We start from the raw sequence: 115,343 nt of genomic DNA, 5'->3' as shown, positions 1-115,343 counted from the left end.
AGAGTCCGAGGACCGCGCGCATCGGCTCCACGAGCTGATGTCCGATTGTGTAGGAGGGGTCGAGGTTCGACATCGGCTCCTGCGGAATATAACCGATGCGCCGGCCGCGGACCTGCTCCATCTGACGGGCGGTGACACGGAGCAGGTCAGTGTCATTGAGCTTTATCGCGCCAGCGACGCAGGTGCCACCCTGGGGGAGGAGCCCCAGGGTCGACCATGCCGTCTGTGTTTTACCGGAACCGGATTCGCCGATTAGCGCGTGAATCTCACCACGCCCGATCGCGATCGACACGTCGTCTACGACCGTTTTCCAGCCGCTCTCGACGCGGTACGCAATCGAGAGGCCCTCGATGCTGAGCAATGGCTCAGAGTCGACGTCGTTGTGTGCGATCGCAGAGGAGGGTCGTGGCAGGGGAGCGCTCCAGGCGACGTATCGTGTCGACGTCGCGTCACCCGTTTGCTCGAGCTCGTCGCGCAACGCGGTGCCGAAAAGACTCAACGCAATACATGTCAGCGCGATGGCGAGGCTTGGCCACACCATCAGCCAAGGGGTGCGCGAGAGGTTCGTGAACCCTTCGCTCAGCATCCCTCCCCAGGTGGGCAGCGAGGGGTCTCCAACGCCCAGGAAATCCAGGCTCGCTTGGATGGCGATTGCGACGGCGAAGAGGCCGGCCGTCAGCAGGATCACCGGCGCGCGGACGGCCGTGAGGATGTGGCGCCCGACGATACGCAGGTCACTCAACCCTGATACTCGCGCGGCGTCGATGTAGAGCTCTCCGCGCACTCCTAGTACCGCGCCGTAGACGATGCGGTAGTAAGAGGGCGCCAGCACGATGCCGAAGATCGCCATGATCAGCCAGATCGACGGACCGATCACCGAGCGTGCTGCGAGCAAGACCACGATCGCAGGCAGAGAGAGGATCGTGCCAGCGAGCCAGCTGGCGACGCCGTCAAACCAGCCGCCTCGGTACCCCGCGATGAGGCCGCCTGTGACCCCGAGTGCAGCGGCGACAGCGACGGCGATAGTTGCCCCGAGAAGACTCGTCGAGCTCGCGTGGATAAGTCGGGAGAATACGTCCCTTCCGGCGCTGTCGCCACCGAGCAGATGTTCGGGGCTGGGTGGCGCGAGCACGAGGGGGAGCGAAGACGAATCGGCGGAGTAGGGGGCGAGCATTGGGCCGAAAATTGCTACGGCAAGCAGCAGAAAGAGGTAGACCGAAGAGACCGCGCCCAGCGGGTTGCGCAAGAGGCGACGGCCGAGCGATCGGTGCGCGGGAGCTGCAGCAGAGTTTGTCACGACAGACGCACCTTCGGGTTGAGCCATCCCTGCAGAAGGTCGACGGCGAGATTGATCAGGAGCACGATAAGTGCGGTCATGACGAGCAATCCCATGACGAGCGGGATGTCGCCCTGGAGCGTCGCCGAGACGGCGGTCTGACCGAGCCCGGGCAGGGAGAACACCTGCTCGACAACGACGGCACCGCCGAAGAGGACGATGAACTGGATGCCGAGGACGCTGAGTGCCGGACCCGAGGCGTTCCGGAGGACGTGCCGGTATACGACGGCGCGGTGCGGGATGCCGCGAGCTCGCAGCGTTCGCACGTAGTCCATGCGTTGTGCGTCCACCATCGAGCCGCGCACCTGTTGCGCGACGCTGGCGATGGCGCCAATCGACAGGGCGATGACGGGAAGAATGATCGTGGAGAGCCAACCTGCGATCGATGTTTCGGGGCGGATGTACCCCGTCGCGGGCACCCAGCGCAGCCCGATGGCGATGGTGAGGACGAGGACCAACGCGACGAGGAAACCGGGAATCGCGGACGCGACGACAGAGGCGATTTGGATGCTCCGATCGGCCCAGCCGCGGCGGGTGGCGGCAATAACGCCGATGACAGTGCCCACCACCGCGGTCACGAGGATCGCACCGATGGTGAGCGAGAGTGTGACGGGGAGGCGGCTCATGAGGGCGTCAGCGACCGGCTGCCCGGAGAACCAGGAACGGCCGAGATCGCCGGTGAGGGCCCCGCTCGCCCAATCGATGAACTGAATGATAAGCGGGCGATCGAGTCCCAGCTCTTGTTCCTTGCGTGCGACGATCTCGGGGTCGGCGGTCGCGCCCACGATTCGTCGGGCGACGCCTGCGGCACCGAGGTACAGCAGGAAGAACCCGAGCACGCAGATGCTCGCCACGGTCAAAATGCCAGCGACGAGGCGGCGAAGAATGAAGATCAGCATTGGTGGTGCCCGTTCCGGGACCGTTTTTGACCGGCCCCGGAACGGTTCTTCCTATCTCACTCGGAGGGGTGGATGTTCCACAGGTACGGCATCGCGTTGTCGGCCTGAACGACCGCTTTGGTGCCCTCCGCTGTCAGGAAAGCGGAGGATGGCCGATAGATCGGCGCAAACCATGCCTGATCGACGATGTACTCGTTGAGTTCCTTGGCCGCCGCATCCGCGTCTGCCTCGTCGCCCGAGCGCACAACCTCGGCGAGCTCGATGACCGTCGGATCGCCGCCATGGAACACATTCCACGCCGATTCGGGAAGCATCGAGAACTGGATCGTCTGCCACGATGTCGGGTCGGTCTGCAGGAGGAACGGGAACGCCGCCCACGTGCCGCCGAGCATCTGTCCGAACAAGTCGTCGCCGGTCGTCTGCCATTCGACGTGGAAGCCGCCGGCTGCCAGCTGCTCCTTGTAGATCGCGAACTCAGACTCCGGGACGAAGTTGTTGCTCGGCATGACCAGGTCGACGCCGTCGGGGTATCCGGCTTCGGTGAGAAGCGACTTCGCCTTCTCGGGATCGAAGGGATAGGCGTCATTGAGAGCGTCATCGTAGGCGGACGACTGGACACTGAACACCTGGGTAGTCGGTGTGCCCAATCCGCCGGTGAGCGCCTGAAGCAGCCCTTCTCGGTCGAGTGCGTAGTTGAATGCCTGACGGACACGGACATCACCCAGGGCAGGGTTGAGCTGGCCGGCACGGTCGACTAGCAGGAATCCGCTCCAGTTCTGTTCGTATGTCAGTGCGGTGAATCCGGCGGCTTCCGCTTCGGGAATCTGCGTCGGACTCTGCGCGTTGGTCGCATCCACCTGGCCGCCCTTGACAGCGTTCATCAGCGCCGTCGGATCACCGTAGAAGCTCATCTCGATCGAGTCGTAGTGAGCCGACTCGGAGTCCCAGTAGTCGGGATTCGCATCGAACACCCACGTGGATCCGACGACGGTGTCCTGCTCGTCAAGCAGGTACGGGCCGCTTCCGATCGGCGTCGTCTGCGCATCCGGCGAGTCGAACATCGCCGCGCTGCCGACGAGGCCGGCGTTCTGGCTCAGGTACACCGGGAGTGCGGGATCGGGAGCGCCGAGCGTGATGACGAGCGTCGTGTCATCCGGCGCTTGCGCCGACGTCATTCCGGCGAGGAAAGACGCATTCTCGCTCGTGCCGTCACGGAAACGTGTCAGGTTTTCGGCTGCAACCTGCGCGGTGAGCGCCGTGCCGTCGGAGAACTCCACGTCGTCGCGGAGGGTGAGCGTGAGAATCGTTCGCGACTCGTCCCATTCCCACGAGGTGGCAAGCCCCGCCACGATCGTGCCGTCGGGGTCTGTCCGCAGCAGCGTGTCATAGACAGCCTGCAGGTACGGTGACTGATTGGCCCAGGATGCTTCCCAGGGGGCGAACGATGCCAACTGCGTGACGACTCCCAGGCGGAGCGTCGTCGGCTCGTCGCTAGCTGCCGGCGCCTGCGCTGAGCAGCCTGTTGCAACAAGCGCGGTGACGAGTCCGCCGATGGCAACGGCGCGCATGATTTTGGTGCGGTGCATCTTTGCACGTCCTCTCGGAACGATCGGTGTATCGGCACGAAACTGTGGCGACGACGAAAAGCTAGCACGAAAACCTTAAGGAGTGAAAGTTTTAACTTGCGAAAGGTTTTGATAGCTTGGCTGGATGCCACGCAGACCGGGCCCACGCGGCGAGTATGCCAAGACCCCGAAGCGGCGCGAGGAGATTCTCGACGCCGCGTTCGGGGTGTTTGCGCGCTACGGATATCTGAACAGCTCGATGAGCGAGATTGCCAAGCGTGCGGGGATGACACTGCCTGGTGTGACTCATCACTTTCCGACGAAGCCTGGTCTCCTTGAGGCTGTCCTGCAACAACGCGATCTCGACGCTGTGCGTCACCTCGAAGGAAGGCGCGGTGTCGAACTTCTCCGTGGCCTGCTCGCGATTGCCGAGCGAGACCAGGATGACCGTGGCCTCACTCAGCTGTTCGCAATCCTCGCCGCAGAAGCGACGGCTGATGATCACCCAGCGCACGTGTACTTCCGCGAACGCTACGAGCTGATTCTGGGCACGGTGCGTGGCGCGTTCGAAGAGGCCGCGGAACATGGCGACGTGCGCGAGGGGATCACTCCGGCAGAGGCCGCGCAGACCTACGTCGCCCTCTCCGATGGACTTCAGCTCCAGCGTCTTTACGGGGTCGGTCACGAGAGTCAACTCGCGGTGACTCGCCGGTTCCTGGATAGCGTTCTCACGGTGGTCATCAACGACGTGAACTGAGTCCACACGCGGCTCAGTCTGATGGGACATCTTGCGCGGCCCGCAGAAAGATCGAGCGCATCCAGACGTGTTCCGGATCGAAGTCATGCACCGGATGCCACCACAGCGCATTCACCACGGCGGTCACATCGAACGGCGGCTCGAGAACGCTGATTCCTCCCAGCGCCTTGACTTCCCGGGCGAGCCCGGCCTGCACCAGCGCGAGGCGGTTCGTTCCTTTGACGAAATGTGGGAGTGCGAGAAAGCTCTCCACGACAGCATCCACTCTCGGCTCCAGGCCGAGGTTCTGCATCTGGCGGGTCGCCGCGGTGAAGGCTGACCGCGAACGATAGGTGAAGACCCAGGGGGATGACTCGAGTATCTCCATCGTGAGCTCGCCGATCGTCGCGGCGTGGCCCTCGTCCGCGATGATGACCCATCGGTCGCGCCACAGGTCAGCAAACGGGATCTCGGTGAGGTGGCCGTGCGGAATGATCATCGCATCCACCGAGCGAAGCGCGATCGCTGCATCGTCGACGATCGCCGGGTTGTGCAGGATGAATCGAAACCGCACGTCGGGCGCGACGTCCTTGGCGAGCCGAGAGGCGGCTGCGCCGATGGTCGCGAAGCCGTAGTCGGATCCGTAGATTGTGAATTCCCGTGTGGAGGACTCGGGGGTCCATTCGGCCTGACTCTCGAATACGCGCCGTGCCGCATCCAGCGCGATTGCAGTGTGGTCGGAGAGGCGTATGGCAAGCGCGGTCAGCTCGTAAGAGTTGCCTCGCCGAGCGAGGATTTCGTCACCGAAGTGCGTTCGCAGACGGGCGAGTGAAGCACTGAGAGCGGGCTGACTGAGATGTAGGCGTTCCGCGGCGCGCGTCACGCTGCGCTCGGAAAGGAGAGCGTCGAGAGCGACCAGCAAATTCAGGTCTAGACGGGACAGTGGTGGTCGAGTGGACACGTCGGCGTGATCCTCTCCATTGGTCGGGATGGCTCATTGTATCGACAGGGTATAAAGCGCATTGATAGTGCGGATAAAGAAGTGCCGCTTACCTGATCGTTGCTTGTCGGCTCAGATGGGAAAGAACGAAGGAGTTCATTCATGACGACGTCGTCTGCAGCCGCTCTCTCCCTCACAGATGTCGGTGTCGGGTTCCGCGGCGTGCGCGCCCTGGACGCGGTCACGTTTGATATTCCCGCCGGTGGTGTGAGCGCGGTGATCGGCCCGAATGGGGCGGGGAAGACGACGCTGTTCAACTGCGTGAGCGGCATCTACCGCCATGACGGAAGTATTGCTCTGGCCGGGCGTCCCCTCGACGGCCTCCGCGCGTTCCGACGGGCCGAAGCAGGTATCGCCCGAACATTCCAAACGCCGGCGCTCCTGGACGATGTCGATGTGATGACCAACGTCATGTTGGGGACGTACACGCGCACGAATGCCGGGCTGATGGGTCATCTTTGGCTTAGTCCTCGGAGTCGTCGCGACGAGGCTGCCGCCAAGGAGTGGTCGTCGGAAATCATCGAGCGGGTCGGGCTGCGTGAATACGCTTCTACACCGGTGGGGGCACTCGCCCATGGTGATCGACGTCGCGTCGAGATTGCGCGAGCCCTCGTCGCAAGACCCACATTGCTCATGCTCGACGAGCCAGCTGCTGGCCTGAGTGAAAGTGAGGCCAATGCGCTCATGGACCTGATCGTCGAGCACGGACGGGAAACAGGGATGACGTGCGTGCTCGTCGAGCACGACGTCGCGCTGGTCATGAGGTATGCCACGACGATCGCCGTCCTGGATGCCGGGCGCGTGCTTGCGTGTGGAGCGGCTGCGGACATCCGGAAGAATCCTGCGGTGATCGCGGCATATCTCGGCAGCGACGCCGACGTGGACGCGGCATGAGTCTGCTCGAGCTGCGCGGCGTGACAGCCGCCTACGGAAAAGTGGAAGTCCTTCACGGCATCGATCTTGCAATCGAAGAAGGCAGCATCGTTGCGCTGCTCGGCCCGAACGGGGCAGGAAAGACGTCGCTGCTTCGCGCGATCAGCAGAACGGTCGCTGTTGGTGGCGCGCGTAGTTTCGACGGCGTCGACCTGGCACGGTTGCGTACCGCGCAGATTGCAAAGCTCGGCATCGGGCACGTCCCTGAGGGGCGGGGGACATTCGCCGACTTCACGGTGGAGGAGAATCTCCAGCTCGGCATTACGGCCCGCCCACGCGGGCGACGTTCCGCGGCGGACGCCGATCTGCAACGTGTGTTCCGCAGCTTCCCCGTCCTCGAACAGTTCCGCAAGCGCCCCGCTGGCGCTCTTTCGGGTGGGCAGGCGCAGATGCTTGCTGTCGCGCGTGCGCTCCTGGCCCGGCCTCGTCTTCTGCTGGTTGACGAGCCCTCGCTTGGGCTCGCTCCGCTCACGACGAAAGAGCTGTTTGCGCAGTTCGTCTCGCTACGCGACGAATGGGAATTGACCATCCTGCTGGCCGAGCAGAACGCGCGACTGTCGCTGGCTGTCGCCGACCGGGCAGTGTTGCTGAGCCGGGGGCGTGTCGTTCATGACGGCCCTGCGGCCGATTACCGCTCCACAGTCGCTCTCGATGAGCACTACTTCGGCGGCTCGAAGCCACAGGAGAACGCATCATGATCGAGTTTCTTCAGATTTCCCTTGATGGGTTGACGACCGGAGTCGTGTTCGCCGCGCTCGCGCTTGCCCTGAGCGTCATTTTCCAGGGCACGGGCATGCTGAATCTCTCACAGGGTGAACTGGCGGTTCTCGCTGCGTACCTTGCCTACACAGCCCTCATGTGGGGGTGGTCCGTGTGGGTGGCGATTCCTTTCGCGATCGTCGCGGCGGGCGCAATTGGTGCCGTGCTCTACTTTTTCGTCGTGCGGTGGGTGGATCAACGCAACCAGACTGCGCTCACCACGCTCGGGGTGACCCTGCTTCTTGGCCTCAATGCCGTTGTCAGCATGATTTGGGGCACGGATCCGCGCAATTTCCCGAATCCATTCGGCTCGGGGATGCTGCAGTTTGGCGGACTGCGTCTGACCAGCCAGCAAGTCGGTGGTGTCCTTCTCGTCAGCGTGGCCATGGGAATTATGGTGCTCGTGTTCACTCGCACCACATTTGGGCTACGCCTCAGGGCGGTCGCGCAGAACCAGTCATCGGCGGCTCTGCTCGGCTTATCTGCCGGGCTGTGGCTGGCGCTCGGCTGGGCGGTCTCCTGCGCAGTGGGAACAGTCGCCGGTGTGGTGGCGGCGCCGACGCTCGGACTATCCCCTGCCATGATGACCGTCCCGTTGCTGATGGCCCTGGCGGCGACGAACCTCGGAGGAATCAACAGTCGCGTCGGCGTGGTCGTCGGCGGGCTGTTGGTCGGATTGCTCTCGGCCATAGGCGGCCGGTACATCCCTGGGCTGGGCGGAGATCTGAACGTTCTCCTCGCATTCGGTGTGGCGATCGTTGTCGTTTTGATCAAGCCTGCCGGACTGTTCGGTCGGGAAAGCACGGTGCGAGCATGAGGGTTCAGATGCAGAGGTGGATTCCGCGGTCCATCGCGGGGATCGCGATCGTGGCTGCACTCGTCACACCCTTCGTGGTCAGCGACTACGACCTCTTCGCAATGAGTCGCGTGCTCGCCATCGGTATCGGCGTCATCAGCCTTAATCTGCTGATGGGTTTCTCCGGTCAGATCAGCCTCGGGCAGGGTGCGATCTTCGGAATCGGCGGCTACGTGGCGATGATGTCGGTGCGGTTTCTCGACTGGCATGTGTCCCTAGCGCTCCTTGCTGCCCTCGTGGTGTGCGCAGGCGTTGGTGCACTGATCGGGCTGCCAGGGGTCCGTCTGGGTGGCTTCAATCTCGGTCTGCTCACGATCGTCATTGCCGCACTTTTTCCGATCCTGCTCTATCGCTTCTCGGACATTACCGGGGGGCAGGCAGGCATCACGCTCAGTGCCGCGGGTATCACCTCCCCGACAGATGCGCTCACCGACGCCCAATGGCTGTACTTGGTCGTGCTGATCGCGCTGCTCCTGTGCATCGGCGGCCTGCGCAACATGGTGTCCAGACGGATCGGACGAGCCCTTGCTGCGGTGCGGGCTAATCCGATTCTCGCCGCAGCTATGGGGATCAACGCAGAGCGGCTCAAGTTCACCGTGTTCGTGATCAGTGCGGCTCTTGCCGGACTCGGCGGAGCGCTCTTCGCATTCGTGCTCGGGTTGGTCGTTCCTGAGTCATACCCACTCATCTTCTCCATCACTCTGCTGGTGGCATCGGTCGTGGGGGGAAGCCGGTCCTGGTGGGGTGCGATCGTAGGTGCCGCGATCATCGTGTACCTGCCCACATGGTTCAGCGCCGCAGTCCCCGGTGACGCCTCGGCATACCTGGCGCAACTGATCTTCGCCGTCGTTCTGGGGCTCTGCATCATCGTCGCGCCCGGTGGTATCAGTGGCCTGACTTCCCGACTTTTCAACGCACTCCTGCGCCGCACGGTTCCCGATCGCGCGGCTTCCGCACCCTCACACAGCACACGAAAGGAACATCAATGAAGAATTCCATGAACCGGGGCGCAGTCGCCTCGGTCGTGCTCGTCGGTATCGCCGCGCTCGTCCTTACTGCCTGCACCGCGCGAGGCGCCGGCGCGGAACCGTCAGGCGATGCGGGCGGCGATGATGCGACGCCGATCGTCGTCGGAGTGAGCTGGCCGCAGAGTGGTCCACTGGGCGCTGTCGCGCCCGGACTTGCCGGCATCGAGACGTACATCGAGCAGGCGAATGCGGATGGCGGCATCGACGGTCATCCGATCGAGCTTGTGACTGCCGATGATGCGTACGACCCCGCCCGCCTGGTCGAGAATGAGCGCAAGTTCGTCGAGAAGGACGGCGCGGTCCTCGTCGTGAATTTCGGCGGGATCTCCATCGCCGGCCGTGACTACCTCAAGCAGAAGGGCGTCGCGGGTATTTCGCTCGCAGGCAACAGCCCGCTGAGCGACATCGAGAACTTCCCGTTGCAACGGGCGTTCTGGCCCGACGTCGCGTGGGAAGGGCATCTTCAGGCCGACTGGTTGCAGGCTGAACACCCGGACGCGGTCGTAGGGTATGTCGGCTTCAACAATGACCTCAGCGAGAGTCAACTCGCAGGTCTCGCTGCCGGCGGCGTTGTCCCCGTGGAGACCGCCTTGGTCGCGCCGGGCACCGCTGATCTGAGTGCTCAGGTCAGTCAGTTTCAGGCTTCAGGTGTCGATACGCTGATCATCAATATCGGGGCTCCGACGGTAGGAGCGGTCCTCGCCTATATCGACCAGATCGGTTGGTCACCGACCGTGCTTCTGGGCTCTACCACCTCCGATTTCACCACGGCCATTAACCAGGCCGGACCGGGGGCGGTTGAAGGCGCCTACGCCTTCAAATGGTTCAAGGACCCCTCCGACCCCCAGTTTGCCGACAATGCCGACTATCTCGAGTACGTGAAGGCGATGACCGAGTCGGGTCACGAGGACGATATCGCCGACGCTCTTGCGATGAACGGATACGGTTTGGGCGCTGCGATCGTCGCTGCGCTGGAGCAGGCGGAGTCCTACGACAGCGCGGGCATCATCACCGCGTGGGACTCGTTCTCCAAACTGGAGAATCCGATGCTGCTGGAGGGGCTCGTCTTTGACTCCGGCCCGTTCGGGCGCATCGCGTTCCAGTTCCAGTTCAGCAAGTTTGACGGCACCAGCTGGGTGCCCGAGGGATCTGTCGTCGACGTGCGAGATGAAGGCATCGTCGAATAGCCGCGCAGCGAGGCGGACGTTAGCAAATGATCGCGGCGTTCGCCTCGCGAGCTATATAAATGAAACTGATTTTGCGGATCATCACATTCAGCTTCCTTGATGACAGCGATCGAGCGAGGCTGGACGCACGGGGAAGATCCCGCAGGCATTTTGAAAGGATCAAAGATGATCAAGTTACTCTCCCACCTCTCGTATGTGGCGGTCACCTCCCCGGACGTTGAGGCGTCCGTGAAGTTCTATGAAGATCAAGTCGGGCTCACCGTCGTAGACCGCGTCGATGGTGCGGTATACCTGCGCTGCTGGGGTGACTACTACGCCTACTCCGTAGTTGTTGTCCCCGGGAAGGAGCCGTCGCTCGAGACGATGGCCTGGCGCACAACGAGCGCTGAGGCGCTGGACGAAGCAGCCAAGCGCGTCGACGCTGCCGGCATCGTAGGCGAGTGGCTTGATGATGTTCCGCACATCGGTCGTGCCTACCGCTTCACCGGCCCGTGGGGCCACTCAATGACGTTGCACTGGGACGTCACACGTCACCAGGCACCCGGTCACATCGCCTCGATCTACCCCGATCGCCCCGAGAAGCGCAGCAAGGTCGCGGGTGCACCTCGCCAGCTCGACCACGTCACGATCGCGACCAGCGACGTCGACGCATTCGCTGCCTGGTACGACGAGGTACTCGGATTCCGGATCATGGCCAAGACGATTCTGGATGAAGCGCCCATCTCGGTGTTCTCGGTGCTGACGACCAACGAGAAGTCGCATGACCTGGGCGTCGTGCTCGACGGGTCGACGCGCGCCGGGCGGATCAACCACTATGCCTTCTGGGTCGACACTCGAGAAGAGCTTCTTATCGCCGCAGATGTTCTGATAGAGAACGGCTACCCCATCGAGTACGGCCCGTCCATCCACGGTATTGGGGAGCAAACGTTCCTCTACTACCGCGAGCCCTCCAGCCTGCGCATCGAACTGAACACTGGCGGCTACCGAAACTACGTGCCCGACTGGGAGCCCAACACCTGGAAGCCCTCGCTGGGATCGAACAACTTCTACCGCAATGGCGCCATGCCGATGTCGATGACGGAGTCGTTCCCTGCAGCTGACGGACCCAGCGCGACTGAGGAGGGCGTCCCCGATGAGATCAAGGATGCGCTGTTCAACCCCTACGCCAAGCAGGGGCGGGGCTGATGGCTCTCGACGTGCCCTTCGCGCTTGCCCGATTCCGCAGCGGAGCCGATGTGCTCCTCGGCCTGGTGGCGGGCGAACGCATCCGTCCGCTGGACGCCGACGACCTCGGCGCCGCCGATCTCAATGGCTTTCTCTCTGCACCGGACTGGGACCGACTCGCTGCCCTCGCCGAGGTGGATGGTGATGGGTGGTTGCAGCTGTCCGGCGTGACACTGACCGCACCGGTGCAGCCACGTCAGGTATTGCAGGCCGGTGCGAACTATCGAGAGCACGTGATCGAACTGGTCGCGGCGGGCCTCACACAAAACTCCGATCGCACGCCAGAGGAGGCGCGCGAGTTTGCCGCCAAGATGATGGATGACCGCGCAGCCAACGGTGAGCCGTACTTCTTTATCGGCCTCCCCGCCTGTGTGGTCGGCGATGATGTGCCGCTCACCCTGCCTGCGTACAGCGATGTCCACGACTGGGAACTCGAGTTGGCGGTCGTCATCGGGCGTGAAGCTTTCCAGGTGAGTCGAGAGGATGCCCTCGATCACGTGGCCGGCTACACGATCGTCAACGACGTCACTACGCGCGATCTCGTGTTCCGCAAGGACATGAAAGAGATCGGCACCGACTGGTACCGCGCGAAGAACGCGCCAGGATTCCTGCCGACCGGTCCGTTCTTGGTCCCCGCACCGTTCGTCGACGGGGGGAACCTCAGCGTGCAGCTCGAGCTGAATGGTCAGGCGATGCAGAACGGGTCGACCAGCGACCTGCTCTTCGACATCGCCGCACTCATCTCGGGTGCAAGCGAGACGATGCCATTACTTCCCGGCGACATGCTGCTGACCGGGAGCCCTTCGGGAAACGGCCAGCATTGGAAGAGATTCCTGCGTGACGGGGACGTCATGACGGGGACAATCAGTGGACTGGGAACGCAGGTTGTGCGCTGCGTGGGAACGGAACTGGCATGACGACGCCATCGGAGAACCCCACTGATATCGATCGCACGAACCCCGAAGCGGAGATTGCGGTCCGCGCCGAGGCGTTTCGCAATTGGGGGCGCTGGGGGGAAGACGACGTCCTCGGCACCCTCAACTTCATCGACAAGGCGAAGCGGATCGAGGCTGCGGCACTCGTGCGCGACGGGGTGTCCATCTCGTTGGCGCAATCATTTGATACCGATGGCCCGCAGAGAGGTTGGCGGCGGCGCACCAACCCCGTGCACACGATGACCGACACTGGGGTGGATGCCGAGCGTGGCAACCAGGGCTTCCCGCACGGCATCGGCGGCGCGGATGACGTCATCTCGATGCCGCTTCAATGCTCGACGCAGTGGGACGGGCTCGGGCACATCTTCGACCACGGAGTCGCGTGGAACGGACGACGTGCCGGCGACGTCGTCACGAGCGAGGGCGACCTCGTCACTGGCATTGAACACGCAGCATCCGTTATCGTCTCGCGCGGGGTGCTGCTCGATCTCGGTCGACACCTCGATTCCGAGTCCGGGGAACTGCCCGACGGATACGCGATCAGCGCCGCGGAGCTCGACGCGTGCGCCGCTGCAGAGGGCGTCACCATCGGTCGGGGTGACATCGTGCTCGTGCGCACAGGCCGTCTCGCTCGCGCTCGCCGCGAAGGCTGGGGTGAGTATGCCGGTGGCCCGGCCGCAGGTCTCTCGCTCACCACTGCCGCATGGTTGCATCGCACGGAAATCGCTGCGATCGCCACCGATACCTGGGGCTTCGAGGTGCGTCCGAACGAGTTCGACGTGGCGTCATTTCAACCACTGCACCAGGTGGTCATCCCCAACATTGGACTGACGATCGGTGAAATGTGGGACCTCGACGCGCTCGCCAAGTCTTGCGCGGAACGCGGCCGATGGGACTTCCTGCTGTCGGCACCGCCGCTGCCCATCACCGGAGCCGTCGGCTCGCCCATCAACCCTGTCGCAGTCTTCTAAACGCCCGCACCTACGAGAACAAAGAGGTTCTGACATGACCGCAGTACACAAGGTCGCCATCGCCGGATCTGGCGTCACTGGTTTGGCTGCTGCCATCCAGCTCGCCAAGGCAGGTGTCAGCGTTGATGTATTCGAGGCGATGCCCGAGTTGAGTGCGCTCGGCTCAGGCATTTCACTTCAGGGCAATGCCCTTCGCGTACTCGATTCCCTCGGTGCGTGGGATGACATCCGCGCCGCGGGCTACCTGTTCGAGGGCTTGCATCTGCGTGCTCCAGGGCCGGGCGCGCCCGTCGTTGCTGCGCTGCCCGATGTAAAGACCGGCGGTCCAGACTATCCGGCGGCGATGGGGATGCCGCGACCAGAGCTGGCCCGCATTCTCCTCGATCATGCCCATCGGGCCGGGGTGAATGTGCGATTCGGCGTCAAGGTGACTGGCCTCGCCCAGCGTGGCGATGAGGGCGTCGAGGTGTTTGTCGACGAGGCATCTGCCGGCGTCTACGATCTGCTGATCGGAGCCGACGGGTTGCACTCGGTCGTTCGTGACCTCATCGGCATCGACACCAAGCCGCAGCCGACGGGCATGGGTATCTGGCGCACCTTCGTCTCGCGACCCGCCGAGGTCGTGCGCAGTGAGCTGTACTACGGCGGCCCGGTCTACATCGCCGGCTACACGCCCACGGGGGAGGAATCGATGTACGCGTTCCTCGTGGAAAAGGCTCAAGACCGGTTCGGCGCCTCTGACGAGGATGCGACACGCATCATGCTCGAAGAATCTCGCGCCTACGACGGACCTTGGAACGCGATCCGCGCCGACCTTGAGGCCGGCGCGCACGCGAACTACACCTGGTTCACCCAGCACATCGTCGAAGAGCCATGGAACCGCGGCCGTGTCGTGATCGTCGGCGATGCCGCGCATAGCTGCCCTCCCACGATCGCCCAGGGGGCCGCACAAGGACTTGAGGATGCGCTTGTCCTTACGGAACTACTCGTCGCACGAGATGCTGTCGATCAGGCGTTGTGGGACGAGTTCCACGCTCGTCGTCTGCCACGGGCGAGTGCCGTCGTTGCGGCATCCGTCCAACTCGGGCAATGGCAGATCGACGGCGATCGCGATGCGGATGCGGGCGGCCTGATTTTCGGAATCTCGCAGAAGATGGCGGAGCCGGCATGACGGGGCTGACAAGGGCGTCATCCGTTACCGACGTCCACGCGCATCTGCTGCTGCCGGCACTACAGGCAGAGGTGGAACGGCGCGCACCGCACCTGGTCGAAGAAGCCGCCGGACTCGAGCTCAGACGCAACGGTGTTGAGAGCCTCAAAGCATCTGGTGCGATGATCGGCGCACGCATTCCTAGGCTCACAGACGTGAGTGCTCGGCTCGCCGCGATGGACGATCAGGGCGTCGATCGGCAATGGGTCAGCATCTCACCCAATCACTTCTATCCGTGGGCGCCAGAGGGCCTCGCGGTGTGGGTTGCGGGGGAATCGAACCGGCTCATCGCTGAGCACGTCGCTCACGCACCCGATCGCCTGACAGGTCTTGGCGTGGTTCCGCTGCAGCATCCGGAGCGCATCGTCGAGTACCTGGATGACGCAGTGCTCGGACGAGGGCTCGCCGGCGTTGAGATCTCTTCGTTCGCGGGAGATGTTGAGTTGTCGGATCCTCGCCTCGAACCCTTCTGGGCTCGGGCCGCGCAACTGGGATGTATCGTCTTCCTGCATCCGTTCGGCTGCAGTCTCGATGAGCGACTGAACCGGTTCTACCTGTCCAACACCGTGGGTCAGCCGACCGAGAACGCCGTCGCGCTGTCGCATCTCATCTTCTCGGGCGTCCTGGACCGCCATCCTGAACTCAAGATCGTCGCGGCGCACGGCGGCGGATACCTCCCGTTCGCGATCGGCAGGTCGGATCACGCCTGGCGGGTGCGACCGGAGGCGCATGGCTGTGTGCACGAGCCGTCGAGCTATCTGCGCAAGCTGTGGTTCGACACTGTCGTCCACGATCCGGCGGCGCTACGCCATCTCGTTGCGGCCGCCGGCGACTCGAGGGTGTTGCTCGGCAGTGATTTCCCCTTCGATATGGGGCTGGACGATCCGGTGACTGAGATCAGGTCGGCCGGACTTCACGACGAGACCACGCGGCGCATCCTCGGCGAGAACGCCGATGCATTGCTCCGCGCGCGGGTGCGGACATGAGGATTGCGCGCTGGTCCGGTGACGCTGCACTCGGCGAAGGATTCGTCGTGGACGATCATGTGGTGCCATTTCCCGATGGGCTCACTGTCGCCGACGTGCTCGCGCAGGGGCTGCCTTTCGCACACACGCTGTTTGCCCGCATCGCGATCAAAAGTGGCACACCGCTCAGCGGCGTTCATCTACGTGCGCCGCTCGTGCCTGCGGCGATCCGTGATTTCGTCGCGTTCGAGGAGCATGTGGAGGGCATCAGCGCGTCGGTCGACGGCAAAAGTGAGGTCGCGGCCGAGTGGTACCAGGCACCGACGTTCTACTTCACCAATCCGCACACGGTGTTGGGCCCTGATGAGCCGGTCTCCCCGCCCGAGACCGCGCGCCTCGACTTTGAACTCGAGATAGCGGCGGTAATCGGCGGAGTGCCTGACTCGTCCGGTGCGAACCTGACGGCTCAGGCCGCGGCATCCCACATCTTCGGGTACACGATCATGAACGATTGGTCCGCTCGTGATCTTCAATCACGCGAGATGAAGGTTCATCTCGGGCCGGCCAAGGGCAAAGACTTCGGCACCAGCCTCGGGCCGTGGATTGTCACGGCTGATGAGCTGGCACCGTTCCTCGACGCGGACGGTTTCCTCGCAATCCGCGCGGAAGTGTTCGTCAACGACGAACTCATCGGGCACGACCTTGTGTCCAACATGGGCTGGCCGTTCAGCGAACTCGTTGCTTACGCGTCGCGTAACTCCCGTGTCGTGCCGGGCGATGTGCTCGGCTCAGGCACGGTAGGCAATGGCGGATGCCTCGGTGAGCTGTGGGGACGGACTGCCGGGCTGCTGCCACCGCCGTTGCAGGAGGGTGATCAGGTGCGCATGATCGTCGAGGGGATCGGTGTACTCATCGGACGTGTGGGAGCGGCCGTGACAGCACCCGAACTTCCTGCAGCCCGTCAGCGGACACGCGCGCGCAACCGCTGACGGGCTTGCCGCTCGCGTAGTCAGACGACCACACGTACGGGCATGCTCTCCCAGCCGCGCAGCGTGTTGTTCAAGTGTCGCCGCGGAGGGCCTGCGAGTTCGATGGATGAGACTCGATCGAGAAGCGCGTCGAGAAGTGTCACTGCCTCTAGCCGCGCGATGTGCTGGCCGACGCACTGATGGATGCCCATGCCGAATCCGACGTGACCGGAGGGGTCTCGTGATAGATCAAATTTCCCTGGGTCGGTCCATCGGCGCGGGTCGCGGTTCGCAGCGCCGAGGAACATGAGCACCTTGCGTTCGGGCGCGAGCACAGCATCCGCGATCCGCGTTTCCGTCGTCGTGGTGCGAAAGAAGGTCTGCACCGGAGACTCGAGACGGATTGCCTCTTCGAAGGCGCGCGGCAGTAGCCCTCGATCGGCACGGAGTCGCTGCCACTGATCCGGGTGCGTGGCGACGGCATGCAGCACGGCGGAGATGCCGGTGACAGTCGTGTCCACGCCGGCGGTCAGCAGCGAGCGGACGATGAGCGGCGCCTGTTCGTATCCGATCTCACCGCGGTCGGCGGCTTCCCAAATCTGCGCGCCGAACCCGGTCTCGCTGAGATTCTCACGGCGACACTGTGTAGCGATCCACTCGACCGTCGGACCGATGGTCTTTGCCGGGTCGGTGACCCGTTCATTCATCGGACCGAACGCGTTGAACGCGAAGTCGCCGTATGGAAGGAGGTTTTCCCTGTTGTGCGTTCCAATTCCCACCGCGTCGGGGAAGACACGCAGTGGGAAGGGCTCGGCGAGGGCCGTCACGGCATCGAACTCGTGGCCCTCCGACAGCACTCGTTCCACGAGGGTGACGGCATCCGCCTGCCAGCGCGACTCCAGCGACCGTAGTCGTCGCGGCGACAGCAGCTGTGACAAAACGGCGCGCGGGGCATCGTGGCGAGGCGGGTCCGCTTCAAGCAGAAGGCTGGGCGGGCGCCAGGGCGCCTCGTGATTGAAGTTGCTGAGTCCTACGCCTGCGCCCGACTGCAGAGACTGCCAATCGGTCAGCGCCCGGTGGACGTCGTCATATCGCGCGACGGCGTGGACATCGTAGCGAGGCAGATGGACGACGGGACCGAGCTCGCGCAACTCTTCGTGGAAGGGCAACGGATCGCTGAGGAACTCAGTAGAGAATGGGTCGATATCCGAGGCAGGGATCGGGGGTGCGGTGGTGGGCATTGTTTCTCCTAGGATCAAATGTCGAGGACGAGTTGTGCGTCGAGACTGCGTGAGACGCAGGGGAACAAGCATTCTGATGCCGAGCGCTCCGCATCATTCAGCAGAGAGTCGCGATGGTCTGGTCGGCCAGCGACGACGTCGGTTTCGCAGGTTCCGCACACCCCTTGACCGCACGATGTCAGCACATCGACGCCTATGCGGCGCAGTGCGCTGACCACGGTCTCGTCGACTGCCACGGTGGTAGAACGGCCAGATCTTGCGGCAACGACAGCGAAAGCGGTCGCGGGCGAGGATGACCTCGTGGATGCAGCGAATCGCTCAACCTTCGCTGGATGGCCGTCCCGGGGCGCGCCCCATGCCTCGACGTCGTCCAGCAACCGCGACGGTCCACAGGCGTAGACGCGCTCGGCACCGTCGATCGGCCGCCAGGCGTCGAGGTTGGCGCGTACGAACTCGTCCGCGCAGTGGATTGTGACCCGATCGGCGAAGCGTGCGAGTTCGTCGGCGTATGCAAGCGTCGTTCTGCTGCGGCCCAGGTACAGGAGCCGCCAGTCGGCGCCCAGCATGTCCGCCTGACGGATCATCGGAAGCAGGGGAGTGATACCGATACCGCCCGCCACGAACAGGTACCGGCCGGACGGTGCAAGGCGAAAGTTGTTTCGCGGCCCACCGAACCGCAGGACGTCGCCCTCGCGCACAGTGTCGTGCAGTGCGATTGATCCGCCGGATCCGTCCGCCTCGCGCTGCACGGCGATCCGGTAGGTAAGGGCATCCCATCGGTCACCGCAGAGCGAGTATTGGCGGGTGGTGCCATCATCAAGAATGACGTCGATGTGGGCGCCGGGCGACCAATCAGGTAAGCGCGTGCCGTCCGGAGCGCGGAGGCTGAACTCAACGACGCTGTCGGAGATCGCGCGGCGGCGTGCCACGACTAGGCGTCCGCTCGACGCGTCGCGCGGTATGGCAGTGGTGTCGAGCATGATCGAGGACAAATTCGTCTTCTCTTCGTTGAGGGCCCGACGGCGGTGTCGGTGAGAAGACGGTACCTTCGGAGTCAACGCGTCCGACTCCTGATTCCATTGAACGGAATTGGGAGTAATCTGCTCAGGGGAGGCGCAATGGCGCGGGGATCCGCAGGAGAGTCGGTGCTGAGCAAGCACCTGCGAGTTTTGGACGCCTTCAACGCGCTAAGGCCGTTTCTCACGCTGGCCGAGATCTCGGATGCTGCGGCGCTTGCTCCCTCGACAACGCACAGACTGGTCGCGGAGCTAGAGCGTGAGGGACTTCTTGAGCGGCTCCCTGATCGGTCATATCGACTGGGGGTGCGCCTGTGGGAGTTCGCTTCGCGCACGCCGGGTGCGCTGGGGCTGCGTGAGCTGGCGCGACCGTGGATGAACGCTGTGCACGGCCGTATCGCTCAGCACACACAGCTCGGTGTCTTGAACGGACTCGACGTCCTGTTCGTCGAGCGGATGTCCACCCGCGGTGCGGTGGTCAACGCGACGCTCATCGGTGGTCGTATCCCACTCGCCGTGAGCTCCAGCGGCCTGGTCCTGCTCGCACACGCCGGTGACGATGTCGTCAGTGAGGTGATTCGCGTAGGGTGGCCCCACCACACTCGGCACACGTTGCGTGACGGCGCCGCGTTGCGCGATCGGCTTCGCAAGATGCGCACGGATGGATACGCAGTGCTGGACGGGCACATCTATGAAGAGTCGCGCGGCGTCGCAGTACCTGTCTATGGACCGCAGGATGGCGTCTACGCGGCGCTCAGTGTTGTGATCCCCGTCGAGGAAGCGTCACCTGCCGGTGTGATCGAGATGCTCATTGTTGCAGCGGCGGGAATCACCCGCTCGATGAGCGACGCATACCTCAGTGGACTCGCGTCAGCGCCAGACGGATCGCCTGCGGGGATCGGACCCCTCGTCAGTACCTCCTTGGCGACGGTTGAGTACTTCGCGAAGCGAGGGGAGCGGAGTGCTGGCGAGCGGTAAATCCTTCGTCGAGAAGTGGCACTCAACGGTTGAGCGCAGACAGGCCCGCGATGCTGCTGCGCCAACGCCGCCTACTCGGGTATCAGTGAGTCTGTGCAAACATCGCTCGCGCCAAGCATCCTCGCCGCAGATTTGATTGAGGCCCTTGCAGAGTGAGGCGTTCGAACGGCTTTACCTCTGGCGCTACCAATTGGGGTACGTGAGACTGGTCTGGAACGCAGAATGTGACCGTCGTGGCAGTGTGAGAGCCAAGATCCGTGCCCACATTTTGCGTCAAACTGAACAGGAACCACCCCCGCTGAGGCGGGCTGAGCCCAGATCTTCCAACTCCTGAAACCGCGTAGATCCGGAGTTTCTGACTGATTCGGGTCGAGATCGGATTCAAAAGATGGGGTTCAAATCCCTCCGTCTCCGCCATAAAAACACCTGGTCGGAAGCTGTTTTCTCGAACGCTCCGCGTAAGGTTTGCGTCAGATTGCCCACTGGATTGTGGGCAGAAGGTCTGCGATTCGCCTGGCGGCCACGCATGAAAGCCCTGTTCACGTGCCTTTTCGCGTTGATTCGGCGTGAGGAGACGGAGGGGCTTTGTCCCTCGGTCTCCCTCCGTCGCCGTGTCCGGCTCAAGGGCAGCTCGCGCTGAGGGGAATCTAGCGTTCACTCATACTGGCTCGGCACCGATGAGGTGTCGGTCGAGCGGCGACTTCGCGGTGGACTGCACGCTCATCATCGTCGTCGAGTCCTTGACCAGGAACTCACGGACGCGCGGGCTGACATTCGTCCTCCAGTGATCCGACTCGTAGATAGCGCGGTAGGCGGCCTTCCGTGCATATTCATCAGGAAAGGCCCGAATCCACACGAAGCCATCGTCATCGTCCAGGTCGGTGAACGTGGCGACCACCGTCACGTCGGCGGCAATATGAAGGGGGATGATCACATTCTCCATGTACTGCACCCATTCACTCCGGAGTCCTGGAAGTGTCTGGTAGCGACGAATCTCGTAGAGCATGGGTTCCCTTTCGACACGGGGGTTTGCAGCACCTGACTGCGTCGCGGACTTAGCTAGCACGCGTGAGACGACCGTAGCCTTGAAGCTTCCAAGGCAGTAGGTCATGGTCGCGCAGGGTGGTGTCGATCTGCTGCGCGACCTCTGCCGCGAATGGTTTCGCGCGCCGCGTCGCAAGATCGACATTTACGAGAGTCGACTCAAGAGTGCACGCCAGACGATTCTGCGTCTCATCCACCAGGTATGCCGTCATGCAAAGTGCCTTTTCCGATGCTGCGTCGATACGAATACGGGTCGAGTATGAATCGTCTAGCCGCAACTCGGAGAAATAGCGAATGTGATGCTCTGCTGTGAAGGCGTCAGCGCCGTGCTCGTCGCGATAGTGTCCATCGAGCCCGAGGGACTCGCAGGTGTCAAGAATTACCTTCGCCGCCGCATCGAAGTAGTGTCGGATGTTCATGTGCTCGCGGTCGTCGATCTGCGCGGGCAGGACGGTCAGGCGCTCCGAGGCTGGCAATGCTTCCAACTGTTGGTAAGTCGGAATGCTCTCACGAGGCAGGCCACCTTCACCGTTGTCGCTCACGATGCTGGCTCAGCGGACTCTGGTCTGACCGTCGATGGAGAGCGTGTGCCCTGTGACGTAAGAGGAGCCCGGCGAAGCAAGAAACACCACGCCGTCGGCGATGTCCTCCGGTGTCGCGAGGCGGCGGAGCGCCACGTCCTCGGCCTTCTCGGCGAACCCGGTGTCCACCGAGCTTGCGCGAACGCGTCCGGTCATCGTGTAGCCAGGAGCGACAGCATTCACGCGGATACCGTCCGGCCCGATCTCCTCGGCGAGAGCTCGTGTGTAGTACCCCAGCGCGATCTTCGACATGCCATACCCAGCGAGCATCCCACCCGGATGGGCGACGGATGCCGAGAGCGACGTCGTGTTCACGATTGCAGCGCGCGACGACTCCCGAAGCGCAGGAACCGCTGCCTGACACATGTAGATCGCCGACATCAGGTTCACATCGAAGATGTGACGGATGTCCTCAATCGGAATTGTGCTTGCATTGCTCCGCGCGAAAGGTGTGATTGCTCCACCCGCGATGTTCGCGACGACATCGAGTCCGCCCCAGGCGTCGACGACCTTGGCGACGATCCGCGATGCCGCGGCAGGGTCGGTTAGATCGGCCTGGATGCCGATGGCTCTGCGTCCCAGGGCCTCGATCGCCTCCGTCGTGGGCGCGTCGGCCTCTCCGGGGATGTCTTTGCCCGACTCGAGGTTGATGTCGACCACGGCGACGTCCGCACCGTGCTCAGCCAATCGGATAGCCACAGCACGGCCGATGCCACGACCTGCTCCGGTCACGATTGCTCGGATACCCTGCAGTTGTTCGCTCATCGAAACGTCCTCGTCTCAGCACCATCGACCGCCGATCGGTCGTGATACCAGCCAACACGGCCGGGTGGGCGACAAGATCGGGCCCTGGTCTCGCAGCAGGCGCGACACTTGTCTCGCTCGAAGCCTCAGGGCTCGGAATCATTCGACGATGACGATGCCTTCGCGGATAGCCCAGAGAGCCACTTGGATTCGTGAGTTCAGCCCGAGCTTGGAGATGACATGGCTCACATGCGTGCGCGCGGTGCGTTCGCTAATGAACAACGTGTCGGCGATCTCCTGGTTGGAAAGCCCCTGCGCAACGAGCGCAACGACCTCTGTCTCCCGTTCGCTCAGGATCGCCTGCGTCGAGCCACGCGCGGAGTTGGCGACAGTCATCGCGATCTGTGGATCGATGTGGGCCTGCCCTCGAGCAGCGGTTCGTACGGCTTCAGCGACCTGCTCAGGAGAGGCGTTTTTCAGCAGGTAGCCATTGACGCCTGCGCTCATTGCCGCGTTGACGGTCGCTGCGTCGGTTGAGCTCGTCAGCGCGACAATCTTGAGATCCGGATAACGTTCGCGCAGGTGTCCGATCGTGGTGACACCATCCATCCCGGGCATGAGCAGATCCATCAGGACGACGTCGGGCACCCGCGTCTGTGCAAGAGTGTCCACGACGGCGATCGCCTCTCGGCCGTCCGCGGCTTCCCCGACGATGGCCAGATCCTTCTCTGTATCGAGAAAAGCGCGCAAGCCCTTGCGAACCATTGCGTGGTCGTCCACGAGGACGACGGTGATTTCGCTCACGATATGCCCTCCAGGCGCGCATCAGCCGCAATCGTACTAGCGACACTGTAGACGCCCGAGAACACGGACGTGACCGTGGTGCCGTGGCCAGGCTCGGTCGTTAGCGTCAGTGATCCGCCGTGGGCCTGCGCGCGTTCGCGCATCGCATCCAGCCCCACGGCGCTGGCGCTGCGGCGGGAGATGACGAATCCGTCTCCGTCATCGGTCACGACGACCCGGAGTGCGGTGGGGTCGTCCCGTGCCCGTGCGAGTTCGACGGTGATCCGTGACGCGTGGGAGTGTTTGACCGCGTTGCGCACAGCCTCCATCGCCAGCAGGAAGACGTCATCCTGCAGTTCGTGTGGAAGCGCATTCGGTTCGTCTTTGCCGACTACCTCAACTGTCATCCCGGCGGGAAGGTCGAGCCCTGCGCACTGTGCCCGCAGCGCCTGGACCAATCCGCCAGGGCCAACTTCGACGGCTCGGCCGCGGATGATGGTCGCTCGCATCTGTTCAAGGGCGCGGCGGGACTGCTCATACAGGTCGCCGATCTCTTCGGCCAGTTCCGGGTCGGCGATGGTCTCGGGTCGCCTGGTCAGCGCACGCGTGCGTAGCGAGAGAGAAAAGAGCTCCTGCGTGACAGAGTCGTGGAGTTCGCGTGACAGCCGTAATCGTTCCTCGTGCGCGGCCTGCTGCCGCAGTCGACGAAACATCCGTGCGTTCGAGATCGCGATGGCGGCGTAGTCCGCCATCGCGCGCAGAAACGCAATGTCGTCGTGATCTAGCTCCACATCCTCACGGCAGAACACGGTCAGGGCGCCGACGACGTCTTCTTTGCCCTCGGGATCTCGAACGCGGAGCGGTACGGCGATGAGAGTTCCGATGCGGAGGTTGCGAACCGTCTCGTGCAGGGGAGTCCATCGCTCGTCGGCAAAGATCGAGTTCCGCCACTGCGGGTCGATGATGACTTGACTCTCTTCGAGGGCGCGTACGGTGAGCAGTGGCGCCCCCAGTTGACGGCATGCCTCGAGCTTTTCGGCGTAGTCCTCGGGCAACCCTGCAGTTCCGGCGATGCGCACTCGGCGATCTGGGTCGAGCAAGGTCAGCGCACAGCTCTCCAAGTCAGCGGCCGTGCGCACTTCGCGCGCCAGTCTGCGGAGGGCGACGTCGAGCTGATCGGTCTCGCTCAGCGCTCCCGCCACAGCGACGATTGCATCGAGCTGTCTTCCGCGTCGAGACTTCTCGTGGACAGGCTCGAAGCGGATGAGGAAGCGCTCAGCGTCCTCGGAATCGAACGGGACTCGGGAGAACTCGACGGCGGTCCACCCGATCCGGGTGTGTCGAAGCCGGCCATGGAATTTCTGCGAACGGGAGTCGCTGAACGGTGATGGCTCACCGATAAGGCCAGCTCGATTACTAATGATCGCCGCAGCTGCCGGATTGATGTATTGATAGCGACTTTCGGCGTCGATGATCACGTGTGGCTCCGGCGATTGGCCGAGCAGCCTCTCGAGTTCGGTTTCCATCATTCTTCGTTCTACGGACGCGGCGGCGTCCGGTTGGGGCTAGTCAGCTGGTGCGGCGAGGGTATCCAGTGCACGACGGATGCTGTCGATCCCCGCAACAAAGTCGACTTCATCACCGTCGAGCATCCATCGGAAGGCGAGTCCGCGGAGCAGATTCATCATCAACTCGGCGAGTTCTCGTGGATTGGCTCCTTCGGCAAGACGACCGGTTTCGGCGCCCAGGGCGACCACCGTCTCTACGTCGGCGAGGAAGTCCCGATGGATGCCTGACACGTACTCCTGCAACCCGACTGCGGGTTTCAACGACTCGAACATCAGCGCATAGAAGCCCCGAAGCGATTGCGGCGATTCCTCGGCATTCATGCGGATCGACAGTAGGAGCGTGTCGATTGCGTCGATCCCCACCGCATCACCGACCGTCTGCGACATCTCGACGTGCCCGAAGCGCTTGGACAGCGTGGCAATGAGCGATTGCACGAGGTTCGCCTTGGTGCCGAATCGACGAGTGACGAGTCCGTGGCTGTACCCGGCGCGCTTTCCGATCTCGATCAGAGTAGTGCCCTCATAGCCTCGTTCCGCGATCAGGTCCGCGGTGGCCTGGAGGAGCTTGCGAGTCGAAATTGATGATCGCTTCTGCTGAGTCATGCGCGGGCGTTGCGGCGCCGCCTCGGTGATCGCTGCCTCGCTCTCGGTGCTCGCGCTCACGTTGTCGGTGATTGTCTCCGATGACATCCCGCCCCCTCTAGGATTCAAATGGTAGTTGTCAGGATACTCTTTATGAATCGGAAATGGGTATTTGACGCGACGGGCGTCGCAGAACGGAGCGACATCCGTCTCGATTCGGAGTTCTAGGCCAGGAGGAGTCTGCGCTCCTCGGTAGCCTGGCGAGACGTCGGTGGTGAAGCCGACAGGATGGAAGTACCGACATGGCTCGACCGATTCGATCCCGGCGCACTGTTCTGGCAGTGCCAGGCAGCAGCGAGAAGATGCTTGCTAAGGCGCAGACCCTCGACGCCGACTCCGTGTTCCTCGACCTCGAGGATGCTGTCGCACCCGCAATGAAGGTGGACGCGCGAGCGTCCATCGTGAAGGCGCTTCTCGAGGGTGGTTGGTCTGGTAAAACCGTGACGGTGCGCATCAACGATGCGACAACGGCGTGGGCATTCGAAGATCTTGCGACAGTGATCGCTGGTGCTGGCGCCCACATTGACTGCATCATGCTCCCGAAAGTTGAGCGTCTTGCCGATCTGCACTGGCTGGACACCTCGCTCGATCAGCTGGAGAAGCGGCACGGCCTCGAGCCGGGGCGCATCGGTATTGAGATTCAGATCGAGGGTCCATCTGGTCTCAGCATCGCCGATCAGCTCGCCGGCGGAAGCTCTCGGGTGGAGACGCTCATCTTTGGCCCGGGGGATTTCATAGCGTCGATGCAGCTGCCATCGTTGACGATCGGGGAGAACTCTCTGGGCGGCTACGCGCCCCTGGATACCGTCTTCGTGCTTCTGGCGATCGCCGCGCGCAAACACGGCGTGCAGGTGATCGACGGGCCCTACGGTGTGATCAGCGACCTTCCCGGATTCGAGATGGCAGCCGAGCGAGCTGTCGCGTTCGGATTTGACGGTAAGTGGGTGCTGCATCCGTCTCAGATCGAAGCCGGCAACCGCATCTTCGCCCCGCAACAGGCCTCGTATGATAGGGCGGAAGAGATCCTCGAGACGTATGCCTTTCACACTTCTGAGGCGGGTGGCGGGCTTGGTGCAGTCATGCTCGGTGACGAGATGATCGACGAGGCGAGCCGCAAGATGGCCGAAATGACGGCGTTGAAGGGTCGACGTGCAGGGCTTGTCCGGACCGTGAGCGACTCCTGAAACACGCTATGTATATAGAGCAACGCGTTGACCGGCTCGACTTCCTCGTCGACGAAGCGATGCGGGTCGCGCAGTCTCCGCTGCCGTCTGAAATTGCTGAACTGGCGGCGCAGGCGATCGCTGACGCGGTGACGTGCGCGATCGGTGGAACACGCGAACCTGAAGCTGCAGCATCCCGCCGCGCATTCCCCGGCGAGGGAAGCGTGCGCATCTGGGGGACTCAAGAGTCCCGTGATCCGATGACGGCAGCTTTCGTCAATGGCATCACTGCTCACAGCCTCGACTACGACGATTGGGCGCCGGGCTCGGGCGCGCATCCGTCCGTCGCAATCGTGCCCGCACTGCTGGCTGCGGCCGCGGGTCGCGAAGTGCCGGGGGAGAAACTGTTGGCGGCGTATGCGGCAGCCTACGAACTTCAAGAGCGGGTGGGCCTATCCATCAGCCCCTCGCACTACGAGATCGGATTCCATACCACGGGGATTGTAGGAGCGCTTGGCGCTGCCTGCGCGGCATCACTCGTCCTCGGGGCAGACCGGAATCAGCTGCGCGCAGCCATCGCGTATGCTGCGACCGGCGCATCCGGGTTGAAGTCGGTGTTCGGGTCGGCGGGGAAGCCGCTGAACGCCGGTAACGCCGCGAGTGCCGGGCTGCGCGCCGCGCTCTTGGCCGCTGCTGGCTTGGCAGGCCCGATCGCGGACACAGTGTTCGGACCGCAGGGTCTTGCTCGCACGCACTCGACCAGCGTCGACGAGACCTCACTGTCCCAGGCGTTCGGACAGCCGTGGCACATGCGCTCGCTGCTTTTCAAGTTCTCTTCCGCGTGTTTCGGCACCCATGGCGCGATCATGGCGGCCGGAATTCTGCGGAGCTCGGGTATCGAGGCGTCCCGCGTTCGCGCCGTGCACATTACGGTTCCCCCGATCACCCGGTCCGTATGCACGATCCCCGATCCGAGCACCGGCCAGGAGGCGAAGTTCAGTGTGGCATTCACTGCCGCAGCCGCGCTGGGCGGGCCCATCACCACCGCGACGTTTGCGGAGCCTTATCGGCCGTCGGACACGGTTCGGCGATTGATGGGGGCGACCACGCTCACCTTCGACGACTCCTACGCGAAGACGCAGACAACGGTCGCCGTGACCTCCGACGACGGCACGGTCAGGAGTGCTGAGGCGAATGCCGGCATGCCTCAGTGGCGAGCGCATTCGCGTGAGCAGCGAGAGGCGCTACGCGCCAAGGCGCATGACCTGTGTGACGCGCAGATCGGTGCGGAGGGTGTCGATCGTCTCCTCGATGCGGCGCACGGACTCACATTGGGGTCATCCGCAGGCACGCTGCTGGAGGCGATCGACAGTCTCTAGCGCGCCACGCGCGGCAGGATCCGATCACTGATGATCTTTTTCTGGATCTCGCTGGTGCCCTCGAAAATCGTCGTGAGGCGCGCATCGCGCCAGTAACGTTCGATCGGGAAGTCTCTGGTGTACCCGTTTCCGCCGTGTAGCTGGAGCGCACGCCCGGTAACGTCGACGCACATCTCGGTGGAGAGGAGCTTCGTCATCGCGGCTTCCCTCTCACACCCGATACCAGAATCCATGAGGTGCGCGACCTGCTGATAGAAGGCACGCGCCTGCGCAACCTGCGCCGCCATATCGGCGATCTCGAACCGGAGCGCCTGGAAATCCCCGAGTGGCTGCCCGAACTGCACCCGCTTCTGCAGATAGCTGATCGAGTCTTCAACGGCGGCGCGCGCAAGTCCGACGGCGCGTGCAGCAGTGTGCACACGCGCCACATTCAGACCATTCTCGACGGCCCGGAACCCTCGTCCCTCCGCACCGGAAAACCCGAACGGTTCGGCGATATCCGCATCCGTGACTCGCACATCACGCAGCTCGAGGTCGTAGCTGACGATGCCGTTGTAGCCGATCTTGTCGATCGGGGAGCCAGTGACACCGATGGGGAAACTGTTGCGGGCCTTTTCGAGCACAAAGGTCTCTACCGGTCCGCGGGTTCCATCGGGCTCGACAATCCGGCACATCACGAGGATGAAGTCGCCTTCAAAAGCGTTCCCGCACCAGCGTTTGGTGCCGGAGATGAGGTAGCCGTCGCCGTCACGAACGGCGATGGTCTCAATCGACCCGAGATCGGATCCCGACTCTGGTTCTGAAAACGCGGCCGCGCCGATCCACTCGCCGCGAGCGCTGCGACGTCGAGACCGTTCGGTGCGTTCGGGATCGGCGAAAGTGGTGGCTAATCCCTGCGCACGTGCGATGAGGCTCGCCGCGCTCATCCAACCTCGGCCGAGCTCCTCGGCGATCATGCAGTACTCGAAGACACCGAGTCCGAGACCGCCATATTTCTTCGGGACCGTGATGCCGAAGTATCCGTGCTCTGCAAGCTTCTGGAGCAGCTCAGCTGGCATAGCGGCTTCGTCGCGATCGTGAGCGTTGGCCGTCGGGAGAACGACGTCCGTCGCGAACGCCCTGGCCTCCGCGAGAATGGTCTGACGTTCGGGTGTAGACCAGGGGGGAAGGAGATCGGGCGCTGGGGCAGGCAGCTCGACGGTGTCGCGGTACGCGTTGCGACTCATCGTGTGGTTCCGTTCTGCCCCAGGCCGAGTCGTTCGCGAATGAAGCGGGCGATGTGCTCCATGGCTCGCTGAGATTCGGGAATCTGCGAGGCGAAGAACGGGAAAATGTGGATCATATTCGGCCAGACGTCGAGCTCGGCGGAGCCACCGGCATCCTTGATCTTCCGAACTACGCGGACGGAGTCATCGAAAAGCAGCTCTTCTGTACCGACGACAACCAGCACAGGCGGGAGACCGTCGAGATCGGCATATACCGGTGAGGCGTACGGTAGGTCGAAGTCGCCGTCTTCGCCGAGATAGCGCGTCGAGTAGGAGTGAGACCCTTTCGGGGTGACGATCGGATCCAGGTGTGCACGCTCCTGCACGGATGCGCCGGTGTGTGCCATATCAGTGAGTGGGGATAGCAACACCGCCCCGGAGGGGAGCGGGAGGCTGGCATCACGCAGGGCGACCAGTGTGGCCAGCGCTAACCCGCCACCAGCGGAATCCCCGGCGAGCAGGATGCGCTCGGGGAGGATGCCTTGCTCTAGCAACCATTCGTATGAGGTGCGGGCGTCGTCGAGCGCTGCGGGATATCGATGCTCGGGGGCCAGGCGGTACCCGACGGACAGCACGCGAGCACCGGTCATCGCCGACAGTCGCGCGCAGTGATCCCGGTACGAATCGATCGACCCGATCGAGTATCCGCCGCCGTGGAAGTAGAGCACGACAAAGTCGGATGAAGCGCCTGTAGCGATTGTCCATTCCAGTTGGACTTCCGCGTCATCGACCGGTTCGAAACGCGTCGATGACGGAATATCACGGAATCCGGACGCAAAACGCTCGAAGTTCTCTCGCAGTTCGGTCACCGTTTTCGTGTCGGCCTTGAACGGTGCCGCGCGTAGGCGGGCAACCAGAGCATGGAGCTCCTCGCTGGCCGGATACGGGTCAGGGAAGACTCGATCACTCACGGTGTGTCTCCTTCTATGAGTCGGTGTCTGTCGCGTGCTGCGCTATTTCCTGACGGATGGCATCGCCATGCTCGTCGAGGAAGGGCGCGCGCACCAGCGGGTCGGGCTTTGAATGGCTGAACTTGAGCGGCTGCCCCGCGATGATGGCGGGACGGCTCGCATTGGGATTCTCGACCTCGACGAGCATGTCCCGCGCCCAGGCATGAGGGCTTTCGAAGATGTCGCGCACGTCATTGACCTGCCCATAGGGAACCTTTCCGCCGAGCATTTTTGTCATCTCCGCGCGGGTGAAGCCCACAGTCCATTCGTCGAGAATGGCGCGGATGTCGTCTCTGTGCTGGGATCGTTCGAACTCAGTGACGAACCGGGGATCCGTGATGAGCTCCGCCTTGCCCATGATGTGGCAAAGCGCCTCCCAGCGCAGTTGCGTAGTCGCGGCGATCGCGATCCACCCGTCTTTGACCTTCAGGATGTCGAAAGGCGTGAGGATCGGATGAGTGTTCCCGATCGGCTTCGGCACGATGTCCGTGTACGAGTACTGATACACGATCCGTTCGGTGAGCGAGAGGATCGCGTCGTACATCGCAATGTCGACCTGCTGGCCGGTACCCGTCGCCCGCGCCTCGAGGACCGCGGCGAGGATGCCGGTCATCAGCAGAGCGCCGGGGAAAATGTCGCCCACACCGGGGCCGATCTTCACGGGATCGCCCGACTCGGTTCCGGTCACGCTCAGCGGGCCAGCCATCGCCTGGATCGTGATGTCCATCGCTGGCCAGTCGGCATACGGGCTCTCGCCCGCCCAGCGGGACCCGAATCCCGTCAGAGTTCCATAGACGAGGCGAGGGTTGATCGCGCTGAGAGTGGCATAGTCGATTCCGAGTCGGTCAACGACGCCGGGGCCGAAATTCTCCACCACGACATCGGCGGTGCGAATGAGCGCGAGGAACTCCGCGTGGCCCTCATCAGACTTCAGGTCGATGACGATGCTGCGCTTTCCGCGGTTGATGCTCTGGAAGTATCCGCCGAGCGTAGGGCCCGTCTCATCCTCGTCATTGTCGCGCTTGGGCAGCGGACCAACGCGTCGGGTGACCTCGCCGCCTGGTGCTTCCACTTTGATGACATCTGCACCCAGGTCGGACAGCATCATCGTGCCGTAGGGGCCGGCGAGTGCCGCCGTCAAGTCGACGACGCGTAGCCCCGCCAGGGGACCGCTCATGATTGCGCGCAGGACAGAGTCGGGGACAGCATCAGATCTGTCCGTTCACCGAAGCACGGGTCAGCACAGTCTCGAAGATACGCGCAGTCGCAGCATCCACCATGATCCCGTCGATAGCAACAGCGCCCTCGCCCTCGGCTTCGGCCGTGCGCATGGCGGTGACGATGTACTGGGCGCGGTCAATCTCCGCCTGCGTGGGGGAGTAGACCTCGTTCGCAACAGTGACCTGATTGGGGTGGATGGCCCACTTGCCGACTGCTCCGAGCTCAGCAGCCCAGACCGCCTGCTGACGGTAGCCTTCGGTCTCGCGGAACTCGCCGAACGGTCCGTCGATTGCGTCGATTCCATGGGAGCGTGCCGCCACCACGAGGCGTGCGCGTGCGGAGTGCCAGATGTCGCCGGGGTAGTTGGCGCTGGTCCCAATGTGAGCCGAGCGCATGCCGTGGCTTGCAGCAAGGTCGCCGACGCCAAGGATGATTGCCTCAAGACGCGGCGTGCTGCCAGCGATAGCGTCAACATCGGAGAGGGCCTCGACCTCTTCGATCAGCACCTCGAGGCCGATGCGGCCGACCGGGAGCCCGGCCTGCTCCTCCAGCTTGCTCAGCAGGGTGTCTACGAACCAGACGTCTCTGGCGGATTTGACCTTCGGGATGATGAAGATATCGAGATTCGCGCCCGCGCCTCGCACCACGTCGGTGACGTCGTCAAGGAACCAGGGCGTGGTCACGCCGTTGATGCGGACCGCGCGTGTCTTGTCGCTCCAGTCGAGCGTGTTGAGTGCCTCGACGGCCTGTGTCCGCGCGACGTCCTTCGCGTTCGGCGCGACAGCATCCTCAAGGTCGAGGAACACGAGGTCCGCGTCGCTTGCTGCCGCCTTCGCCATCATCTTGTGGCTGGTCGCGGGCGTCGACAGTTCCGAACGGCGGCGACGCAGCGGGCGCCCGTTCACAGTGGTCGGCTCAGGGAACAGAGGGGTGGTCATGACTGACTCCAATGGGATTGACGTTTGATGAGGACGGTACGACGGCATTCAAAGACCTGCCGGCCGTCGGAGGTGACACCCCAGTGCTGGAAGACGACGATTCCGGCGTCTTCGCGGTCTGCCGGGCGCTTCTCAAGAACTTCGGTATACGCGTAGATCGAGTCACCGTGATAAACGCTCGAGTTAAATCGGATGGCATCAAGGCCGAGCTCGCGAATCGCCTGCTCGGCTGTGTCTTGACTGGCGAGGCCGATTGTCAGGCATCCGGTGATGAGCCCGAACACGATCCGGGAACTGCCCCATTCGGAACCCTGCATGGATGCTTCGTTCCAGTGTTCCTGAGCGGAGTTCATCACCAGCTTGGTCAGCATCTGATTCTCGACCTCGTCCACGGTGGCGCCGCGGGCATGGCGCCAACGTTGTCCTACCTCGAACGATTCAAACCAGCCATCGTCGTCGACCAGGGTGAGCGCGCGTTCGGCCTTCATCAGAGCTCCTCCAACGTTGCGAGCAGGTTCTTGCGCACATAGGTCACGACGACCTCGTCACGCTGGTTGTATCCGGTCGTGCGCCAGGTGACGATCCCGCGTCCCGGTCTGCTCGCGGAGACTCGGGTCTCGAGCACGACAGAGTGTGCGCGGAGCGTGTCGCCCGCGTAGACCGGAGCGAGGAACTCGCATTCTTCGATACCGAGGAATGGGCCGGCCGATTCGCTGAGGTCCTCGACCGAAACTCCGACCACAGTGCACAGCACCAGGAACGGGTTGATCGGGCGCGAGGGATGCCCCTCGTGCTGGGCGAACTCCTCATTGAGATACAGCGGAAGAAAATACGCAAGGCTCGTCGAGAAAAGCGTGCTGTCCCCGATGTCGAGGGTTCGCCCCCAGTGGTGTTCGTACTCCTGACCTACCTCGAACTTCTCCAGGTAGGAGCCTCGACGGCGCACCGGGAAGTTGGCGAAATCGGGGGCTGTGCTTGTGCTGTTCATCGGATGCTCCTCACTCCACTATCCGCATGACGACGGTGGCGACGCAGACGGGCTTAGGACTCGACGGGATCGTCATCGTCACCTGCACTCGTACCTCTGCCCCTCCGGTTTTGTCGGTGACCTCTGCAAGAACTGCTGTCGCCGACACCTCCGAACCAGACGGAACGGGGGCGGGGAAGCGGACGGAGTCGAGACCGTAGTTCAGCGTGGCTTGGACGCCTTCCACGATGAGGAGGCTCTCCAGGAAGGGTGCAACGAACGACAGAGTCAGGTAGCCGTGTGCGATCGTGGTGCCGAATGAGCCCGCCGCAGCGCGCTTGGTGTCGACGTGAATCCACTGGTGGTCCTCGGTGACGTCGGCGAACCCGTTGATCCGTTCTTGCGTCACGATAATCGGGCCTGCAGAGCCGAGCTGTGCGCCGACCGCGGCTCGCAGCTCATCCAATGATGTGAACGTAGTCATCGTGGCTCCTAGAGAAGGCGAAGTAGAGTCGCGTTGGCCTGGCCGCCGCCCTCGCACATGACCTGGAGGCCATACTCAAGGTTGTTGTCGCGCATGTGGTTGAGCATGGTGGTCATAATGCGAGCACCGCTTCCGCCGAGAGGGTGCCCGAGAGCGATGGATCCGCCGAGCGGGTTGAGCTTCGCCTCGTCTGCTTTGGTGTCGTGCAACCAGGCGAGCACGACAGAGGCGAATGCTTCATTCACTTCGTACGTGCCGATGTCGTTGATCGAGATTCCTTTGCGGGCGAGTAGCTTCTCTGTGGCAGGGATGGGGCCGGTGAGCATCGGCATCGGGGGAGAGCCGACGACGGCAACCGTATCGATGGCCGCGATCGGCGTCAGACCGAGATCCTTCGCCTTGTCGGAACTCATGATGAGTAATGCAGCGGAGCCGTCGCTGATCTGTGAGGCGTTTCCGGCGGTGACCTTGCCACCCTCCTTGAAGGAGGTAGCTAAGGTAGCCATCTTCTCGAGGGTGCCTCCGCGTCGGATGCCCTGATCGCTGTCGACGAGGCCGGCGGCGGTCTCGATGGGAGCGATTTGGCTCGCGAACGCGCCACGGTCAGCCGCTGCGGCTGCTTTCTCATGCGAAGCAAGGGCGAATTGGTCGAGATCCGTGCGGCTGAGTTTCCAGTCATCGGCGATCATCTCAGCGCCGATGCCCTGGTTGGGGAAAGCGCTCCCATAGCGCTCTTGGTACTTCTTGCCGAGGGGTGTGTCGCCCGCAGCGGTGTTAGAGCCCATCGGAATCCGTGACATGCTCTCGACTCCACCCGCAACCACGATGTCGTAGTGGCCTGCCAGCACGCTGGCCGCGGCGAAGTTGACTGCTTGCTGGGAAGACCCGCACTGGCGGTCGATCGTCACCCCGGGAATATGCTCAGGCCATCCTGCGGAGAGCACAGCGGTGCGCGCGATGTCGAAGCTCTGTTCGCCGATCTGGCTTACGCAACCCCACATGACGTCTTCGATGAGCGAGGGATCGATATTGGCGCGGTGGATCAGCGCATTGAGTACGTGCGCCGATAGATCCGCCGGGTGTACTTCGGCGAGCGATCCGCCGCGTTTTCCGAGCGGGGTGCGCACGGCTTCGACGATAACTGCTTCGCGAGACATGGGATGTCCTTTCGTTGTGCCGCGATTGCGGCGTCAGAACCAGACGGGATCGAGATCCACGGTGAGGCGATCGAGGCTTGCAAGAAGATCGAGCTGTGCATCGATCTTCGGGAGTTCATACCGGCGGAAGTAGGCGGTTGCAGCACGCTTGCCCTCGTAGAAGGCTCCGTCCTTGCCGAACGACGCGAGGCTCTGCTCAAGCCAGATCCAGGAGAGGACGAGGTGACCGACCGCTTCCAAATAGATCGAGGCGTTGGCGAGGGCCACATCGGGCGAGGTACCATCCCAGATCGTATTGGTGACGTCTACTACACGGTCGAGGCGGTTTTTGATCTCGTTCGCGAATTCGGTTAGAGGTTCGTCTCCGATACTCGTCGCCTGATCGAGCGAGGCCCGGATCGTTGTGGTGAGAGCGGTGAGAGCCGCACCGTTCTCCATAATGACCTTGCGTCCGAGGAGATCGAGTCCCTGGATGCCGTGCGTGCCCTCATGGATCATGTTGAGCCGGTTGTCGCGGTAGAGCTGCTCCACGTTGTAGTCACGGGTGTAGCCGTATCCGCCATGCACCTGGATGGCGAGGTCGTTGGCGGCGAGGCACCACTGCGACGGCCAGCTCTTGGCGATGGGGGTTAGGACCTCGAGCAGAAGCCGGATGCGCTCTTTCTCTGCATCGTCCGGTGCGGTGTTCTGCCGGTCGACGAGGTCGGAGCAGTACAAGCCGAGCGCCAGGGATCCTTCTGCATAACTCTTCTGTGCGAGCAGCATCCGGCGCACGTCAGCGTGATCGATGATCGCGAGTTGGTCCGAGGCCGGATTCTTCGCTGTGACAGCCCTGCCCTGGAGTCGTTCGCGTGCATACTCGAGCGACTGGAGGTACCCGGTGTAGCCGAGGGCGGTGGCGATGAGACCGACGCCGATGCGAGCTTCATTCATCATGTGGAACATGTAGAAGAGCCCCTTGTGCGCCTCGCCCACGAGGTAGCCGACGGCGCCAGCATTCCCGCCAGGCGTGTGCTGTCCGTCACCGAAGTTCAATGCGGTGTTCGTTGTGCCGCGGAAACCCATCTTGTGGTTAAGGCCGGCGAGCATCACATCGTTGCGCTCATCGATGTCGCCCGCATCGTTCACAGTGTGCTTGGGAACGATGAAGAGGGAGATTCCTTTAACGCCGGCGGGGCCACCGGGGATCTTGGCGAGTACGAGATGCACGATGTTCTCACTGAGTTCGTGGTCTCCACCGGAGATCCACATTTTTCGTCCGAAGATGCGGTACGTGCCATCGTCTTGAGGTTCAGCACGCGTCTGGATGTCGGCGAGTGAGGACCCGGCATCTGGCTCTGACAGGCACATGGTGCCGAAAAAACGCCCTTCCAGCATGGGCAGCACCCATTTGTCGATCTGGTCCGCGCTACCGTGCGCGATGATCGCCGCCGCGTTCGCCTGCGTGAGGAAAGGGTAACCCGACGTCGATACGTTTGCTGCGGTAAAGATTGCCATGGAGGCGCGCGAGACGGATGTCGGAAGCTGGATGCCTCCGAACTGCTCGTCGAACGCTCCTGCGAAGAACCCAGACTGCGCGTACGCGGCCAGCGCCTCTCCGACTTCAGGGATCATCTCGACGCTGCCGTCAGGGAGCATATGGGGTTCGTGGGAGTCGACGGTCTTGTAGTGCGGTGCGAACTTCTCGGCGGCGATTTCCTCGCTGAGATCCAGGACGGCGTCGAAGGATTCACGGGAATGGTCGGCGAATCTTTCGCGTTCGGTGAGCGAAGCGACGTCTAGCCATTCGTAAAGGAGGAAGTCGAGGTCGCGCCGCGAGATTGTTGGATTGTTAGGCATTTTGACCCTCAGATCGAGACGCCGCCGTCGACCGGAAGGACGACGCCAGTGATGAAGCCGGATTCCTCAGCGGCGAGGAACTCGATCGCTCCTGCGATCTCGGCGGGATCCGCAAAGCGCGGGATTGGTCCGGTGAGTTCGGCGATGCGTTCCTCGGGGATCGACGCTGTCATGCGGGTGGCCGCTTGCGGTGAGATGGCATTGACAGTGATCCCGAATCCGGCAAGTTCCTTGGCAGCAGTCTTCGTGAAACCGATGATCCCGGCTTTGGCTGTGGCGTAGTTCGCTTGCCCAAAGTTGCCACGAAGTCCGGTGAAAGATGTGACGTTGATAATCCGGCCATAACCCTGCTCGCGCATCTGAGGAATGGCTGCTCGAGTGAAGCGGAATGTGCCGCCGGCGTGAACAGCGAGGACAGCCTCCCAGTCGTCATCGGTCAGCTTCCATAACACTCGGTCACGAAGAATGCCCGCGTTGTTTACGAGCACATCAACGCGGCCAGTGTGCTCGATCGCGGTTTGGATGACGCGTTCAGCATCCTCAGTGTTGGCGACATCTGCCTGAACGGGGATGCCACCGAACTCTGCGGCAGCAGCTTCGAGGACATCTCCGTCGAAATCGGCCATGACGACTTGTGCACCCGTCTGTGAGAAAGCGCGGGCCACCTCGAGTCCGATTCCGCGCGCTGCGCCGGTAATGACGGCGGTTCGTCCAGTGAAATCGAAGGCAATATTGCCCATGGTGTTCCTCTCCGGTGCACTGCTGTGTGCATGATGGTGCACTGCTTCGTACGTGATTGACCATACGACGTTTGGTATCTGACTAGCAACTTTATACGTGGCAAGTTGAACCGGTAGCGACATCTGTCGCGACTTCACCCAACTCGAGAGGGATTACTAAGTTCTTGGTTGACAACAAAGTCTTTGCCCCGCAAGCTGATCGGTGTCCGCAAGGTGGCGGATGACGCCGGCGGCGAGGCACACCCCGAGTGCCCGCCAGCCGATCCAAGGAAGGATCAATATTCGCATGGCTGAACAATCCACAGCGAACCCGACGACTGAGCCCGGCCAAGCCCGGCGAGTCTGGGTCTCCAGCTTTATTGGCGGAGCGATCGAGTTCTATGACTTCAGTATCTATTCGACGGCAGCTTCGCTCGTTTTTGCCGGTCTGTTCTTCAGCGGGTTACCCCCTGCGCTTGGGCTGGTTGCTTCATTTGGCACGCTAGCTGCTGGTTACGCCGCGCGACCCATCGGTGGCATTATCTTCGGCCACTTCGGCGACAAGATCGGCCGGAAGAAAACGCTGATCATCACGATCGTGGTGATGGGTGTTGCGACGTTCCTTGTCGGACTCTTGCCGACGACCGAGATGGTTGGCCCTGCCGCGGCAATGATGTTGATCGCTCTGCGACTCATCCAAGGTCTCGCCGTCGGTGGCGAGTGGGGCGGCGGTGTTGTACTGACGAGTGAGCACGCGCCGAAGGGGCGCCGTGCTCTGATGGGAACCGCAACGACGACGGGGTCGGCTGCGGGTCTTCTCCTTGGATTCGCCGCATTTGCCATTGTGATCCCCGCAACAGGAGACAACTTCATGACGTGGGGTTGGCGAATCCCGTTCCTCGTCACGATTGTCCTGTTCATCCTCGCCATTTACATGCGCTTGCGTGTGAAGGAGAGCGGGACCATGGTCAAGCGTCGGGCGGAGATTCTCGAGGCCGAGGCTGCAGGCCAGAAGTTCGAGAACCCGTTCGTCTCTGTGATGCGTACCAACTGGCGTTGGGTGATCATCGGCGCCTTGATCTTTACCGGGCCATTTTTGATTCAGAACCTCATGCTCACCTTCTGGGTTGCATACTCGGTTGGCACGAGCGGAGTACCGCAGGGCTCGATCATCAATGTCGGCATGATGGCGCTCGCTGCGTGTCTCGTGCTGCTTCCGGTGGCAGCGATAATCGCCGACAAGTATGGCCGACGCAAGGTCATCTTGTGGGGGATCGGGCTTCAGGTCATCAACTCGATACTCGTCGTGCCGATGCTGTCGTCTGGGTCGTTCGCGATGCTCACTGCGAGCTACGTGCTCACGTTCTCGATTCATGCGTTCATTCTCGGCCCGCTGACGGCGGTCTACGTGGAGCTGTTCCCGACGAAGAACCGCTACACGGGAGTTTCGGTCACCTACCAGCTGGCATCGCTCTTGGGAGGTGGCCTTGGCCCGCTCGTCGCACAGTCGCTGTTCGCCTCCGGAGTGAATGTTTGGCCGATCGCGTTGGGAGTAACTTTCCTTTGTGTCGTCGCGTTCCTCGCAACTCTTCTGGTGCGGCGAAAGGATGACGTCGACCTGCACGACATTGCTGAAGAGGGCGGAAGGGTCGTCGATGCAGTGCGCGTGCCCCGAGGCGTGTCTAACGCATAGTCGAAAAGCTACGGAAATTGAACGAAAGACCGTGTGTGCCGTTACGGCACACACGGTCTTTTTCTGAAAAGCGAAAGTGTTTGGGAGCAATGATGAATGACGAGATGAAGTCGAGCAGTTCTTTTGCAGGGCACACTGCGGTCATCACTGGAGCAAGCCGCGGCATCGGATTCGCGATCGCCCGCCGGCTCGTTGAGCAGGGAGCGCGTGTGTGCATCACAGCGCGCGGTGCCGAGGCTCTTGAGGCAGCGGTGAGTGTTCTGCCCGCAGGCACCGCTTTCGGCGTTGCAGGCAAGGCAGATGACCCCGAGCACCGTGCCGAGGTGTTCGAGCGGGTGCGTGCCGAGTTCGGTCCGCCGAGCATCCTGATCAACAACGCGGGTATCAATCCCGCCTACGGATCGCTCATGGATCTCGACCTGGGGCTCGCTCGTAAGATCACCGAAGTGAACCTGCTGGGCACGCTCGGCTGGATCCAGGAGGCAGTGCGCGCGGGTATCGGTTCGCAGGCTGACGCCTCGATCGTGAACATCGGCTCGATCTCTGGCGTCGCCCCCTCCGAGGGGATCGGATGGTACGGCGTGACCAAGGCCGCTATCGCGCACCTGACCGCCACGCTCGCGCTCGAACTCGCACCACGCGTGCGAGTGAATGGGATCGTGCCTGCCGTCGTCAAGACCGCGTTCGGTAAGCCTCTGTATGAGGGGCGCGAGGCAGAGGTTGCCGCAGAGTATCCGCTTGGACGACTGGGCGTTCCCGAAGACGTAGCGAACGCCGTGGCTTTTCTCGTGTCGAACGAATCTTCTTGGATTACCGGGCAGATGCTCACCCTCGATGGCGGATTAGTGCTTGCGGGTGGCCGTGCCTGACGAAGACCGCGACGAATGTCCCGCGTGAACACGACGGGGGTCCCTACTCACGCTTCGCGCTGATTGATTCACTGGATGTACAGCGGAATAGACGGGTGACGGAAGCCTGCACCGCATGAGTTGTGTCAGCAAAGGAATTCAATGATGAATGAAGATCTCATGCTCGATGAGAAGCTCTTCGGTCCGATCGATTTCGACCCAAGTGAGTTGCAGGGGCGTTACTTAGCGGAGCGCGATTTGCGGGTTCGGCCCGAGGGGAAAGCGCAGTACATTCCGACTGACAGCGGTCGATTCGGTTCGTACAGTGAGGACCCCTGGACACAGGAGATCGAGCGCGAACCTCTGCGTGACCACACTCAGGTCATCGTGGTCGGCGGCGGATTCGGTGGTCTTCTTCAGGGGGCTCGTCTCTTTGAACAGGGCATCAAAGACATTCGCACGATCGAGGTTGGTGGCGACTTTGGTGGCACCTGGTACTGGAACCGGTACCCCGGTGCGATGTGCGATATCGAGGCGCACGTCTATCTTCCGCTTTTGGAAGAACTCAACTATGCGCCCAAGCATCGTTACTCTTACGGGCCAGAGATGCTCGGGATCAGCCAGCGAATTGGTCGCGACTATGGCCTCTATGAGAAGGCGCTGTTTCAGACCTCGGTGAAGGATGCCACCTGGGATGAGGAAAACGCGCGTTGGATTGTGCGCACCGATCGGGGCGACGAAATTACCGCCGACATCCTTATCGTTGCCTGCGGCCGCCAGAGCTTGCCGAAATTGCCTGGTATCCCCGGTATTGAAGACTTCGAGGGGCACATTTTTCACTCCAGCCGGTGGGACTACGACTACACAGGCGGAGACTCTACCGGTGGGCTCCTCGGACTCATCGACAAAAAGGTCGGCGTGATCGGCACTGGAGCGACGGGGCTTCAAGTGGTTCCCGCCGTCGCCGAAGATGCACAGGAGCTCTTCGTATTTCAGCGCACACCGTCTACCGTCGGTGTGCGAGGGCAGCGCGAGACGTCGCCCGATTGGGCGGACAGATCCCAGCCAGGGTGGCAGCGTGCTCGCCGCGCGAACTTCCAGTCCCACTTCCAGTTCGGCACGCGCATTGGTGCGTCGGCGCCCGACGCGGACCTCGTGGGTGACGGATGGACGAAGACGTTCGAGGTGCTTTCTGAGCCGATCGAACATGTCGAAGGGCGGCTGGGGCGTATGCCCGACGCCGACGAGCTGAACGAACTCAACATCATTAATGACTATCGCGTGATGAACAACCTGCGCGCACGGATCGACGAGATCGTGACTGACCCCGTCACTGCGAACGCGCTCAAGCCGCACTACCGTTGGTGGTGCAAGCGCCCAGGGTGGCACGACGACTACCTCGAGTCATTCAACCGTGACAACGTCCACCTTGTCGACACGCATGGACAGGGCGTCGAAGCGTTCACCAAGAAGGGTGTCATTGTCGGGGGCAAGGAATACCCACTCGACTGCGTCATCATGGCCACCGGCTTCGAAGCGACCATCGAGTACACCCGACTTGCCGGCTTTGAGTTTCACGGGCGCGGCACCAGTCTGACCGATCACTGGCGCAATGCTGGCGTTCGCACCTTCCACGGGATGTCGACAGACAAGTTCCCGAACTTGTTCTTCATCGGTGGCAACCTGCAGACAGTCTCCGCGGTCAATGCGGTGCACCTCCTCGACGAGCAGGCGAAGTACGTCGCACATATCGTCACCAACTTCGTCGAGCGAGGCGCGCGCACGATTGAGCCGACGGCAGAGGCAGTCGACGCCTGGGTGCAGGAGATCCGCACGGCTCCTTCGAACAAGTCGCAGTTTGAGTTCTATCTCGAGTGCACGCCTGGCTATTACAACAACGACGGCAAGGCGGCCAGCATGGACGACCTGTTCACCGGCGGACGGTACGGCGGCGGGGCGCTTGCATACTACGAGCTGCTCGAGAACTGGTCAGACGGCACGCTCGAGGGTTTCGTCGCCGAAAAGTGATTCTTCTGGCCTCGATGCCTTTAGAGCGCGGAGCCAGAATGCGACGCCGAGACAATCGTCGCGGCGTCGTGGGGTCAGTAAGCCCTTATGCCCGGCACCGCAATGCGATTGCCTAGAAATAACGACCCGGCGGCGCCGGAAAGTAGTTCAAAGAGCACCACAACCAGATCAAAGAGGATCACTGTGACTAATACAAATACCCCTGTTGAGACAACGAGCGCAACCAGGACTGCTCTGGTTACGGGAGCAGCCAGCGGAATTGGGAAAGCTATTGCGGAACAGTTCGCTGCCGATGGCATCCATGTTGTCGCTCTCGACCGCTCCGAGTCGGTGCGCGAGATCGGCGCGACGCACTCACTCGTCGTTGATCTCGGTGACCGAGTAGATATCGATGCGGCACTCGCTGAACTCGAGGCGAAGGGCGTTCAGGTAGATATTTTGGTCAACTGCGCGGGTATCCAGCCGCAAGCGAGTAATCGCGGCAAGAACTACGTCGAAGACGTCACCGACGACGTGTGGGATCTCACGCTCGCAGTCAATCTCACGGCGCCATTCCGACTGTCACGCGCGTTCGTGCCAGGGATGAAGGCCCGCGGCTGGGGACGCATCATTAATATCGCATCGCGAGCAGGCCAGACTTACGTTGCTTCGACCACGACCGATTACAGCGCCAGCAAAGCGGGCCTCATCGGATTCACTCGCATGCTGGCAGGTGAAGTCAGCCAGTACGGCGTCACCGTCAATGCTGTGGCTCCGGGACGCATCTCTACTCCGCTTGCGAACGCGCAGTCCGAGGAATCTATTGCAGCAATGGTGGCGACAATCCCCGCGGGCAGAGTTGGCACGCCATCCGAGCTCGCTGCCACCGTGATCTTCCTTGCTTCCGAGCCTGCTGCCTACATCACCGGAGCGACCATCGCCGTCAACGGCGGCGCTTACATGCCCTGATTCGCCCACAACCTCGACAGTGCGACAGCGCTGAAGATCAATGGAGATCACGAATGACGAATAACACCATCCTCGATATCGGTAGTGATCGGCTTCGAGAGATTCGAGAAGTCGATCACGCTCGGCGAGACGCTCCGGATGCCGCCTTCATCGAGCAGATGCGCGAACGTTTTCCTAGCGAAGCGGAGTATGACCGGATGCTCACGCGCAAGGCCGAAAGCCGGGCTGATCCGCGACAGGCGCCGAGCACGCTCGAAGACTTGCGCGTGGCACTCGACGCCTTCCTCGACGCAAAAGTGAAAGGGCCGCACCGTGTTGACAACATGCGCTGGCTCTCCGGTGGCGCATCCAAACTGCAGGCTGCTTTCTCGCTCGAATGGAATGATCCTCTGGAGGGCCTAACCACCTCGCAGCTTGTGCTGCGGATGGAGCCACAGGAGTCGCTGAACGCCACGAGCCGTACTCGGGAGTATGAGCTGATCAACGCCCTCGGCAACTACCTCCCTGTGCCTCGCGCGTACTGGGTTGATGACGCCGCGGAGTTCTTTCCGCAGTCAACGTTGATCTATGCACTGGCTAGCGGTGTGAGTAAGCCTCACGCTGTGGAGGGGCGGCCCTCGGGCGTCGGCAGCGCGTTCGATTCAGAGCTTCGTGCTGAGATCGGCCCGCAGTTTGTCGCACACCTGGCGACGCTGCATTCGCTCGAAGCAGCGAGTCTCGATTTGCCGTCTTTCGATCTTCCCCGCGTTGGAACCACGGATACGGCGGTCTGGCAACTAAATCGCACGCGCCGGGTCTGGGAAGAAGACCGTGCTGAGGAATTCCCCCTGTGGGAGGTCGCCGCGAATTGGCTTGAGCGCAATGCCCCCGAACTTGACCGGGTGAGTGTGTTGCACGGAGATTACCGCACCGGCAATTTCCTCTTCGACGAGGACACCAAACAGATCACCACCTGGCTGGACTGGGAACGTGGGCACCTCGGTGATCGTCACCGTGATCTCGCCTGGGCAACGCTGCCTACCTTTGGAAACCTGGCCGAAGACGGTAAGACCGTACTTGTTGTGGGGCTGGTGCCGTATGACGAGTTCATTAGCGAGTATGAACGCCTCTCAGGGCTCACCGTGGATCCTGTGCGTCTGCGTTACTACCGGATCCTGAACACTTTCCAGCTCATTGCATCGACGCTCGGCACAGGCTCGCGTGTCATTCGCCTCGCTAAGTCTCACCAGGATGTGCTGTTGGCGTGGCTTGAGGGTGTTGTGTATTCGCTGGGCGAAGAGCTGCGCACATCAATCCTTGAGGAGAGCTGAAATGGCTGACCACACCCGCACCACGCTCGCCGCGGCCGCGCGCGCTATGCGCGATGTCATCATCCCTGCCGTGGATCCGAACGATCCGCTCGCTCTCGAACAGGCGAAGATTGTCGCTCAAGTTCTGGAATTCGTCGAACAACGTATCGATCATGTGCATGAGCGCGCTCGTTTTGAGCTCCTTCATTACCTGGCGCTTCTGCAAGAGATTCGTAGCGATGTCGCGGTGATTTCTCCCGCACTCGGCGCGGCAATTGAGCAAGAGCTGGAGGTTGCCGCTGTGATCGCGGCTGACGCGCGGGTGGGTACGCCGACTGTTGCGGATACGGCGCGATCGCTGGCGGAACTGGTCTCCGCGAGCGTGCGCTCCTCCCAAGGTGAAGCGTCCGGGTTGCGCATAGAGCTGGCAGTGCTGGACGCAGCGAAAGAGCTTCTCGACATGCAACGTGCGTGGTTCCTGCCGCAGGGATGGGAGAGCGACCCCGCTGTCGTCCCGTCGCTTGACGCTGCTTTCGCAGTTCGCCTGCAGTAGCAGTTTTGACAGACCAAAGAGAGAGAGGAATACTCAGTGATCACCGCAGAACATCTCGAATACCAGAACGGACCTGATGCCGACTACGACTGGGCGGAGACGTATTTCCTGCCCATCCCGGTGCCAGAGCACAACATACTCGCGCACGTCTACGTGGTCGTTCGTCCCGTTCTGGGCGTGATGACGAATGACATCTATTTCTACGGCTCGATGACAGACTCTCGCTCGCAGCTGCTGCATTACAACGTGCGCAACCAGCTCCCGGCGCCCGAGCGTTGGTCGCTTATCGACTCGCCGATGGGGCTGCGGATCGAGGCCACCAAGCCACCGCGGGAGTATCGGATCGACTATGTCGGCCCGGACGGCAATGAGATTCACGTGGATTGGATCGGTCTGCACGAGCCTTTCGACATCCATGACCCGGCGATGAGTCCGAACGCGGGCGGCACCGAGGAGGAGCGCGCTGCGAAGTCGAGCTCGGGGGAGGCCTACAAGGGGCACTACGACATGACCGGCCGAATCACGGGCACGATCAAGGTTCAGGGCAAGGAATTCCCCGTCGACAGTATCGAGCGCATGGACCGCTCGTGGGGGAAGCGTCCGGAGTCCGTCCGGCCGATGAACAGCATCAATGCGACTTTCGGCGAGGACCTCGCGTTCCACTTCCGGGCGCCTCGCGACGCGCAGGCACCAGCGCGACAGCGCACCGAGATCACCCACGGCTACGTCATCGATAAGGGTGAGTTCGTCGCCCTCTCACATGGCTCGTTCGAGGCCACCCGGTTCGGAATCATGTTGCTCACACTGGATTGCGAGGTCACGGATGTTCGTGGCCGTACATATCGGTTGCACGCCATGCCCAACGTCGGTGCGCCGTGGACCGCATATCCCGCGAACATCACGTGGAACGGCATGATGAAGTGGGTCTACGGCGAACGCGTCGGCTACGGCGTCGTGATGGAGAACAACCTCATCTCGGATCACACGACACGTTTCGGCGTGTGGCCGACAGACATGCCACAGGTCATCCGCGCATGAACGCCGACTTGCCGACGAGCGTGTTCGATCACGGCCGGCGAGTCAAGACCCTCGAGGGCGCGCACAATGTGCGTGACCTCGGGGGTCTGCCTGCGACGGGAGGGCGAACAGCGATCGGACGGGTGTTCCGTGGCGACTTTCCTGTGGCGCTCGTCACTGCAGGTAACGCTGCTGAGGCTGGCCTGCCGATCCGTACGATCGTCGATCTTCGTCGTCCCAGCGAAGCGGACTCGGAGCGCGTCGACGCGGAGCGTCTCGGCCTGGAGTACGTTTCCTCGAGCCTGGTGACCGACCAGGGCACGAGTTGGACCGCGGGATACTACGACTATCTGATCGATGGCCCCGATGAGATCGTCACGGCGGTCCGCGCAGTGATGGACGGCGCGGAGGATGGTGTGTACTTCCACTGCGCTGCCGGCAAGGATCGCACCGGCGTCATCGCTGCTCTTGTTCTGGACTTGCTCGGTGTCGCGCATCCGCTCATCGTCGAGGACTTCCTGCTGACCGATCACGGCATCGCTGGCATCCTCGAACGTCTGCGCACCGTGCCTGGCTACGATCGGGTGTTGTCCGGGCGAACCGTTGAACAGCACCGCCCGCAGCGACAGAAAATCGAAGCGCTGCTCGAATCCTTGGTCGAAGACTGGTCGGGCGCGGAAGGATGGCTACTCGCGCACGGTCTCGCGCAGGACGCCATCGATCGGTTCCGCTCGCTCATGATCGTGTCGGATCCGGCCTAAGCGAAACACCGGATGAAAGAGGCGGGGCCCGGGATGAATTTTCCCGGGCCCCGCCTCTCCTCGTCGTCAGCGGCTCGCGCACTCCTGCAGACCGGTCTGACGGTCGTGGTCGCTCACGCCATCGAGCGCGGTGTTCAGCTCGTCCAGAAACGCATCGGCATCCGCCCCGGCGGCCTCGGCCGACGATTTCCATTCGGTCAGGATGCTGTCGCCAACCTTGTCGCGGAACTCGTCTACAGTGTCTTCGCCCCAGATCGTGACGCTGCCGCCGTTCTCCAGCAGCACGTCGCAGATCTGCGCCTCGACTTCGAGGGTGGCTTCGGTGCTCCAATCGGTGAGGTTCTCGTAGGACGCGGTGATCGCCTCCCGCTGAGCGTCGGAGAAGTCGTCCCAGAGCGTCTTGTTAATCACGATGTACGACGCGATGTATGGGCCGGTGCCGGGGTCGGTGATATTTGTTGCGACCTCATTGAGTCCGAAAGAGGCGATGTTTTCGTATGCGAACGACGTGTATCCGTCGATGAGACCGCGCTCGATGGACTCGTACATGTCGGTAGCCGGGAGGGCGTGGACATTCGCGCCCCATTCCTGCACTGTGTTAGCGATGTAGCCAGCGGCACGTAGCTGCAGACCGTTGAGATCCTCCGGACCTTCGATCGGGTCGGTTGTTGCGATCGTGTTCTCGCCTGGCGTTATGACGGCCAGAAGATGAACCCCGTTGGCGGTGAACTCGTTCTGGAAAGCGGGGCTGGTGTCATAAAGGTCCGCGAGTGCCAGGGATGCGCTCGCCGAATCCGGTGCGATGAACGGAACGCCGAGGACCTGGCTCAACGGCATCTCCGCGGGCGTGTACGCGGCAGAGATCAGAGCGATATCAGTACGGCCGTCGGTGGCTCCGGCGAGGCCATCCGGTGCGCTGAGTAGAGAAGCGGACCAGAATGGCTCGACCTGCACTGCGTCGTCGGTAGAGGTCGCCAGCTCGTCGAACGACTGCTGCAGAGCTACGCTGATCGGTGCCGTTGGGCTGGCGTAGCTGGTGAACTTCAGCGAAAGCGGGGCGACGGCGCCATCAGATGGTGCTTCGACATCGCTGGCGCCGTTGGTGCTTGGGCTGCATCCTGCCAGTACGAGAACTGCGGAGGTGGCGGCTGCGCCGGCCCAGAGCAGGCGCTTGGCCGCGGAGGTGGACTGCATGGAGACTCCTTTGTCATGTTCGGGTGATGCGCCGAATAATTCGATGCATCGGCCCATAATACGTTATTTGGTGGTCGGACACCTACTTTTTTGATAACGTGGCTTCTGCGGCATCCACAAGGGTGCGCGTCTTGACCATCTGACCAGGGCGCATGCAAACCGCAACCGACTCGATGAGGAGTTCTCGGTGTCAAAAACAGCCAACAGCGCTACACCTGCGCCGGCGCACACGCTCGCCGGCGTGGCTCGCGCCCTGGAGCGCGCAACCCTCGTGGTTGAGCCGGTCTTGCGCACGATTGCCAGCATCGGAGTGCTCCTGCTCATGATCGCTACGGTGGTCGATGTCTCAATGCGCACTCTGGCGGGCCATGGGGTTCCTGGTGTGATCGAGATCACCGAAGTGCTCTTGGTGGTGACGGTATTCCTCGCGATGATGAGCTCAGGCAGAGACGGTCAGCACATTCGTGTGACGTTGCTCACCGATCGGTTGCCGGAAGCGGCGGCGAGACTTGTACGGTCGATCGGACTCGTGCTCTCTCTCATGATCGTGGGATGGCTCACTTGGGCCACGATCGACAAGGCGATCGTGTCACTGCGAACGGCCGAGTACCGGTTTGGTCTGATCAACGTACCGATCTGGCCCGCACGTGTCGCCATTCCGATCGGCCTCGTATGCCTGGCGATCGTCTTGATCTTCCTCCTCACTGCAGAGCTGTCCAAGTACTCGAGTGTCGTCGGCCGCGAGCGCGAGCCGTTCGAGGACCTGCTTGACGCCCCGATCACGAAGGATCTCGCATGACTCCCGAACTCGCGGCAGGACTGGCAGTTGCCGCACTCTTCGTCTTCATCGCACTCGAAATGCCGGTCGCCCTGTCGCTGATCAGCTCTGGAGTCGTCGGGTTGATCCTGATGGGTGCGAGCGGGAACATTGCCAGCGTGCTGGCATCCACGCCCTATACGTCCACCGCCAAGTACGCACTGTTCGTCATCCCGATGTATATCCTGCTCGGCTGTCTGATCGCCAACGCCGGCATCGGCCGCGCAATCTATCGCGCTGTGAACCATGTCATTGGTCATATTCCTGGCGGCCTTGCAGCCACCGCGGTCGGGGCCACCACGATGTTCTCGGGGATTTCTGGTTCCAGCGCCGCAGATGTTGCCGCCTTCGGGCGTATCTCGGTGCAGGAGATGGGCCGATACGGGTACAAGCGCGAGTATGCAGCCGCTGTCGTAGCAGCGGCTGGCGCATTCGCCGCGCTCATTCCGCCGTCGATCGCGATCGTTCTCTACGGAATTACCGCCGAGGTCAGCATTGCGGCTCTGATTTTTGCCGGCATTATCCCCGGGCTGTTGTCGTGTCTCATCCTGATGGCGTTCGTTATCGTGCGAGCGATGCGCGGGACGCGCACGAATGACCCGCGTTTCGGCGGAGCGAAGGCAGCGGCTCCTGTGAACGCGCGCAGCCTCGACGAGGCCTGGGACTCCACGGCGGAGATGCGTGCAGTCATGCGTACCGAGACGATCGTGGCTCCCCGCGAGCGGCGAGGCCTTGCCCATTTCGTTCACAGCGATGCCATGGGTGTCGTGTACGCGGTCGTGATCTTCGTGATCGTCGTCGGCGGGCTCTATGGGGGGTACTTCACCGCCACCGAGGCTGGCGCACTCGGGGCAGTGGCTGCCCTGATCATCATGGTCGTCGAGGTGAAGAAGAAGCGTGCCTCGATCTTCAAGGTGTTCGCGGTCTCGATGCGCGAGACGGTCGGCGTCGTCGGCATGATCTTCCTGTTGATCGTCGGCGGCGCGATGTTCGGCTACATGCTTACGCTCTCGGGTCTGCCCCGTGCGCTCACGACGTGGGCCGGGGATCTCGAGGTTCCGCCCATCCTCGTCATCGCCATGCTGCTGCTCATCCTGTTGCCGCTCGGTGCGGTACTCGATGGCCTCACGGCAATGCTGATCACTGTGCCATTGATGAGCCCGATCGTGCTCACGCTCGGATTCGACCCGATCTGGTTCGGCATCCTGGTTCTGAAGATGATCGAAATCGGCCTGATCACGCCGCCGATCGGCATCAACGCATTCGTCATATCTTCGGCGACCGGCATCCGCGCCGAGAGCGTATTCCGCTACCTCACGCCGTTCGTGTTGCTCGATCTCACCCTCACAGCCGTGTACTTCCTGGTGCCGGACATCATTCTGTGGCTCCCGCGGGTGGCCGGCCTCCTCTAGTGATTGAGACGCTGACAGGATTCGCGGTTGTCGTCCTCGCGGTTGTCGTCGGCTACATTCTCGGACGGAGCGACGTGCTCGGGCCGCATGCGGCCCGAGTTCTCGCCCGGCTCACGTTCTACGTCCTGGCACCGTTCCTACTGTTCGTGGTTCTGTCTCAGGCAAACACCGAACTGCTGTTCTCCTCGCTACTTCCGGTCTCGGCGCTTGCCGCCATCTTCGTGATGCTGGTCTACCTCCTTGTCGCAAAGCTGCTGTGGCGGCGGTCCGCGAGTGAGGCGGTGATCGGCGCGTTGGCGACCGGGTTTGTGAACTCGAACAACATCGGACTCCCGCTCTCGCTCTATCTGCTGGGCAGCGCCGCGTATCCGGCACCGGTGATCCTGTTTCAAGTGCTGATCCTCACACCGATCTCGCTGTTCCTGCTGGAGGCGACGGCGGGAAATCGGGTGTCTCTGGCGCGGATCGTACGGCGATCGCTGACGAATCCGATCGTGCTCAGCTCGATTCTCGGCGTGCTGGTCTCCCTATCGGGGCTGCCATTGCCGGCGCTTGCTCTCGAGCCAGCGACGTTGCTCGCCGACGCGTGCGTTCCGGTTCTACTCATCAGCTACGGACTCTCGCTCTCCGGTCAACGGCTCCTCGGAGACGTTGACCGCCGATCCGATGTCGTCCTGGCCACGGTTCTCAAGCTTCTCGTGATGCCCGTCGCCGCTTGGGTGCTGGCCGGACCGATGCTGGGACTTCCTGATGCCGAGGTGTTCATTGTGGTGGTGCTTGCCGCACTCCCGTCCGCACAGAACGTGTTCAACTATGCCCAGAACTACGGCGTTGGCGTCGGCGTCGCACGTGACACGATCCTGCTCACGACGATCGGATGTCTTCCCGTGCTGCTGGTGGCGAATCTGTTGCTGTCTTAACCGGGACAGTTGTCGCGATGATAGATGGGCATAAAAGTATATGGTTGACTACATAACTCGCAGATGCGGAAGGACCCCACAATGACAGATTCAAGCCCTCGCGAACTCACTCACTTCATCGGTGGCAAGCACGTCTCCGGAACCTCTGGTCGCTTCAGCGACGTCTTCGATCCGAGCACCGGTGAGGTACAGGCGCGGGTGCCGCTGGCGAGCACGGAGGAGATGGCAGCGGCGATCGCGAACGCGGAAGAGGCTCAGGTTGGGTGGGGTGCGACGAACCCGCAGAAGCGTGCCCGCGTGCTGATGAAGTTCGTCGAACTCATCAACAAGGATGCTCTCGAGTTGGCCAAGACGCTTTCTCGCGAGCACGGCAAGACGGTCGATGATGCCAAGGGCGACATCCAGCGCGGTGTCGAGGTCGTCGAGTTCGCCATCGGCGCCCCGCACCTACTCAAGGGCGAGTACTCGAGCGCGGCCGGCACTGGGATCGATGTCTATTCGATGCGTCAGCCACTCGGCGTCGTGGCGGGTATTACCCCGTTCAACTTCCCGGCCATGATCCCGCTGTGGAAGATGGGTCCGGCGCTCGCGGCCGGTAACTCCTTCATCCTCAAGCCGAGCGAGCGCGACCCCTCTGTGCCGTTGCGCATCGCGGAACTTTTCCTCGAGGCAGGTCTGCCAGCTGGCGTGCTGAACGTCGTCAACGGCGACAAGGAAGCCGTCGACGCGATCTTGCACGATGACCGCGTCAAGGCTGTCGGGTTCGTGGGTTCGACGCCGATCGCGCAGTACATCTACGAGACCGCCGCTCAGAACGGCAAGCGCGCTCAGTGCTTCGGCGGGGCGAAGAACCACATGATCGTGATGCCCGACGCTGACCTCGACCAGGTTGCCGACGCTCTGATCGGCGCAGGCTATGGTTCGGCGGGCGAGCGGTGCATGGCGATCTCGGTCGCGGTCCCGGTCGGCAAGGAGACCGGTGACGCGCTCGCCGCGAAGCTCACCGAGCGTGTCAAAGCGCTCAGGATCGGCCCGGCCCTCGCCGAAAGCGTCGACTACGGGCCTCTCATCACGGCCGAGGCACTCCAGCGCGTCGAGGGCTACATCCAGACGGGCATCGACGAGGGCGCGACGCTGCTCGCCGATGGTCGCGGCTACACGGTCGAGGGGTATGAGAACGGGTTCTACCTCGGCCCGACACTCTTCGACAATGTGTCGACCGACATGACGGTGTACAAGGAAGAGGTCTTCGGGCCTGTGCTGTTCATCGCACGCGCCGACGACTACGAGCAGGCGCTCGCGATGGCGAGCGATCACGAGTTCGGCAACGGCGTCTCGATCTTCACACGCGACGGCGACGCCGCCCGTGACTTCTCCGCACGGGTGAATGTGGGCATGGTCGGCGTCAACGTGCCGATCCCCGTGCCGATCGCATACCACACGTTCGGCGGGTGGAAGAAGTCCGGTTTCGGTGATCTGAACCAGCACGGCCCTGATGCCTTCCGTTTCTACACGAAGACGAAGACGGTCACGAGCCGTTGGCTGTCGCACGACCTCAAGGAAGGCGCGAGCTTCGTCATCCCGACGATGCACTGACTGCCATGTCGAGCACGATCATTGAGGAGCGCGCCGCACTCGTCGGCGCCGTCCGCGACTTCGCCGAGACCGAACTCGTCCCGTACGCCGCGAAGTGGGATGCCGAGAAATACTTCCCGGTCGACACGTTGCGCAAGGCAGGCGAGATGGGTCTCGGCGGCATCTACGTCCGCGAAGACGTCGGCGGATCCGGGCTCTCGCGCTCGGATGCGGTCGCGATTTTCGAGGAGCTGGCGAAGGGCGACACGACTATCGCCGCCTACATCTCTATTCACAACATGGTCGCGTGGATGATCGATACGTTCGGTGACGACGCGCAGCGGGAGCGCTGGGTCCCCGGGCTCGCTGAGATGTCTGCGCTGGGTAGTTACTGTCTCACCGAACCGGGCGTGGGTTCCGACGCTGCGGCGATCACGACCTCCGCGATCCGCGACGGCGACGAGTATGTCATCAACGGTGTGAAGCAGTTCATCTCTGGCGCCGGCTCTTCTGCGGTGTACATCGTGATGGCTCGCACCGGCGCCCCGGGTTCACGCGGCATCAGCGCGATCGTGGTTCCCGACGGGACGCCGGGTCTGGGCTTCGGTCCGAACGAGGAGAAGATGGGCTGGAACGCACAGCCCACCCGTCAGGTGTTCTTCGACAACGTCCGCGTGCCGATCACCCATCGGCTCGGCGAGGAGGGCGACGGCTTCGGCATCGCCATGAAAGGCCTCAATGGCGGGCGAGTGAACATGGGCGCCTGCTCGCTGGGAGGCGCCCAGTGGGCGTTGGACCGCGCGACGAGGTACGTGCAGGAGCGTCACGCTTTTGGTGGTCCCCTCTCCGATAACCAGTCGATCGTGTTCACGCTCGCCGACATGGAGACCGAACTGCAAGCAGCACGCGCGCTGCTCCAGCGCGCGGCGGAGAAGATGGATGAGGGCGCCCCTGACGTGGCAGTGGCGTGCGCGCTCGCGAAGCGATTCGCGACCGACGTGGCATCCTCCGCGGCCAATGCGGCCCTCCAACTCCACGGTGGCTACGGCTACCTCAAGGAGTACGGCATCGAACGCGTCGTGCGCGACCTGCGTGTGCACCAGATCCTGGAAGGCAGCAACGAGATCATGCGACTCATCGTCGGACGTGAGCTTCTGGCGGCGGCACGATGAGCGACGTCGCCGAACATGACGTGCTCTTCGAGCAGCGCGGACGGCTCGGACTGATCACGCTCAACCGTCCAAAGGCCATCAACGCCCTGAACCATGCAATGGTCATCGCGATGAGTGACGCGCTCACCCGCTGGGCTCAGGACGATTCGATCCAGACGATCGCGATCGGAGGAGCAGGCGAGCGCGGCCTCTGCGCCGGCGGCGACATCGTGAGCCTGTACGAGGACGCACTGTCTGGCGACGGCTCCGCCTCCGCACGGTTCTGGTACGACGAGTACCGTCTCAACGCACAGATCGCACGTTACGCGAAGCCTGTCGTTGCGATTCAGGACGGTATCGTGTTGGGTGGCGGCATCGGGATATCGGCCCATGCTTCGCATCGGATCGTCACCGAGCGCAGCAGGCTCGGGCTGCCAGAGGTCGGCATCGGCTTCGTTCCCGATGTCGGTGCCACCTGGCTCCTGTCCCACGCGCCGGGCGAACTCGGCACCTTCGTCGCGCTGACTGCCGGCTCTGTGGGTGCGGCGGACGCGATCATGATCGGCCTCAGCGACGACTTCATCCCATCCTCCAAGATCCCGAAACTCCTGAAGGCGCTGGAAACGACGGATGCGGCCGAAGCAATCCTGCTGCTCGCAGAGGATCCGGAGGCGGCGCCGCTCGCCGCGACTCGCCCGTGGATCGACCATGCGTTCTCTGCACAGGGCGTCGCGGAGATCGTGGGACGTCTGCGCACTGTCGGCGATCCAGAGGCGGAACGAGCCGCCGACGCCATCGATGGCAAGTCGCCGCTCGCGCTCGCGGTCACACTCGAGTCACTCCGCCGAGCCTCAGCGCTGACAAGCCTCGAGCACGCGCTCGATCAGGAGTATCGGGTGTCTCGTCGTGCACATGCCGCACCCGACTTCGCCGAGGGTGTGCGTGCACAGGTGATCGACAAGGATCGCAATCCGATATGGGACGCATCCAAGGCCCTGTCAGCAGACGCCATCGACGCCTACTTCCTGCCACTCGGCGACCATGAACTCGGGCTGGCTCCTGCCAGCGTCCACTGAAAGAGAGCATCAGTCATGACCAGCATCGCATTCCTCGGCCTCGGGCACATGGGCGGCCCGATGGCCGCTAACCTCGCCACCGCAGGTCACCGCGTCATCGGGTTCGATCCGATACCGACGGCACTCGACACCGCGAGGGAGAACGGCATCGAGATCGCCGTGGACTCCATCACCGCGGTCGCGGACGTCGACATCGTGATCACCATGCTGCCCACGGGCGGACACGTGATCGCCGCCTACCAGGGTGACGGCGAGAACACCGGTCTGCTCGCCGCGGCGAAGCCGGGAACACTGTTCATCGACTGCTCGACGATCGCCGTCGACGAAGCACGCACGGCGCACGACCTCGCGCTCGCGGCCGGCCACCGGGCGGCAGACGCTCCCGTGTCCGGGGGAGTCGTCGGCGCGGAGAAGGGCAGCCTCGCGTTCATGGTGGGCGCGAGCGAGGAAGACTTCGAATCCGCACGGCCCATCCTGGAAGTTATGGGTGGACGCATCGTGCACTGCGGTGGCTCGGGGCTGGGGCAAGCGGCAAAGGTCTGCAACAACATGATCCTCGGGATCACACAGATCGCGGTCGCCGAGGCCTTCGTGCTCGGCGAGCGACTCGGGCTCAGCCATCAGGCGCTGTTCGATGTCGCATCCAACGCCTCCGGGCAATGTTGGGCGCTGACGACAAACTGCCCTGTTCCCGGCCCCGTGGCAACGAGCCCGGCGAACAACGACTACGAGCCCGGGTTCGCCGGCGCTCTGATGTCGAAGGATCTCGGTCTGGCGGAATCGGCCATCGAGTTGACCGGTGTCGATGCGCAACTCGGCCGCCACGCGCGTGAGATATACCAGGCGTATGCCGACGGCGATGGCGCGCGCAAGGACTTCTCCGGAATCATCAACACGATCCGCGCACAGAGCGCGGACGCCCGACAGGAGCAACTGTGAGCGACTACGAAACGATCATCACCGAGACCAAAGGCCGCGTCGGCTGGATCACGCTGAACCGTCCCGAGGCGCTCAACGCGCTGAACGCGAAGCTCATCAGCGAGGTCGTCGCAGCCGGAAAGGCCTTCGATGACGATCCCGCCATTGGCGCGATCGTGATCACCGGTTCCGCCAAGGCCTTCGCCGCCGGTGCAGACATCAAGGAGATGGCGGACAAGGGATACATCGACATGTATCTCAACGATCCTTTCGCCGACTGGAACGACTTCGGTCGGCTGCGCACCCCGGTGGTGGCTGCCGTCGCAGGATACGCGCTCGGTGGCGGATGCGAGCTCGCGATGATGGCGGACATCATCCTCGCCGCCGACACCGCGAAGTTCGGTCAACCAGAGATCAACCTCGGAGTCATCCCCGGTATCGGCGGCACCCAGCGACTGCCTCGTGCGATCGGCAAGTACAAGGCTGCTGAGCTGGTGCTCACCGGACGCCTCATGGGCGCCGAGGAAGCCGAGCGGTCAGGACTCGTGTCACGAGTCGTCCCTGCCGATGAACTGCCCGACGAAGCAGCGAAAGTCGCTGAGACGATCGCATCGAAGTCGCTCCCGGTCGTCTATGCGGCGAAGGCAGCATTGCAGGCCGCGCAGGAGACCACCCTCGCTGAGGGGATGCGATTCGAGAGGCAGGCCTTCGCGGCGACGTTCGCTCTGGACGACCAGACCGAGGGGATGGCCGCCTTCCGTGAAAAGCGGGCGCCGGTCTTCACGCACCGCTGAGCACCTGATGTTGTGCGCCCACTAGGCGTACAGCATCAGAGCGGGTCAGGTGGCTGCACCGGGTGGACCTACTCGCCGCAGAGTCGATTGAGGCCATTGCCGGGTGGGGTGCTTGAGCGGCTTCACCTCTAGCGCTTCCAGTTGGGGTGCGAGAGACTGGTCGGGAACTCAGAATTGTGACCGTCGATATGGCAGTGCGAGAGTCTGGATCCGTGCCCACATTTTGCGTCAAACTGAACAAGAACCAACCCCGCTGAGACGGGCTGAGACCAGATCTTCCGAGTCCTGAAACCGCGTAGATCCGGGGTTCTGACTGATTCGGGTCGAGACCGGATTCGAAAGATGGGGTTCAAATCCCTCCGTCTCCGCCATTAAATCCCTGGTCAGAAGCTATTTTCTAAAGACTCTGCGCTCGGTTTGCGTCAAATTGCCCACTAGATTGTGGGCAGAAGGTCTCCGATTCGCCTGGCGGCCACGCATGAAAGCCCTGTTCACGTGCCTTTTCGCCTTGGCATGGCGCGAGGAGACGGAGGGGCTTTGTCTCTCGGTCTCCTCACCGTCTCTCATCGGATTCAAAACACGCCCCCAAGACTCCTCGCAGCCTTGGTGCCAACCAGGCAGGCGGCAGACCCATGCCCGAGCAGGCGTGTCGTTCAAACGTGGGGCGTCGAGTAGGTCACGGAACTCGGTAGCGTAACGCCTGGGCACAAGACGTCCTTCCAGGCAGACCCCAAGCAAGCTAGATCAGATGTCGCCCAACCGTGCGGCAGTCCCTTCAGGCGTTTTTGCTTTGGCACGTTCCGTGCGTCGCTGCGATGGATAGTGCGCCACCTGCACCTCGTGCATAATTGCAGACCGTGCAATAATGCTTGCGTGCAACAATCCGAAGGGCTGAGAGCCCGCAAACAGCGGCAAACGCGCGATGCGATCCATCGTGCGGCCGTGGACCTGGCCTTCGAACTCGGGCCAGACGCGGCGACGGTCGCCGAGATCAGCGCGCGCGTTGACATCTCGCCGCGCACGTTCTTCAATTACTACCCGACCAAAGAAGATGCGTTCGTCGGCCTGCACGAGGGGCTGCCGAGTGACGACGAACTCGACATGCTGCGCTCCGGAACATCCGACGATCTCATCGGCGACATTCTGACGCTCATGCTCGGAGTCTTCACACCCAGCGACGAAACGCTCCTTGAGCAGCGCAGGGCGCTTATGGCGGAGCATCCGCAGCTTATTCAGCGGCAGTGGGCGCGAATGGTTGGCGTTGAGCAGCGCATCGCCGGAGTGGTTGCAGAGCGAATGCGAGCCGGGGGTGCCTTCACCACCGTGTCCGACATCGACGATGCGGCACGTGCGCTGGTTGTGACCTGCAACGCGGTGCTTCGTCTGAGCATCCGCAAGATCATCGCCGACCACACCTCGGCCGCTGACATCCGGCCGCAGGTCGATGAGAGTCTGCGCATCCTTCGAGAGGTACTGCGTACGCTGCCATGACCGCTTCCTCGACCGCCCCACGGCCCCGCTCTCACGAGTCGCGCAGGGGTATCATCCTGCTCTTCATCGGGTTGGTGCTGGCGATGCTGCTCGCCTCGCTCAGCCAGACGGTGCTCAGTGCCGCGATGCCCACGATGGTGGGTGAGCTCGGCGGGGTCGACCAGATGCTGTGGGTGATGACCGCCTACATCCTTGCATCGACCATCATGATGCCGATCTACGGCAAGATGAGCGACTTGATCGGCCGCAAGGGGCCGATGATCTTCGCGATCGTGACGTTCATGGCAGGCTCCGTCATCGGTGCGCTCGCCCCCGACATGACTGTGCTCATCGCCGGACGAATCGTGCAGGGGGTCGGCGGCGGCGGACTCATCATCCTGTCGCAGGCGATCATCGCCGATGTCGTCCCGGCGCGCGAGCGCGGTAAGTACATGGGAATCATGGGCGCGGTCTTCGCCGTGTCATCGGTGGCCGGCCCACTCCTTGGCGGCTGGCTGACCGAAGAGGTCAACTGGCGCTGGACCTTCTGGCTCAACATCCCACTCGGCGCTCTCGCGCTCGTGGCCGCGATCGTCTTGCTGCATCTGCCGAAGGGCACGACCGCGAAGCCAAAGATCGATGTGTTCGGCATGATGACGCTTGCAGTGGCGACGGCCAGCCTGATCCTGGTCGCATCCTGGGGCGGCAATGACTACGAATGGACGTCGCCGGTCATTTTATCGCTCATCGCGTCAACCGTTGTCTTCGCCGTGCTGTTCGTTTTCGTGGAGCGGCGTGCTGCCGAGCCGATCATGCCCCTAGGTTTGTTTCGGCACCGCAACTTCAATCTCGCCACCGCAGCGGGCTTGCTGATCGGCGTCGCGATGTTCGGAGCGATCGGGTACCTGCCGACCTATCTGCAGATGACATTTGGGGCGGATGCCACGACGGCCGGCATGCTCATGGTGCCGATGATGGGCATGATGCTGGTCAGCTCCCTCCTCAGTGGTTGGCTTGTGAGCAAGTACGGGCGCTACAAGTGGATGCCGATTGTCGGGGCGGCGCTGGTCGCGCTCGGGCTCGTGCTGCTGGGCACGATGACCCCAGAGACTCCGCTGTGGCGGTTCTGCGTCGATGTGGGCTTGTTGGGACTGGGGCTCGGCGTCAACATGCAGATCCTTGTGCTGATCGTGCAGAACACATTCCCGAACAGGGTGGTGGGTACTGCGACCGCGGCGAACAATTTCTTCCGTCAGATCGGTGCGTCGCTGGGCAGCGCTGTGATCGGGAGCCTGTTCGCCCTGCGCCTGGTAGACATCATCGGAGAACGGCTTCCCTCCGGTGGCACGGCGCAGGTCGGCGACATCGCCTCGCTCACCCCCCACAGCGTGCTGGAGTTGCCAGCATCCGTGCACGACATCGTGGTGCACGGATACAACGATGCGCTCACTCCGCTTCTGCTTGGTATGGCACCACTCGCGGTTGTCGCGGTCGTGCTGCTGTGCTTCATCAAGGAAGTGCCGCTGAAGACGACAGTTGAGCGCGACATCGTCCCTGACTCTGTCAGCGAGGGACACCTCATCATTGAGCACGATAGCGACTCAGTGAACGACGCCCGCTGAGGCTTCCCGGCCCTCATGACATGAGCAGCGCTTCCCGGGCGAGTTGCTTGTTGCACGCTGGCGTTCTAAGTGCGGTCGGCCCTATCGGTAGTGGAGAGCAATCGGCCATTCGGAGAGGTAATCGACGGTCGCGAATCGTGCCCACTTTTTGCGTCAAGTTAAACAAGGACGAACCAGGCGCGATCGGGGCCGGCGGGTCTCGCAAAGGGGTGTAGGTCAAATGCCGGGTGAACAACGAGGCCGTCACCGACCTGTACTTACGACTGGGGCTAGCGATCGGGGAGTTCTGAAGCTCTCGCACGGGAACCGAACTCTGGCTAGCAGCGAGGCGAGCCTGAGTAGCTCTCCGCAATGACCTCGTCGATGCGGTCCGGCCACGGGTGCGAGTCGGCGTAGTGGGTGCCCATTCTCGAGAGGAACCTTTGCGAACGCGACCGTTCGACCAGACTGCGTCCAGTCGCCAGTACTGAGCCGTCCCTAGTCACCGTGATCGTGCGCGAGATATCCGCGGGAGAACGCTGCGGCGACCGCGGCCGCGCGATCGTTCACCCCGAGCTTCGCGAAGGCGTGCAGCAGATGCGTCTTGATAGTCGCTTCGCTGACGAACAGCCGACGCGCGGCCTCGCGGTTGGTCGAGCCTCGCGCAATCAGGTCGAGCACCTCCACCTCCCGCTGCGAGAGGTTGCCCGACGATGGGCGGCGCATCCGCCCGAGGAGCCGGGCGGCGACCGTCGGCGCCAGCGTCGTTTGGCCCTGTGCGGCTGCCTCCGTCGCTCGGAATAGCTCCTCTCGAGGAGAGTCCTTTAGGAGATATCCCGTGGCGCCGGCCTCGATGGCTGCAACGACGTCGCTGTCGGTGTCGTACGTTGTAAGGACCAGAATGCGGGACGGAATGCCGCGCTGGGCGAGAGCGCGGATCGCGCTCACCCCGTCGCTTCCCGGCATCCGCAGGTCCATGATGATCACGTCGGGCCGGAGCGCCGCCGCCTTGGCGATTGCCTCCGTGCCGTTACTGGCTTCCCCGATGACTTCGAAGCGTGGGTCCGCGGTGTACATGCCACGGAGCCCGTCACGGACTACCGGGTGATCGTCCACGAGCAGCAGTGAGATCATTGTGTCCCTCCCACGGGTGTGGCCGGGACCGTCGCTGACAGAGCGGTTCCGGCACCGGGCTCAGACTCGATCACGACTTGACCGGCCAATCGTCGAACTCGCTGGCGCATTGCTGTGAGTCCGAACCCGCCATCCTTGGATATCGCGGTGCGCGCCAGATCTGGCGCGAAACCCACACCGTCGTCGCGCACATCGAGGGTCACGAGGTCTTCCATGTATGACAGCGTCAAACCAACGCGACCGGCCTTCGCATGCTTGGCGACGTTGGTGAGCGCCTCCTGTGCTGTTCTCAGCAGCGTCGCCTCCACATCGGTGTGCAGCGGGCGGGCATCTCCGGTGACGGTGAACACGGCATCAACAAGATGTGACTCCGCCCACCGCCGGGTCACTTCCCCGATGGCTTCGGGCAGCAGCGCGTGGGCGAGTGCGTCCGGTTCGACGGCATGGATGGTGCGACGCGCATCGGTGAGGCTCTCGCGGGCCAGCGCTAAGGCGTTCGTCAGGTGCCGGCGCGCTGCGGGCGCGTCGCCCATGGTCTGCTCGGCAGCCTGCAGCTGGGTGAGGATACCGGCGAGGCTCTGAGCGAGGGTGTCATGGAGGTCGCCGGCGATTCGCTGCCGCTCGTCGAGGATTCCCGCTTCGCGGGCCTGCACCAGCAGCTGTGCGTGCAGGCCTGCGTTCTCCTCCAGCGCACCCTCGAGCTTGGCGTTGGCGTCGTGGAGCAGCGCGAGGACTTGCTTTTGCTTTCGACCGGTCACGTCGGTGGACGCGGCGAAATAGAACGACGTCCCGGCGAGCACACCGGTCACCGCGCTGATCGTCACCCACACTCCCCAGCGCCCTTCGGCGATGTTGTCCCATCCGCCCACGTATGACACGGCCATGATGATCGAAGTAGCCGCGACGCCGACGTATCGCCAGGGTCCGGCAAGGAGGAGGAACGCGTGGATGTAGCCCACGAACGCGAAAACCCCGTACCAGGGGGACAGCACCACCAGGGCAGCAGCCGTGATCATCAGCCCTGTGTAGGAGACGGCGATCAGAGTTCCGTTTCGCCGGTCCCCCTGTGCGCGCGAGAACACCGAGAGCCACACCGTGGTCACGAGCGTGAGGCCGAGTATCGCGGGGAGGGCGACCCGTTCCCCCTGCCCGATCTGTAACAGGGTTAGGACGGTGCTGATCGCCAGCAAGGCGTACGGGAGCACGGAATAGAACACGCTCTCGCGACGCTCGGCTCGCGCGATCTCCTCACGTAGCTCTGTCTCGATGCTCATTTCCTACTCCCATCGGAAGAACCGGGCGGCCGTTCCTCCTGCGATGATCGACCAACCCAGCAGAACGGCGAGGTGGAGTAGCGAAGGCCAGTTTCCGGCCGTGGCGTCTTGCAATGATTGCACGCCCGCCCCGATAGGGGTGTAGTCGGAGATTGCTCGCAGCACGTCGCTCATTGATTCGCGCGGAATCCATAGCCCGGCGAAGAAGGCCAGCGGGAAGAACAGCACCAGGCCGATCGCGCTTGCGCTTGACCCGCTCGGTGCGAGTGCGGCGATGAGCAGCCCTGTCGAGAGGAGCGCGACGGCGGTTAGCCCAACCGCAGTGACGTACGCGAGGACGTTGCCAGGGAGTTCCACCGCGAACGCCAGCCGCCCGACGGCTAGGACGATCATCACCGTAGTTAGTGATAGCACCGCAAACAGGATGAGCATCGCGCCCAGCAAACTCCCGGGGCTCACCGGGGTCGTCCGCATTCGCCGCAGAATCCCCTTCTCACGGTAACCAGCGAATTGTTGCGGCAGGCTGTAGACGGCCAGGATACTGATTCCCACCGCGACGAGGATCGGCGCGTAGAGGTCGATGACACGGAGCCCGCCGAGTTCCGCATTGGGCTCGCGGAATGACGGGATCGCTCCGAAGACCACCAGCAGAAGGGGCGGGACGGCTAGCGCGAACGTCCACGTCATCGGGTCGCGGAAGAATAGCTTTGTCTCTGTGTTCGTGAGTTGCAGGAGTGCAGACATCATCAATTCCTGTCGTTGAGGGAGCGGCCGGTGAGGCTGACGAACGCGTCTTCGAGCGTGGTCTGTTCCAAGCGCAGGTCGGTTGCGGTGACATGGTGGCGGTCGAGTTCCTTCGTCACCGCGAGGAGGAGCTCCCCGGTGCCGGTGACCTCGAGGAAGCCGCCGGACGCCTGGACGGATATGACTTCGGGAACGGCGATCAGAAGGGCGGTGTCGATCGGTGCGGACGGTCGGAACCGGAGCTGCTGTCGGTCCTCGCTCTGTCGGATAAGTCCTGCCGGCGTGTCGAGGGCCACAAGGTTTCCTCCATCAATCACCGCCAGCCGGTCGCAGAGGCGTTCAACCTCCTCCATAAAGTGGGAGACGAGCACCACTGTGACACCGCGAGCTCGAACGTTCTCGATGAGATCCCATACGTCGCGACGCGCCTGCGGGTCGAGCCCGGTGGTCAGCTCGTCGAGGATGACGACCTTCGGATTACCGATCAACGCGAGCGCTATGGAGAGGCGTTGTTTCTGCCCGCCGGATAAATGCCGATACTGTACTCGGACCTTGTCCGAGAGCCCGAGGGGGCCGATCAGCTCACGCCAGTCCAGCGGTTCGCGATAAAAGGAGCCGTAGAGTTCAAGCGCCTCACCGACCTTGAGCTTGCCGGGTAGCTCGCTCTGCTGCAGTTGGACGCCCAGCACCTGCGGTAGCCCGCGCCGGTCACGTTGCGGATCGAGCCCGGCGATCTGGATGGTTCCGCTTTCGGGAATGCGGAGACCTGCGATGCTCTCCACGAGAGTGCTCTTCCCCGCCCCGTTGGGCCCGAGGATACCGAAGATTTCGCTTTCCTCGACGTCGAATCCGACGCCGTCCAGCACTGTGCGGTCGCCATAGCGTTTGACCAGGTCTCGTACCTCGATGATTGCCATTGCTCCAGCCTCACAGCGGCGCCAGCGCGATGAATCACCCGTGCGGCCGTCTTACGACGATATTTGGTGGATGCGGTGATCCACCGATCAGTTGATGCGTCGTCGAGCGTCTACGCGTAGGGAGAAGTCCCAAACAGCGACCACTCATCGCGGACTTCGCCACCGCACCGCTCCCGACACCGACGACAACGGCCCCCCCGATTGGATAGCAACGGCAAACCGCGCCGCAAGCCCCTCGAAGCGGTCCGCTGCGGGTTCCCATCGGCCGCCCAAGACTACGAGGAGAACCTCAACCTCGCGAAGATCCTCATCGACGACGAAATTGAACCGCCCCAGGTTTGATTCCGCACCTATGCGGAGAGCGGCTCTCGGGTGAAAGTTGCCCATGATCAGCGGTTGCGGGGCTCGAGTTCCCTCGCGTAGAAAGTCGTCGCTGCTTTCAGGATCGCAACATCCTCACGCAGCCGCCGGTTCTCGGCCTTCAACCGACGGATCTCTGGCGTGCTCTTCGCTGGTCTGGCCAGGCCATCACGATCGCCCAGCTCGCTCTCGGAGCGCGGGACCAATCTTCTTCGGCACGATGCCATCTTTTCAACTCGAAAGGAAGCGGCATCAAACCTGAGGCGGTTGATGGTGCAGAAATGGGTGTAGATGATTCGGCTGCCACGCGACCCGCACATTTGAATGGCATCAACACCTGCGCACACGTAGCCGACACCGCAATCTCGCTCCTGACGTGCCGCGGAACCCACTATCCCTGATGCGCACCGCATCCACCCGAATGGAGCCTCACTCACGATGAATAGACACAAGACGTCGCGCGCGACCGCGCTGCTCAGTGCTCTGGCACTGGGCACTCTCGCCGTTGTCGGCGGCTCGACCGCGGCCTTTGCTGCTCCCGCCGAGTATGGCAACATCGATTTCTCCCAGACCGGCTCCCTGACGGTGCACAAGTATCTGCACCAGGCCGCTGGCGGTACCGTGGGGGACATCAGTGAAGCCCCGGCACCCGGGGACTTCACCAACCCTGTCGAGGACGTCGTCTTCACTGCCTACCCACTGCTGAAGAGCGGCGCGGCACTCGACCTCACCGCGCCCGCCACATGGGAAGGGCTGAACACGATCACGCCCGGCGCCGCCTGCGCCGCGCCCGCCGGATACACCCTGGGCGCCGCCATCCCGATGCCCGCCACCGATGCCGCCGGCGCTTCGGCGCAGAGTCTGCCGATCGGTGTCTACCAGGTGTGCGAGACCTCGGCCCCGGACTACATCACTGAGATGTCGCAGCCGTTCATCTTGTCCATCCCGATGCCCCACGAGGACGGCTGGGTGTACGACGTGCACGCCTACCCGAAGAACGGCATGACCGACAAGCCTGTCAAGACCGTCAGCACCCTGGACGGCAAGACGGGACTGGGCTCGACCCAGAACTTCCCCGTGTCCCAGGAGATCCCGCGCAAGGAGGGCGACTGGACACAGTTCGCCATCTCGGACGCACTCGACCCGCGGCTGAAGCCGTTGGGCACGGGCGTGTTGTCGGTGAAGCTCGACGGAGCCGCACTCGACGCCGACTATTACACCGTGGCGTCCTCCCCCGTGGGCGGCAAGGCCAAGGTCACCGTATCCTTCACCCCCGCAGGCCTCGCATGGCTCAACGAGACACCGCGCAACGCCCATGCTGGCAAGACCGTCGAGATTGTCTTCACCACGAAGGTCGTCTCCATCGGGGCGGACGGCATCATCCACAACACGGCGGAGTTCACCGGTGACGCGACGGTGGAGTCGAACGAGGTCACCGTCAACTGGGGCAGCATCGAGCTGCAGAAGCGCGCCGCCGCCACCACCGGAGCCACCGGTCTGCTCCAAGGCGCGGTCTTCGAGGTCTACAACGCCGTGACGCCCTACGCGGCGGACTGCACCACGGCAGTGGCGGATGCTGCCGCCGGCCCCCTCACTGTCGATGGCGAAACCACGTTCACCTCGGATGCTGCCGGTGTGGTAAAAATCGGTGGGCTCTTCGTCAGCGACTCGGTGAACCCCTCGGTGAACGCGCTGACGCGCTGCTACGTCGTCAAGGAGACCGTGGCACCCGCGGGCTACGTCGTTCCGGCGGTACCCTTCACCGGGATCACAGTCAAGGCGGGAGTGACCTCCGTCGCAGACAGTCTGAACGCCGACATCGTCAACAACCTGGTCCCGCCCGTGAGGCTCCCCCTCACCGGCGCCAATGGCCAGCTCACCCTGCTCTACGCAGGTGGCGCTGCGGCGGTCATTGCCATCGGCCTCGTGCTGGTGAACCGCCGTCGCGCACGGGTGAACAACTAGCCCATCCGCACACCGTGGGGGCGTGTGAGAGCGCGTCCCCACGGCTGCATCTGCCCACGAACAATCCAGAGGTCGGTTCCGTGCCCCATTCCAGTTCTCCGTCGCCACGAGTCAGGCGACTGCCCCGTGCGGCGCGCGCGGCCCTCCTCTTCGGCTTCGCACTCCTCAGCGTCGCCGTGCCGTCGGCCAACGCGTCGACCGCCGCGCTCGCCGCTACCACGCCCGCTCCCGCGCCGTCCGCCACGTCCGCTCCCGTGCCGTCCGCCACCACGCCCGCCGTCCCTGCGGCGGATGAGGTCGACCCCGCACCCGGCGGCGCATTCGACCCGCTGTATCCGCAGGTGTTCATCGGGCAGAACTTTCCGACGACCACTCTCCTCGGTGGCCAGCAGGTGCCCGGTGCTCTTGCGCTGAAGAACCTGGGCTCGACGACCGACATCAGCTACAACGCCATCGGCTACAACATCAACGATGGCTTCATCTACGGCATCCGGGCCAATCCGAACGGCACGCAGAACGGCACCAATCACCTCGTCAGGGTCGAAAACAACGGGGTCGCCGTCGACCTCGGCGTCGTCGCGGGCCTTCCCTCGCCGACCCCGAAGCCGACCACCGGTGATCGGGTGAACACGTACACGCAGGGCACGTTCGGCGGCATCACCGGTCCGGACGGCAACAGCCACATCCTGTACGTCCGTGACTTCAACAACACGGACAACTTCGACGACATGTGGGCCGTGAACGTGGAGACGATGACCGCGGAGAAGATCACCTTCGACCCGATTAGCGCCACGATCTCGGGTGTCGCTGACTTCACCTGGGTCGGCGGGCAGCCCTATTTTCCAAGTCGAGGAACGATGTTCGGTGCCTCCGAAACGGCGATCTACGGGATCTCCGAGGTAGACGGCTTTGGCTGGGTCGTCGATTCGTACCACAACCCGATTCCCACGACGAAGGACGGGCGCCAGTTCGGTGCGGCCTGGACGCTCGGCAACGGAAGGATCGGGTTCTCGGACAACCCCACCGGGGATGTCTTCGTGCTGGAGATCAGCCACGACGAGCGAGGCATCGTCTTCGACGTCGCCGCGGCGTTCAGCGGCCCGGTGACGACCAACAACGACGGAACGAGCGTACCCGGCGGCAACGTGGACCTCGGGGTCGTGAAGGAGGGGCCGGAGTTCTACGCGGTCGGTGAGACCCTGAACTACATGATGACGGTCACGAACCACGGGCCGCACGCCTCGAGCGGCAGCATCCTTACGGACACGCCGCCGGAGGGGCTGGGGGAGGTCACCAGCCCGACCCCCGGATGCACCGTTGCGGACGAACGACACCTGACCTGCGTCCTGGGTGCTCTGCCGGTCGGCGCCAGCACCGAGGTGAACATGACCGCGAAGGTCCTCACCGAGATCACCCACTCATTAGGAAGCGTCATCAACAGCGCCCACGTCCTCGGCAATGAAGAAGACCCGAATATGGACAACAACTCCGACAGCACGAGAGCCGCCCCGTACCCCGGCATCCTCGAGCGCACGAAGACCTCCGACCCGGTCTCCGGAACGCACGTGACCCCGGGCCAACTGGTCACTTACGAGCTCACCTTCCACAACGCGGGCCGCTCGCCCGTCGTGGTCGACCAGGTGGACCTACTCGCCGACGTGCTCGATGACGCGGATCTGGAGGACGAGGTCGTCGCCGAGGCGCCCCTCACGGCCACGATGTCCGAATCCGAGATCGCCATCATCGGGACACTCCCGGCGGGTGCGACGGCCACTGTCCGCTATTCGATGCAGGTGAAGTCTCCGCTGCCTGCGACGGCGAGCGGAAAGCTCGGCAACTTCTTGGTGACCAAGGGTGACCCGCCACCGCCCACGTGCGACCCGGTCACTGAGCTCTGCACCGAGCACCCAGTGCAGGCGTCCCTGACCTGGAACAAGGTCAACGACCAGACCCCAGCCGTGAACCTCGCCGGGTCGGAATGGACCCTCACCCCGTACGATCGTGCGTCGACTCCTGCACTCGTGCCGGCGGCATCCATCCACGTGATCGACTGTGTTGCGGAGACGGATGCGGACTGCACCGGCGCCGACACGAACTCGGCCGAGGGCGAGTTCGAAGTGGGCGACCTGCCCATCGGCACCTACCAGCTCGCCGAGACGCGCGCGCCGGCCGGATACCAGCAGATCCAACCCATCGACATCGCGGTGTACGAGAACGTGAGCTTCGGCGACATCGTCAACACTCCGGTGGAGGTGCCGACCCTGCCGTTGACCGGCGGAATGGGCACCACCATGTTCTGGACATTGACCGGCGGCTTCGGAATCGTCGTGCTCGCCGCCTTCATCCTTCAGCAACGTCGACGGACGCGGACCTGATCGGGTGAGCACCGCAGCCGCTGAACTCGAGACCCGTCGGTCCCGCTCGCGCCGCACGCGCCGGCGTGGCCGACGGTGGCGGCCGAGCCTTCTCACCCTCACCATCGCGCTGTTTGCACTCGCCGGCCTCGGCGCCGGGCTCTATCCGATGACCGCGTCCTGGCTGTCGTCGTACAACCAGTCGCAGATCATCCGCGACTACGAGCACTCCGTCGACCGGGTCACGCCGAGCGCCACGGATCAACTGGCGAACGCCCACGCCTACAACGACGCACTGAGCGCCGGAGTCGTGTTCGGTGCGAATGCGAACGTGCCGGTCGGTGAAGGGGCGTCGACGAACGAATCCCTGGAGTACTCCCGGATGCTGACGGCATCGGATTCCGGTCTGATGGGACGGGTGAGGATTCCGCAGATAGACGTCGACCTGCCGATCTACCACGGCACGAGCGATGATGTGCTGTTGAAAGGCGTTGGACACCTGGAGGGCTCGCACCTTCCGGTCGGTGGCGAGGGGGCCCATGCGGTGCTCACGGCGCACCGAGGCCTCGCGAACGCGACCATGTTCACCAATCTCGACGGGGTGGAGGTGGGCGACCAGTTCACCGTCGAGGTGTTCGGGGAGGTGCTCACGTACGAGGTGCGCACGAAAGAGGTTATCGATCCGGCGGATACCGGGACGCTGCGAGCCGAGCCGGGGAGCGATCTGGTCACCCTCATCACCTGCACGCCGCTCGGGATCAATTCGCACCGCATCGTGGTCACAGGGGAGCGAGTGCCGCTCACCCAATCCGACGATGTCGCCGCTGCAGGGCTCGACCCGACCATTCCCGGGTTTCCGTGGTGGGCTGTCTTCCTCGGTGGCGGCTTGCTCGTCGTGAGCGGATACGTCGGGTGGCAGGGGCGTATCGACGCGAGGATCGCCGCGCGGCGGGCGCGCCGGTGACGGTTCAGGTGGGCGGCGTGACGGGACCCTTCTCGTCCGAGCTGCCAGGTCGTTGCAGCAGCCCCATCCGGGTCGCCTGTAGGATCGCTTCTTCGCGGCCGCCGACTTTGAGCTTGCGGTAGACCGTGAGCCGGTGCCGCTTGACCGTCGCCGGAGCGATGGCGAGGGCCACCGCCGCATCCGCCAGCGAAGGGTGGGTGATCATGGATTCCAGCGAGCGCTGCTCCATCTGGGTGAGGCTCTCACGCATTACGCAGCGTGCCAGTTCCGGGACGCTGTTGATGAGCGCCACGACGTCGCAGACCCCGGCGTCGCGGGCTGCCGCGGCGAGTTCGGCGAGGGGCTCAAACGGCACGGATCGCAGCATCATCGACAGCTGGCAGCGTGAGATGAGCTCACCAGCGCTGCGGAGCGTGTCGAATGCCTCCTCGGTGCGGCCGCACGCCCATGCCGCGATGGCCGCAATGAGGAACCTGTCGATCTGCTGCCGCAGGTTCAGGGCAGCGGGTCCGAGCCGTTGGATGAGCAGTAGAGCCTGCACGTTGTTTCCCTGGAAGAGGGCAAACCGCGCTCGTCCGATCTGCACAAAGGGGTTCCTCGCGGGCAGCGCGTCCATGATCTGCTTCGAGGCGGCGAAGTTGCCCGAGGTGGCGTGAAGCATCGCCTGGTAGAGCGCGAGGTATCCGCCCCACACACCCACGCCGTGCCGTTCGCGTTCGATCTGCGCGATCCCGGCGCGCAGCTGCGGAAGTGCCCAGTCCGTTCCGCGCTGGTAACGGACACTCTCGGCCTCAGCCATGATCAGCATCGGCCACTGCTCGATCCGGTCGCACCACGGTAGGGTCCGCTCGATCGCCTGCCGGAGCAGGTCCGGGCGCCGGAACTCGTATGCGTGGTGCGCGCGCACGATCTCTGCATTGACCCACGCCAGCCCCGGAGCCGGGCCATACTCGTCGCGCAGCTGGTCGGAGTGGGCCAGGAGTTCCGCACCGCGCCGGAAATCGCCCTCGTTGGACTCCACGAGCGCGAGTCCACTGAGCGCAGCGTGCTGCCACGGGCCAGGCCTCAGCGTGGCGTGTGGTGCCCCGCCTGAACTGTCTGAGGAAGCACCCTCTGACATCCGTTCCATTAGGATGCTGAGACGCTGCCATACGCGTCGTGCCAGCGCCGAATCCCCACCCATGAAGGCCGTGAACGCGAGTTCCTCAAGGAGCACCGGCTCATTGTTGCCTGATGTACGGAGGTCAGGGTCCTCGAGCCGTCCATGTGAGGTGAGCCGGGCCTCGATGTCCTGCGCGATGGCGAGGGCGGCTGGGGCGTTCCCCTGCATCCGTTCGCCGATCATGACCTGCATCCGATGCCCAATGTGCAGCGGATCTGCAGGATCGGGGTTCAGCTTCAAGCGGCGCTGGGCCCCCGCGTGGGACAGCTGTGAGGTGTGCCAAAAGCGCTTTGGCGCGACAGTCGATGATTCGAACTCAAGGAAGAATCGCGCGGCCGCGAGGGTCGGGTGAGCGAACAGCTCCGCGTCGTTCAAAGGCGACAGCGCGGCGAGGCAGGCGTCGCTGCGATCAGTGATGGCCGTGAAGTTGCTCCAGAGGACGGTCTCCGCCGCGGCGAGGGAAGAAGACCGCAGATAGATGCGGAACGCGTCGAACGGGTTTGACTTCTCCATCTCTTGCGCGGCTCGCAGTACCAATGCCTTTCGCTTGGACGTGCTGAACTCTTGGGCCGCGATGTCGGGAAGCGTGGCGCGCACAGAAGGGTGCACGCGGTAACCCGCGCCATGGGCAAGCCGAACCAGTACACCCAGTTGGAGAAGAGTGTCGATGTGCGATTGGGTTCGCGCGGCGGGCTTTCCGATGAACTCTGCGGCGTGGTCCAAGCTGAAGGATCCGACGAGGGAGGCGCCGAGTAGGGCCACGCGCGCGTGGGGATCCAGCTCGCGGAGAACATCCAAGATGTCGATGGCTACACGCTGAAGCGCCGGGTGAGCGGCGACGGGGGCCGGTGCCGGGATGCTTTCGCCGATGCGTGCCCCGTCACGTCGCGGAGCATTCTCGGTCTCATGAGCGGTGCGGAGGACAGCGGCGACAGCGACGGGCCATCCGTCTGCCTGCGAGAACGCTTCGGTCAGCCCGGCAGACAGTTCCACGCCAGACTGCGCCGCGAGGTCGAGGCTTTCCTCGGCGGTGAATGCGAGTTCGTTCCGGTCGATCACACGAACCCTGTGCATATAGAGGGGGCCGTCGAGCACCCGCACCGATCGCGCGAGGACGCACACGTGAAAATGGGGATTGGACTCGCCCAGTGCGAGTAGCGCGCGATCGTGCTCCGCCGTGGTCATGCCATGGTAGTCGTCGAGCAGGAACAGCGTGGGCTCGGTCAGCGCGCTGATGCGTGCGTGCACCCATTCGCGTGAGTACGCATCGTCGTCCGGGAGCGGGGCGGGTTCGGCGGCCGCGAGGCATCTGCCAAGTGAATGCCAGATCGACTGGCCACGCGCACTCGCGCCGTGGATCGAGTACACGCGAAACTGCTCGAGCAACGGGGATCTGAGCAGTTGCGTGGCCAGCGTGCTCTTTCCTGAACCTGCCGGAGCGTTCAGCACGACGAAGGGTATGAGTTGCCCTGTTGCATCTTCGAATCGTCGTAGCAGGCGCTCTCTGATGATGAGTGAGCCGCTAGGCAGAGCCGAGTTGGTACGCACGTGACACTGCCTTCCCACAATGAAGCCACGTTCCCCGGTCTGTGCCCGGGGAACAAAAACGGCGCTTGCATGATCAAATGTAATCAGCCAAGCTGAACGCCGGCTCTGTCTGCAGCCGTGACTATTTGCGGGTTTGGGGACAGGCGAGCTCAAGCCCGGTACCCGTGGATGAACCGGGTCATGTCGGTCGAGGGCAGTCGCGCTCCTTCGCGAAAACACGCTCGCAGCCTTGAGGATCTCGTTCGCCTTGCGCTCGACTGGGATGTGAATGGGGTCGATTCCCGCGCTCTTCTCGGTAAGTCGGTACCGGCCGGCCCATGTCCAAATATCGCTGTAGAGCACATCCGTGAACAACGTGATGCTGGCCTCGTCGCTGATCGCTTGTTCGGCGTCGAACACATCCGTCCGGGAGGGATCGTCGCCGAGAAGCGCGGGTGCTGCGGGTGTGAGCGCATCGGCCTCGTCAGGGTCGAGCCGGCGGGCACAGCCCGGCGCTCCCACTCAACGTCGTCCATGGACCGACGTGCCTCAGTTTCTTTGAGCGCGTGGGGGTGGCCGGATCCTCGATGGGAAACCCGCCCTGATCCGGATTCGGCTCGTATTAGGGCGCGGACCGCGGCGGCGTCAGTGCTGTGAACAGTGCATCCACCGTCGCCGCCATGTCGACGTCCGGGTCCAGCATCCATTGAATCTGCATTCCGTCCCCTACGGCCTGCAGGATGCGGGAGAGGGTCTGCGCGTCGACGCGGTCGGTGAGATTTCCCGCAGCCTGCTGTTGCGCGAGAGCTGTGACGAACATCTCCCGTAGGGTCGCGCTGCGCTCGATGAAATATTCGTGGGCGGGATGCTGCGGATCCGCCGCGTCAACCGACAGCCTTGAGAAGAGCTCTACGAGACCTGGCACGTCACTGTTGTGGCGGATGACCTTTAGGAAGGCGGCTCGCAAGTCGTCAGGGTCAGCGTTCATCTGCGGGTGAGGATTGAAATGCGCGGAGTCGATCTCGTCGCGCTTGCGCAGAATCTGGGTGAACAGCTCTTCTTTGCTGTCGAAGTAGTGCAGTAGCCCCGCCTGGCTGAGCCCGACTGAATCGGCGATCTCCTTGACCGACGCACCCCGATAACCCTCACGTGCGATGACCTCCAAAGCACGTTCGAGGATCTCTTCGCGCTTCGCTACACCTTTGGCGTAGGAACCTCTTCGAGCCATGACTCCATCGTAAACCAAATGACACTTGCTTTTGAAAACCGAGTGGCATAAAGTTTTCGAAGTTCAAAGACGAGCCTCTACGTACCCAAGGATCAACATGACATTGCCGTCCGACCCCGCAGGCACCATTGTCGAGCCCGCCCAGTCCGCGCCGATGACGGAGAACACCTTCGTCGCGAAGGCGGCCGGAAACGACGATCCGCCGCCGCCCATCAAGGGATTGCCACGGCTGTTCTGGTCGATCATCCCCGCGAACCTCGGCGTGTTTCTGGTCTGGGGCGCCGTCCCCGGCATCCTGCTTCCGCAGCAGATCACGATGCAGTTCGGGGAAGCAGACAAGGTCGCCAATCTAGCCATCGTCGCGACGATCGGTGCGTTCCTCGCCATGCTCGCCCAACCGATCGCCGGCCAGGTCTCCGACCGTACGCGCTCCCGATTCGGGCGCCGTGCGCCGTGGATCGTGATCGGCGCGCTCACGGGTGCTCTGGCGCTCGTCGGTCTCGCCTTTGCGAACACGCTCGTCGGCGTCGCGATCGCGTGGTCGCTCGTCCAGATCTGTTACAACTTCGCACAGGGTCCGCTCAGCGCCGTGATGCCCGATCGGGTGCCGTTGGCGCGACGAGGCACGTTCGCCGCGCTGTCGGGAATCGGCCTCATGGTTGGCGGTCTAGGAGGTTCGATCATCGGTTCGTTCTTCTTCAACAGCATCACTGTCGGTTACATCGTCTTCGCAGTGATCTCTGTCGTAGTGCTGGTGATCTTCGTCCTCGTCAACCCCGACTACTCGAGCACGGCGATCATCCGCGAGCCGTTCAGCTTCTCGGAGTTCCTGCGCACGTTCTGGGTCAGCCCCATTAAACACCCCGACTTTTTCTGGGCGTTCACCGGACGCCTGCTGCTGTACACCGGCTATTTCGCCGTGTTGGGATATCAGCTGTTCTTACTGACCGATTACATCGGCGTCGAGCACCCCGAGACGGTGATCCCGCTGGTCGGCCTGATCAGCCTCGGCGGAATCCTTATCTCCACGATCATCTCAGGGCCGCTGTCCGACCGGATCGGCCGGCGCAAGCCGTTCGTCTTCGGATCATCGCTCCTCGTGGCTGTCGCACTCGTGTTTCCCTGGTTCGCGCCGAATCTGACATCGTGGATGATCATGACCTTCATCTCGGGTCTCGGCTTCGGCATGTTCCAGGCCGTCGACACGGCGCTGATGAGTGAAGTGCTACCTTCGGCGAAGTCGTTCGCCAAGGATCTCGGTGTCGTCAACATCGCAGCGACCTTGCCGCAGACCCTCGCCCCGGCGGTCGCTGGTGCCATCGTTCTGCTCTTCGGGTACGCAGGTCTCTTCCCCGTTGCGATCGTGTTGAGCATCCTCGGTGCCTTCGCCGTCTGGCCGATCAAAGCGACCCGATGATGGATGCTACGCCGCGGCGGTCTGCCACACACTCATTCAGCACTTACGAAACCGGAGCGATCATGACCGATACGACCACCACGACCATCGCTGATCTCACCCTGGAGGAGAAGGCGTCGCTGACCAGCGGCGGAACCTTCTGGATGACCAAGCCTGTCGAGTGGGCCGGTATCCCTGCCATCATGCTCACCGACGGGCCGCACGGCCTCCGGAAACAGGCTGGAGAGAGCGACCACCTCGGTCTGGCCGAGAGTGTTCCGGCGACCTGCTTCCCGCCTGCAGTCGGGCTCGGGTCCTCCTGGGACGCTGAGCTCGCGGAGCGCGTCGGTGCGGCGCTCGGGGTGGAATCCGCGATCGAGAACGTCGCCGTGCTGCTCGGACCGGGAGCGAACATCAAGCGTTCACCGCTGTGTGGTCGCAATTTCGAGTACCTCTCCGAAGACCCGATCGTTTCCGGTGTAGTCGCTGCCGGTCTGGTCCGCGGCATCCAGTCGAAGGGTGTCGGCGCGTCACTTAAGCACTTCGCTGCCAACAACCAGGAGAACGACCGCATGCGCTCTTCGAGTGACGTCGATGAGCGTCCGCTGCGCGAGATCTACCTGCGCGGCTTCCAGCGCGTCGTCGAAGACGCGCAGCCGTGGACGGTCATGTGCGCATACAACCGCATCAACGGTGTATACGCGTCGGAGGATTCGTGGTTGCTCACCCAGGTGCTGCGCGACGAGTGGGGCTTCGAAGGACTCGTCGTCTCGGATTGGGGTGCGGTGAACGAACGCGTACCATCACTCGCCGCAGGTATGGATCTAGAGATGCCTACGTCCGACGGCGCCACCGATGCGCAGCTCGTCGCCGCGGTGAAGAGCGGGCTTCTCGCATCGAGTGCGCTGGATGTCGCGGCCGGTCGAGTACTTGACCTGGTTCGCAAGGCGCAAGCGCGGCCCGAGATCTCCGCACCTCTTGATGTGGACGCCCACCACGCACTTGCGCGGGAAGCTGCCGGTCGCTCGATCGTCTTGCTCAAGAATGACGGCGGCCTGCTGCCGCTTCAGAAGACCTCATCGGTTGCGGTGATCGGCGTCTTCGCCGAGAAGCCGCGATACCAGGGTGCGGGGTCCTCGATGATCAACCCGACACGCGTCGACAACGCACTCGACGAGATCCGTGTACGTGCGGGAGAAGAGCGTACCGCGTACGCGCAGGGGTACACAGTCAGCCCTAAGGACACTGCGGATGCTGCGCAGCTGCGCGCCGAGGCGGTCAAATTGGCCGCGTCCAAGGATGTCGCCGTCGTGTTCCTCGGCCTGCCTGCCGCGGCCGAGTCGGAGGGGTATGACCGTGAGCACATCGATCTGCCTGACGCGCAACTCGAGCTTCTCGACGCCGTGATCGAGGCCAATCAGAACACGATCGTCGTGCTCTCCAACGGGAGCGTTGTCGCGCTTCCGTTCGCCGATCGAGTCCCCGCGATTCTTGAAGGATGGCTACTCGGCCAGGCAGGCGGCAGCGCGACGGCTGATGTGCTCTATGGCACGGTCAATCCCTCAGCGAAACTGACAGAGACGATCCCGCACCGTCTCGAAGACACTGCCGCATTCCTGAACTTCGGCGGGTCGGACGGTCACGTTCGCTACGGTGAGGGGATCTTCGTCGGTTACCGCTGGTTCGACGCCCGCGCCCTCGAGGTTGCGTTCCCGTTCGGGCACGGACTCTCGTACACGAGCTTTGCGTACGGGGATGCTGTGGCCTCCGTCACCGAGGACGGTGATGTAGAGGTGCATCTGACCGTCACCAACATTGGCGATCGCGACGGCCGTGAAGTCGTGCAGGCCTACACGTCGCTGTCGAACAGCAGCGTGCTGCGCCCGGTACGTGAACTCAAGGCGTTCGCGAGCGTCGCGCTCGCCGCGGGAGAGAGCCGTGAAGTGGTCCTCGCGGTTCGACGCGCTGATCTCGCGTACTGGAACGTGCGTGCCCAGCGCTGGGTCGTCGAAGGCGGCGAATATGTAGTCGATGTCGCGGCGTCGAGCCGCGACATCCGTTCGAGTGCCATAGTGCACGTCGATGGTGACGCATTTGCGGTGCCGCTGACGCGCGAGTCGTCCATGGCGGAGGTGCTGGCGCATCCGATCGCTGGGCCCATTGTGCAGAGCGCGATGGCCGGGATGGCAGGGATGCTGGATGGTGCAACCTCGATCATGCCGGAGGGCGTCGACATGATCCGGATGATGGAATCGTTCCCGATCGGCCGCATCGGCATGATGGCCGGCAAGGATTTCTCGGCCGAGAAGATCGACCAGCTGCTGGCAGCCGCCAACGCCGGAACGATGAGCTGACTCCTGGGGGAGCGGTACTCCGCATCGGTGGCTACGGTGCGGCGTACTGCTCGGGGCAACCACTCACCGCGCCTCAAGCTCCGCGGCCACGAACGCAGCCATCGCATCCGCACCGAAGTGGTCGTCGGCGGTGATCGTCACGACGGCATCATCTAAGAAGATGAGCAGCTGGGCGTAGGCGCCATGCAACCTCCATGCCGACCCTGGCCCGCCCCACCCGCTGAGCGCGTAGCGGTCGTATCCGGGGTTGAGGCCCGCGACGATCCAGTCCGTGTGCATCGCATCAATCGATTCTGGCGATACCAGTCGCTGTCCCTCCCACACGCCCCGATCCCGGATGAGGCGCCCGATGCGCGCCAGCTCTTCGGTGCGCAGCGCAATGCCCTCGCCGGCGACGATCCGCCCGTTGGGGCAGCGAACCCATTCGATGTCGTGAATGCTGAGGGGAGCGAACAGGCGCGGGACGAGATACTCGAGCACGTCGCCAACCCTTGTGGCGAGTACGAACATCGCCGCATATGTGCTCGCATTGGAGTACTGGAACACGCGTCCGCGGGATGGTCTGCCGAGGAACTCGAGGGCGAGGTCGGGCCAGTCGGTCATCATGGTCTCCGACCACGGCAGGTCGATGCCGCTCGACATGCTCAGCAGATGACGTAGCGTGACCTCCTCGACCCCGGCACCGAGGTCGGCCCCCAACAGATAGGTCGACACTGGTGCGTCGAGAGAGACGACGCCCTCATCCGCGGCGATGCACGCCGCAAGTACGCAGACGCCTTTCGCTGCCGAATGGATGTCTTCGCGGACGTCCGGCGTCCAGCGGTGCTCCGCGACGTCATCGCCGATGCGCACATGCAGGCCGTGGGCTCCGAATCCTGATGCCGTCACATACTGCACGATGAGGTCACGAATGCGCTGGGCGGTAGTCACCCCTCCAGTCTGCCTGCACCCGGGCCGGCGAACACCGCTCCTGGATTCAGGATTCCCTGCGGATCGAGGGCGTGCTTGATTCTTTCGTTCAGCTCGAGCACGTCGTCGCCGAGGTAGTCGCGCAACCACGGCTGCTTGAGGCGTCCGACGCCGTGCTCGCCGGTGATCGTGCCACCCAGCGAAATGGCGAGATCCATCACCTCGCCGTACGCGAGATGGGCGCGCTCGCGCTGTGAGTCGTCCGCGGGATCAAATACGATCAGCGGATGCGTGTTCCCATCGCCGGCATGGGCCAGGACAGCGATGAGTATGTCGTGTCGTGCGGCGATCTGCTCGATCCCCAGCACCAGGTCGCCGAGTCGGGGGATCGGCACGCCCACATCTTCCAATAGGACGGTGCCCAGTCGCTCGACGGCCGGAATCGCCATACGACGCGCCTGCACGAACGCCTCGCCTTCGTCGGGATCGCCGGTCGCAAAGCACTCCTCTGCGCCGTGTGTCCTGCAGATCGCCTCGATCGTGGCGATTTCAGCTGCCGCAGCATCCGCATGATTGTCGGATTGGATGACGAGCATCGCGGCCGCATCGACATCGAGGCCCATGCGGGTCGCAGCCTCGACGGCGCGGATCGTCGGCCGATCCATGAACTCGAGCATTGATGGACGAGTCGACCGAGTGATCTCGATGACGGCGTCGGTCGCACCTTTGAGCGTCGGAAAACTCGCCACGAGCGTCGTCGGCGGCAGCTGTGCGGGCACGAGTCGCAGGATGACTTCGGTGATGACGCCGAGTGTGCCCTCGCTGCCGACGAACAACTTTGTCAACGACAGTCCTGCGACATCCTTCACCCGCGGACCGCCGAGTCTGACCGCGCGACCGTCGGCGAGCACCACCGTCATCCCGAGAACATAGTCGGTCGTGACGCCGTACTTAACGCAGCACAGCCCGCCGGCGTTCGTGGCGACATTGCCACCGATGGAGCAGAACTCGAACGAAGACGGGTCGGGCGGATACCAGAGGCCGTGAGCGGATGCCGCAGCCTTCACCTCCGCGTTGAACGCGCCCGGCTGCACTGTCGCCATGCGGGTGTCCGCGTCGATGTGGATCTTCCGCATCCGGTTGAGGGAGAGCACGATCGCCCCGTCGACCGCGGTGCTACCGCCGGAAAGTCCGGATCCTGCGCCACGGGGGATCACTGCCGTGCCAGTCTCTGCGGCGAGGCGCACCACAGTCTGCACATCTTCGGTCGTTGTCGCCCGCACCACGGCCAGCGGTGTTCCGGCAGTCGGATCGTTGGCTCGATCCCAGCGATAGGCGTCCATGGATGCGGTGTCGGTGATGACCGTGCCCACGGGCAGGGCGGCGATGAGCCGGCCAGTCAGAGGTGTCGCCATGACGGTCATACACTCTCCCTCGAGTCTTGACATCACAGTAGCCGGTGAGGGCAAGCCACTGCTCAGATGAACATGACGCGCGGTTCAGGGTAGTCGGTGTATTCGCGCCCTAATGGGCTGGTCCACACGAGGGTTCCCTCTGGTTCCTGTCGAACCGTCCAGCGGTAGCGTTCATCGACGTCGGGATGCTTCAACGGGTGATGACTGGTGCAGAAGTCAGCGAGATTGCCGAGCTCGGTCTTCCCGCCGAGAGCCCAGTCTTCGTTGTGATCGATCTGGCATCGCGCCGTCTTCGCCCGGCATCCGGGGAATCGGCAGTGCTGATCACGTGCCCTCAGATATTTCTTCATTCGACTGGATGGGACATAGGTATCGACGCCGGTGACCATGCCTGCCGGGTCGAGGAATAGGCGGGTAAAGCTGGATGCCTGACCGGCGAGGTCGCGGGCCAGGTCAGGGTGAATGGGGCCGACTCCGTCGAGCTGAGCCATCTTGTCGTCCCGCCCGGCGAGGGTATTTGCTGCGACGGTGACCTGTACGACGGGGCGGAGTGCCTCCATAATCGTGCCGATCGTAGCCGTGGGGTCGGCGGTGAGCAGCAGATCGGTGATGAAGTCCGCGCGGCGTTGGTTCATGGTGCGCGTGTCGTCCATCGCGCGAGCTGCGGCGCTTGCGCGATCCATGATCGCGTTGATGAACAGTTCGGAAGTGGTCAGGATCAGCTGCGCCAGCCCGTCCGCCGTGGGTCGGGTCGTCACTTCGCGCTCTTCGAATGCTTCTCGGTGCGCCTCTTCCATACTCACCGGGCGCAGGGCTGCCGCGACGGCGAGGGCATGCACGCGAGTGCGGGCCGCGGTCGTGGTGCACGCGTAGGGGAGCACATCGTGCTCGTACGCGGCGATCAGCGTTGCGCCGCCATCTGCTGCGTCCGATTCGGATTGGGGCGCGGCCTGCACGATCACTTCGGCATGTCGGCGGCTGATTCGCCCCTCTCGCAGCGCCTGCAGCGTTCCGCGGAAATCGCTGGACAGTGCCACCGCCATGCAGAACTGCTGCTCCATTGTGCTGGGGGAGACGTGCCCGGCTGCGGCGAACTCCGCGAACATCGACCGCTGCGCCATCGAGCTGTACGTGATGCCTTCTCCGGCCTCGTGCCGCTGCAGCTCGTTCCGCTCGGCGAGCACTTCGACCCGACGTGCCTCTAACTCGGCGATCTGCCCGCCGAGATCGCCCCACTCGTCGAGCAACGCGGCCCTGCGGTCGTCGGCGACCAGAGGATCCGTTCGAAGCTGCATTGCGATGGGCATACTCTATTGTCGAACAGAAATACGAGAAAATCAAGAGTAAACTCGCCTTTTCTCGTACGTAGATACCCAGCATGTATATCCGAACTCGAGTATCAGCGGTCAGAGGTCTCTGCGAGCGACCGCAGTATGTCGAGCTGTCCTGTGTTCCAGGCGAGTTCGCTGAGCACATGCGTGTACAGGCTCAGAACGGTTCGTGGGCTACGGCCTGTGACGACATCAGCAAGGTCGAGGCCCGCGAGATTCGATCGTGAGTGCTGATGGATCTGTTGGCTGTGCTGTGTGATGGAGGCGATGCTGTCGGCTTTGCGTGTCTTCCACGAGTTTGCTGTGGCAACAGGGAGGCCGAGTTCGGCGCGGGGGCGGCCGGTGATGGCTTCCCCGAACCAGACTCCCTCCACGTAGGCGGTGTGGCGCACGACGCCGAGGAGGGAGGGCCTGTCGGGGGCGGGCATCGCACGTGCTTGCTGTTCGGAAAGACCGTCGAGGCTGCTCAGGATGAGTCGACGGTACTGCTCGATTCGCTTGTCGAAATCCTGCCGCGTAGTGAAGTCGGAGTCGGCGTGGTGCTGATTCATTGACGGTCGTTCCTTTGTGCGATGTGTCTCGTGTCAGCGGTCGATGAAGGCGAGGAACGCTGACCGGCCCGGCGAGGTCATTGTCGAGCTGATCCTGTTCGAGTGTGCGGTAGAGCTCGAACCCGTTACTGAGCTTCTCGGGTGCTTGATTCATAGTTTGATCATTGCGAGGATGTTTGGGGATACGCGAACCATGTCCCATATATGCAAATTACGGAGCGCGGACGATGACGATGGCGGATGAGACGGTGCTCGAGCGGGTTGGCCCTCGGCTACGGGCCTACCGGCAGGCGCTCGGTCTCACGCTGTCGGATCTCGCCGCGCAGACCGGCCTCACGGTCAGCACGATGTCACGTCTTGAGACGTCGCAGATCCGCCCCACGTTGGAGCAGCTGCTGCCGCTTGCGCGGGTATATGGCATCCCTCTGGATGAACTTGTCGCCGCTCCTGCACATGGGGATCCACGTGTTCACCTTCGCCCTGTTCGCAGAGAGGGCTTGACCTTCGTGCCTTTGGGAATCAACAGGGGAGAGCTGCAAGCTTTCAAAGTGATCTACCCGGCCGTCGCCGCATTGCCGCCTGCGAAGTTTCACTCGCACCCCGGACGGGAATGGCTGTACGTCCTCTCCGGAAAGATTCGATTGGTGCTCTCAGAGCAGGCGACGGAACTGTCAGCCGGGGAAGCGGCGGAGTTCGATACCCGTGTCCCCCACTGGATCGGCAACGCGCTCGACGACATCCCCGCCGAAATCATCGCGATCTACGGTAGGCAGGGCGGCCGGCTGCATCTCGCAGACGTCTGAGACCGAGTCTCTGCGCGGCACCGCTACGGCCGCGCAACCACAATCCCCGCAGCCGTCGCGGGAGAGTCCATCGCCATGAGTGCGTCAGCAGCGCCCTGCAGATCGGTGAGGTCGCCGATCAGTGTGTCTGGCTTCAGTCGTCCGTCTTCGATCATCGACATCATCGCCGGGTAGTCTGATGCCGGCATCCCATGTGAACCCGTAACCGACAATTCCCAGGCGATCACCCGGTCCCACGGGAGCGCGGCATTCGCGGCAGCTCCGAGCATGAGCCCGACCTGCACGTGTCGTCCGCGCCGACGGAGACTCCGGACAGCCGCACTGGCCGTCGCTGGAGAGCCCAGCGCATCGATCGTCACGTGCGCGCCGCCGCCGCTCGCCCGCACGACCGCATCGACCACATCGACGGGACCAGCGGACTGCACTACCTCGGCCGCTCCGAGCTCGCGCGCTCGAAGCAGCGCGGCATCCGACACATCAATCGCCGTGACGCGGGCGCCGAGTGCGACGGCGATCGTGATCGCCGACAGGCCCACGCCGCCGCATCCGAACACGGCGACCTCATCGCCGGGGCCGACTTGCGCGTGAACGGTCACGGCCCGGAATGCTGTGGCAAACCGGCATCCCAACGCGGCAGCTGTTGTGAAATCGAGCGACGCTGGTAGCGCCACGAGATTGACATCGGCGGCGTGCACGACGACGTATTCGGCGAATGAGCCCGCGTGCGTGAAGCCGGGCTGCGTCTGGTTCGGGCATACGTGTGCGTCGCCGCGGCGACACGTGTCGCAGTCGCCGCAGCCATTGACGAACGGCGCAGTGACGCGGTCTCCGACGTGCCAGTTCTGCACAGTGTCGCCGACCTCGGAGATGGTGCCGGCGAACTCGTGACCGGGGATGTGGGGCAACGCGACAGGGTCGTGCCCCCGCCATGCGTGCCAGTCGGAACGGCATACTCCCGTCGCGCCGACCCGGATTATCACACCGTTCGGCGGGCACTCGGGGGTAGAGACTTCGAGGACGCGTGGCGTCGCACCGATCGCGTCGAACATGACTGCCTGCATTCGTCCAGTATTGGGGACGGATTGCTCCCTGACAGAACTTCGCAACTGGAGTAGGGTCTGCGGCATGACAACTGCATCGACGCAGACTCAAAAACGCGAGGCTTTCGGCTCTCGGAACGTGTTCATCCTCTCGGCCATCGGCTCTGCCGTCGGGCTCGGGAACATCTGGCGCTTTCCGTACGTCGCATATGAGGGTGGTGGCGGGGCGTTCCTCATCCCGTACCTGTGTGCGCTGCTGACCGCCGGCATCCCGCTGCTGTTCTTCGACTACGCGATCGGCCATCGCTTTCGCGGGTCGGCGCCGCTCGCCTTCCGGCGCATGCACCGCGCTGCTGAGCCGCTGGGATGGTGGCAGGTCCTGATCTGCGTGGTCATCGCGGTCTACTACGCCGTCATCGTCGCCTGGGCCGCGATGTACACCTGGTTCTCGGCGCAGCTCACCTGGGGGCCGGGAAACGAGAGCGACTTCTTCTTCACGGACTTCCTGCAGATGGCGGATGTCACCGAGGTCGGCGTCTCCACCGACTTCGTCCCTCAGGTCGGTATCCCGCTGATCGTCGTCTGGCTGGTCGTCATCGTGATCATGGCGCTCGGCGTCAAGCGCGGCATCGGGCGGGCGAACATGGTGCTCATGCCGCTGCTCACGGTGATGTTCGCCATCCTCGTCGTGCAGTCGCTGTTCCTGCCCGGTGCGATCGACGGGCTCAACGCCTTCTTCACCCCGAACTGGGAGGCGCTCGCCGATCCGGGTGTCTGGGCCTCGGCATACGGACACATCTTCTTCTCGCTGTCGGTCGCGTTCGGCATCATGGTCACCTACTCCTCATACCTCAAGCGCAAGACCGACCTGACCGGCTCCGGCCTCGTCGTCGCATTCGCCAACTCTGGGTTCGAGATCCTCGCCGGCATCGGGGTGTTCGCCGCTCTCGGCTTCATGGCTCAGGCGCAAGGAACAGATGTGGCGGGTGTCGCGACATCCGGCATCGGGCTCGCGTTCATCGCATTCCCGACGATCGTCTCGCAAGCGGCTGGTGGTTCGATCATCGGAGTGCTGTTCTTCGGAGCACTGGTCTTCGCCGGCATCACCTCGCTCATCTCCATCCTCGAAGTGATCGTTGCCGCGCTTCAAGACAAGCTCGGCTGGGGACGTGTTCGCACCACCCTCACCGTGTCGATTCCGCTCGCGGTCATATCGATGGCTCTGTTCTCAACGACGACGGCGTTGGCGGTGCTCGACACGGCGGATGCCTTCGTCAACGCCTTCGGCATCATGGCCGTCGCTCTCGTGGCCATCATCGTGGTGGCCTGGATGCTGCACAAACTGCCGGCGTTGCAAGAGCACCTGAACCGTCGCTCCAGCTTCCGCGTCGGACGTATCTGGCGTCTGCTGATCGGCATCCTCGGCCCGGTCGTGCTGGGTTACCTGTTCATCAGTGAACTGATCACGAAGATTTCGGACCCGTACGGCGGCTACCCGGTCTGGTTCCTCTCGATCTTCGGTTGGGGGATGGTGATCGCGCTGGTCATCCTCGCCGTTCTGCTTTCGCTCGTGCCGTGGCGCGCACGCTCGCATGCGAAGGATGACCCGGACTACGACGAATTCCTGGGCGAGGAGCGCTACGACCCTGACCCGGAAACAGACACGATCCGCATAGCGACGCCGACGTCGCAGGAGAAGGGAACGGGCGCATGACCACCGCAGCAATCATCTTCATGATCGTCGCGATGATCACGGTTTGGGGCGGGCTGATCGCCGCGATCGTGAACCTTGCGCGTCACCCCGAGGTGGCAGAGACGGAACCCGCGCCGCCGGTCGAGCTCTGACGCAGGAAGGGCTTCCGCTCGCGGCATCCACGGCGCACACTGGTCTCGTCACTCAACGTGACTCACCGAGCAGCGAGGAGCAGTCATGGCGTACAAGGTCGGATACTTCGTCGGAAGCCTGTCGTCCACATCGATCAACCGCGTGCTGTCGAAGGCGTTGATCAGCGTGGCTCCGGACGATCTTGAGTTCACCGAGATTTCGATCGGTGAACTGCCCCTTTACAGTCCCGACCATGATGCGGACTACCCGGCCGAGGCCCGCGCTCTGAAGGCTGCGATCGCGGCGAGCGACGCGGTGCTGTTCGTCACTCCCGAGTACAACCGGTCCATCCCCGGTGCACTGAAGAATGCGATCGACTGGGCATCACGTCCGTGGGGTCAGAACTCCTTCGATCACGTCCCCACTGCGGTGATCGGAGCATCCATCGGCGTCATCGGCACCGCCGTGGCGCAGCAGAGCCTGCGTGCCGTGCTCGCGTTCTGCAACGCCAGGCAGATGACTGCTCCCGAGGCGTACATTCACTTCACCCACGAAGTGTTCCACGACGATGGAACGATCACGAATTCATCGACGGAAGAGTTCTTGCGCGCGTACATGGCGGAGTACCGCGAGCACATCCAGCGTGTTCTGACGGTGCTGCCGCGACAGTAGGCGCGATGGTTGCTCCCACCCGAGTTGCGTTGCGGAAGCTCGCGGCTAGGGCGAGTTCTCGTGGTGACCGTAGTCGGGCCGCACCGCCTGCGGGCGCTGGCTGGCGCCCTCGCCGCCTTGTCGTCCGCCGAATGGGCGTCCGTGATCGGCGAACTCGTCGCGCCCGAAGACGAGCAGCCATGGCCCGGCAGTGAAACAGGATCCGGTCCGAAGCACCTCCGAACGCTCGCCTGATTCGGTTTCCGCGTCGTGATGGTCGGAGCTCATCTCGCCCTCGCCGTGCAACGTGAGGACGTACTCGTCGCCGTCGTCGTGAACGATCGTCGCGTGTATCGGATCGGTTTCTGTCAGGAGAAGCTCGTTGCCGGTGGCGGCACCGATGTGCACGACGTCCGTTGTGATGTGGAACACGAAACGGTCATCGCCGCGCGTGATGCGCAGATGCGGATCTCCAGCGCCCCACGTCGCGTGCGTCGTGGTCGGTTGATATCCCTGAGGGTCAGTCATCTTCATCAGCCCTTCCATCCGGACCTACAAAAAAATCTACGCGCTCTGAAGGCGGAAGCCAAGGGGTTGACCGCGCACGATAGTTGTGCGTTGAGTCGAGGAGTCAGCGGCAGCGACAGCGACGTGACGCAGGGTCATTCTGGTGGGCCTTGAGCCCGAGACGCGCCATGATGGACAGATGGCACTGAGCAACTGGGCAGGCAACGTCGTCTTCACACCAGCGGACGTTCTGCGTCCCGTGGACATCCCCGAGGCGCAGCAGCTGATCGCGACCGCGTCGAAGATCAGACCGCTCGGTACTCGCCACTCCTTCAACGACATCGCGGATGCCGCGCAGCTCATCTCGTTGAGCGACATCTCATCGCCGTTCGTACTGGATGAGACCGCGCGCACGGTCACGGTTCCTGGTGCTGCTGCCTACGGCGGGGTCGCAGCCTTCTTGCAGGAGCACGGCTGGGCGTTGCACAATCTCGGCTCGCTGCCGCACATCTCAGTCGCCGGAGCCACAGCCACCGCGACGCACGGCTCCGGCGATGCAAATGGAGTGCTCTCCACCGCCGTGCGTGGCATCGAACGCATCGGCGCCGACGGCGAACTGAGCTGGGTGCGCGCGGGAGATCCTGACTTCGACGGCAGCGTCGTCGCGCTCGGTGCACTGGGCGTCATCACCCGCATGACTCTCGCGATCGAGCCCACCTACGACATCACCCAGCAGGTCTACACCGGTGTCGCCTGGGAGACGTTCCTCAACGAATTCGACGAGATCATGAGTGGCGCGTACAGCGTCAGCGGCTTGGGTCGATGGAGCAGCCCGACCCTGTCGACACTGTGGTTCAAGAACCGTGGCGACGGGGTGGAAGCTGCGGCACAGCGCTTTGGCGGCGACCGCGTTACGGCTGATGTCCACGCAGTCATCGAGGGCGATGCGCCCGATGACAACATGACTCCGCTCGGTACCAGCGGGGCATGGTCGAGCAGACTCGCCCACTTCCGTTTCGACCGCGCACCCAGCGCCGGCGGCAACGAGATCCAGTCTGAGTTCTTCGTGCCGCGGGCACACGCGGTCGACGCGTTGCGCGCCATCCGGCCGCTCGGGGACCGAATCGATCCGCTGCTGCATGTCAGCGAGTTCCGTAGTTTCGCGGGCGATGATCTCTGGCTCAGTGGGGGAGAAGGCGGTCCTCGGGTCGCCATCCACTTCACATGGCACCAGCGCCCGGCTGAGGTCGCCGCACTCCTGCCAGACATCGAAGCCGCGCTGGCGCCGTTCACACCCCGCGCGCACTGGGGCAAGGTTTACAGTCGCGGCTTCGATCAAGCGGCGGGGTTCCGCCGGCTCCCGGACTTCACGGCGCTCGCGGCACGCGTCGACCCCGAGGGAAAATTCCGCAACGCGCATCTTGACCGGGTGTTCGCGGCCAGGTGAACCCGAGAGCCAGGTAGATGTCGTCTTCAGTCGAGCTCGCGTAGGCGCGCGCGCTGCAGTTTCCCTGTTGTCGTGCTGGGTAGCTGGTCAACGAATCTGATCTGGCGCGGGTATTTGTAGGCCGACATCCGCTCGCGCGTCCATGTGATGAGTTCCTCCTCGGAGAGCTCCGTGCCCTGGCTCAGCACGACGTAGGCTCGGATGCTTTCTCCGCGCTTCGCATCTGCATATCCGACTACCGCGGCTTCGCGCACTGCCTCATGGCGGACCATCATGCCTTCGACTTCTTCGGGGTAGACCGAATAGCCGTTGGATTTGATCATGTCTTTGCTGCGACTCTCGAACAGCAGGTACCCGTCCGCATCGATGCGTCCGATATCGCCCGTGCGGTACCACCCGTCGAACATGGCCTCGGCCGTAGCCTCGGGAAGATTGCGGTAGCCGACGAAAACGCTCGGTGACTTCACCAGAATCTCACCGGCCTGGCCCTGCGGCATTGTGCGCGCCGGATCGTTCGGGTCGGCGATGCGGATCTCGGTGTCGAAGACGGGCTTCCCGTGGCATCCGTAGCGGATTGCTTCTGGCGGCATCTGCGTGTTGCCGGTGTGCGTCTCGCTCATTCCGTAGGCCCACTCGAACATCGGTGCTCCGCTGTACTTCTCCCACTGATCAGACAGCTCTTCAGTGATCTGCGCGCCAAAGCTCGTGCCGGGCGAGAGCCTGATGGCGGAAAGGTCGACCCGCGAGATGAGATCGCTTTCGAGCATGGCGGTCACCATCGGAGGCGTCGTATAGGTCACGGTGACGCGATGCTCCTCGAGGTCGCGCAGCAAAATGTCCGGATCAAACCGCGCCTCGATAACCGTGGCTGCTCCCACCATGAGCGGGCTGTTCATGCCCACCGTCATTCCGGCAATATGGAAGATGGGCATTGCCGCAGAGAAGACGTCCTCGTGAGTGAACCCATACGTCTGCACGGTCGCCGCGGTCTTGAACTCGGCATTACGGAACGACAGCATCGCTCCTTTGGGTTTTCCGGTGGTCCCGGATGTGTAGATGATGAGCGCGACATCGTTCTGCATGTCGATCTCTGCACCGGAGACCACATCTGCACGACGTGTGACGATTTCACCGAACCGCGCGGTCTCGAGCACCCCCGCGTCGTGCACTGGCTCGACCGTGTCGCGGACGGGCAACCGGTCGGGTGCTGCGGTCGCCTCGGACCACCGCGTCAGCACGACCGTCTCGACCGAGGTGCCAGTGGTGGCGCGGAACACGGGGAGGAGATCGTCGAAGGTGAGCAGCACTTTCGCGCCGAGATCCCTGAGCTGGTACTCGAGCTCCCATTCCTTGAACATCGGGTTGCATGGACCGGTTGTCCCGCCGAGGCGCTGGATGGCAAGACTCGAGATCACGAATTGCGGGGAGTTCTGCATGAAGACCGCCACGGTGTCACCGCGGGATACCCCGCGTCCCGCAAGATACGTGGAGAGCTGTTCGACCTGATGCTGAAGCTCACCATAGGTGTAGGTCGTTTCGGCAAAGTGGATCGCAGGGCGTGTGGGGTGCGTACGCGCATGCGCTTCCACGTAGGCGTGCAGCGGAAGATCCCGTACCTGTGTCTCGCGAATCGGCACCGCGTTCATCGCTACTTCCCTTCGTACTGCGCGTCGCGCCGGTGTGTGAATGCGAGCTTGCCCTCGACGAAGTCATTCGTCAGTACGCTACCCACCGTCGCGCCCACCTGCATGGTGAGGGCGTCCGGCACTCCGAGCGATTCGGAGGCATGCAATGCCGATTTCATGAGTCCGATTGCACGGGTCGCAGAGGTCGCGAGCTGATTGACCATGGTGCGCGCCAAATCGTCGATGTCCTGGTCTTCCGAGCTGAGCGCGGCGACGATGCCCAACGTATGAGCCTCCTCAGCGGTGATCATATCGCCGAGGAAGAGCAAGCGGTGCGCGAGGTGGCGGGGCGCGCGTTTGGGCAGCAGGCTCGTGCCTGCGGCAATTCCTCGGAGTACGAACGGCAGCCCAAACTTCGCGGTGGGCTCCGCCACGATGATGTCGGCGGCGAGCGCAATCTCGAAGCCCGCCCCCAGTGCATATTTGCGTACGGCCACCACGATGGGCTTCTGGATTTTGAGCATGCGCCTCACGATGCTCGGGTAACCATCCGCGTATTTGTCGTGGAGGTTACTGGGCTCCGGGTGCTCTGGTGTTCCCATGTCGATGAGGTCATCGCCCGCACAGAACGCTCGTCCCTCACCACGGATCAGGATCGCACGCACGCGTTCGTCGATCGCGGCCTCATCCAGCGCGGCATTAATCGCAGCGATCATGCTGTTCTCCAGCGCGTTGAGTGCGTCGGGCCGGTTCAGGCTGATCGTGCACACCCCACCCACTGTTTCGACAAGTACGCGTTCAGGCATGGTCTTCTTTCTGCTTGGTCACGCTCGTTCGCTCTGCACGATGGTTCAGTGCAGAGCGAACGAGCGTGCGTCCTTCTACTTGCTATTTGTTGTGTATCTCGGCGGTAAGGCTCTGCGCCTCGTCCGTCTCGTCCGCCTCGATGAATTCACGCTCGTGGGCGATCGTGATTCTCGAGAGTTGTTCGGGGCGCGGCGGCTTCGTCACGAGCGATCCGACGATGCACGCGACGAGCGAGAGCGGCAGCGAGACCGTGACCTGCGAAAGCGCGGGCATCGCAGTTCCCCACAGCAAGACGAGGTACGAAATCGAGCCAACGATCACGCCGGAAAGCGCACCGACGTTGTTCATCCGCTTCCACCACACGCCGAGCAGCGTGGGGAAGAAGAGACCGGATGCCAGAAGTCCGACTGCCGCGCTGTAGAGCAGTGTGAGCAGCTCGGGCGGGTTCAGCGACAGCACCAGCGTCAGAACACCGAAACCCAGCACACTCCAACTGGTGAGGCGACGCTTTGTCTTATCGTTCATATTCGGCTTGAGTTCTGCGACCAGGTCGTATGCGAACGCGCCACCGAGTGCCAGAAGCATAGCGCTGACGGACGACATGACCGCAGCGAAGATGCCCGCGTATGCGAGACCGGCGACCCAGGCGGGCGTCTGCTTCGCAAGGAAGATGAGGAATGTCGTGTCGGGTGCGGCGAGATCCTCCCCACCCTCGAGAATCACGACAGCGGCCACGATGAACACGGTCGTGACGACTGCGGTCACGACGTACAGGCCGAGGCCGATCGCGAGCGAGGCGCGACCCTGCCGTTCGTTCTTCGCGGCGAAGATACGCATCACCGTGTGCGGTAGTACCGCGTTGACCGTCGCCCAGATCACGAAAGCGCCAATGTAGGAGGCGAGTGGGAATGACTCCGTGCCTTCCCACTGCGGGCGAAGCGTCGTCGCGAGGTCGTACAGGTTTGCCGCACCGCTGTTCGCGCCGAGCGCGAAGCCACCGCAGATGACGACGACCGAGATCATCAAGAGTCCCTGGACGAAGTCGGTGAGCGTCACCGCCCGCATTCCGCCGTAGAAGGTGTAGAAGATGTACACGACGCCGACGCCGATCACGGACCACTCGTATGAGAATCCGAAGAGCTGCTCACCCAGCATGCCCCCGACCTTCATCTGTGCGACGAGGTATGCGACGAGGGTGCCGATCAGGATCAGCGGGACGATGACGTTGAGGGTCTTGTTGTTGAAGCGCTTACGGATGAACTCCGGCACGGTCGCAACATTCATGTTGCGTAGCGTCTTGGCGAGGAAGAACGTCGTGATGAGATACCCCAGCGCGACGCCGCCGTTGTAGGCAGTGATGTAGCCCCAGCCGCCGGCGTACGAGAGGCCGATGTTACCGAGCATGGTGCCGCCGGTTGCGAACGCCGCAAAGATGGCGAAGCCGTTGACCCACACATTCACATCGCCGCTGCCGGTGAGGTAGTCCTTGCTGGTCGACTTCTTCGACCGCATCCGTGCATACACACCGACCGCCACCACGAAGATGAGGTAGATCGCAAGGATGATCAGGGGCACGATGTTATCGACCATGGTTCAGCCGCTCCTCTTGCTGGTGCGGATCAGCAGCAGCATCTCTGTCTCGGGTCACAACGAGGTCGATGATCAACACGATCAATCCGACGAACATGATCGCCATGAGCATGATGTTGATGATCGGTACTGAACCGATCAATGTCTCGTACGACCAGGGCGTCAACGCCACAATCGACATCACGACGACGACGAGCGTCGAGACGAGGCGGAACCTCGATATCTTGAAGAACCCCCGAGACGCCGATGTCCGAGGTTGCTGGTTTGGCACAACGATTCCTTTCGTACCTTCTACTTTGGGTGTTCAGAAGTTGGGCGTGCGTTTGCCGACGAACGCTGCGAGGCCTTCGTCGCGTTCAGCCGTGCCGAAGAGCGCGGCCTGCGCCAGGAGTTCGATTTCCAGGCCGGCGGTCAGGCTCGTGTCGGTGGAGGAACGGATGGCCCGTTTCGCGAGACGCAGCGCGAGGGGTCCGCGTTCTGACATCGCCTGCACCAAGGCGATGGCCGCATCCCGAATCTCTGCTGCGTCATGCAGTTCGCTGACGAGACCCAGCTGATGGGCACGTTCGGCGCTCATCACAGCGCCCGTTAGGACGTGGTAGTTCGCCACGGAGATGCCTGCGTAGCGCGAGAGCAGCTGGGTGCCGCCGGCACCGGGAATGATGCCGAGGCCCGTCTCGGGAAAGCCGAACTTCGAGGCGGGGGTTGCGATGCGAATATCGCACGCCAGCGCAAGCTCGAACCCGCCGCCGAGCGCGAAACCGCTCACGGCGGCAACACTCGGCAGCGGCGACTCGCGGATCGCGGTCATCCAGTGCTGCATGCCGGTGTCCGTCATCTCCGCAACGCGCTTGCCCTGAAGCTCGGTGACATCGGCACCAGCGGCAAAAGCCCTGTCGCCCGCACCTGTGATCACGACGCCGTGTACCGACTGATCATCGCGCCAGGTATCGAACTGCTGCGAGATCGCTCGCACCACGTCAAACGTCAATGCGTTGAGCGCGTCCGGTCGATTCACCGTGATGATCCCGACTCGGCCACTCACCTCGGCAGTTACTGCATCATTCATTGCGCACCATATTCGTAGAATCCGCGGCCGCTCTTCTTGCCGAGCCGGCCCTCGGCTTCGAGATCCAGCAGTGTCCGAGATGGACCTCTCGACGGGTCTCCCGTCTCCTGCGCCTCAAGCCTCTTGATTCCGACGTTCACGTCGATGCCGGTCATGTCGAGCAGCGCGAAGGGGCCGATCGGATGACCGAGGCCCTTCGTGACCGCCGTATCAATCTCCTCTGGCGTCGCGACGCCCGCCTCGAGCAGAGCGATCGCCTCGTCGAAGATCGCACCGACGATGCGGTTGGCGATGAACCCGAAGATCTCCTGCTTCACCACGACGGGGGTTTTTCCCATGCGCTCGGCGAGGCGCACAGCGCACTCGATCGTCGCTGGCGAAGTATGCGCGCCCCCGACGACTTCCACCAGCTGCATCACCAGTGCCGGGTTGAAGAAATGCATGTTGCACACTCGGCCAGGATTCGGCACATCGGCGAGCCGGCTCGACACGATACTCGAACTGTTCGTGGCGAAGATCGCGTCAGAGGGGGCGAACCTGCCGAGTTCCGCGAAGAGCGCGCGCTTCGCGTCGAGATCTTCGAGGATGGCTTCAATGACGAAGTCGGCGTCTCCAACGGCACTGGCAAGATCGGTGCTCGAGCTCAGGCGCGGAAGGGCCGCCTCGACCTGCTTTGCGTCCAACTTCCCGCGTTCGACGGATCGCGCGACCGTGCCTCGCACCCTCATGAGGGCAGCATCGATCCGCTGCTCATCAATATCCACCACGGTGGTCTCGCACCCGGCAAGGGCCGCGAGCATCGCGATCTGGCTGCCCATGGCGCCGGCGCCGACCACGGTCACGCGTGTGATCTCAGCCACAGGTTCCTCCAGTTGTTGTTTGCTCGTGTGCATCGTCGAATCGGATCACTTGGCGCAGCTGTGCGCCGGAGGCCAGTGCATCCATGGCTTCATTGATGTGTTCCAACGAAACCTCCGAGCTGATCAGCCGTTCGATGGGGAGGCGTCCGCGTCGCCACAGATCGATGAACTTCGGGATGTCTCGTCGCGGGACGGCGGATCCGAGGTAACTGCCCACGATCGTGCGGGCTTCCGCGACCAGTCCGAGCGGACTGACCTCGCTCATCGCTCCTGCCGCAGGGAGCCCGACTGTTACCGTGGTGCCTCCTGGCGCTGTCAAGGCGACGGCAGTCTCAAAGCCGCGCGGATTTCCGGTCGCGTCGATGACGAGCTCGCTCCGCGCCGCCTCGGTCATGGCGCTCGCCGGATCGAACGCCTGCTCGGCACCGAGCTGCACAGCGAGCTCGCGCTTGCTCAGCACTGCATCGACTCCGATCACAGGATGGCCGAGCGCGAGCGCCATCAGGATCGCAGCCATGCCGACACCGCCGAGACCCACCACGATGACCGTGGCACCAGGGGTCGGATTCGCCGCGTTCAGAATGGCTCCACCGCCGGTCAACACTGCGCAGCCCAACACTGCCGCGACGTCAGGGGGCACATCGTGACCGATTGCGACGACGGAGCGCTCGTCCACGACGGCGCGCGTCGCGAAGCCGGAAACGCCGAGGTGGTGATTGACCTGCTCGCCGGTGTCCGCGAGTGTGCCCAGACGAAATCCTCCGCCGATCAGTTCACCCGCCTCGTTCGACTGGGAACCGAGTGAACAGGGCAGGCGCCCGCCAGTCTGACATTGCGTGCACTCCCCGCAGCGAGGGAGGAAGGTCATGACGACGCGATCGCCGATGTTGATATCTGTGACGTCCGGTCCGAGCTCTTCAACGATCCCGGCTGACTCATGACCAAGAAGCATCGGAGTGGGGCGGGGGCGCACACCTTCGACCACAGAGAGATCCGAGTGGCAGATGCTTGCGGCCTCGATGCGTACGAGGATCTCGCGTCCCTGGGGTGCTGCGAGTTCCAAGTTTTCGATGGTCAACGGCCTCGACTGCGCGAAAGGAGCCGACGCATCGAGCCTGCGCAAGACTGCGCCTCGAACGTGTCGCCCTGATGGACCCACTGCATTCATCTCCGGCCCTTCCGTTTCGCCATTGAACGTGCTCCAGCCAACCAGATTGGCCTCGTCTTCAATATGTCGCGGCCAACATATCTGAAGCCCCAAAGTGTAAATTGCTATACGTGATTGATTCCATCTCTCGTCTCCTGCATCTCCTGGGCGCGGTGCCGGAGGACGCCAGCCGGATCAAGGAGCTCACATCGACGCTCGGTCTTGAGCCCTCCAGCGTGGCGTCGGTGAATCACCTACGAGAGGAAATGCTGCAGGCGCGGCAGCAGCGCGAGGCCGCACGCATCATTGTCGAGGCGGCGACCAGCATCAATGCCGCAGTCGACGTCGATGAGACGCTCGAACTGGTGTGCCGGAGAAGCAAGCTGCTCCTCGGCAGCGATATGTCTTACATCAGCCTGAATCTCTCCCCAGAGCAAGAGACGTACATTCGAACGACTGACGGCGTGCTCACACCGGAGTACCGGTCGCTGCGCATGCCGCTGGGTACTGGCATCCTGGGCCAGGCAGCCGGAGGATCCACGATTGCCCAGACCGAGTCGTACCTCGACGACGATTCCTTCCCTCATATCGAGGCGGTCGACGAGGCGGTCAGGCTCGAAGGAGTGAGATCGATCCTCGCTGTCACCATGAGCGTGAAAGGTGAACGACTCGGTGCGCTCCTCGTCGCCGAACGCCACGGCCGACGCTATACATCCCGCGAAGTCGACCTGCTCAGCCAGATTGCCGGGCTTGCTGCCATCGCGCTCAAGCGCGCCGAACTCATCGACGAGCTACGCGCCCGGCTCGTCGAGCGAGATGAAGCCCGTGCCGAGGCCGAAACCCGCAATGCGTTCCTCGCCAGAATCGAAGGGTTCGATCAGAGGCTCTTCGACCTCCTCAAGCAGGAGGCATCCCCCGGTGAACTTGCTCACGCTGTCTCCGAAGAGATCGAGACGGAGGTCCGCTATCTGCATCGCTCAGAGCTTTCGGGATACCCCACGAGAGGAACGGTCACCTGCACGGCTGTTGCGGGCGACCGCATTCTCGGTGCCCTCGAAGCGCAGGGCGAGCTGGGGCACGAACAGCGCCTGCTCCTCGAACGCGGTGCCCCGGTGCTGACCGCAATGATCCTTTTTGAAGAACGCGGCGCGGCCGCCTCCGCCGAGGAACAGCAAAGCCTCGTCCTGCGATTAGGGCAGGGGGCGGGTCGCGATTGGAAGCAGATCGCTGGCCAGTTGCAGCGCTACTGGCTGCGTGAGGGCGCGAAGATCGATGTGCTGGCTGTGGGGTGCGGCAATGTGCACGCCGCGCGCACCGAACTGCGTGATCTGATTGCGCGCAGGGGCGGGATCACCGGCGAATCGGACGGACTTCTGGTGATCATCGGATCGAACCTGCCTGGCGAAGAGGTGGAGCGATTCCTCGCTGCAACCGGCACGCGATCGCGGGTCGCCGAGGTCGAAACTGTGCTCACCGCGCTGAGTGTGCAGCAGGCGCTGCAGCAGACGCAGCGCACAGTGCGCGCGATGCAGGCGCTTGACATCACTGGCGTGGCCGACCCGCGATGGGACCTCGGGCTCGCCGGGCTCACGCTCGCGCATCTTCCCGCTTCGACCGCAGCAGAGCTCATTCGGCACACCCTCGCACCCCTGATCGAGTACGACGACACCCACAACACATCGCTGCTCAACACAGCATGGGAGTACCTCGAATTCGACGGAAACGTGGAGGCTGCGGCCCGCACGCTGCACATCCATCCCAACACGCTTCGGCAGCGGGTCCGTCGAATAGGTGAGCTGATCACACCAGAGTGGGCAACAGGGCGTCTGCGCACTGACCTTCACGTGGCCCTTCGACTCTGGAAAGTGCGCGAGCACGAACTTTCACGGCACAACGACTAGCAGGTCACCCTGCTTCGCAGGCGAACTGGAAGTGCGGGAAGATAGAAGGCATGACTTCCTCCGCCCCGCAGACGCAGCGCAATGCCCTCGCACCAGGCCTGCTCGCGGCGATCGCACTTTTCCTCTCGCCCCTGTTCCCCGAGGGGACCGTCGCAACGGTGATTCTTTACCTCGTCGCGATCCTCGCGGTCATCGTCGCGTGGTTCGCGTTCACTGCAGGGCAGTGGTGGTGGAGCATCGTCTTCCTTGCCGTCGCGGTGATCTGGAATCCGATCTTTCCGTTCGGCTTCAGTGGTTGGGTGTGGACGGTCGCGCACTTCGTCGCGGCGCTGGCGTTCATCACGGCCGGGGCGCTGGTCAAGAACGAGCGGACCATCCCCGCGGCGTGACCTGGCCCGGGGGGAGCGGCCAGATGAGAAACTTGAAGGATGAGCACGACCATTCCTGCAGACCTTCCTCTGACGGATGCTGAGATCCTCCGCATCCGCGAGGACTTCCCGATCCTGCAGACCGAGGTGAACGGGCATCCGCTGGTCTATCTCGACTCCGGCGCGACCTCGCAGCGTCCGCTGGCTGTCCTCGACGCGGAACGTGAATTCGCCACCACACTGAACTCCGCGGTTCATCGCGGCGCGCACACCCTCGCCGCTGAGGCGACCGAGGTATTCGAAGACGCACGCGGCACCCTCGCGCGCTTTATTGGTGCCGATGACGACGAGATCGTCTGGACCTCCAACGCCACAGAGGCGATCAACCTGGTCGCGTACTCGCTCTCGAACGCGTCCATCGGCCGCGGGGGAGCGGCGGCCGCGAGGCTTCGGATGGGCCCTGGCGACGAGATCGTCACCACCGAGATGGAGCACCACGCCAATCTCATCCCGTGGCAGGAACTCGCTGCGCGCACCGGCGCGACCCTGCGCGTCATCCCGATCGACGATGACGGCGCCCTGCGGCTCGATGAGGCCACGATCAACGAGCGCACCAAGCTCGTCGCCATCACCCACGTCTCCAACGTGCTCGGCGTCATCAACCCGGTCGAGCAGATCATCGCAGCCGCCCACGAGGTCGGCGCACTCGTGCTGCTCGACGCCTGCCAGTCCGCACCGCATCTGCCGCTCGATGTCCGCGCGCTCGATGTCGACTTCGCCGTCCTCTCCGGGCACAAGATGCTGGGGCCCACCGGCATTGGCGCGCTCTACGGGCGTCGCGAGCTACTCGAAGTGATGCCGCCGTTCCTTACCGGTGGATCGATGATCACCACCGTCACGACAACGGAGGCTGAGTACTTGCCACCGCCGCAGCGGTTTGAGGCTGGCACTCAGCGGGTGTCGCAGGCGGTCGCGCTCGCCGCAGCAATCGACTATCTCACCGCGGTCGGGATGCCACGGATCGCCGATCATGAAGAGCGTCTCGGCCGCCGCCTTGTCGATGGACTCTCTGCGATCGATGGCGTGCGCGTGCTCGGCGCGGGCATCGACCTGCCGCGAGTGGGGCTGGCGAGCTTCGACATCCCTGGCATCCATTCGCATGACGTCGGGCAGTTCCTCGACGATCGTGGCATCGCCGTGCGGGTCGGCCACCACTGCGCGCAGCCGTTGCACCGACGTCTCGGTGTGACATCGTCCACCCGCGCCAGCACCTACCTCTACTCGACCGAGGCCGAGGTCGACGCCGTGATCGAAGGCGTCGTCGCGACCATTGAATTCTTCGGAGTGCGCTCATGAGTTCCAGTGACCTGCAAAATCTCTACCAGGAGCTGATTCTCGACCACTCCCGCACACCGCACGGCTTCGGCTTGCGTGATGAGGTCGCGGCACAGTCCCATCAGCTCAATCCCACCTGCGGTGACGAGATCACCCTGCAGGTGCATCCCGCCGCTGACGGCACGATCGAGGCTGTCGCGTGGGAGGGCCACGGCTGTGCGATCTCGCAGGCCTCGGCGTCGCTGTTCGCAGAACTCGTCGAAGGTATGACGGTGCCCGAGATCCAGACGCGCATCGACTCATTCCGTGAGGCGCTGCGCTCGCGGGGCAAGATCCAGCCCGATGAAGAACTGCTCGGCGATGCGGCAGCCCTCGGCAGCGTCTCCCGCTACGTCGCCAGGGTGAAGTGCGCCATGCTCGCCTGGGTTGCGGCCGAAGATGCACTGCGCAAGTTGAACTGAAACGGAATTCCGGGCCGCGAACTTCGCAAGGGCGAACCGTCTGCCAGTGAGCCCAGCGGACATGTGACCCAGAGAGTCGTCTCATTTCCCACCGTGACGCTTCGTTAACGCTCGTGTCATCGACAGGTGACCGCTGAACGTCGGGCGCGGATGCTGTTGAGATGACTCACCTCGTCAGCGTGGCGCAGCTTTTGCATCTGCAACGCTCCGCAGAGCACGGTGCCGGCCCCGCCGTGCGGTTGCTCGATGTGCGCTGGCGACTCGACCGGCCGGAAGGCAGGCCCGAGTATGTGCGGTCACACCTGCCCGGCGCAGTGTACGTAGATCTCGAACATGAGCTCGCGCGTCGAGGGCAGCCCGAAGAGGGGCGGCATCCACTGCCTGAGAGCGTTGACCTTGAGCGGGCAGCCCGCGGCTGGGGCCTGAGCGACGGCGACATCGTGGTCGGTTACGACGACAACCGCAGCGTGCCCGCAGCTCGTCTGTGGTGGTTGCTGCGGCGCTCCGGGATCGACGCGAGAGTGCTTGACGGCGGCATTCGCGCGTGGGTCGGCGAGGGGTTGCCGGTCGAGACGGGAGATGTCCGCCCGGCTGCCGGCAACGTCTCGCTCCATCACCACGACGACGACGTCTCTCTCAATCACGACGGTGTCTCTCTCAATCACGACGGTGTCTCTCTCAATCACGACGGTGCGTTCGACGTGTTGGAGATCGAGGAGCTCGGTGACTTCATCGAGCATGGGGTTTTGCTCGATGTGCGCACGCCTGAGCAGTACAACGGCACGCGCACGGCAGGTGCGCCCGTCGCGGGTCACATTCCCGGCGCGGTGAATCTGCCGGCGATGGTGGCGGTCGCAAGCGATGGCCGGCTGCAGCATCCCGATGTCCTTCGGCGTATCTTCGCCAGCGCCGGTGTGGATGCGGACACCGTCGTTGGCGTGTACTGCAGCTCGGGGGTCGCCGCCATGCACTCGGTGCTTGCTTTAGAACACGCGGGGATTCGTGCGCGCGTGTACCCGGGATCTTGGAGCCAATGGTCGAACACGCGGGGCAAGCCTGTCGCGGTCGGCATCCTGCCATCGGGACGTCTGACGACAGTGTGAGCGTTCCCACGGGCCGAGTGAGGACCTGATGGAAGGGATACCAAAACTGGTCAAAACCGCAGTTGAGTGGGAGAATGCCCGCATGGGGGAATCATTCGGGGAGCTTGAATCGGCGCGCGTGGCGCGCATATTGAGGGAAGACATCGTGTTGGGCAGAAGGATGCCCGGTTCGAAGCTTGTAGAACGCGATATCGCCGCCGAACTTGACGTCTCCCGTCTGCCCGTGCGCGAGGCGATCCGCGCCCTCGGGTCCGAGGGGATCGTCGTCGCCCGCCCCCGAACCTGGGCCATCGTTCGCGAGTTCACGTTCCACGACATTCAGGACTTTGCCGAGGTGCGCGAGTCCATCGAGACACTGCTGTTCGTCTATGCGACAGAGCGCCACGACGAGCAGGGCCTCGCGAGCTTGAGGCAGCTGTTGGAGCGGGAGGAGCGCGCGGCACACGCAGGCGATGTATGCGAGTCTCGTGCCGTCGCCGGTGCGTTCCACGAGTACATGGCAGTGCTGGCAGGAAATGACATGCTCACCGAGCTGGTCCAGGTCTTCGCCACGCGACTGAAGTGGGTATTCGGTGCGCACGATGATCTGGTGGCGATGGCTGCGGAACACCGCGGGCTGTTTGAAGCGATCGCATCGCGTGATGTCGAGCTGGTGAAGATGTTGGTGTCTCGGCATCTGGCTGCGGGGCGAAGAGACGCTGAGCAGCGCTTCATAGACGCGGCGTCACTAAATGCAACGTCGAACCGCTAGATTTATGCACGCGGAGGGGGACTCCGATCAGTGGGAATATGCATGCGAATCTTCACCCTCGGCCTGGGCGGCCTTCTGCTTCTGAGCGGGGTAGTACTTGTCGTGCTCGCCGATCAGGAACGTGAAGTGGCACTCGAGCAAGCAACACGGAACGTCGTCGTGTTGGAGCAGAGCCTAGAACGTGCGCGCGCGATGAACCTGACGCACGCTGAGACGCTGACCACCCTGCGATCGGCGATCGCTGATGAGCAGGCACAGCTGGCCGATACTGAAGGGTTCCTGGAGTGACGTTTCGACGGGCGCTCGCGATCATCATGAGCTTCGTGGTCATCGGCGGCGGCGCGATCGCTGCCAAGTCTCAGGCTCTTGAAGATCAGCGGGCGGAGTTGGTTGCCCAGGCAGACAGCCTACAGACGCAGATTGCGTCAGCTGGCGCCAGAGGCGGTTACATCGAGTCACTGATCGCGCACCATGAGGATGAGAAAGCCGACCTTGATGCCGTGCTCGCTGTGCGGCCTGACTTCGTCGCTGAGGTCGCGGCGCTGAGTGACGCGCTCGAAAAGGCCAAGGGGAAGATCGACACTGCAGCGCACCTTGCAGCGGCGATCGCCACGCAAGACGCGGTGCTCGTCGAACGCGCTGACCCCGTGGTCGTGACGAATGCGACAGCGACGATCCACGCGCTCACGGAAAAGGTGAGCGGCGAGCTTGGTACGTGGGAGGCTGCGCAGCGGCGCACTCCGGCGGCAGCGGGTCCGCTCTGGTCAAGCAGCGGACCGGATGGATATGCCAGGGTGCGTGCCGCACTCGATCGTGTCGGAGGTGGCGGAGTCGGTCTCTACGAATCGGCGTCTTGCGCCGGCGGGTCTGCGCCCGCGTGCGCGAACAGCAACGGCTACATCAAGTATCGCGCTGACGTGGCAGGGTGGAATGAGTCCCGGTTGAACTGGGCCATGGCGCACGAACTCGGCCATATCTATCAGTTCAAAGTGTGGGGAACGTTGAACTCATCCTCGGCATATCAGTCGATGTTCGGCGGAGATCCTGAGTTCCTCGCAAACTGCATGGCGCTCGTGCGTGGATACCCCGGGTCTGTGGGGTGCGATGGAGACCAGCAGATCTGGGCTTCAGCGATCTGGGTGGGGGCCGTGCGCTGACAGGCGCTAGCTCACCGGCGTCGTCGTGTCAGTCGCCTGCCGTAACGTCCCGCGCATCGCGCGCCAGTAGCCAGTCGGAGACAGCCTCACCAGCACGTCGATGAGCCGCGCTTCACGCCCGACCATTGTTCGGGCCCTGCGGCGTTCGGTCGCGCGGATGATGCGTGCCGCGGCATCCGCTGGTTCGGTGTGGTACATCGCAGCCTGGGCTGATGCTGCGCGTGCGGCGACAGCAGGATCGATGGCGGCGGCGTAGCGTCCGTGGAGGATGATGCCTGTGCGCACACCCGCCGGATACACGGCGCCGACGCTCACCGCGCTGCCCTCCAGCTCGTGGCGCAGAGCCTCAGAGAAACCGCGCACGGCGAATTTGCTCATCGCATAGGGGATGCGTCCTGCGGGCGCGGCGAGCGCATAGACGCTGGCGAGATGGGTGATGTGCGCAGCCGGTGCCGCGCGCAGTGCCGGCAGCAGTGCTTTGGTGATCGAGACAGTGCCCCATAAATTCACATCGACGAGCCAGCGCATCTCCTCCATGGTGAGCTGCTCGAGGGTGCCGAGCATCGAGGAGCCGGCACAGGTGATGAGCGCGTTGATCTGCGGGTGAGCGGCGGTGATGGCTGCGACGGTTTCCGTCACAGCCTCGTCATCGCGCAGATCAACGACGTGGACGGTGACTGTGCCTGGCAACTCGGAGGCCAGGGACTCCAGAGCTTCGGCGTTGTGGTCGACGAGAGCGAGGTGTGCGCCGGCATCGGACAGCTGGCGCGCGATCTCCGCACCCATGCCGCTGGCGGCGCCGGTGATGACCGTGGTGTGTCCGGCCAGGGTGAGCTGTCGCATCCAATCCTCCTCCTGGCGCATTCGGGTATGCGCCGTTCGCTTCTTTGCAGTCGGGGAGAGCCTGTTGAGTCTATTCTGGCCGACACGGACGTCTGCCGGTAACGGTACGCTTTCGAGAGGAGGTTGTGGTGGGACGAACTGCGGATGCTATCGCCGAGGGCGTCGCCATTGCCACGGCCGCGGCACGGCTGACGGTGAAGAATCAGATCCTTGTCGGCACGATCGCTAAGGGTGGGGTGTTCGATGCCACCCAGTACCTGGATGTCGCGCGCGACGCGCTGCATGCGATGGCAGCGGAATCCGAGCAGGCGGCCGAGATGGTGACCACGTTGCGCCGGCGTGCGCGGGGTCGTCACTCTGATCCATCGGGTACGCACGACTACCGCGATCGCGACGTGCGCAACCTCCGCCGCCGAGCCAAGCAGTCGGCTGGTGTCGCCGATCGGCTGAAGGCGATGGCAGAAGACCCAGAGAAGCTGGGTGTGCTCGTTGAGGATGCTCGTGAGGCTGCCTGGGGTGATGTGCGTGGCAATCTCGATCGCCGATTGCACGTCGAAGGCATGCGTCCTGACCAAGATCCTGAATACGAGGTCATGCGCGAGGCGCGGATGCAGGCGCTTCGCCTCGTCGATCTGCAGGCGTTGTCGTCGCAGCAGCGTGCAAAACGCAAGCGCGAAGCGGCGGGTTGACGCCCGGTTTCGCGTTCGGGCCCTCCGTCATGTATTCTTTGTGAGGCCCGTTCCACTGGAACAGGCCGAAAATATGCGCCCGTAGCTCAATGGATAGAGCATCTGACTACGGATCAGAAGGTTAGGGGTTCGAGTCCCTTCGGGCGCACAGAGTATTGAGACAGTGAATGGAAAAAGGGCCGGTTATCGGCCCTTTTTTCGTTTCTGGGGTCTTCTGATCGCGTCTGATGCGAATTAGAGGAGCTTGAGGTCGCCGCTGCCTGTGCGTCCGCGTGAATCCGCGGAAACGGGACGATAGATGTCTCGTCGCCGACGGCGAATCAGAAAGCTTTGTGTGCACCTATGTGTGCATCTCGACCGCAGCGCCAGTCCTGTGAGGTGGCAAACGTGGTGCCAGTCCTGTGGGCGTTCAACGGCCCTCAGGCGGCATGATCGACAGCCGCTGGATCTCCTGTGTCGGCCAAGATTCAGTTCCGATGTCCTGACGTTCCGTCACGATCTTGTCGAACATCCGAATCAATGGGCCGAGATCTTGCTGGTCTGATCCGACTCGAGCTGCTGTGTGGTTCTCTTCGCCGTGAACGGGGCGCCAATCCAGCTGCCAGCCGGCCTGAAATGCCACGCGATTCCAGTAGATGCGTTGTGTGCGGCCGTTGCCCTCACGGAACGGGTGGATGTAGTTGATTTTCTCGTAGTGGTAGGCCAGCCGTTCGACGAATGTCTTTCTGCCGAGTCCGACGAGGAACTGCTGTTCGGCGAGTTCTCTGAAGCAGATCGCAGCGGCGTTCTCGATGAAGCCGTAGGGCAGGAAGAAGTCCGCGTCAGGGACGCTCTTGCGTACGTCGACCGTGCGCAACTCACCGGCCCAGTCGTAGACGTCCTGGAACAGGTGAAGATGAATCGCCTGCAGCTCGCGGAGGTCGTTTGTTGCAGGTGCTGGAGCCTCAAGTAGCTGGAGCGCTCGTGCAAAGGACAGGTCGGCTTCGGCGAACGAGAGCTCTGACGTCGATGTGGCGCCGACAAGGTTTCGAAGGGCGTTGCTGCCGGGAATCAGGTATGGGTCGAAGAAATCAGGAGAGGCCATACCGGGCACGTACTCGATCGACGAGTTCGTGTGAATCGATGGTGCCCGCAATGTACGAGTCAGCATCGGCGCGAGTGCCGGGCGTCACTGTAAGGCCTTCGATCTCGGCGCTGTGGATCGCGGCATCTACCTGAAAGGCCCGTGCTTCAGTGATGGTCATGTTTTCTCCATCTGTCCCATCTGATTCTACCCGGTAAGCAGTGGGCGTGGCAGTTATGGATGGGTCAGGTATCGGATTTCTACACGCTGGCGGCGACCGCGTATGTGGACGAGAATGATTCGGATGGCGAACGCGCGGACTGCCAGTCCCAAGAATCCGTGCCCACGTTTTGCGTCAAACTGAACAAGAAGGGTGACGTCGCCTGAAGCGGTGGACTGTCGCCCGTCTCGCACAGTGCCGATGGCGCAGAAGCGCCGTGATCGAGTTGCGTGCTGAAAACTTCGCTGATCGGCCCGAAACGAGCGCCATATGGATGTGTGCACGAATGTGTGCACGAGCAACCGCGACCCCAGTTATTACCTGGATCTGGCTCTCCCAGCCTTATTACTACGGAGCAGAAGGTTGGGGGTTCGACCCTGCGGACGGATGCTGCACGCGCAGGGGCAGATGGAGATCCTGCACGCCGCGCCCGCTCAGCGTCGGCCAGAGCACATCGGCGCTGTCGTCGGCGAGCGGCAAGTGATGTGGCACGCCGATCGTTGCCACACCGGCTGCACGCGCGGCGGCAAGACCGACCGGAGAATCTTCGATCGCGACGCAATCCGCCGGATCGACGCCCAGCAGCTCGGCAGCGCGAAGATAAGCGTCGGGGAACGGTTTGCCCCGTGACACATCGTCGCCGGTGACGATCCTGTCGAATGTCCCGGAGGGGAGGACCGTGAGGATCTCCTCGGCGTATCGCCGGTAGGACATCGTCACCAGAGCCAGCGGCACGCTAGCGGCCTTGATTTCGCTCAACAGGCTCCGCGCGCCCGGGCGCCAGTCGATTCCCTCTGCGCGGGTGCACTCCAATGCCAGTTCGAGCCAGCGCGCGACGATCGACTCAGATGAACCCGACGCCCCGAGTGCATGGATCACACGCGCACCATCGGGCAGAGCGAGTCCGATCAGCTCGTCGAGCGCTGACCGCGGCGCGACCACGTCGTCCTCCGCCAGCATCCGCACGGCCGCAGTGATCCAGTGGCCTTCGGTATCGACAATGGTGCCGTCCATGTCCCACAGGACCGCGGCAGGCGGACGACGGGTGTGTGTTCGGGGGTAAAGCATTGGATCTCCTGTGGTGGTACGGCAGTGCCCCGCCCTCGGGAAGGGCGGGGCACTGTGGAATGTCAGTCGATGCGGATCGGCTCGGATTCGATGGTCGCCGGAGCGAGGCCCTGAACGGTGCCGGTCACCTGGACAGTGATGTCCTGGCCCTTCCACTTGCCGACCAGGTGGAACCGATCGGTCGTGGCGCCGTCGATCGGCTCACCGTCGGCCATCCACTGGTAAGCGAACTCAGTGCCATCGGTCCAGTCGCCCTCTTCGACCGTGAGCTTCGCACCCGGCTTGATGCCGAGGTGGTGCGTCGAGACGATCTTCGGAGCGCCAGCCACGATTCCTTCCACGGTCGTGCTCGCGACGAGCGGGTTGGGGATCACAGCCTCGCGCAGCCAGGTGTCGCCTGCGAAGTCATAGGCCTTCACCACAACTCGGTCGCCATAGGCTTCGAGCGTCAGCCCCTGGTTGATGTCACGCGTCACGATCTCGTCGATGCCGGCGGTGTTCTCTCCACGTGCATCCCATTCCACGTGCATCGCGATGGTGTTCACTGCCCAGAACCCGTCGGCGTGCCCATCCGCGGTACGGCGCTGCACTGCCCAGTCGCCGAGCTCGGCGGGGTAGTGCGTGTGCCCGGAGAACACGATCGCGTTCGGGTAGTTGCCCAGGATGCTGGTGAGCCGGTCGTTCATTTGATGGTGACCGTGGTACCAGGGGATCCACGACGCTGACACCGTGTCGCCGAGAGGGAAGTGCGTCATCACGGCGACCTGCTTGTCGAGCGCGGTCCAGTGAGCGAGACGCTCCTCGAGGAACTCCACCTGAGCATTGCTCATGGCAACGTCCGTGGGGCTTGCGAACTCCTGGCCGAGGACGATCACGGGCAGATCGCCCGACGGTCCTTCGATCACGTACTCGTCCCACACACGGTCGCGCTCAGCGAACGTGAGGAACCGGTTGCTGTTCGCGCCGAAACCGCCGGCGGCATAGCGCTCGTGGTTGCCCATCGACGCGATGGTCTGACGCGGGCGGATGTCGGCCGTGGCATCCATCACGTCATAGATCTCATCCCATTCCGCGTCTGAACCGGTGTTCACGATGTCGCCGACCATCAGCATGGCGTCTGCACCCGGCAGGAGCTCGGCGTAGTCGCCGAGAGCGTGCTGCAGATCCTGCGGGTGGCCCTGGATGTCACTCATCACCCAGGCGCTGGTGGGGTCGCCGGTCGGAGCGGCAAGCGCCTCGTGCACGGTGACAGAGGCGATCGCCCAGTATCGAGCGTCGGCGCCGCCGGACAGGTTCCAGGTGAAGACGGCGTTCTCGGCTCCAGCAGGAACATCCACCGTGACATCCTGTGCGTAGTTCAGCTGGCGCGCGTCGTAGCCGTCGGCGACGGACGCCGAATCGAGCCGCAGGATCTCGGTCGTCTCGCCTCCGTCGAAGCTCACCCCGACGGTGCCGGACTGTCCGGCCGCGCCGCGATAGTGGCTGTCGAAGGTGAGGCGTACTGCCCCCAGTCCCTCGACGGAGACGGGAGCGCCGGTGAGAGTGGTGTCGAACGGCAGGTCCCCGAACTGCTGCGCGTCGGCCACGACGATCGTGTCGAGCGCACGGCCGAAGCGTTTGCGCATCTCGTCGACGTCGGCGGTCCATTCGTCGCGGGTGGTGAACTGCCAGCCGCGGTACTCGTCGGCGCCCTGGTCGGTCATGGACTCGTCGAAGCTCACGGTCCACTGATCGGCCCCGTTAGTGCCGAAGGCTTCGCGTGCGATGACCTCGTCAGTGTCATTGTTCGTGACGATCGGGTCGATCTCGACGGCGGCGTTCGAGTCACCCGGCGCAGGCTGCTCGGGGTCGCCGGTGATCGTCAAGGTCGATCCGGCCTGAGTGTCGACAGCGGACGGGACGCTCTGGCCAAAGCTGTCGACGGCGGCGGCGGGAACGGCGGGAACGGCGATGAGGCCGATCGTCGTGGCAACGACGATCGCGCGCCGCAGATGCGGGCGGGAGCGGTTGAGGGGAGGCATCGTGATCCTTTCGGCGGGCGCCGGGGTGGCGTTGCCTCGAGTCTCGACACCGTCTTCGAACGTTCGATGAACACCTCGCCAACGGGGTGCGAAACCGGCCGGTATCCGCCGAAATGGCAGGGACGGCTGTGCACAGCTGTCCAGTTGCCGTCGTCAGCGTCAGCGTCAACGTCAACGTCAACGTCAGGAGAGGGTGCGGGTCCATCCTCCGGGTTGGGCATCTGAGGTTGACGAGGCCTCGAATGACACGGCATCGGGCAGATAGCGATCTTCGGTGAGGTCAAGCGGGCGCCCGTCACGCGCGAAGGCCTGTCGCCGCACGCGTAGCAGTGGGCTCGACCGCCGCACGCCGAGCAGACGTGCATCCTCACTCGAGGCGGCGACAGCATCGATCCGGTGCGAACCGAATACTTCGCCGTGGCCGGCAGCCTCGAGCACTGCCGCATGGGAGGGCGTGTCGACGGGCAGCCCGCGTAGTGCGGCAGCGATCCACGCCGGATACACGGGCCGCTCGATCATCACCACGTGCCCGTCGAGACTGCGCAGTCGGGTGAATCGCAGCACGAAGGAACCCTGCGCGATCCGCAGCATCCGTGCCTCATCTGCGGTCGCGTGCGATTCCTGCTCCTGGATGACCTGTCCGCCCGGGGTGAGGCCGCGATTCTTTGCCCATTGAGCGAAGGAACCGAACGCGGCGAGACCCTGCGTGTGCGCAGACGATTGTACGATCCACCCGGCGCCGGGTCGCGAGGAGACAGCGCCGCGCCGGGCGAGCAGAGCCAGGGCGCTGCGCACGGTGCCTCGCGCGACGCCATGTTCGCCGGCTAAGGCCTGTTCGCCCGGCAGCATGGACCCGACAGGGAACTCTCCGTCGGCGATTCGCTGTGCGAGACGGTCCGCGACATGGCGATAACGCGGTGCGTCGATGGTCACGCCACCAGTCTGGCCCAGAACGGCGCACGAACACGCCTCCCGGCGTAGCCTGGAGTCGTGACAGCGTACGTCTCGGCATTCGACTTCTTCTCCATCGGAGTGGGGCCTTCGAGCTCCCATACGGTCGGGCCGATGCGAGCGGCGCTCGACTTCGCCCAGCGACTGAGCGCCAGCGGCGCACTTGCCGATGTGGCGCGGGTGACCTGCACACTGTACGGCTCGCTCGGGGCGACCGGAATCGGACACGGCACACCGGATGCTGTCGTGGCAGGTCTGCGCGGACTTGCCCCGGAGACGTGTGAACCCGCCGAAGTGCGTGCCGCCTGGACGAACTTCCCCGAGGGAACGGGACTTCTCGTTGACGGTGTGCACGAGGTCGCGTTCGCCAAAGACGACATCCAGTTCGCGCCGCGCACGCGGTTGCCGGGGCATCCGAACGCGATGACTCTCACGGCGCTTTCTGCCGACGGTGCTGCGCATGCAGAGGAGACCTACTACTCGGTCGGTGGTGGATTCATCCGGCGAGAGGGCGAGGATGCTCAGATCGCCGCGAGCGGGTTCCCCTTCGCTTACCCCGACGCCGCGTCGCTGCTGGATCTGTGTGACGAGCATGGCCTCTCAATCGCCGACATCGCGCGGCACAACGAGATGGCGCTGCGGTCTGAAGAGGAGGTCGCCGCCGGCCTCGACGCGATCTGGGATGCGATGGCATCCTGCGTGGATGCTGGTCTGCACGCCGACGGTGTGCTGCCGGGCTTCCTCAAGGTCAAGCGTCGTGCCGGCGCGATACGCGAGCAGTTGGAATTTGCGGAAGCCGATGGTGCGCGGGAGATTCCTGGCGAATGGCTTGGCGCCTTCGCGCTCGCCGTCAATGAGGAAAACGCTGCCGGTGGACGAGTCGTCACCGCGCCGACGAACGGTGCTGCGGGCATCCTTCCGGCGGTCGCGATGTACTGGTGGCGGTTCCTCGCTGACTCAGGACTCGGGGCGGGCAATGCCGTCACGCCGTACGGCGAGCTCGTCGGCAGTGCGCTGCTCGGGTTCGGTGGGGAGGTGACGGCCGTGTCGGATGCCGATGGCGAGGTGGTTGCCGAGGCGAACCGTCGCCGTGGCATCCGCCGCTTTTTGCTCACCGCGACCGCTCTCGGATCGTTGTTCAAAGCGAATGCCTCGATTTCTGGAGCGGAGGGCGGCTGCCAGGCCGAGGTCGGGTCCGCATGTGCGATGGCGGCCGCCGGGCTCACCGCGGTGATGGGCGGCACCAACCGGCAGATTGAGAATGCCGCCGAGATCGCAATGGAGCACCACCTCGGCCTCACCTGCGACCCGATCGGCGGACTCGTGCAGATCCCGTGTATCGAACGAAATGCGATTGCGGCATCCACAGCGGTGACCGCTTCGCGCCTCGCCTTGCGCGGCGACGGGCATCACTACGTCTCGTTGGACGCCGTCGTAGAGACGATGCGGCAGACCGGACTCGACATGTCCACGAAGTACAAGGAGACCAGCGAGGGCGGCCTCGCGGTCAACGTCATCGAGTGCTGAGCGCCTGTCGTGGCTCGGCTACTTCCCTGCAGCGCGACGCGTGGTGTGCCGGGTGGGAGCCGTGGACCAGGGGTCCTCAGGCCATGGATGCTTCGGATATCGGCCGCGCATCTCTGCGCGCACCTGCGAATACGGACCGGCCCAGAACGATGCGAGGTCGTCGGTCACGGCGAGCGGATGCCCGCCGGGGGAGAGCAGATGGAACAACACTGGCACTCGCCCGCTTACGAGGCGCGGAGTCTCCGCCCAGCCGAAGCATTCCTGCAGTTTCACGGCTACGACGGGACGCGCAGTCGGGTCATCGATAGGCGGGTAGGTGAGACGGACGCGTGATCCGCTGGGTACCTCGAGGCGTTCAGGAGTTAGCGCGTCGAAATCCACCGCGGCCGGCCAGGGAAGCACGCGCCGAAGCGCCGAGGTCAGATCGATGCGTGCGGCCGGTGTGCCGGTGGCGAGGTTCGATAGCTCGGGCCCGAGCCAGGAATCGAGGGTGCCGAGGAGCGCGGCATCCGAGACATCCGGCCAGGGCGACCCGAGTTCGCGGTGCAGCAGGGCGAGGCGCCGCCGCAGGCCATCCGCGGCCTCCGACCACGTGAACACCCCGAGGCCCTGTTCTTCGACGGCGCGGCGTGCGGCATCTCGGCCGCCTTCGCCTGCCTGAACGCGCACAGGGACGGACGAGCGGACGATCGCGCCGAGCCGACGCTCGCGACGTGCCTGGACGCGACCATTCACGAACTGCGCTTCGATCCGGTCAGTGATCAGATGGGTGGCTGCCTGCTCTGCCTGGCTTTCCGAGATGACGGCGGCGGAGCGGATGATCGCGCCAGTGCCGGCCGTTGCTCGCCCCTGCGCGCGGGTGACATCAGCCACCGCCAGCCACTCGGTGCCCGCGAGCGGACCTGTGATCCCGGCACGGGTTCCGGAGGCGAGGAGGAAGGTGGCGCCGTGCGCCGAGTGATCGACGCGGCGGGCGATCCGCTCGGGGAACGCGAGTGCGATGACGAGTCCAACCTGATCGGTGCCTCTGCGCTCTGCACCTGTCTTGCTGGTCTTGCTGGAAGTGGAGGTGAAGCGTTCGAGGCGTCGGACTTCCTGCTCCCAGCGGCGGGTGTCAGGGCTTCGTCCGTTTCGCAGCGCGATGAGCGTGGTCGCGACATCTCCGTCCGCGACGCGGAGTTCGCCGCCGATCAGGGCGACGACCTCGGCTGCGGTGCGCGCACCAACCAGCGCGCTGCCGTCGCGAAGTGCGCGGGCAAGGCGAGGATCTGTCGGGACCTTGGCGAGCTGCCTGCCTTCGGCGGTGGCTCGGCCATCGGCATCGATTGCGCCGAGTCCGTGCAACACGGAGAGGGCATCGCCCAGGCTGTCGGTGGGGAGCGGATCGACCAGCCGAAGACCCATACCGCCTGGCGCGCCCCAGCAGGCGAGAAGCAGAGCGGCGTCGGTGAGATCCGTCGTGATGATCTCGGGGGCAGGGCGTGCAGGGACTGCAGCGAACGTCCGCTCGTCGACGCAACGGACCACGACGCCGGGGCCTTGTCGGGTGGCGCGTCCGGCGCGCTGAATGGCAGAAGCCCGGGAGGTCGGGCCGGTGACGAGTCCGCTCATGCCCCGTGCCGCATCGCGTTGCGGAGCACGAGACAGGCAGGTGTCGACGACGAGGCGCACGCCGGGGACAGTCAGCGAGGACTCGGCGAGCGAGGTGGTCACGATGATCCGCGCAGCCTGGCCAGGATTCCGCCCGCTGATCACGGCATCCTGCTCCGCGGCAGGGATCTGGCCGTGCAGTTCGCGAACGTCGAACTCCGAGGCGAGACTGCGGATGCGTCGGGCGATCTCGGATACCTCGCGCGCACCCGGCGCGAAGACGAGGGCATCGGCGGTCGGATCGGCGCGCACCAGATCGCGGTGCGCGGAAACCGCCGCGCTCGCGACGTGGTCGAGGAATGCCCAGGTGACTCCGCGCTCGTCCAACCGAGGCGTGGGACTCGGCGCCCAGCGCACATCGAGCGGATACGCGGGAACCGTCTGCGTCACGATCGGGGCAGGGGATGCGTCTGTGCCGAGGACTGTCGCGAACCGCTCGGCGTCGAGCGTCGCAGACATCGCGACGAGGACGAGATCTTCGCGCAGCTCGCGGACCTCGCCGAGCAGTCCGATCAACAGGTCCGTCTCCAGTGCGCGCTCGTGTACCTCGTCGATGATGACCGCGCCGATCCCGTCGAGCCCTGGATCATCGAGCAGGCGGCGCAGCAGCACACCGGCGGTGACGAATTCGATCACGGTGGAGGGTTCGACGTGGCGCTCGCCGCGTACGGTGAACCCGACGCGGGAGCCGAGGGGGGATCCGTCCAACTGCGCGAGTCGGCGGGCGGCTGCGCGGGCGGCGACCCGACGTGGTTGAGTGACGATCACGCGGCCCTCAACGCGATCGGCGACGATTGGTGGGACGAGCGTGGTCTTGCCCGTCCCCGGTGGCGAGCTGACGACGACGGATGTGCTCCGGTCGAGTGTGGCGCTGAGGTCATCAACCGCGGACGCGAACGCGAGCCCGCGACCGATCATCGGCAGGTCGAACGGCGCGTTGGTCACCCTTCCAGTCTCTCGCGTTCGGAGGGAGTGTGCTCGCAGGCCAGGGTTGTCGCGTCTACTCAGAGATCGCGCTTGCTCTGCTCCCAACGCCGCGCATCACCAGGCGGTCCGTGCTCGTTCCCTCTCGCCGTCGATGGCTCCGTCGACTGCGGTGTAGTTCAGGTGTGGTGCTCGCCATCGGGCGTAGGGGTCCCACCAGTTGGGTCCGCGGATTTCGGGTGTCCCGTTGCGCATTCGGATGAGCCAGATGTGTTCGTCGAGGGTGCGGTGGTGGTGCCAACACAGGGGTACCCCGTTGCTGGTGTGGGTCGGCCCGCCACGCGAGTGTTCGGTCACATGATGGATTTCGCACCATTCCGCACGGATGTTGCACCCGGGGATGAGGCATTTGCGGTCGCGGAGCACGATCGCGCGGCGTTGGCGGGCGTTGAAGATCCGCGCGGTGGTGCTGATGCCCACGATCGCACCATTCTCGTCGAACAGCACGCGTTCCACACCGCCCGCGCACGCGGCGTGGTCGGCGGCACCGAGGGGCACGTCATATCCGGCACCCTCAACCGTCGCCCGTCCGGTGCGGCCGAGGTAGTCTTCGGCGCTGACGGACACGACCAGGGTCGGTGCGGCACCGCCGAGGGTGGGCATGCCGTCGGATGCGGCTGCGACCATGATGATGCTCGCGAACGCGTCGTGCCGTTTCTGCGCATGCGTGCGCAGGTCCGAGGCGTCCGGTGGGGGCGAGGCGGCCTTGTGGGGCGGGAGGCCGTCGGCACGGCCGGTGAGAGTGTCATCCTCAGCGGCGGACGCGACATCAGCCGCCGTGCTGTACTTGGCCTCGAAACCGTCACCGTCATTGTCGCCGCCACTGCCGGGACCATCATTGTCGGCGACGTCGTCGGAGGGTCGGAATCGCACTCCGGCCCCGGTACTGGCCTCGTCATCGACTTTCGGGTTCATCAGACTGTCGATCAGCTTCTCCAACTGGGCGGCGACTTCCGGAAGGAGCTCACCGCGTACGGGAACGGATCCGTCGCGGAGGCGCCCGATCGTGAAGTACCGGCGGCGCTTCCCCGCCCGGTCTTTCGGCTCCGCACCGTCCGGGTCGAGGCGGTCGATGATATGCGCGGTCAGCCCGGCCAGCTCATCCGTCGTCGGCAACGGTGCGGTCTCGCCCGCCCCGGCTGTGTCGTCATCGAGTGGGCAGTCGTCATCATCCGATGGTTGGTCATCATCCAGCGGCCGTCCGGTCGCGAAGCGTGCAAGCACGGCATCCGCAGCCAACCGGTCCGCCGTCCCTAGGCGTCTGGCCTTCAGTAGCGGTGTCGTACACGCCAGGAACCCGCTCAACGACATCGCCCCCGCGGCCAGCGCCGCGGACAGTTCCGGGAATGGCGCCAGCAGCAACCCACCGGAGGTGATGTCCAGATTGCGGTGCACGGCCGCCACCGCTGACACGTACCGGCGGGCCGCAGGCCCATCGATGAGGAGTGTGCGTCGCAGCAGTTCTGCGGCGTCGCGGCATCCGAGCTGTGTCGTCAGTCGGGCGTCGCGTTCACACTGATCCCGCTCGACCACCCGGTCCGTGGATTCAACGATCGCACCATCCAGTCGGCGCTGAATACTCCCCAGAGCCTGCACGATGTCGAGAAGTTCGCCGTCATTGACGAGTCGCACGCCACCACGCGCGGTGGAACCGGTCATCGCGTCGGCCAGCTGCCGATCGATGTTCTCCAGTTCCGTTGCAAGGGATGTCATACCTCTATTACACAGGAGGCCACGGACATTCGTCCGCCAGATAAACCGCAGATCAGAAGCTATTCACGAATGGTGGATAACTCCACAAACAGGCAGGCCTGTGCAGAACAACTGGTATGGCGCGCAGGCCGCAGCAGGTCGATAATTCAAGACATGATGACTCATGAGCGCGCGGCAGATCGCGATGCCGTGGTGATTGAAGGTCTGCACGTCCGTCGGGGGAACCGGCGCGTGTTCGACGGGCTGTCGCTGCGCATTCCTCGCGGCGAGGTGATCGGGCTTCTCGGACCGTCCGGATGCGGCAAGACGACTCTGATGCGCACGATCGTCGGCGTGCAGCGCACGCAAGGCGGATCAGTGACTGTGCTTGGAGAAGCCGCTGGATCTTCTGGCCTCCGTCGCCGGGTCTCCTACGGCACGCAGGGCGCGGCTGTGTACACCGACCTCAGCGTGCGCGAGAATCTGCGGTATTTTGCATCCGTCCTCGACGCGCCGCGCGATGATGTCGATCGCGTGATCGCCGAGGTGGGCCTCAATGACCATGCGCAGCAGTCCGTTGCTGCTCTCAGCGGCGGCCAGCTGAACCGGGTGTCATTGGCGGTGGCACTGCTGGGTTCTCCGGAACTGGTTGTCCTTGACGAGCCGACGGTGGGGCTTGACCCGGTGCTGCGCTCTGAGCTCTGGGCGTTGTTTCGTCGCATCGCCGAGGCTGGCACTACGATGCTCGTGTCGAGCCACGTCATGGATGAGGCGCTGCGCTGCGATCGGCTGTTGCTCATGCGCGAGGGACGGATCATCGCCGACACGACTCCGCACAGCCTGCTCGAGACCACGGGTGAGAAAGATGCTGAAGCGGCCTTCCTTACGTTGATCGAACGTGACGTAGCGGATGCTCGCGACACCGAGGCTGCACGAGCTAGCGCCGCGCCGCCGCCGGACACGCGTCGCTCACGCCGAGAGCAGGAGGGGGAACGATGAACTTCCGCTGCACTTTCGCCACGGCGGGGCGCGTGCTCAGTCAGCTGCGCCACGATCCGCGCTCGATTGCCCTGATGCTCATCGCCCCGAGCCTGCTGGTGGGGCTGTTCGCGTGGTTGTTCGCGGATCAAGAAGGCGTCTTCAATCAGTTCGGCGGTGCGATCCTGGCGCTGTTCCCGTTCATAGTGATGTTTCTCATCACCTCGATCACGACGCTGCGCGAGCGGCGGTCTGGAACTCTCGAACGGTTGATGACGACGCCCCTCGGCAAGGCGGACTTCATTCTCG

General features: G+C 63.5%; 105 protein-coding genes, 1 tRNA gene and 1 pseudogene (2 of these 107 running past the window's edge). 56 read left to right on the top strand and 51 right to left on the bottom strand.

Translation table 11 applies throughout. From position 1 onward, the window contains the following. The 3 genes in view from ACSU1G_RS19460 to ACSU1G_RS19450 are tightly spaced (at most 56 nt apart) and all read right to left on the bottom strand, a layout consistent with a single transcriptional unit that may run on beyond the window. A protein-coding gene (locus tag ACSU1G_RS19460) for an ATP-binding cassette domain-containing protein (protein ID WP_439281630.1) crosses the window boundary here: on the bottom strand, positions 1-1,297 show its 5' portion. Its footprint begins 458 nt before the window's first position; only the first 1,297 of its 1,755 coding nucleotides appear in the window; the start codon lies at positions 1,295-1,297; its stop codon lies beyond the left edge, outside the window. Continuing rightward, complete coding sequence (locus ACSU1G_RS19455; protein WP_439281629.1) at positions 1,294-2,235, bottom strand: ABC transporter permease; 942 nt, start codon at positions 2,233-2,235, stop codon at positions 1,294-1,296. Before ACSU1G_RS19455 ends, ACSU1G_RS19460 begins: the two co-directional genes overlap by 4 nt. 56 nt (positions 2,236-2,291) lie before the next feature. Continuing rightward, the gene (locus tag ACSU1G_RS19450; RefSeq protein WP_439281628.1) at positions 2,292-3,821 is read right to left on the bottom strand and encodes an ABC transporter substrate-binding protein; all 1,530 of its coding nucleotides are present in this window, start codon (positions 3,819-3,821) and stop codon (positions 2,292-2,294) included. A 124-nt stretch (positions 3,822-3,945) separates the two neighbouring features. Between ACSU1G_RS19450 and ACSU1G_RS19445 the strand changes: the two genes are divergently transcribed. Then, complete coding sequence (locus ACSU1G_RS19445) at positions 3,946-4,557, top strand: TetR family transcriptional regulator (protein WP_439281627.1); 612 nt, start codon at positions 3,946-3,948, stop codon at positions 4,555-4,557. Between the two features lie 13 nt (positions 4,558-4,570). Here ACSU1G_RS19445 and ACSU1G_RS19440 read toward each other — a convergent pair whose 3' ends face one another. Beyond that, complete coding sequence (locus ACSU1G_RS19440; RefSeq protein WP_439281626.1) at positions 4,571-5,497, bottom strand: LysR family transcriptional regulator; 927 nt, start codon at positions 5,495-5,497, stop codon at positions 4,571-4,573. 141 nt (positions 5,498-5,638) lie between these two features. Between ACSU1G_RS19440 and ACSU1G_RS19435 the strand changes: the two genes are divergently transcribed. From ACSU1G_RS19435 to ACSU1G_RS19385, 11 genes are all read left to right on the top strand, one after another. After that, on the top strand, positions 5,639-6,430 hold the full coding sequence (locus ACSU1G_RS19435) for an ABC transporter ATP-binding protein (protein WP_439281625.1): 792 nt from the start codon (positions 5,639-5,641) through the stop codon (positions 6,428-6,430). Beyond that, positions 6,427-7,167 carry an ABC transporter ATP-binding protein gene (locus tag ACSU1G_RS19430; RefSeq protein WP_439281624.1) on the top strand — a complete coding sequence of 247 codons (741 nt, stop codon included), beginning with the start codon at positions 6,427-6,429 and terminating at the stop codon, positions 7,165-7,167. Before ACSU1G_RS19435 ends, ACSU1G_RS19430 begins: the two co-directional genes overlap by 4 nt. After that, positions 7,164-8,045, top strand: a complete 882-nt coding sequence (locus ACSU1G_RS19425) for a branched-chain amino acid ABC transporter permease (protein WP_439281623.1) — start codon at positions 7,164-7,166, stop codon at positions 8,043-8,045. Before ACSU1G_RS19430 ends, ACSU1G_RS19425 begins: the two co-directional genes overlap by 4 nt. After that, positions 8,042-9,073 carry a branched-chain amino acid ABC transporter permease gene (locus tag ACSU1G_RS19420; protein WP_439281622.1) on the top strand — a complete coding sequence of 344 codons (1,032 nt, stop codon included), beginning with the start codon at positions 8,042-8,044 and terminating at the stop codon, positions 9,071-9,073. Before ACSU1G_RS19425 ends, ACSU1G_RS19420 begins: the two co-directional genes overlap by 4 nt. Positions 9,074-9,108: 35 nt before the next feature. Then, a complete protein-coding gene (locus ACSU1G_RS19415; RefSeq protein ID WP_439281621.1) occupies positions 9,109-10,299 on the top strand; it encodes an ABC transporter substrate-binding protein in 1,191 nt (396 codons plus the stop codon). A gap of 165 nt (positions 10,300-10,464) precedes the next feature. Further along, a complete protein-coding gene (locus ACSU1G_RS19410; RefSeq protein ID WP_439281620.1) occupies positions 10,465-11,484 on the top strand; it encodes a VOC family protein in 1,020 nt (339 codons plus the stop codon). After that, positions 11,484-12,440: a fumarylacetoacetate hydrolase family protein gene (locus tag ACSU1G_RS19405; protein ID WP_439281619.1), complete on the top strand. Its 957-nt coding sequence runs from the start codon at positions 11,484-11,486 to the stop codon at positions 12,438-12,440. The genes ACSU1G_RS19410 and ACSU1G_RS19405 overlap by 1 nt, the downstream gene beginning before the upstream one ends. Beyond that, the gene (locus tag ACSU1G_RS19400) at positions 12,437-13,429 is read left to right on the top strand and encodes a cyclase family protein (RefSeq protein ID WP_439281618.1); all 993 of its coding nucleotides are present in this window, start codon (positions 12,437-12,439) and stop codon (positions 13,427-13,429) included. The genes ACSU1G_RS19405 and ACSU1G_RS19400 overlap by 4 nt, the downstream gene beginning before the upstream one ends. A 34-nt stretch (positions 13,430-13,463) precedes the next feature. Then, on the top strand, positions 13,464-14,600 hold the full coding sequence (locus tag ACSU1G_RS19395; RefSeq protein WP_439281617.1) for an FAD-dependent monooxygenase: 1,137 nt from the start codon (positions 13,464-13,466) through the stop codon (positions 14,598-14,600). Next, positions 14,597-15,625, top strand: a complete 1,029-nt coding sequence (locus tag ACSU1G_RS19390) for an amidohydrolase family protein (protein WP_439281616.1) — start codon at positions 14,597-14,599, stop codon at positions 15,623-15,625. Before ACSU1G_RS19395 ends, ACSU1G_RS19390 begins: the two co-directional genes overlap by 4 nt. Further along, positions 15,622-16,593 (top strand): fumarylacetoacetate hydrolase family protein, encoded by a 972-nt coding sequence (locus ACSU1G_RS19385; RefSeq protein ID WP_439281615.1) that lies wholly within the window; start codon positions 15,622-15,624, stop codon positions 16,591-16,593. Before ACSU1G_RS19390 ends, ACSU1G_RS19385 begins: the two co-directional genes overlap by 4 nt. 20 nt (positions 16,594-16,613) lie before the next feature. On the opposite strand, the gene ACSU1G_RS19380 is transcribed toward ACSU1G_RS19385, so the two are convergent. Together ACSU1G_RS19380 and ACSU1G_RS19375 are read right to left on the bottom strand one after the other, a co-directional pair. Further along, a complete protein-coding gene (locus ACSU1G_RS19380) occupies positions 16,614-17,813 on the bottom strand; it encodes a cytochrome P450 (RefSeq protein WP_439281614.1) in 1,200 nt (399 codons plus the stop codon). Positions 17,814-17,827: 14 nt separating this feature from the next. Beyond that, positions 17,828-18,793 carry a PDR/VanB family oxidoreductase gene (locus ACSU1G_RS19375; protein WP_439281613.1) on the bottom strand — a complete coding sequence of 322 codons (966 nt, stop codon included), beginning with the start codon at positions 18,791-18,793 and terminating at the stop codon, positions 17,828-17,830. A gap of 165 nt (positions 18,794-18,958) precedes the next feature. On the opposite strand from ACSU1G_RS19375, the gene ACSU1G_RS19370 reads away from it, so the two are divergent. Beyond that, positions 18,959-19,807, top strand: a complete 849-nt coding sequence (locus tag ACSU1G_RS19370; protein ID WP_439281612.1) for an IclR family transcriptional regulator — start codon at positions 18,959-18,961, stop codon at positions 19,805-19,807. 658 nt (positions 19,808-20,465) lie between these two features. On the opposite strand, the gene ACSU1G_RS19365 is transcribed toward ACSU1G_RS19370, so the two are convergent. The 6 genes from ACSU1G_RS19365 to ACSU1G_RS19340 form a co-directional block, all read right to left on the bottom strand. Next, positions 20,466-20,813 carry an NIPSNAP family protein gene (locus ACSU1G_RS19365; RefSeq protein WP_439281611.1) on the bottom strand — a complete coding sequence of 116 codons (348 nt, stop codon included), beginning with the start codon at positions 20,811-20,813 and terminating at the stop codon, positions 20,466-20,468. Between the two features lie 49 nt (positions 20,814-20,862). Further along, positions 20,863-21,393, bottom strand: coding sequence for a thioesterase family protein (locus tag ACSU1G_RS19360; RefSeq protein ID WP_439281610.1), 531 nt, complete (start codon positions 21,391-21,393; stop codon positions 20,863-20,865). 9 nt (positions 21,394-21,402) lie between these two features. Then, positions 21,403-22,197: an SDR family NAD(P)-dependent oxidoreductase gene (locus ACSU1G_RS19355; protein ID WP_439281609.1), complete on the bottom strand. Its 795-nt coding sequence runs from the start codon at positions 22,195-22,197 to the stop codon at positions 21,403-21,405. A 138-nt stretch (positions 22,198-22,335) separates the two neighbouring features. Beyond that, positions 22,336-22,980 (bottom strand): response regulator, encoded by a 645-nt coding sequence (locus tag ACSU1G_RS19350; protein WP_439281608.1) that lies wholly within the window; start codon positions 22,978-22,980, stop codon positions 22,336-22,338. After that, entirely contained in the window at positions 22,977-24,488 is a 1,512-nt protein-coding gene (locus ACSU1G_RS19345; RefSeq protein ID WP_439281607.1) for an ATP-binding protein, read from the bottom strand. Before ACSU1G_RS19345 ends, ACSU1G_RS19350 begins: the two co-directional genes overlap by 4 nt. 36 nt (positions 24,489-24,524) lie before the next feature. After that, positions 24,525-25,217 carry a TetR/AcrR family transcriptional regulator gene (locus tag ACSU1G_RS19340; protein WP_439281606.1) on the bottom strand — a complete coding sequence of 231 codons (693 nt, stop codon included), beginning with the start codon at positions 25,215-25,217 and terminating at the stop codon, positions 24,525-24,527. 194 nt (positions 25,218-25,411) lie between these two features. Here ACSU1G_RS19340 and ACSU1G_RS19335 point away from each other — a divergent pair, with 194 nt between their 5' ends. Next, positions 25,412-26,353 carry an HpcH/HpaI aldolase/citrate lyase family protein gene (locus tag ACSU1G_RS19335; protein WP_439281605.1) on the top strand — a complete coding sequence of 314 codons (942 nt, stop codon included), beginning with the start codon at positions 25,412-25,414 and terminating at the stop codon, positions 26,351-26,353. An 8-nt stretch (positions 26,354-26,361) separates the two neighbouring features. After that, positions 26,362-27,711, top strand: coding sequence for an MmgE/PrpD family protein (locus tag ACSU1G_RS19330; RefSeq protein ID WP_439281604.1), 1,350 nt, complete (start codon positions 26,362-26,364; stop codon positions 27,709-27,711). Here the strand turns inward: ACSU1G_RS19330 and ACSU1G_RS19325 are convergent. The 10 genes from ACSU1G_RS19325 to ACSU1G_RS19280 are packed head-to-tail and all read right to left on the bottom strand — an operon-like array spanning position 27,708 to position 37,395. After that, positions 27,708-28,904, bottom strand: coding sequence for an acyl-CoA dehydrogenase family protein (locus ACSU1G_RS19325; RefSeq protein ID WP_439281646.1), 1,197 nt, complete (start codon positions 28,902-28,904; stop codon positions 27,708-27,710). The genes ACSU1G_RS19330 and ACSU1G_RS19325 overlap by 4 nt on opposite strands. 29 nt (positions 28,905-28,933) lie before the next feature. Beyond that, positions 28,934-29,887, bottom strand: a complete 954-nt coding sequence (locus ACSU1G_RS19320; protein WP_439281603.1) for an alpha/beta hydrolase — start codon at positions 29,885-29,887, stop codon at positions 28,934-28,936. A 13-nt stretch (positions 29,888-29,900) separates the two neighbouring features. Continuing rightward, positions 29,901-31,103 (bottom strand): CaiB/BaiF CoA transferase family protein, encoded by a 1,203-nt coding sequence (locus ACSU1G_RS19315; protein WP_439281602.1) that lies wholly within the window; start codon positions 31,101-31,103, stop codon positions 29,901-29,903. 31 nt (positions 31,104-31,134) lie between these two features. Further along, positions 31,135-32,085 carry an HpcH/HpaI aldolase/citrate lyase family protein gene (locus ACSU1G_RS19310; RefSeq protein ID WP_439281601.1) on the bottom strand — a complete coding sequence of 317 codons (951 nt, stop codon included), beginning with the start codon at positions 32,083-32,085 and terminating at the stop codon, positions 31,135-31,137. Then, positions 32,082-32,573, bottom strand: a complete 492-nt coding sequence (locus ACSU1G_RS19305; RefSeq protein WP_439281600.1) for a MaoC family dehydratase — start codon at positions 32,571-32,573, stop codon at positions 32,082-32,084. Before ACSU1G_RS19305 ends, ACSU1G_RS19310 begins: the two co-directional genes overlap by 4 nt. Further along, a complete protein-coding gene (locus tag ACSU1G_RS19300) occupies positions 32,573-33,073 on the bottom strand; it encodes a MaoC family dehydratase (protein ID WP_439281599.1) in 501 nt (166 codons plus the stop codon). Before ACSU1G_RS19300 ends, ACSU1G_RS19305 begins: the two co-directional genes overlap by 1 nt. A gap of 10 nt (positions 33,074-33,083) precedes the next feature. Further along, positions 33,084-33,536, bottom strand: a complete 453-nt coding sequence (locus tag ACSU1G_RS19295) for a MaoC family dehydratase (RefSeq protein WP_439281598.1) — start codon at positions 33,534-33,536, stop codon at positions 33,084-33,086. A gap of 8 nt (positions 33,537-33,544) precedes the next feature. Next, the gene (locus tag ACSU1G_RS19290; RefSeq protein ID WP_439281597.1) at positions 33,545-34,693 is read right to left on the bottom strand and encodes a thiolase family protein; all 1,149 of its coding nucleotides are present in this window, start codon (positions 34,691-34,693) and stop codon (positions 33,545-33,547) included. A gap of 33 nt (positions 34,694-34,726) precedes the next feature. Continuing rightward, a complete protein-coding gene (locus ACSU1G_RS19285) occupies positions 34,727-36,532 on the bottom strand; it encodes an acyl-CoA dehydrogenase (protein ID WP_439281596.1) in 1,806 nt (601 codons plus the stop codon). 8 nt (positions 36,533-36,540) lie between these two features. After that, entirely contained in the window at positions 36,541-37,395 is an 855-nt protein-coding gene (locus ACSU1G_RS19280; protein ID WP_439281595.1) for an SDR family oxidoreductase, read from the bottom strand. Between the two features lie 163 nt (positions 37,396-37,558). Here ACSU1G_RS19280 and ACSU1G_RS19275 point away from each other — a divergent pair, with 163 nt between their 5' ends. From ACSU1G_RS19275 to ACSU1G_RS19240, 8 genes are all read left to right on the top strand, one after another. Then, positions 37,559-38,944 carry an MFS transporter gene (locus ACSU1G_RS19275; protein ID WP_439281594.1) on the top strand — a complete coding sequence of 462 codons (1,386 nt, stop codon included), beginning with the start codon at positions 37,559-37,561 and terminating at the stop codon, positions 38,942-38,944. Positions 38,945-39,033: 89 nt separating this feature from the next. Further along, positions 39,034-39,813: an SDR family oxidoreductase gene (locus ACSU1G_RS19270; RefSeq protein ID WP_439281593.1), complete on the top strand. Its 780-nt coding sequence runs from the start codon at positions 39,034-39,036 to the stop codon at positions 39,811-39,813. A 144-nt stretch (positions 39,814-39,957) separates the two neighbouring features. Beyond that, positions 39,958-41,820, top strand: a complete 1,863-nt coding sequence (locus ACSU1G_RS19265; protein WP_439281592.1) for a flavin-containing monooxygenase — start codon at positions 39,958-39,960, stop codon at positions 41,818-41,820. Positions 41,821-41,907: 87 nt separating this feature from the next. After that, complete coding sequence (locus ACSU1G_RS19260) at positions 41,908-42,768, top strand: SDR family NAD(P)-dependent oxidoreductase (RefSeq protein WP_439281591.1); 861 nt, start codon at positions 41,908-41,910, stop codon at positions 42,766-42,768. A 53-nt stretch (positions 42,769-42,821) separates the two neighbouring features. Next, positions 42,822-44,078 carry a phosphotransferase family protein gene (locus ACSU1G_RS19255; protein WP_439281590.1) on the top strand — a complete coding sequence of 419 codons (1,257 nt, stop codon included), beginning with the start codon at positions 42,822-42,824 and terminating at the stop codon, positions 44,076-44,078. 1 nt (position 44,079) lies between these two features. Then, positions 44,080-44,610, top strand: coding sequence for a hypothetical protein (locus tag ACSU1G_RS19250; RefSeq protein WP_439281589.1), 531 nt, complete (start codon positions 44,080-44,082; stop codon positions 44,608-44,610). A 36-nt stretch (positions 44,611-44,646) separates the two neighbouring features. Then, positions 44,647-45,648, top strand: a complete 1,002-nt coding sequence (locus ACSU1G_RS19245) for a DUF7064 domain-containing protein (RefSeq protein WP_439281588.1) — start codon at positions 44,647-44,649, stop codon at positions 45,646-45,648. Continuing rightward, positions 45,645-46,388, top strand: coding sequence for a tyrosine-protein phosphatase (locus ACSU1G_RS19240; RefSeq protein WP_439281587.1), 744 nt, complete (start codon positions 45,645-45,647; stop codon positions 46,386-46,388). The genes ACSU1G_RS19245 and ACSU1G_RS19240 overlap by 4 nt, the downstream gene beginning before the upstream one ends. A gap of 66 nt (positions 46,389-46,454) precedes the next feature. On the opposite strand, the gene dctP is transcribed toward ACSU1G_RS19240, so the two are convergent. Continuing rightward, positions 46,455-47,582, bottom strand: a complete 1,128-nt coding sequence (dctP, locus tag ACSU1G_RS19235; RefSeq protein ID WP_439281586.1) for a TRAP transporter substrate-binding protein DctP — start codon at positions 47,580-47,582, stop codon at positions 46,455-46,457. Positions 47,583-47,769: 187 nt separating this feature from the next. On the opposite strand from dctP, the gene ACSU1G_RS19230 reads away from it, so the two are divergent. From ACSU1G_RS19230 to ACSU1G_RS19185, 10 genes are all read left to right on the top strand, one after another. Beyond that, the gene (locus tag ACSU1G_RS19230) at positions 47,770-48,381 is read left to right on the top strand and encodes a TRAP transporter small permease (protein WP_439281585.1); all 612 of its coding nucleotides are present in this window, start codon (positions 47,770-47,772) and stop codon (positions 48,379-48,381) included. Then, positions 48,378-49,811 carry a TRAP transporter large permease gene (locus tag ACSU1G_RS19225; protein ID WP_439281584.1) on the top strand — a complete coding sequence of 478 codons (1,434 nt, stop codon included), beginning with the start codon at positions 48,378-48,380 and terminating at the stop codon, positions 49,809-49,811. Before ACSU1G_RS19230 ends, ACSU1G_RS19225 begins: the two co-directional genes overlap by 4 nt. Beyond that, entirely contained in the window at positions 49,811-50,731 is a 921-nt protein-coding gene (locus tag ACSU1G_RS19220; protein ID WP_439281583.1) for an AEC family transporter, read from the top strand. The genes ACSU1G_RS19225 and ACSU1G_RS19220 overlap by 1 nt, the downstream gene beginning before the upstream one ends. Before the next feature lie 81 nt (positions 50,732-50,812). After that, the gene (locus ACSU1G_RS19215) at positions 50,813-52,327 is read left to right on the top strand and encodes a CoA-acylating methylmalonate-semialdehyde dehydrogenase (RefSeq protein WP_439281582.1); all 1,515 of its coding nucleotides are present in this window, start codon (positions 50,813-50,815) and stop codon (positions 52,325-52,327) included. A 5-nt stretch (positions 52,328-52,332) separates the two neighbouring features. Continuing rightward, positions 52,333-53,478 carry an acyl-CoA dehydrogenase family protein gene (locus ACSU1G_RS19210; RefSeq protein WP_439281581.1) on the top strand — a complete coding sequence of 382 codons (1,146 nt, stop codon included), beginning with the start codon at positions 52,333-52,335 and terminating at the stop codon, positions 53,476-53,478. Then, positions 53,475-54,533, top strand: a complete 1,059-nt coding sequence (locus ACSU1G_RS19205) for an enoyl-CoA hydratase/isomerase family protein (protein ID WP_439281580.1) — start codon at positions 53,475-53,477, stop codon at positions 54,531-54,533. Before ACSU1G_RS19210 ends, ACSU1G_RS19205 begins: the two co-directional genes overlap by 4 nt. Positions 54,534-54,548: 15 nt before the next feature. Then, a complete protein-coding gene (mmsB, locus tag ACSU1G_RS19200) occupies positions 54,549-55,472 on the top strand; it encodes a 3-hydroxyisobutyrate dehydrogenase (protein WP_439281579.1) in 924 nt (307 codons plus the stop codon). Continuing rightward, positions 55,469-56,245, top strand: coding sequence for an enoyl-CoA hydratase (locus ACSU1G_RS19195; protein WP_439281578.1), 777 nt, complete (start codon positions 55,469-55,471; stop codon positions 56,243-56,245). The genes mmsB and ACSU1G_RS19195 overlap by 4 nt, the downstream gene beginning before the upstream one ends. A gap of 873 nt (positions 56,246-57,118) precedes the next feature. Then, positions 57,119-57,736, top strand: a complete 618-nt coding sequence (locus ACSU1G_RS19190; RefSeq protein WP_439281577.1) for a TetR/AcrR family transcriptional regulator — start codon at positions 57,119-57,121, stop codon at positions 57,734-57,736. Continuing rightward, positions 57,733-59,337: a DHA2 family efflux MFS transporter permease subunit gene (locus ACSU1G_RS19185; RefSeq protein ID WP_439281576.1), complete on the top strand. Its 1,605-nt coding sequence runs from the start codon at positions 57,733-57,735 to the stop codon at positions 59,335-59,337. The genes ACSU1G_RS19190 and ACSU1G_RS19185 overlap by 4 nt, the downstream gene beginning before the upstream one ends. 477 nt (positions 59,338-59,814) lie before the next feature. Here ACSU1G_RS19185 and ACSU1G_RS19180 read toward each other — a convergent pair whose 3' ends face one another. The 5 genes and pseudogenes from ACSU1G_RS19180 to ACSU1G_RS19160 all read right to left on the bottom strand — a co-directional run. Next, a complete protein-coding gene (locus tag ACSU1G_RS19180) occupies positions 59,815-60,450 on the bottom strand; it encodes a response regulator (RefSeq protein WP_439281575.1) in 636 nt (211 codons plus the stop codon). Beyond that, entirely contained in the window at positions 60,447-61,724 is a 1,278-nt protein-coding gene (locus ACSU1G_RS19175) for a sensor histidine kinase (RefSeq protein ID WP_439281574.1), read from the bottom strand. The genes ACSU1G_RS19180 and ACSU1G_RS19175 overlap by 4 nt, the downstream gene beginning before the upstream one ends. A gap of 3 nt (positions 61,725-61,727) precedes the next feature. Continuing rightward, positions 61,728-62,468: an ABC transporter permease gene (locus ACSU1G_RS19170; protein WP_439281573.1), complete on the bottom strand. Its 741-nt coding sequence runs from the start codon at positions 62,466-62,468 to the stop codon at positions 61,728-61,730. A 2-nt stretch (positions 62,469-62,470) separates the two neighbouring features. Further along, positions 62,471-63,385, bottom strand: coding sequence for an ABC transporter ATP-binding protein (locus ACSU1G_RS19165; RefSeq protein WP_439281572.1), 915 nt, complete (start codon positions 63,383-63,385; stop codon positions 62,471-62,473). Between the two features lie 381 nt (positions 63,386-63,766). Then, positions 63,767-63,969: pseudogene (locus ACSU1G_RS19160) on the bottom strand (IS3-like element ISPfr13 family transposase); the annotation flags it as partial. A 214-nt stretch (positions 63,970-64,183) separates the two neighbouring features. Here ACSU1G_RS19160 and ACSU1G_RS19155 point away from each other — a divergent pair. The 3 genes from ACSU1G_RS19155 (at position 64,184) to ACSU1G_RS19145 (ending at position 69,028) form a co-directional block, all read left to right on the top strand. After that, on the top strand, positions 64,184-65,710 hold the full coding sequence (locus ACSU1G_RS19155; protein WP_439281571.1) for a SpaH/EbpB family LPXTG-anchored major pilin: 1,527 nt from the start codon (positions 64,184-64,186) through the stop codon (positions 65,708-65,710). Between the two features lie 80 nt (positions 65,711-65,790). Beyond that, on the top strand, positions 65,791-68,085 hold the full coding sequence (locus tag ACSU1G_RS19150; protein ID WP_439281570.1) for a DUF6923 family protein: 2,295 nt from the start codon (positions 65,791-65,793) through the stop codon (positions 68,083-68,085). Positions 68,086-68,089: 4 nt separating this feature from the next. After that, on the top strand, positions 68,090-69,028 hold the full coding sequence (locus ACSU1G_RS19145) for a class C sortase (protein WP_439281569.1): 939 nt from the start codon (positions 68,090-68,092) through the stop codon (positions 69,026-69,028). A 4-nt stretch (positions 69,029-69,032) separates the two neighbouring features. Here ACSU1G_RS19145 and ACSU1G_RS19140 read toward each other — a convergent pair whose 3' ends face one another. Both ACSU1G_RS19140 and ACSU1G_RS19135 read right to left on the bottom strand, forming a co-directional pair. After that, positions 69,033-71,639 carry a LuxR C-terminal-related transcriptional regulator gene (locus ACSU1G_RS19140; protein ID WP_439281568.1) on the bottom strand — a complete coding sequence of 869 codons (2,607 nt, stop codon included), beginning with the start codon at positions 71,637-71,639 and terminating at the stop codon, positions 69,033-69,035. 700 nt (positions 71,640-72,339) lie between these two features. Next, positions 72,340-72,945, bottom strand: a complete 606-nt coding sequence (locus ACSU1G_RS19135) for a TetR/AcrR family transcriptional regulator (protein ID WP_439281567.1) — start codon at positions 72,943-72,945, stop codon at positions 72,340-72,342. Positions 72,946-73,042: 97 nt separating this feature from the next. Here ACSU1G_RS19135 and ACSU1G_RS19130 point away from each other — a divergent pair, with 97 nt between their 5' ends. Both ACSU1G_RS19130 and ACSU1G_RS19125 read left to right on the top strand, forming a co-directional pair. After that, the gene (locus ACSU1G_RS19130; RefSeq protein ID WP_439281566.1) at positions 73,043-74,362 is read left to right on the top strand and encodes an MFS transporter; all 1,320 of its coding nucleotides are present in this window, start codon (positions 73,043-73,045) and stop codon (positions 74,360-74,362) included. Continuing rightward, entirely contained in the window at positions 74,362-76,695 is a 2,334-nt protein-coding gene (locus ACSU1G_RS19125; protein ID WP_439281645.1) for a glycoside hydrolase family 3 C-terminal domain-containing protein, read from the top strand. The genes ACSU1G_RS19130 and ACSU1G_RS19125 overlap by 1 nt, the downstream gene beginning before the upstream one ends. 63 nt (positions 76,696-76,758) lie before the next feature. Here ACSU1G_RS19125 and ACSU1G_RS19120 read toward each other — a convergent pair whose 3' ends face one another. From ACSU1G_RS19120 to ACSU1G_RS19105, 4 genes are all read right to left on the bottom strand, one after another. Further along, positions 76,759-77,625 carry a serine hydrolase domain-containing protein gene (locus ACSU1G_RS19120; RefSeq protein ID WP_439281565.1) on the bottom strand — a complete coding sequence of 289 codons (867 nt, stop codon included), beginning with the start codon at positions 77,623-77,625 and terminating at the stop codon, positions 76,759-76,761. Next, a complete protein-coding gene (locus ACSU1G_RS19115) occupies positions 77,622-79,028 on the bottom strand; it encodes an FAD-binding oxidoreductase (protein WP_439281564.1) in 1,407 nt (468 codons plus the stop codon). The genes ACSU1G_RS19120 and ACSU1G_RS19115 overlap by 4 nt, the downstream gene beginning before the upstream one ends. A gap of 53 nt (positions 79,029-79,081) precedes the next feature. Continuing rightward, positions 79,082-80,314 (bottom strand): DUF222 domain-containing protein, encoded by a 1,233-nt coding sequence (locus ACSU1G_RS19110; RefSeq protein WP_439281563.1) that lies wholly within the window; start codon positions 80,312-80,314, stop codon positions 79,082-79,084. 104 nt (positions 80,315-80,418) lie between these two features. After that, the gene (locus ACSU1G_RS19105; RefSeq protein ID WP_439281562.1) at positions 80,419-80,901 is read right to left on the bottom strand and encodes a mycothiol transferase; all 483 of its coding nucleotides are present in this window, start codon (positions 80,899-80,901) and stop codon (positions 80,419-80,421) included. Between the two features lie 227 nt (positions 80,902-81,128). Here ACSU1G_RS19105 and ACSU1G_RS19100 point away from each other — a divergent pair, with 227 nt between their 5' ends. Beyond that, the gene (locus ACSU1G_RS19100) at positions 81,129-81,704 is read left to right on the top strand and encodes a helix-turn-helix domain-containing protein (protein ID WP_439281561.1); all 576 of its coding nucleotides are present in this window, start codon (positions 81,129-81,131) and stop codon (positions 81,702-81,704) included. A gap of 23 nt (positions 81,705-81,727) precedes the next feature. Here the strand turns inward: ACSU1G_RS19100 and ACSU1G_RS19095 are convergent, their stop codons facing one another. Next, a complete protein-coding gene (locus ACSU1G_RS19095) occupies positions 81,728-82,765 on the bottom strand; it encodes a zinc-dependent alcohol dehydrogenase family protein (RefSeq protein ID WP_439281560.1) in 1,038 nt (345 codons plus the stop codon). Positions 82,766-82,829: 64 nt separating this feature from the next. Here ACSU1G_RS19095 and ACSU1G_RS19090 point away from each other — a divergent pair, with 64 nt between their 5' ends. The 3 genes from ACSU1G_RS19090 to ACSU1G_RS19080 all read left to right on the top strand — a co-directional run bounded on the left by ACSU1G_RS19090 (position 82,830) and on the right by ACSU1G_RS19080 (position 85,241). Continuing rightward, positions 82,830-84,458, top strand: a complete 1,629-nt coding sequence (locus tag ACSU1G_RS19090; RefSeq protein WP_439281559.1) for a sodium-dependent transporter — start codon at positions 82,830-82,832, stop codon at positions 84,456-84,458. Beyond that, entirely contained in the window at positions 84,455-84,589 is a 135-nt protein-coding gene (locus ACSU1G_RS19085; RefSeq protein WP_439281558.1) for a methionine/alanine import family NSS transporter small subunit, read from the top strand. Before ACSU1G_RS19090 ends, ACSU1G_RS19085 begins: the two co-directional genes overlap by 4 nt. An 85-nt stretch (positions 84,590-84,674) precedes the next feature. Further along, complete coding sequence (locus ACSU1G_RS19080) at positions 84,675-85,241, top strand: NADPH-dependent FMN reductase (RefSeq protein WP_439281557.1); 567 nt, start codon at positions 84,675-84,677, stop codon at positions 85,239-85,241. 45 nt (positions 85,242-85,286) lie between these two features. Here the strand turns inward: ACSU1G_RS19080 and ACSU1G_RS19075 are convergent, their stop codons facing one another. Beyond that, entirely contained in the window at positions 85,287-85,754 is a 468-nt protein-coding gene (locus tag ACSU1G_RS19075) for a hypothetical protein (protein ID WP_439281556.1), read from the bottom strand. Positions 85,755-85,926: 172 nt separating this feature from the next. Here ACSU1G_RS19075 and ACSU1G_RS19070 point away from each other — a divergent pair, with 172 nt between their 5' ends. Next, positions 85,927-87,174 (top strand): FAD-binding protein, encoded by a 1,248-nt coding sequence (locus ACSU1G_RS19070; protein WP_439281555.1) that lies wholly within the window; start codon positions 85,927-85,929, stop codon positions 87,172-87,174. 26 nt (positions 87,175-87,200) lie between these two features. Here ACSU1G_RS19070 and ACSU1G_RS19065 read toward each other — a convergent pair whose 3' ends face one another. The 7 genes from ACSU1G_RS19065 to ACSU1G_RS19035 form a co-directional block, all read right to left on the bottom strand. After that, the gene (locus ACSU1G_RS19065; protein WP_439281554.1) at positions 87,201-88,820 is read right to left on the bottom strand and encodes a class I adenylate-forming enzyme family protein; all 1,620 of its coding nucleotides are present in this window, start codon (positions 88,818-88,820) and stop codon (positions 87,201-87,203) included. Positions 88,821-88,822: 2 nt separating this feature from the next. After that, on the bottom strand, positions 88,823-89,569 hold the full coding sequence (locus ACSU1G_RS19060) for an enoyl-CoA hydratase/isomerase family protein (protein WP_439281553.1): 747 nt from the start codon (positions 89,567-89,569) through the stop codon (positions 88,823-88,825). Between the two features lie 118 nt (positions 89,570-89,687). Beyond that, complete coding sequence (locus tag ACSU1G_RS19055) at positions 89,688-91,196, bottom strand: sodium:solute symporter family protein (protein ID WP_439281552.1); 1,509 nt, start codon at positions 91,194-91,196, stop codon at positions 89,688-89,690. Further along, the gene (locus ACSU1G_RS19050; protein WP_439281551.1) at positions 91,186-91,467 is read right to left on the bottom strand and encodes a hypothetical protein; all 282 of its coding nucleotides are present in this window, start codon (positions 91,465-91,467) and stop codon (positions 91,186-91,188) included. Before ACSU1G_RS19050 ends, ACSU1G_RS19055 begins: the two co-directional genes overlap by 11 nt. Before the next feature lie 33 nt (positions 91,468-91,500). Then, on the bottom strand, positions 91,501-92,265 hold the full coding sequence (locus tag ACSU1G_RS19045; protein WP_439281550.1) for an enoyl-CoA hydratase/isomerase family protein: 765 nt from the start codon (positions 92,263-92,265) through the stop codon (positions 91,501-91,503). Then, complete coding sequence (locus tag ACSU1G_RS19040) at positions 92,262-93,101, bottom strand: 3-hydroxyacyl-CoA dehydrogenase family protein (protein WP_439281549.1); 840 nt, start codon at positions 93,099-93,101, stop codon at positions 92,262-92,264. The genes ACSU1G_RS19045 and ACSU1G_RS19040 overlap by 4 nt, the downstream gene beginning before the upstream one ends. Before the next feature lie 16 nt (positions 93,102-93,117). Further along, on the bottom strand, positions 93,118-94,293 hold the full coding sequence (locus ACSU1G_RS19035; protein ID WP_439281548.1) for an alcohol dehydrogenase catalytic domain-containing protein: 1,176 nt from the start codon (positions 94,291-94,293) through the stop codon (positions 93,118-93,120). Between the two features lie 110 nt (positions 94,294-94,403). Between ACSU1G_RS19035 and ACSU1G_RS19030 the strand changes: the two genes are divergently transcribed. From ACSU1G_RS19030 to ACSU1G_RS18995, 8 genes are all read left to right on the top strand, one after another. Beyond that, positions 94,404-96,173 carry a helix-turn-helix domain-containing protein gene (locus ACSU1G_RS19030; RefSeq protein ID WP_439281547.1) on the top strand — a complete coding sequence of 590 codons (1,770 nt, stop codon included), beginning with the start codon at positions 94,404-94,406 and terminating at the stop codon, positions 96,171-96,173. Between the two features lie 50 nt (positions 96,174-96,223). Beyond that, entirely contained in the window at positions 96,224-96,562 is a 339-nt protein-coding gene (locus ACSU1G_RS19025; RefSeq protein WP_439281546.1) for a DUF6804 family protein, read from the top strand. A gap of 39 nt (positions 96,563-96,601) precedes the next feature. After that, positions 96,602-97,897, top strand: coding sequence for a cysteine desulfurase (locus tag ACSU1G_RS19020; protein ID WP_439281545.1), 1,296 nt, complete (start codon positions 96,602-96,604; stop codon positions 97,895-97,897). After that, complete coding sequence (sufU, locus tag ACSU1G_RS19015) at positions 97,894-98,337, top strand: Fe-S cluster assembly sulfur transfer protein SufU (RefSeq protein ID WP_439281544.1); 444 nt, start codon at positions 97,894-97,896, stop codon at positions 98,335-98,337. Before ACSU1G_RS19020 ends, sufU begins: the two co-directional genes overlap by 4 nt. 161 nt (positions 98,338-98,498) lie before the next feature. Then, entirely contained in the window at positions 98,499-99,440 is a 942-nt protein-coding gene (locus tag ACSU1G_RS19010) for a sulfurtransferase (RefSeq protein ID WP_439281543.1), read from the top strand. Positions 99,441-99,522: 82 nt separating this feature from the next. Continuing rightward, positions 99,523-100,191, top strand: a complete 669-nt coding sequence (locus tag ACSU1G_RS19005; protein WP_439281542.1) for a GntR family transcriptional regulator — start codon at positions 99,523-99,525, stop codon at positions 100,189-100,191. Between the two features lie 42 nt (positions 100,192-100,233). Then, a complete protein-coding gene (locus tag ACSU1G_RS19000; protein WP_439281541.1) occupies positions 100,234-100,479 on the top strand; it encodes a hypothetical protein in 246 nt (81 codons plus the stop codon). Then, positions 100,476-101,348: a hypothetical protein gene (locus ACSU1G_RS18995; RefSeq protein ID WP_439281540.1), complete on the top strand. Its 873-nt coding sequence runs from the start codon at positions 100,476-100,478 to the stop codon at positions 101,346-101,348. Before ACSU1G_RS19000 ends, ACSU1G_RS18995 begins: the two co-directional genes overlap by 4 nt. A gap of 6 nt (positions 101,349-101,354) precedes the next feature. On the opposite strand, the gene ACSU1G_RS18990 is transcribed toward ACSU1G_RS18995, so the two are convergent. Continuing rightward, on the bottom strand, positions 101,355-102,191 hold the full coding sequence (locus ACSU1G_RS18990; protein WP_439281539.1) for an SDR family NAD(P)-dependent oxidoreductase: 837 nt from the start codon (positions 102,189-102,191) through the stop codon (positions 101,355-101,357). A gap of 128 nt (positions 102,192-102,319) precedes the next feature. Between ACSU1G_RS18990 and ACSU1G_RS18985 the strand changes: the two genes are divergently transcribed. Further along, a complete protein-coding gene (locus tag ACSU1G_RS18985; RefSeq protein ID WP_439281538.1) occupies positions 102,320-102,880 on the top strand; it encodes an asparagine synthase in 561 nt (186 codons plus the stop codon). 75 nt (positions 102,881-102,955) lie between these two features. Then, positions 102,956-103,028 (top strand) — tRNA-Arg (locus ACSU1G_RS18980). Between the two features lie 261 nt (positions 103,029-103,289). Here ACSU1G_RS18980 and ACSU1G_RS18975 read toward each other — a convergent pair. The 5 genes from ACSU1G_RS18975 to ACSU1G_RS18955 all read right to left on the bottom strand — a co-directional run bounded on the left by ACSU1G_RS18975 (position 103,290) and on the right by ACSU1G_RS18955 (position 108,185). Continuing rightward, the gene (locus ACSU1G_RS18975; RefSeq protein WP_439281537.1) at positions 103,290-103,964 is read right to left on the bottom strand and encodes a Fic/DOC family protein; all 675 of its coding nucleotides are present in this window, start codon (positions 103,962-103,964) and stop codon (positions 103,290-103,292) included. Then, positions 103,951-104,124: a hypothetical protein gene (locus ACSU1G_RS18970; protein WP_439281536.1), complete on the bottom strand. Its 174-nt coding sequence runs from the start codon at positions 104,122-104,124 to the stop codon at positions 103,951-103,953. Before ACSU1G_RS18970 ends, ACSU1G_RS18975 begins: the two co-directional genes overlap by 14 nt. 387 nt (positions 104,125-104,511) lie before the next feature. Beyond that, the gene (locus ACSU1G_RS18965) at positions 104,512-105,231 is read right to left on the bottom strand and encodes an HAD family hydrolase (protein ID WP_439281535.1); all 720 of its coding nucleotides are present in this window, start codon (positions 105,229-105,231) and stop codon (positions 104,512-104,514) included. A gap of 62 nt (positions 105,232-105,293) precedes the next feature. Then, a complete protein-coding gene (locus tag ACSU1G_RS18960) occupies positions 105,294-107,252 on the bottom strand; it encodes a DUF4073 domain-containing protein (protein WP_439281534.1) in 1,959 nt (652 codons plus the stop codon). Between the two features lie 183 nt (positions 107,253-107,435). Then, entirely contained in the window at positions 107,436-108,185 is a 750-nt protein-coding gene (locus ACSU1G_RS18955; RefSeq protein WP_439281533.1) for a GntR family transcriptional regulator, read from the bottom strand. Positions 108,186-108,242: 57 nt separating this feature from the next. Here ACSU1G_RS18955 and ACSU1G_RS18950 point away from each other — a divergent pair, with 57 nt between their 5' ends. After that, positions 108,243-109,730 (top strand): L-serine ammonia-lyase, iron-sulfur-dependent, subunit alpha, encoded by a 1,488-nt coding sequence (locus tag ACSU1G_RS18950; protein WP_439281532.1) that lies wholly within the window; start codon positions 108,243-108,245, stop codon positions 109,728-109,730. Positions 109,731-109,748: 18 nt separating this feature from the next. On the opposite strand, the gene hrpB is transcribed toward ACSU1G_RS18950, so the two are convergent. Continuing rightward, positions 109,749-112,298: an ATP-dependent helicase HrpB gene (hrpB, locus tag ACSU1G_RS18945; protein ID WP_439281644.1), complete on the bottom strand. Its 2,550-nt coding sequence runs from the start codon at positions 112,296-112,298 to the stop codon at positions 109,749-109,751. Positions 112,299-112,421: 123 nt separating this feature from the next. Then, positions 112,422-114,077, bottom strand: a complete 1,656-nt coding sequence (locus ACSU1G_RS18940; protein ID WP_439281531.1) for a DUF222 domain-containing protein — start codon at positions 114,075-114,077, stop codon at positions 112,422-112,424. 156 nt (positions 114,078-114,233) lie between these two features. Between ACSU1G_RS18940 and ACSU1G_RS18935 the strand changes: the two genes are divergently transcribed. Both ACSU1G_RS18935 and ACSU1G_RS18930 read left to right on the top strand, forming a co-directional pair. Further along, on the top strand, positions 114,234-115,055 hold the full coding sequence (locus tag ACSU1G_RS18935; RefSeq protein ID WP_439281643.1) for an ABC transporter ATP-binding protein: 822 nt from the start codon (positions 114,234-114,236) through the stop codon (positions 115,053-115,055). Further along, positions 115,052-115,343, top strand: partial view of an ABC transporter permease gene (locus ACSU1G_RS18930; RefSeq protein WP_439281530.1) — the beginning only. Its footprint extends 443 nt past the window's final position; 292 of the gene's 735 nt are visible here — the first part of the coding sequence; its start codon is at positions 115,052-115,054; its stop codon lies off the right edge, out of view. The genes ACSU1G_RS18935 and ACSU1G_RS18930 overlap by 4 nt, the downstream gene beginning before the upstream one ends.

This window comes from Microbacterium sp. A93 (genome assembly GCF_051842835.1).
The sequence above is the reverse complement of the archived record's forward strand: the minus strand, read 5'-3'. Positions and strand labels throughout refer to the sequence as shown.

Bases quoted from the DNA above. Each gene is read 5' to 3' on its own strand.
- ACSU1G_RS19420 (WP_439281622.1), top strand. From the start codon at position 8,042: ATGAGGGTTCAGATGCAGAGGTGGATTCCGCGGTCCATCGCGGGGATC.
- ACSU1G_RS19315 (WP_439281602.1), bottom strand. From the start codon at position 31,103: ATGAGCGGTCCCCTGGCGGGGCTACGCGTCGTCGACTTGACGGCGGCA.
- dctP (WP_439281586.1), bottom strand. From the start codon at position 47,582: ATGCAGTCCACCTCCGCGGCCAAGCGCCTGCTCTGGGCCGGCGCAGCC.
- ACSU1G_RS19130 (WP_439281566.1), top strand. From the start codon at position 73,043: ATGACATTGCCGTCCGACCCCGCAGGCACCATTGTCGAGCCCGCCCAG.
- ACSU1G_RS19400 (WP_439281618.1), top strand. From the start codon at position 12,437: ATGACGACGCCATCGGAGAACCCCACTGATATCGATCGCACGAACCCC.
- ACSU1G_RS19410 (WP_439281620.1), top strand. From the start codon at position 10,465: ATGATCAAGTTACTCTCCCACCTCTCGTATGTGGCGGTCACCTCCCCG.
- ACSU1G_RS19155 (WP_439281571.1), top strand. From the start codon at position 64,184: ATGAATAGACACAAGACGTCGCGCGCGACCGCGCTGCTCAGTGCTCTG.
- ACSU1G_RS19170 (WP_439281573.1), bottom strand. From the start codon at position 62,468: ATGTCTGCACTCCTGCAACTCACGAACACAGAGACAAAGCTATTCTTC.
- ACSU1G_RS19380 (WP_439281614.1), bottom strand. From the start codon at position 17,813: ATGCCCACCACCGCACCCCCGATCCCTGCCTCGGATATCGACCCATTC.
- ACSU1G_RS19055 (WP_439281552.1), bottom strand. From the start codon at position 91,196: ATGGTCGATAACATCGTGCCCCTGATCATCCTTGCGATCTACCTCATC.
- ACSU1G_RS18935 (WP_439281643.1), top strand. From the start codon at position 114,234: ATGACTCATGAGCGCGCGGCAGATCGCGATGCCGTGGTGATTGAAGGT.
- ACSU1G_RS19295 (WP_439281598.1), bottom strand. From the start codon at position 33,536: ATGACTACGTTCACATCATTGGATGAGCTGCGAGCCGCGGTCGGCGCA.
- ACSU1G_RS19080 (WP_439281557.1), top strand. From the start codon at position 84,675: ATGGCGTACAAGGTCGGATACTTCGTCGGAAGCCTGTCGTCCACATCG.
- ACSU1G_RS19125 (WP_439281645.1), top strand. From the start codon at position 74,362: ATGGATGCTACGCCGCGGCGGTCTGCCACACACTCATTCAGCACTTAC.
- ACSU1G_RS18970 (WP_439281536.1), bottom strand. From the start codon at position 104,124: ATGACCATCACTGAAGCACGGGCCTTTCAGGTAGATGCCGCGATCCAC.
- ACSU1G_RS19430 (WP_439281624.1), top strand. From the start codon at position 6,427: ATGAGTCTGCTCGAGCTGCGCGGCGTGACAGCCGCCTACGGAAAAGTG.
- ACSU1G_RS19455 (WP_439281629.1), bottom strand. From the start codon at position 2,235: ATGCTGATCTTCATTCTTCGCCGCCTCGTCGCTGGCATTTTGACCGTG.
- ACSU1G_RS19115 (WP_439281564.1), bottom strand. From the start codon at position 79,028: ATGACCGTCATGGCGACACCTCTGACTGGCCGGCTCATCGCCGCCCTG.
- ACSU1G_RS19395 (WP_439281617.1), top strand. From the start codon at position 13,464: ATGACCGCAGTACACAAGGTCGCCATCGCCGGATCTGGCGTCACTGGT.
- mmsB (WP_439281579.1), top strand. From the start codon at position 54,549: ATGACCAGCATCGCATTCCTCGGCCTCGGGCACATGGGCGGCCCGATG.
- sufU (WP_439281544.1), top strand. From the start codon at position 97,894: ATGAGTTCCAGTGACCTGCAAAATCTCTACCAGGAGCTGATTCTCGAC.
- ACSU1G_RS19330 (WP_439281604.1), top strand. From the start codon at position 26,362: ATGTATATAGAGCAACGCGTTGACCGGCTCGACTTCCTCGTCGACGAA.
- ACSU1G_RS19090 (WP_439281559.1), top strand. From the start codon at position 82,830: ATGACAACTGCATCGACGCAGACTCAAAAACGCGAGGCTTTCGGCTCT.
- ACSU1G_RS19240 (WP_439281587.1), top strand. From the start codon at position 45,645: ATGAACGCCGACTTGCCGACGAGCGTGTTCGATCACGGCCGGCGAGTC.
- ACSU1G_RS19445 (WP_439281627.1), top strand. From the start codon at position 3,946: ATGCCACGCAGACCGGGCCCACGCGGCGAGTATGCCAAGACCCCGAAG.
- ACSU1G_RS19425 (WP_439281623.1), top strand. From the start codon at position 7,164: ATGATCGAGTTTCTTCAGATTTCCCTTGATGGGTTGACGACCGGAGTC.
- ACSU1G_RS19450 (WP_439281628.1), bottom strand. From the start codon at position 3,821: ATGCACCGCACCAAAATCATGCGCGCCGTTGCCATCGGCGGACTCGTC.
- ACSU1G_RS19285 (WP_439281596.1), bottom strand. From the start codon at position 36,532: ATGCCTAACAATCCAACAATCTCGCGGCGCGACCTCGACTTCCTCCTT.
- ACSU1G_RS19225 (WP_439281584.1), top strand. From the start codon at position 48,378: ATGACTCCCGAACTCGCGGCAGGACTGGCAGTTGCCGCACTCTTCGTC.
- ACSU1G_RS19165 (WP_439281572.1), bottom strand. From the start codon at position 63,385: ATGGCAATCATCGAGGTACGAGACCTGGTCAAACGCTATGGCGACCGC.
- ACSU1G_RS19025 (WP_439281546.1), top strand. From the start codon at position 96,224: ATGACTTCCTCCGCCCCGCAGACGCAGCGCAATGCCCTCGCACCAGGC.
- ACSU1G_RS19100 (WP_439281561.1), top strand. From the start codon at position 81,129: ATGACGATGGCGGATGAGACGGTGCTCGAGCGGGTTGGCCCTCGGCTA.
- ACSU1G_RS19270 (WP_439281593.1), top strand. From the start codon at position 39,034: ATGATGAATGACGAGATGAAGTCGAGCAGTTCTTTTGCAGGGCACACT.
- ACSU1G_RS19375 (WP_439281613.1), bottom strand. From the start codon at position 18,793: ATGCTCGACACCACTGCCATACCGCGCGACGCGTCGAGCGGACGCCTA.
- ACSU1G_RS19075 (WP_439281556.1), bottom strand. From the start codon at position 85,754: ATGAAGATGACTGACCCTCAGGGATATCAACCGACCACGACGCACGCG.
- ACSU1G_RS19065 (WP_439281554.1), bottom strand. From the start codon at position 88,820: ATGAACGCGGTGCCGATTCGCGAGACACAGGTACGGGATCTTCCGCTG.
- ACSU1G_RS19345 (WP_439281607.1), bottom strand. From the start codon at position 24,488: ATGATGGAAACCGAACTCGAGAGGCTGCTCGGCCAATCGCCGGAGCCA.
- ACSU1G_RS19335 (WP_439281605.1), top strand. From the start codon at position 25,412: ATGGCTCGACCGATTCGATCCCGGCGCACTGTTCTGGCAGTGCCAGGC.
- ACSU1G_RS18975 (WP_439281537.1), bottom strand. From the start codon at position 103,964: ATGGCCTCTCCTGATTTCTTCGACCCATACCTGATTCCCGGCAGCAAC.
- ACSU1G_RS19390 (WP_439281616.1), top strand. From the start codon at position 14,597: ATGACGGGGCTGACAAGGGCGTCATCCGTTACCGACGTCCACGCGCAT.
- ACSU1G_RS18990 (WP_439281539.1), bottom strand. From the start codon at position 102,191: ATGCGACAGCTCACCCTGGCCGGACACACCACGGTCATCACCGGCGCC.
- ACSU1G_RS19005 (WP_439281542.1), top strand. From the start codon at position 99,523: ATGGGGGAATCATTCGGGGAGCTTGAATCGGCGCGCGTGGCGCGCATA.
- ACSU1G_RS19205 (WP_439281580.1), top strand. From the start codon at position 53,475: ATGAGCGACGTCGCCGAACATGACGTGCTCTTCGAGCAGCGCGGACGG.
- ACSU1G_RS19095 (WP_439281560.1), bottom strand. From the start codon at position 82,765: ATGCAGGCAGTCATGTTCGACGCGATCGGTGCGACGCCACGCGTCCTC.
- ACSU1G_RS19305 (WP_439281600.1), bottom strand. From the start codon at position 32,573: ATGAAGGCCGAACGCGCGCTCACCCTGGTCGACGACGATGGCTGGTTT.
- ACSU1G_RS19085 (WP_439281558.1), top strand. From the start codon at position 84,455: ATGACCACCGCAGCAATCATCTTCATGATCGTCGCGATGATCACGGTT.
- ACSU1G_RS19185 (WP_439281576.1), top strand. From the start codon at position 57,733: ATGACCGCTTCCTCGACCGCCCCACGGCCCCGCTCTCACGAGTCGCGC.
- ACSU1G_RS19290 (WP_439281597.1), bottom strand. From the start codon at position 34,693: ATGTCTCGCGAAGCAGTTATCGTCGAAGCCGTGCGCACCCCGCTCGGA.
- ACSU1G_RS19135 (WP_439281567.1), bottom strand. From the start codon at position 72,945: ATGGCTCGAAGAGGTTCCTACGCCAAAGGTGTAGCGAAGCGCGAAGAG.
- ACSU1G_RS19255 (WP_439281590.1), top strand. From the start codon at position 42,822: ATGACGAATAACACCATCCTCGATATCGGTAGTGATCGGCTTCGAGAG.
- ACSU1G_RS19310 (WP_439281601.1), bottom strand. From the start codon at position 32,085: ATGACCACCCCTCTGTTCCCTGAGCCGACCACTGTGAACGGGCGCCCG.
- ACSU1G_RS19385 (WP_439281615.1), top strand. From the start codon at position 15,622: ATGAGGATTGCGCGCTGGTCCGGTGACGCTGCACTCGGCGAAGGATTC.
- ACSU1G_RS19175 (WP_439281574.1), bottom strand. From the start codon at position 61,724: ATGAGCATCGAGACAGAGCTACGTGAGGAGATCGCGCGAGCCGAGCGT.
- ACSU1G_RS19355 (WP_439281609.1), bottom strand. From the start codon at position 22,197: ATGAGCGAACAACTGCAGGGTATCCGAGCAATCGTGACCGGAGCAGGT.
- ACSU1G_RS19435 (WP_439281625.1), top strand. From the start codon at position 5,639: ATGACGACGTCGTCTGCAGCCGCTCTCTCCCTCACAGATGTCGGTGTC.
- ACSU1G_RS19020 (WP_439281545.1), top strand. From the start codon at position 96,602: ATGAGCACGACCATTCCTGCAGACCTTCCTCTGACGGATGCTGAGATC.
- ACSU1G_RS19260 (WP_439281591.1), top strand. From the start codon at position 41,908: ATGCCCGGCACCGCAATGCGATTGCCTAGAAATAACGACCCGGCGGCG.
- ACSU1G_RS18965 (WP_439281535.1), bottom strand. From the start codon at position 105,231: ATGCTTTACCCCCGAACACACACCCGTCGTCCGCCTGCCGCGGTCCTG.
- ACSU1G_RS19275 (WP_439281594.1), top strand. From the start codon at position 37,559: ATGGCTGAACAATCCACAGCGAACCCGACGACTGAGCCCGGCCAAGCC.
- ACSU1G_RS18960 (WP_439281534.1), bottom strand. From the start codon at position 107,252: ATGCCTCCCCTCAACCGCTCCCGCCCGCATCTGCGGCGCGCGATCGTC.
- ACSU1G_RS19000 (WP_439281541.1), top strand. From the start codon at position 100,234: ATGCGAATCTTCACCCTCGGCCTGGGCGGCCTTCTGCTTCTGAGCGGG.
- ACSU1G_RS19365 (WP_439281611.1), bottom strand. From the start codon at position 20,813: ATGCTCTACGAGATTCGTCGCTACCAGACACTTCCAGGACTCCGGAGT.
- ACSU1G_RS19250 (WP_439281589.1), top strand. From the start codon at position 44,080: ATGGCTGACCACACCCGCACCACGCTCGCCGCGGCCGCGCGCGCTATG.
- ACSU1G_RS19340 (WP_439281606.1), bottom strand. From the start codon at position 25,217: ATGTCATCGGAGACAATCACCGACAACGTGAGCGCGAGCACCGAGAGC.
- ACSU1G_RS19105 (WP_439281562.1), bottom strand. From the start codon at position 80,901: ATGAATCAGCACCACGCCGACTCCGACTTCACTACGCGGCAGGATTTC.
- ACSU1G_RS19210 (WP_439281581.1), top strand. From the start codon at position 52,333: ATGTCGAGCACGATCATTGAGGAGCGCGCCGCACTCGTCGGCGCCGTC.
- ACSU1G_RS19010 (WP_439281543.1), top strand. From the start codon at position 98,499: ATGACTCACCTCGTCAGCGTGGCGCAGCTTTTGCATCTGCAACGCTCC.
- hrpB (WP_439281644.1), bottom strand. From the start codon at position 112,298: ATGATCGGTCGCGGGCTCGCGTTCGCGTCCGCGGTTGATGACCTCAGC.
- ACSU1G_RS19265 (WP_439281592.1), top strand. From the start codon at position 39,958: ATGAATGAAGATCTCATGCTCGATGAGAAGCTCTTCGGTCCGATCGAT.
- ACSU1G_RS18940 (WP_439281531.1), bottom strand. From the start codon at position 114,077: ATGACATCCCTTGCAACGGAACTGGAGAACATCGATCGGCAGCTGGCC.
- ACSU1G_RS19280 (WP_439281595.1), bottom strand. From the start codon at position 37,395: ATGTCGCTACCGGTTCAACTTGCCACGTATAAAGTTGCTAGTCAGATA.
- ACSU1G_RS19300 (WP_439281599.1), bottom strand. From the start codon at position 33,073: ATGAACAGCACAAGCACAGCCCCCGATTTCGCCAACTTCCCGGTGCGC.
- ACSU1G_RS19070 (WP_439281555.1), top strand. From the start codon at position 85,927: ATGGCACTGAGCAACTGGGCAGGCAACGTCGTCTTCACACCAGCGGAC.
- ACSU1G_RS19110 (WP_439281563.1), bottom strand. From the start codon at position 80,314: ATGCAGCTTCGAACGGATCCTCTGGTCGCCGACGACCGCAGGGCCGCG.
- ACSU1G_RS19405 (WP_439281619.1), top strand. From the start codon at position 11,484: ATGGCTCTCGACGTGCCCTTCGCGCTTGCCCGATTCCGCAGCGGAGCC.
- ACSU1G_RS19035 (WP_439281548.1), bottom strand. From the start codon at position 94,293: ATGAATGCAGTGGGTCCATCAGGGCGACACGTTCGAGGCGCAGTCTTG.
- ACSU1G_RS19180 (WP_439281575.1), bottom strand. From the start codon at position 60,450: ATGATCTCACTGCTGCTCGTGGACGATCACCCGGTAGTCCGTGACGGG.
- ACSU1G_RS19215 (WP_439281582.1), top strand. From the start codon at position 50,813: ATGACAGATTCAAGCCCTCGCGAACTCACTCACTTCATCGGTGGCAAG.
- ACSU1G_RS19045 (WP_439281550.1), bottom strand. From the start codon at position 92,265: ATGAATGATGCAGTAACTGCCGAGGTGAGTGGCCGAGTCGGGATCATC.